Source organism: Allorhizobium paknamense (genome assembly GCF_030815125.1).
GTDB lineage: Bacteria > Pseudomonadota > Alphaproteobacteria > Rhizobiales > Rhizobiaceae > Allorhizobium > Allorhizobium paknamense.
Window position 1 is genome coordinate 1 of sequence record NZ_JAUSWH010000007.1, and the last position, 115,343, is coordinate 115,343.

Sequence of the window (115,343 nt, forward strand, 5' to 3'; positions counted from 1 at the left end):
ACTTCCAATATCAACGCGGGGTGGAGCAGCCCGGTAGCTCGTCAGGCTCATAACCTGAAGGCCGCAGGTTCAAATCCTGCCCCCGCAACCAATTCCAAACATAAATCAATAACCGCTCCCATCTAGGGGGCGGTTTCGGCGTTCTAAGGCAAGAAAACCGAAATTGCCCCGTCGCCTTGGGGCTTTGATTAAACACCAATGCCTTGCGCATAACCCAAATCGGCGCAAATACATTGCGTGCGCTTGAAAATTCGGAGGGATCGCCATGAGGAAAGGTCTATTATTTTTCGTCCTCGCGATACCGATGATCGCCCAAGCGCAATCAGAAGATCAGTCTGTGACTTGTCGCAATGGCGACTTCGCCAGCAGTTCTTCGAATTTTTCGCTCGCCAAGGTGACCGTACCGCGCCTTTACTTTCTTAAAGACGATGAGGGCTGTCCAACAAAGGGGGAGGGCGGATGTCGGCAATCGTCCTACGTCATCAAGGATGATGCTTTGCTGTTGGCCCGACGCAGCGGCAATTATGTCTGTGCGTTTTACAGGAATAAGGGCAGGGACAGTGCCGGGTGGGTGGCGCTGTCCGGTCTGCGGAGTTTGCCTAAGACAGATCATCCCTCCGCACGCGGCTGGATCGGCAACTGGCGCGATGGCGATAATCAGATCCATTTGAAAGCCAATCCGGATGCCAGTGTGTCTGTGAAAGGTGATGCTTATTGGCCGAGCGCTCATCCCGATCCGGAGGATGCGCCCGCAGGGCCCAATATCGGGGCGGTCACGGGGCACGGGAAGCCTCGGGCGTCCCAATTGGAAATTTCGGATGGGGCATGCAAACTCAGTCTGCACTTGATTGGCGATATGCTTATTGCTGCCGATAATATGAATTGCGGCGGGGCTAATGTTAGCTTCAGTGGTGTTTATAACAGGACGAGACGTCCCTAGAGCGTTTCCTTCTTTCACAGAAACATTCAAGCGCTCTAAGTCTTTTTTACGCATGTCAAAACGGAAAACCGCGACTGCACTTTTCCTGGAAATGCGTTAGAAGAGGTCCGACGACAGGTGGGCTGGACTTATTTTGTTAAAACCGGCTTCAACCACGGGGTACGCCCGTGGTTGAATGTTTTCTGCTCGTTGTTTGGCAGCGGCTATTTTTGAACGTCCGATCCGCAGCTTAAGCCGCACCTGTCGTCTCTCCGGCATGCTTCTCAGGGTTCGGCTCCCGGCGAATACGGAACCAGACCACATAAAGAGCGGGCAGGAAGAGCAGGGTGAGAACCGTGCCGACAACGATACCGCCCATCATCGCATAGGCCATGGGTCCCCAGAAAATTTCCCGTGAAATCGGAATGAGGGCCAGGGTTGCGGCGGCGGCGGTCAGCATAATGGGTCGCATTCTGTGTTCCGTCGCCTCGATGACGGCCTCCCAGGCGGGAACCCCGGTTTTACGCAGATCCTCGATCTGGACGACCAGGATGACAGAGTTTCGGATCAGGATACCGATCAAGGCCAGCACGCCAAGAATGGCGACAAAGCCCAGAGGCGCCTGGCTCAAGACGAGGGCGGTGACCACCCCAATCAAGGCAAGCGGTGCGACTGCGAAAACCAGGAACAGCCGGCTGAAGCTCTGCAACTGGATCATCAGGATCGTTGCCATGGTGAACAGCATCAGCGGTGCGACGGCGGCGATCGGTCCCTGTGACTTGCCGCTTTCCTCCACGGCGCCGCCGACCTTAACCTCATAGCCCACCGGCAGCTTGGAGACGAAATCCTTCACCTTCGGTTCCAGTTGAGTGACCACAGTGGCCGGCTGTATATTGCCGGCAACGGCGGCCTTGATCGTGATCGTCGGCGTGCGTGACCGCCGCCAGATGGTCGGCTGTTCCAGTTCATAGCGGAGATTGGCCACGGCCGAGAGCGGGACGGATTTGCCATTGGAACCATTGAGCGGCAGATCCTGCAATGTTTCCAGCGAGCCACGTTCGCTGCCCTCGGCGCGGCCAATGATATCGATCAAATAGATATCATCCCGCACCTGGGTGGCGGTCGTTCCTGCCACCACGCCGTTCAGCGCCGTCGCGATGTCTTCGGACGAGATGCCCAATTGCCGCGCCTTGTCCTGCAGCACATCCACCTTCACCACCCGCGCCGGTTCGCTCCAGTCAAGGGAAATATTGGTCAGTTGCGGATGCGAGCCGACGATGGCTGAGAATTCCTGGGCATAGCGGCGGACTTCCTGGATGTCGGGACCGCTGATGCGATACTGGACGGGCTTGCCCACAGGCGGTCCCAGTTCCAGCAGTTTGATATAGGCGTCCGTTCCAGGGAAGGTCTTGTTCAGATAGTCCTGCAATTCGGCGCGCACCTTGTCGCGCACATCCAGGCCTTTGGTGACGATCACCATTTCACCGAAGGTGACGTCCTGCGGCTGTACGTCGAAGGAGAGAATGAAGCGCTTTGCGCCCTCTCCGACATAGGTGGACCAGTGATCGATATCCTTGTTGTTGACGAGCATGTCCTTTTCGAACTTCGCCATCTGCCGGTTCGTTTCCTGGATGGAACTGTTTTGCGGCAGGTTGAAATCCACCACCAGTTCCGGTCTGTCAGAGCTTGGGAAGAACTGCTGCTGCACGAAGCCCATGCCGAAGACGGAGGCTGCAAAGACGGCAACCGTCAAGGCAATCGTGATCCAGCGGAAACGCAGCGCCGTGTTGAGCAGGCTGGCAAAGAGTTTCGCGAACCAGCCCTTGTGGTCGGCGTGCTTCTTCATGGATTTTGGCAGGAGCGTTACACCAAGCAGCGGCGTGAACAGAACGGCGACGATCCACGACACGATCAGCGAAACGGCAATGACGACGAACAGCGTGAAGGTGAATTCACCGGCGGCGCTATTGTTCAGGCCGACGGGGATGAAGCCCGCCACGGTGACCAGCGTTCCCGTCAGCATCGGAAAGGCGGTGGATGTGTAGACATGGGTGGCCGCCTTGCGCAGGCTGTCACCCACTTCCAGGCGCGCCACCATCATTTCCACTGCAATCATCGCATCGTCGACGAGCAGACCGAGCGCGATGATCAGGGCGCCGAGCGAGATGCGCTGAAGAGAGATACCAAGATATTCCATCACCACGAAGGTAATGGCCAGGACCAGCGGGATGGAAACGGCCACCACGAGCCCTGCGCGCGCGCCAAGGCTGATGAAGCTGATGGCGAGAACGATGATGATGGCCTCGAACAGTGCGCGGGTGAAGCCCGATACCGCTTCCTCAACCACGGCCGGCTGATCGGAAACCTGATGAACATCGACGCCGATAGGCAATTCCGCCTGTACCTGCTTGATTTCGGCCTCAAGCGCCTTGCCGAATTCCAGCAGGTTTGCGCCGGATTTCATGCCGATGGCAAGCGCAATGGCAGGCTCGCCATTAAAGCGGAAAAGGGAGGTGGGCGGATCGACATAGCCACGGTGAATGGTGGCGATATCGGTCAGCGGGAAGAACCGGTCATTGACCCTGAGGCTGATGGATTTCAGGCTGTCTTCAGAGGTGAAGGCACCTCCCACCCGGATCGCCACACGTTCCGGCCCCGCCTGGATGACGCCGGATTGGGTGACGGCGTTCTGCGCCTGCAGAACGGAGATGACCGATTGCGTATCGAGACCGAGCGCTGCGATCTTGCGGGTGGAAAATTCCAGATAGATCGCTTCGTCCTGGGCACCGACAATATCGACCTTGCCGACATTCGGCACGGTGAGAATCTTGGAGCGGGCGTTTTCCACGAGGTCGCGCAGTTGTCGCTGGGTCAGTCCGTCGCTGGTGAAGGCATAGATATTGCCGAACACATCGCCGAACCGGTCATTATAGAAGGGTCCCTGAACACCGGAGGGAAAGTCTCCCTGGATATCGGCGATCATGTTGCGCACGCGCAGCCAGGTGGGCTGAACATCCTTGGCCTTGGTGGTCTGCAGCAGTTCCACGAAAACGGTGGTGCTGCCAGCGACCGTGATGCTCTTGGTGTAGTCGAGCGATTCCAGTTCCTCGAGCTTCTTCTCGATCCGGTCCGTGACCTGGCGCGTCACTTCCTCCGCCGAGGCGCCGGGCCATTGGGCGGTGATGGTCATGGTCTTGATGGTAAAGGCAGGATCTTCTTCACGCCCGAGATTGATGTAGGAAAACACCCCCAGCACCACGAAGATCAGCATGAAGTACCAGATCAGCGAGCGGTGTTCGAGCGCCCAATCGGAAAGATTGAAGGACTTCACTGGCTCTTCCTTTCATTGATCTTGACGGTCTGGCCGTCCTGCAATTGATGCACGCCTGCCGTGACGACACGCTCACCTTCGCGAATGCCTTCGGTGACATGGATAACACTGCCATCCGGTCGCCCGTCTTCGAGCTTCACGGCACGGCGGCTGACTTTGCCGCTGGCCTCATCCACCACCCAGACGAAACTGCCCTCTCCCTCGCGGATGAGAAGAGCGCTTGCGGGCAGGGTCATCTTCGTTTCGCCGCCCATGGCGGTGGATGCCGTAACCACGGAACCGAGCCGGAAGCTTACCGGCGGATTGATGAGTGTAATCTTCACGCGGCGTGTTCGCGTCGTGGTGTCGGCAATCGGCGAGATTTCCCGCACCTTGCCCTGGCTGTGAACGGTCGGATCGAGTTGCAGAACCACATCGAAGACTGAGCCGGTCTTCAGCTCGCCGATATTGCCTTCCGGAATATCGATCACGACTTCCCGAGGATCAGGGCGGGCAATCGTCACCACGCTGTCGCCTGCGGACACGGTCTGGCCGACCTCCACGGAGGTTGCCGTGACCACGCCGTCGAACTCCGCCAGAAGTTTCGCATAGCTCAACTGTTCTTCGGCCTTGTCGAGATTGGCCTGGGCCTTGGCCACATTGGCATCGGCGGTCTTCAGGGCCTGTTCTGCCTCTTCCAGCGCGCTTTCCGTGCCTGAGCGTGTTTCGGCCAGCCGCTTCTGCCGCTGGGCGGTGGTGGCGGCATTCGTCTGCTGAGCCTTGGCGTTAAAGAGATCGGCCTGCGAGCTTTTGACCGCAAGTTCGAGCGCGATCGCATCCAGAGCGGCAACCACGTCTCCCTTCTTGACGATGTCACCGACACTGACATTGCGGGCAACAACGCGGCCAAGCACCCGGAAGCCGAGTTCCGTCGTATATTGCGCCTGCACGATGCCCGGCGCCATCAGCACCGCCGTGGCGTCATTACGGGCAATCACGCTCAGCACCGGGCGAGGCGGTTCGGCTTTCTGTTCCTCTTGCTTCTGGCAGGCTGCAAGGCCGAGGAGAGGAAACGCCAATGCGAGAAAAACCAGTTTTTTCATTGGTGCTTCATCTCCACAGAGGTGAGTTTTTCGCCGGGGCGGATGAATTTCAGGCCGTCGATGACCACCATGTCCCCGGGTTTGATGCCGCTGGTGACCTGGAAATTGCCGGTTTCGTAGGCGGCGACTTCGATCGGGTGCAGAGAGGCCGTGGAACTGGCAGGATCGAAGACCCAGACCGCCGGTTTGCTGCCGATCGATGCCATGGCGGACCATGGCAACTCCATCTTGGTAAAGGTGTCGGACTGGAAGGTGCCGACCACCGGCGCCCCCAGCGGAAGATTGGCCGATTGTTCGATATTGACCTTCACCCGGATGGTGCCGGTAGAGGTGTCGATGGAGGGCGAAATTTCGCGAACCTTGGCCATGACCGTGCGGCGGGGGTCGGACAGCAGCGACACCTTGACTTCATCGCCCGGCGCCCTGTGCAGATAGAGCGATTCATAAACGTCGAACACCGCATCGCGCGGGCCGTCATGGGCAAGCGAAAACACGGCCTGGGCTGCCTGGGCCACCTGGCCGACCTCAGCATCGCGGGCGGTGATGATCCCATCGGCATCGGCTCGCAGTTCCGTGTAGGACAGCGAATCCAGCGCCGAATCCAGCGAGGCCTGGGCAGAGGCGACGCTTCCCTCAGCCGTCGTCAGGGTTTCCTGGGCAGAATCGAGCGCTGCTTGTGTGGTGACATTGGAGGTGAACAGGTTTTGCTGGCGCTGGAAGGCAAGCTGTGCCTGAAGTTCGGTTGCCTTGGCGGAATTCAGATTGGCCTGAGCCACGGCCACATCGGCGCGCTGTTCTTCCGGGTCGATGCGCGCAAGAATCTCCCCGGCCTTGACCACCGAGCCCACATCCACGAAACGCTCGATGATCCTGCCGCTGACCCGGAAGGAAAGATCGCTTTGCACACGGGCGCTGATGTCGCCTGTGACGGAAGCGGTTCTTCTTTGCGGCTCTTCCCCCACCTTCATCGTGATCACGGCAACCGGCTTGGTTCCTTCATGCGCTTCCTGCTTCTGGCAGGAAGACAAGGCAAGGGCCCCGGCGGCGATGCCAATTAAAATTCGGGTTTTTCTCATGCGTCGACCCCTTGTCGCAGATGAGGGAAGTGATATGATTGACTGACCAGTTAGTCAATAGAAATTCCGGCCCGCCGAAAAGTGAAGGAATGATGGCTGAAAAAACAAAACCGACACGCGCTGAACAGAAGGCTCTGCGCCCGCAGCAGATCATGGATGCGGCCTTTGTAGAATTCGTGAAGAACGGCTTCTCCGCGACACGTGTCGAGGATATTGCCGCCCGGATCGGAATGACCAAAGGCACGGTCTATGTCTATTTCGCCACGAAGGAGCTCCTCTTCGAAGCGGTCGTCGATCATATCTCACAGCCTTTCAAGGAAGTCCTCCCGCGTCTTGACGGCTTGACGGGACGTTACGAGAAGAAGCTTAAAGACGCGATAAGACTGTTTTATTCCGATGTGATGGCCGACGACCGGGCGCGGGAACTGATCCGCTTTACCATATCGGAGGCCAGCCGCTTTCCCGATCTTATCGACCGCAATCATGAAACCTATATCGAGCCGGTGGTGTCGCGTATTCGCGCCATCATTGAAGGGGGGGTGCAGGCTGGTGAGTTTCGGGACGGTCCGGCAGCCCGGTTCGTGGAAGTGGTGTGCGGTCCGGCATTGATGATGATTTTCTGGCGCGTATTGTTCGAGGATCGGCGAACGCTGGATCAGGAAGGTTTCATGGCCGCCCATATCGATATGGTGGTGAATGGCCTGCTCAAACACTGAGATGGGATGGGGAGGACACCCATGCCGGATCGCGCGGACAGGCGTCCATCAGCGTTTTGGAATGCTTTCAGCGTTCTTGCGCTCTTCGTCCAATTGCGTTCACGGCGCAAGCGCCTATATCTGATTGGCAGAACGGTTGCGTCGCACGAGGCGCCGGAATGCCCCCCGTTGTCAAAACGGGTTCTTTATCATCGGGATTTGTGACAACACGTTTTTGTTTCTTGTTTTTGCCGGTGTTTTCGGCTGAAGAGCAAGACCCTCCTGCGAACATGCGCTAGAAACATTGCAATGGAAAAAAACCTACTCCGCTATATCTGGCGTCATACCCGCAGACAGCAGATCTGGGTTCTTTCCATCGTGCTCATTTCGATGGTGCCTTATTTCCTGGCCTTCGATCTGCCAAAGCGCATCATCAACGGTCCGATCCAGGGGGGTGGTTTCGAGGAGCCGGATGCAAAGGAGCCGTTTCTCAACTTCCATTACGATCTTCCCTTCATCGGCTGGTCCATCGACTTCGGTGGGTTTTCGCTGAACAGAATGTCGATGCTGATGGCGCTGAGCGCCGTCTTCCTGATGCTGGTCATCGTCAACGGCCTGTTCAAGTTCTATATCAATACCTACAAAGGGCGGCTTGGCGAGCGGCTTTTGCGGCGCATCCGCTACGAGCTGGTGGACAGGGTGCTGCGCTTCCCGCCGAGCTATGTGAAGCAGGTGCATTCCTCGGAAATCTCCACCATGGTCAAGGATGAGGTGGAGCCCTTTGGCGGATTTACCGGCGATGCCTTCGTGCAGCCGGCCATGCTGGGCGGACAGGCGCTGGCGGCGCTGTTCTTCATCTTTCTCCAGAGTTTCTGGCTCGGCATGATCGCGGGCGTCATGGTCGGCCTGCAAGTGGGGATCATTCCGAAGATGCGCCGCCGGTTGATCGATCTGGGGCGCCAGCGCCAGATCACGGCGCGCCATCTGGCCGGAAAGGTCGGCGAGATCGTCGAAGGCATCGGCACGATCCACGCCTATGATACCTCGAATTACGAACGGGCGGACGTGGCCAAGCGGCTGGGGCACATCTACAAGATCCGTTTCGATCTTTATCAGTGGAAGTTTTTCGTCAAGTTCTTCAACAATTTCCTCTCGCAGCTGACGCCCTTCCTGTTCTACTCCATCGGCGGCTATTTTGCGTTGCGCGGCAGCCTCGATGTCGGTCAGCTGGTGGCGGTGATCAATGCCTACAAGGATCTCCCCGGTCCGTTGAAGGAGTTGATCGACTGGGATCAGTCACGTCAGGACGTGCAGGTCAAGTATGAACAGGTGCTGGAGCAGTTCGAGCCGCCGCACATGATGGATCCCGCCTTGCAGGCGGTCGCCATCGGTACGGTCAGCGGTCAGGCGCAGGTTCTGTGCACGCAGAATGTCACGCTGCTGGACGGCAGCGGCGCCAAGGTCGTTGAGAACGTCACGCTCAAATTCGAACGTTCGCAGACGGTGGCCATGGTCGATAACCAGGGTACGGGTGCCGAAAGCGTGGCCGATGCCTTTGGCCGCCTCGTCTGGCCGGTGAGCGGAAAAATCCTGCTGGGAGAGGCCGATCTGCTGGAGCTGCCGGAATCCGTCTCCGGTCGCAGCATTTCCTATGTGTCGGCGGATGGCTATTTCTTCCATGGCAGCCTGAAGGAGAACATCGTCTACGGTTTGAAGCATGCGCCGATGAACGCCGTGCATTATACCGGCAAGGATGCCGCCCAGCGCCGGTGGGAAATCCGTGAGGCGCAGTTGGCGGACAATTGCGATTTCGACCTCAATGCCGACTGGATCGACCGCGGCAGCACCTCCGTCCTGACCGGAGCGCCGGACGATCTGCGCAAATCGGTGATCAATGCGCTGGATGCCGTGCAGCTCACCCAGGATGTGATCGATATGGCGATGCATTCGATCATCGACCCGGCGGATTATCCCGAGCTGACGGAAAAGGTGGTCGAACTGCGTCTGGCGCTGCGCGACGAGATGGAAAAAGCCGGTATTTCCAACCTCGTGGTGCATTTCGATCCGAGCCGTTACAATACCGAAGCGACGGTGGGTGAAAACCTGCTGTTCGGCGCCATGCGGCCCCTGGCGGGCAGTGTGGTGCATGCCCATGAAAGCGACTATTTCTTCGAGGCGCTGCAAAGTGCCGGTCTTCTGGGTCTTCTCTATGACATGGGCTTCATGATCGCCGAGAACCTGGTGGAAATTTTCGGCGGCCTGCCCCCGGATCACCCCTTCTTCCAGCAGCTTGACGTGTTGACCGCCGAGGATGTGCTGAACTACCAGCAGATTCTCCAGAGGCTCAAAGGTCGTAACCGTCCCGCGCCCAGCGAGGCGGAGCAGCGCGCCATGATCCGGCTGAGTTTCCGTTACATCGAACCGCGCTACCGCCTCGGCGTGCTGACAGCCGAAATCCGCGATGCGCTGGTGGCGGCGCGGGACCGTTTCCATGAGCATCTGCCTCTGGAATTGCGCGAGCGGATCGAGCGCTACGATCCGCACCGCTATGTTTCCGCAGCAACGCTTCGGGAAAATATCGTGTTCGGCAAGCTGGTCAGCCGCAATCCGGAGGCGCCGGCGAAATTCCGCAAGCTGGCGGTGAAGCTGTCACGCGAGCGCGGGCTGACCGAGCGGTTTCTCGGGCTCGGCCTCGATTTCGACATTGGCAGCGGTGGCCGGCGGTTGACGATCATTCAGCGCCACAAGCTCAATCTGGCGCGGGCCCTGGTGCGCAGATCCGATTTTTACGTCTTCAACAAGCCTCTTCCCGGGCTTGATCGGCGTGCTCAGGAGGAAATCGTGCGAGATGTGCTTGCATTTCTGCGCGAGCAAGACAATTATCCATCTGTAATATGGGTCTTGTCGAACACTTCCTTGTCAAAAATGTTTGATAGAGTGGTGGTATTCGACCGCGGCACGGTTGTTGCGGACGGTTCGTTCGAGACTCTGGGCAATGAAAATGGTATCTTCAAAGCGTTGGTAGCCTGAGCGGGGGGCCAGCAAAGAGGAGCTGAGTTGCAGCCATGTTACTGAAAGATGAAGTTCAGCTGTTGCGCCACGTGCCGTTTTTTCAGCGCGTCGACCCGTGCAAGCTGAAGCTTTTGGCATTCGCATCCCATCGTGTCAGCTACAATCAGGGTGAAACCCTGTTTGAGCAAGGCGACGGCGGCGACGCAGCCTATGTCATCATTGGCGGCAAGGTTGATCTCATGGCCCATTCGCCCGCAGGCGATATCAAGATCGGCGACGCAGGCGCCAATTCCATCATCGGCGAAATGGCTCTGCTCTGCGATGGGCCGCGTACCGCGACCGCCCGCGCTGCCACCGATGTCGAAGCCCTGCGTATTTCGAAGGACTGCCTCTCGAAGGTCATGGCGGATAATCCTCGTGTCAGCTTCGAAATCAGCAGGGCACTTGCTGAGCGTCTGCGCGTTGCCACCAGCGAACTTGACAATAATCGCATCCGCCAGGCCGCACTCGCGGATTGACGAGTGGAGGCAATTGCAGGCGAAATTGCGGCAGGCCTCTCCTTCTTCACGAGGCTGTGATTCCTGTTGATGAGAGTGTTTCCAGGAAAAGTGGAATGCGCTCCCTCGTCTGGAAACACCTAAAAATTTAGAGCATGTCGCGCAAAAGTGCGCAGCGGTTTTGCGATAACGATATGCTTTTAAACAAAACCTTAAAGCACGTTGCATGAGGCTGATAAGCCGCAACGGCCTTTAGCGACGGCGGTAGAAAAAATACCGGCCGGGATCCACATGCGGCAGCACAGGCAGAGGTTCCAAAGCGTCGTTTGCCAGGGGCAGACCGCTTAAGGCGTAGCCGCCGGATTTCAGCATTCCCACGACCATATCCGGCAACCAGGTGAGCGTGACAGCGTCTTTTTCCGGATAGCCGGTGCCGATATCGGCATGCACGAAGGCCGCCTCGCCCGTCATGAAGGCTTTTCCAGCATCCGCGATTTCTCCCAGCACCAGATCGCCCTCCGGTGGTATGGAGCTTTTATGGGCGCCCAGCTGCCGGTCGAAAGCGATGATGCGGCGGCCGGGGAAGAGTTCCCGCAAATGGCTGAAGGTGCGGCCATTGCCCAGCCCCACTTCCAGGATCGGCCCTTCCGCCGGCAGAGGGTGGTGATCGCGGATATGGTTGAGAAGATCGCGCTGGGCGACCATACGATTGATGAAACTGTCCAGACGGCTCACGGTCAGGCCTTGATAATGGTGCCGCCGTCGATCTGGCGGCGGGCAATGGCGTTGCGGGTATCGATGATCAGCGGCGCATGGTTGGCCAGGGCCTGATAATCGACGCTGTCATGATCGGTGGCGATCAGCACGGCATCAAACGTGGCCAGCGCTTCGGAGTTCCAGTCGATGCTGCGGCGGCCCTTCAGGTGACCATATTCACGGGTGCGGGGAATTTCCGGGATGAAGGGGTCGAAATAACTGACCTCCGCACCCCGTTCCAGAATGAGTTCCATCAGCCTCAGGGAAGGACTTTCGCGGATATCCGGCACGTTTTTCTTGTAGGCCAGGCCGATGATCAGCACGCGGGAGCGGCTGAGCGCCTTGCCGGCACGGCGGTCGAGACCCTCGGCCAGCTTTTCCACCACGTAATGCGGCATGGCGGTGTTGATTTCGCCAGCAAGCTCGATGAAGCGGGTCGGCTGGTCGTATTCGCGGGATTTCCAGGTGAGGTAGAAGGGATCGATGGGAATGCAGTGTCCGCCGAGCCCGGGGCCGGGATAAAAGGGCATGAAGCCGAAAGGTTTGGTCTTGGCGGCATCGATCACCTCCCAGACATCGATGCCCATGGCGTCGTAGACCAGCTTCAATTCATTGACGAGGGCGATGTTGACGGCCCGGAAGATGTTTTCCGTCAGCTTCACAGCCTCTGCCGTTGCGGTGGAGGAGACCGGAACCACCGTCTTGACCACGCTGCCGTAAAAGGCCTGCATCATCTGCGACGCTTCCGGGCCATCGCCGGCAATGACCTTCGGAATGGTCGAGGTCTCGAAATCGCGATTGCCGGGGTCCTCGCGCTCCGGCGAAAAGCCCAGGAAGAAATCCCGTCCCGCCTTCAATTCGGAGGTTTCGAGGATCGGCTTGACGATATCCTCGGTCGTGCCGGGATAGGTGGTGGATTCCAGCACGATCAACTGGCCGGGCCTCAGCGACTTGCTGATTTGACGGCAGGTGTTTTCCACGAAGGACAGGTCGGGATCGCGATGCTTCGTCAGCGGCGTCGGGACGCAGATGGCGATGACATCGCAATCGGCCAGCTGCAGAAAATCCGTGGTGGCGGCAAAGCGCCCGGCTTTCACCATCTCGTTCAGCACCGCATCGGGCACGGCCTCGATATAGCTGCGGCCTTCCTCGATGGCGTCGATCTTGCCGGGATCGATGTCAAAGCCCAGAACGCTGAAACCGGCCTTGGCGATGCTCATGGCCAGTGGCAGGCCGACATAGCCAAGACCGATCACCCCTGCTTTGGCGCGCTTGTCGGTAATGGCGGTAAGAAGATCGGCGGCGATGCGGGCGTGCGGCATAAGATGGGTCCAGTTCATTGAATGCCTTTCAGTTGCGGAGCGGACGGGCGAATGTCAAGCGCAAGCCGCCATCGCAAATGTGTGATCGCTGATGAAAGCGGGCGCAAATTTTGGCCAGGCTCTTGCATCCGCCGTGGTGACTGGCGCATGGATGACGCATGAAAATCGCCTTTTACGCGCCCTTGAAATCGCCCGATCATCCCGTGCCCTCCGGGGACCGGCTGATGGCGCGGCAATTGCTGGCGGCTCTGAGCCTTGCGGGGCATGAGGTGGAGCTTGCTTCGACGCTGCGCGCCTTTCATGGCGCGCCGGATGCAGATGTTTCTGTCTTCGCCGCCGAAGCCGCAAGCGAGGTGGAGCGCCTTACCCGCCAATGGCAGGGAGAGGGTGCTCCCGATCTCTGGTTCTGCTATCATCCCTATTACAAGGCGCCGGACCGGCTGGGGCCGACGCTCTGCCGCGCCTTTGGCATCCCTTATGTGACGGCGGAGGCCTCCTATTCGAACCGCCGCAATCTCGGTCTCTGGGCGGCTTTTCAAGGCGAGGTGCTGGAGGCCGTGCGGCTTGCCGCCGTCAATCTCTGCTTTACCGGGCGCGATCAACGGGGCCTGTCGGAGGCGGCACCAGAGGCATCGCTTGCCAGCATTTTCCCCTTCATCGATCCTGCGCCTTTTCTCAAGCGTCCGCCGCAGCCTGAGCCAGGACGGCTGGTGACCGTGGCGATGATGCGCCCCGGTGACAAGCTGATGAGTTATAGGGCGCTGGCGCGGGCCTTGAAGCGGATCGAGCATCTGCCCTGGCGGCTGACAGTGATCGGCGACGGTCCGGCGCGGAACGCGGCTGAGGCGGCATTTTCCCTGCTCGATCCGGCGCGGATCGACTGGCGTGGCGAGCAGAAGCAGGCGGCGGTGGCGGAAGCGCTTTCCCAAAGTGCGCTCTACCTCTGGCCAGGCCATGGCGAAGCCTATGGGCTGGCCTATCTCGAAGCGCAGGCAGCCGGTCTGCCGGTGATTGCCGAAGCGGTGGCGGGCGTGCCGGAAGTGGTAAACGACGGACAAACCGGTCTTCTGACCGCGCCGGGAGATGACGAGGCCTATGCCGAAGCGATTGCCGCGCTGCTTGCCGATCCCGGACAGGCGGCACGGCTTGGCCGTGCGGGCCGCGATTTCGTCCGGCACGAACGATCAATCGAAGCCGCCGCCGCAAGGCTCGATTGCCTCTTGCAAGAGATCGTCACCCGCCGGGAGGGGCAGCATGAACAGCTCTGAATTTCGTGCCATGCTTGACCATGCAGACGCCAGCGGCAGGAGGGTTCGTTTCTGGCTGCGTGATGACGATGCGGTGGAGCCGGGGCCAGCGCTTGAACGCCTGCTTGGTCTTTGCCGTAGCCATGCGGTGCCGGTCACGCTGGCTGTCATTCCCGAGCAGACGGGAGAGGCGCTTGCGGAGCGGCTCTGCGAGGAGCCGCAGGTCACGGTTGCCGTCCATGGCTGGTCGCATTGCAATCATGCGGGTGCGGGGGAGAAAAAGCAGGAACTCGGCGCGCACCGCCCGCTGGAAACCGTGGCGGCGGAACTGGCCGAAGGCTTTGTCAAACTGCGAGATCTTCATGAAGGGCGGTTTGTGCCCATGCTGGTCCCGCCGTGGAACCGGATCACGCCCGCCCTTTTGCCGTTATTGCCTTCGCGGGGCTTCCGGGCGCTCTCCACCTTCGGCGCGGAAAAGCCCGTCCCCGATCAAGGTGCCGCCCGCTTGCGTCTTCTCAACACCCATGTGGATGTGATGGACTGGCATGGCACGCGCGGCGGGCGGCCTGCGGAGGTTCTGTTTCAGGAACTGGCAGGCTGGATGGACCGGGGCTGGCCGGTGATCGGCCTGCTGACCCACCATCTCGTGCATGACGAGGCGGTCTGGCGCTTTCTAGAGCAGCTTTTTAGCCTCACGGCAGGGCATTCCGCCGTTGAGTGGATTGATTTCAAAGCAATGCTTTAGGAAAAGTAGTAATACGAAGAGTCATTGAAAATGACTCTTCGTATTCCCTTTTCGAATATCTCAAGCCCCTGATGCATTTGAGATATTCGAAATATCTTCAAGGCGAGGATGCGTTAGCATCTTCGAGCCTTGGTATAACGTCTCACCAGGATTTCCAGCCGATCAGCAGGCCGCCTCCGTTCGCGGCGGCATCTGCCCTTGCTGCCTCCACGACAGCAAAATCGGCGCGGCGCGGCAGGGATGATGCCACGAAGCCGTGGGCGGGGAGGCTGACGCTGGTGGCGCGCAGTATCAGGGTGAACAGCAAGGGGCCGGTCGTCCACCAAGCGGGCGCGTCCGGCAGTCGCGCCATGGCCTCCGGCATGGTCTTGAGCAGCTTTTCGAACACCGGATGGCCGGGCGGTGCGGCAATGAAGGAATTGGTGAGGAGCAGCGGGCCTTTGCCGGTCAGTCGCGGGGTTTCCTCGGGCAGGGCGGAAAGGCCGATCAACGGGTGGAAGGCCTCAAAGCCGATATCGTCCCGCGCCGGATACCAGTCGCAGTCCAGATAGATCCCGCCAAACCGTTGCAGAATGAGATAGCGCGCCACATCGACTGCGCCGGGATAATCGCCCCGATCCAGCATGGCCTTGAAGCTCGGATGCCGGTCAAAGCCCTGCTCGGCCAGATCGGCCTCCCGCCACAGCCGATAGGTCAGGTCCTGCGCCGTGCTCACAGCGGCCCAGGCCGCTGTGGCCGGTGGCAGGGCCAGGCTGCCCAGCCAGATCTGGTGCAGGATGCGGGGCACGGGAGCCATATTCAGTTCTGCCATGGCCGCCCGCTCCCCAGGCCGGAAGGCGGCAAGATCGGCAAGCACCTCCGGCTTCGGCACCAGATGATATTGAAGGGCCGCAATCGCGCCTGCATCGCCTTCCAGCTTTGCCAGTTTCAGGCGTGCGGCATGGAGCTTGCGGGGTTCGCCGGCTGCGGTCAAGGGTCCAAGGCCCGCCTGTTCCAGCAACTGATGATCGGCGGCCAAGGCGTCCAGTCCACGCCTTGCTCCGGCAAAATCGCCTGCCTTGCCCTCAGTCAGGCTTTCCTCGATCAGAGACCGTGCTTTTTCACGCGGGCTTCGCATATCGTTCATCATCTTGGCCTAACGCTATCCCGCGAATGGGGAAGACTATCAGCGGTGTTGTGCGATGAGGTGGGGCCAAAGGCAAGCGGCAATGCGAAAAGCGCAACCGCAGGCATGGGAACAAAAACGCAGATCACGCGGTCTCGCATAATGGGGCCTTGTCTTGGTCTGATTTCGCGCTTTCCGGGCAGTTCCAGACATGGACAATGCAGGAAGGCTCATATAGCGTGATGGTAAAACTTCAAGAAAAGCCTTCGCCTGCATGGGCAAGAGGGCTGGGGGTCGAACAGTAAAAGCATGGTGGAACGCTCAGATCTGCTGTCCGTCGATAGACTTGGCGTGCGCTTTCCCTTGATCGGCGGCAGCCTGGAGGCAGTCAGATCCTTCAGCATGCGGGTAAAGCCGGGCAAAGTCACAGCTCTTGTCGGAGAGTCCGGATCCGGAAAATCAGTGATCGGCCGCGCCATCATGGGCATCGAGACGCCGATTGCCTCCACGGAAGGCCGCATCCTCTTTCACGATCCGGCAACGGATCAGGAAGTCGATCTGTTGAAGCTGCCGCGCGATGGCCGTCAGGCCCGTCATATCCGCGGCAACCGCATCGGCATGATTTTCCAGGAGCCGATGACCTCGTTTTCGCCCGTGCACACCATTGGCAACCAGATCGAGGAAGTCTTGAAAATCCATCGGGTGCTGGATGGCGCGGAGCGCCGCCGCCAGGTGGAGGACATGCTGGGCCTTGTCGGCTTTGAAAAGCCGGACCGTGTCTTCGACATGTATCCTTTCGAACTCTCCGGGGGCATGCGCCAGCGGGCGATGATTGCACTCGCCCTGATCTGTCGTCCCGCCCTCTTGATCGCCGATGAACCGACCACCGCGCTCGATGTCACCATCCAGGCGCAGATCCTGAAGCTTCTCAAGGAGTTGCAGGACAAGCTCGGCATGGCCATTCTGCTGATCACCCATGATCTCGGCGTGGTGGCGAGCCTTGCCGACGAGGTGGTGGTGATCTATCGCGGCGAGGTGATGGAAGCGGGGCCGGTCGAGGTGATCTTCCGCAATCCGGGCCACGCCTACACCAGGGGCCTGATGGCGGCAGTACCGCATTTCGACATGGCGCCCGGTGAAAGGTTGAAGCCGCTTCGGGAAATCCGCACCGATGCCAAAGCCCTGCTCAGCGCCTGTGCGGCCCAGCCTCAGCCCACCTCGCCGGTGCTGCTTTCCGTGCGCAATGTCACCAAGACCTTCCTGCCCAAGAGCGCCAGCGGCTTCTTTTCCCGCGCCAGCGATCGGGTTCTGGCGGTCAACGATGTGTCTTTCGACATCAAGGCCGGGGAGACGCTGGGGCTTGTCGGCGAAAGCGGCTGCGGCAAGACGACCCTGTCAAAAATTCTGATGCGGGGGCTGAGCGCTGATTCCGGTTCCATCATCTATCACGGCGGCGATGGCGATATCGACGTGCTGGCTGCCGGGGGACGGGCGTTGAAGACACTTCGAAGCCGCCTCCAGATGGTGTTCCAGGACCCTGTCTCTTCGCTCTCGCCGCGCATGACGGTGCGCAGCATCGTCAGCGAACCCCTGCAGATCCATGAGCGGGCTGAGGGTCCGGAACGGATGGATGTGGTGCGGCGCCTGATTGCGGCCATCGGCCTGCCTGAAAGCGCACTTGGCCGTTACCCGCACAGCTTTTCCGGCGGCCAGCGCCAGCGCATCGGCATTGCGCGGGCCTTGGCGCTGCGGCCCGATCTGGTCATCTGCGATGAACCGGTCTCGGCGCTGGATGTGTCGGTGCAGGCGCAAATCCTCAATCTGATGAAGGATCTGAAATCGGAGCTGGGGCTCACCTATCTGTTCATCTCGCACAATCTCGCGGTGGTGAACTACATGGCTGACCGGGTGGCGGTGATGTATGCGGGCCGGATCGTCGAAATCGCCCCTTGCGAGGTGATCATGCGCCGGCCGGTGCATCCCTATACGAAGAAATTGCTGGCCGCCGTGCCCATGGCCGATCTCGATCATCCGCTGGATTTCGCGCTGATCGGCGAACCTTCGGCGGCGGCGAAGAAGAAATGGGCCAGGCATTTCCATGATGAGGGCGATCCGGCCAATCTTGCCCATGCCGATCTCGGCGGCGGCCATCTTGTGCTGGCGCGCCGCACCGTCGATGCAAGGGAGTTGCTGTCGTGATCACCCGCCGCCAGACCCTTGCCCTGATGGGGACAGCCCTTCTGCCCATGAGGGCGGTTGCCGCAAGCCCGTCCGCCGTGTCCGAACCGGAAAGCCTGAAGAGCCTGGTGGAGGCCGGAAAGCTGCCGCCCATGGCGGAGCGCCTGCCGAAGACGCCGCGTGTCATTGCGCTTACCGGCCCGGAAACCGCGCCCGGCCGCTATGGCGGCACCATCCGCCGGCTGATCAGCGGTCCGCGGGAAATCCGCTATATGCCGATCGACAGCTATTCCCGGCTCATCGGCTATGATCGCAGCTTCAATCTGGTGCCGGATATCCTGGCGGCCTTTGAGGTGCAGGATGAGCGGGTCTTCACCTTCCACCTGCGCGAAGGCCATCGCTGGTCGGATGGAAATCCGCTGACGCCCGAGGATTTCCGCTATGTCTGGGAAGACATGTTCCATGACAAGAAGCTGTACAAGGGCGGCATTCCCAATCTCTTCCGCATTCGCGACAAGGAGCCGCGTTTCGAGGTGATCGATGCGCTGACGGTGCGCTACAGCTGGGAGGATCCCAATCCCGACTTTCTGGCCGAGCTTGCCTCGCCCGTTGCCACGCGTCTGATGATGCCGTCTGCCTATCTCAAGCAGTTTCACCGCAAGTACCAGAGCAAGGAGCGGCTGGAGCAGCTGGCAAAGGAAAACGGCGTCGAAGACTGGGTGGCGCTGCACCAGAAAATGTCGCGCACGGTCCGCCCCGAAAATCCGGAGCTTCCGACGCTCGATGCCTGGATGCCACGGACATCGCCGCCAGCCCAGCAATTCGTCTTCGAGCGCAATCCCTTCTATCACCGGGTGGATGAGAACGGGCTGCAATTGCCTTATATCGACAGGGTGGTGCTGAATGTCGGCTCCGGCGATCTGGTGCCTGCCAAGACCGGCACGGGTGAAAGCGATCTGCAAACCACTAATCTTGATTTTGCCGACTATACCTTCCTGAAAAGCGCGGAAAAGCGCTATCCGATCAAGGTGGATCTCTGGAAGCGCACGCAAGGGTCGCGGGTGGCGCTGATCCCCAACCTCAATTGCAAGGATCTGATCTGGCGGCAGGCGCTCTGGGATGTCCGGGTGCGCCGGGCGCTTTCGATTGCCGTCAATCGCGACGAAATCAACAAGGCGGTCTTCTTCGGCCTTGCCCAGCCCAGCGCCAATGCGGTTCTGCCGGAAAGTCCGCTGTTTCGGGAGCAATATCGTCAGGCCTGGGCGGGTTTCGACCCGGACGAGGCCAACCGGCTGCTGGACGAGGCAGGCCTTGCGCGGGAAAGCCGCTATGGCATGCGGCACCTCAGCGATGGCAGGCCCTGCAACATCATCATCGAAACGACCGGCGAGGCGGGCTTCGAGTCGGACGTGCTGGAACTGATCAGCGATCACTGGCGGCGCATCGGCATTCGGGTTTTCGTGCATGTGTCGCATCGCGAACTGTTCCGCCGTCGCATTGTCAATGGCGAGACGGTCATGGCCGTCTGGTGGGGCCTGGACAATGGCGTGCCGACGGCGGACATGTCCCCGCGCGAACTGGCGCCCACGGCAGACGATCAATTGCAATGGCCGCTCTGGGGTCTGCATCATCTGTCCGGCGGCGGTGATGGCCGCCCGGCGGAACTGCCCGAGGCACAGAAGCTGCTCGATCTTTATCATGAATGGCGCCGCGCCGCGGCATTGGCAGAGCGGGAGGGCGTATGGCACGAGATGCTGTCGCTCTTTACCGATCAGGTCTTCACCATCGGCCTGGTCAACGGCACGCTGCAGCCCATCGTGCATTCCAAACGCCTGCGCAACGTGCCGGAAAAGGGGCTCTACGGCTTCGATCCGACATCCTATCTCGGCGTCTATATGCCGGATACCTTCTGGTACGAGGGAGAGGCCTGATGCTGCGTTACATTCTCTGGCGCATCGCCGTGATGATCCCGACGCTGATCATGATTTCCATGCTGATCTTCACGATCATCGAATTGCCGCCGGGCGATTATTTCGAAAGCTATGTGGAGGAAATGCGCGCCATTGGCGAAAAGGCCGATATGCAGGAAATCGATGAATTGCGGGCGCGCTACGGCTTCGACAAGCCCGCCCCCCTTCGCTATTTCAACTGGATCACCGGTTTCGCGCACGGGGATTTCGGCTATTCCTTCGAATATCGCCTGCCGGTGGCCGCGGTGGTGGGCGACCGCGTCTGGCTGACCATTCTGGTCTCCACCGTCACCATCGCGCTCACCTGGCTGATCGCCTTTCCCATCGGCATCTATTCCGCCACCCATCAATATAGCTGGGGCGATTACGGGCTGACGCTGCTTGGCCTGATCGGCATTGCCGTACCAAATTTCATCCTGGCACTGGTGATGATGTATTTCGCCAATATCTGGTTCGGCATTTCCATCGGCCATCTGATGGATCCCGAATTTCTCGGCAAGCCGATGAGCTGGGCCAAGATGCAGTCGATCCTCGAACATCTCTGGATTCCCGTCATCATCATCGGCACGGCGGGCACGGCGGGCATGGTGCGCCGGGTGCGCGCCAACCTGCTGGACGAGTTGAACAAGCAATATGTGATGACCGCGCGGGCCAAGGGCCTGCATCCCTTCAAGGTGCTGATCAAATATCCGCTCAGGCTGTCGCTGAATTTCTTCATTTCCGATATCGGGTCCATCCTGCCCTCGATCATTTCGGGGGCGGAAATCACCGCCGTGGTGCTGTCGCTCGAAACCACCGGCCCCATGCTGATCCGGGCATTGCAGAACCAGGACATGTATCTGGCCGGGTCCTTCCTGATGTTCCTGGCGGTGCTGACGGTCGTGGGCGTGCTGGTTTCGGATATCGCGCTGGCGCTTCTTGATCCGCGCATTCGTCTGCAGGGGGGCAGGAGCAAATGATCGACCGGCCATCCGCCAACGGGCAGGCTGTTGCCCATTATGTTTCCGATGCGCCCTTCGATCCGCATGCGGAGGAAAGACGCGAATACAAGGGCAAATCGCGGCTGGCCGAGGCCTCGCAGCTTCGCCTGACCTGGTGGCGCTTCCGCCGCCACAAGCTCGGGCTCTATTCGGCCATCCTGCTGCTCTCGGCCTATCTCCTGATCACGATCGTGGAGTTTGTCGCGCCCTACAACGTGCATTCACGGCATGTGGATTTCATCTATGCACCGCCGCAGCAGGTGCATCTCTTCCATGACGGCGCCTTTGTCGGGCCCTTCGTCTATGGCCGCACCATGACGCTCGACATGGATACGCTGCAACGCCATTACGCGGACGATCCCGCTCAGGTGCAGAAGCTGCGTTTCTTCTGTGAAGGAGAGCGCTATCTGTTCTGGGGCTTCATCGAGGGCAACCGCCATCTCGTCTGCCCGGCAGAAGGCGGCCAGATGTTCCTGATGGGCACCGACAGGCTGGGGCGCGACGTGCTGTCGCGCATCATCTATGGTGCGCGGGTATCGCTGACCATCGGCCTGCTCGGGGTGATGACCAGTTTCGTTCTGGGCGTGGTCATCGGCGGGCTTGCCGGCTATTGGGGCGGCTGGTTCGACCTGATCGTCCAGCGCATCACCGAAATGCTGCATTCCATTCCCAGCATTCCGTTGTGGCTGGCCATGGCGGCAATCATGCCGGCGGATTGGTCGCCGCTGGTGGTTTATCTCGGCATTACCTTCATTCTCGGGCTTCTGGACTGGACGGGTCTGGCGCGGGCAGTGCGCTCCAAGCTGCTGGCGCTGCGCGAGGAAGATTATGTGCTGGCCGCGCAGATGATGGGGGCCGGCACGGCACGCATCATTGGTCGTCATCTCATTCCCGGCTTCATGTCGCATCTTATCGCCAGCGCCACGCTGACGGTGCCGGGTATGATCCTGGGCGAGACGACGCTGAGCTTTCTCGGCCTTGGCCTGCGTCCGCCGATCACCAGTTGGGGCGTGTTGCTGACGGAAGCGCGCTCCGTCAATGTCATTGCCCTTTATCCCTGGCTGCTCTGGCCGGTGGTTCCCGTCATTGTGATCATTCTGGCCTTTAATTTTATGGGGGATGGCCTCAGAGATGCCGCCGATCCCTATAAATGATCGGAGGATCACATCTGGCGGTAACCGGGGAACCGCGTTTACTGCCAGGCGTTCGTAGCGGATTGCGCATTTTGCGGTGAAAGATGAAGTGCAATTCCAGCAAAAATGTAAGAGGTTTTGCGTCGGGAATTGCGAAAAACAGACGTCCCTTCTTCCGGGCTCCGGGTTGGAATTTGCCAGCCTGCGGCTCCATCACAACACCATCAGGAAACCGACGACATGTCCACACGTCTGGCAGATGCTCGTATCCTCATGTACAGTCACGATACCTTCGGCCTGGGCCATCTGCGCCGCTGCCGGACCATTGCCCATTCGCTCGTCGAGGATTATCGCGGCTTGCAGGTGCTGATCATCTCCGGCGCCACCATTGCCGGCGCCTTTGATTATCGGGCGCGGGTGGACTTCGTGAAGATCCCCAGCGTCATCAAGCTGCGCAACGGCGAATATACCTCGATGGACCGGCACATCGATCTTCAGGAAACCCTGAAGATGCGCCAGTCGATCATTCGGCATACGGCGGAAAGCTTCCAGCCGGACATGATGATCATCGACAAGGAACCGCTCGGTCTGCGCGGCGAGGTGGAAGAGACGCTCACCTATCTGAAGACGCGCGGCACCAATCTGGTGCTTGGTCTGCGCGACGTCATGGATGCGCCGCATCTTCTCGACGCCGAATGGAAGCGCAAGGATGTGATGGGCAAGATCGGCCAGCTCTATGACGATATCTGGGTCTATGGGCCGCCGGATTTCTACGATCCGCTGACCGGTCTCGACGTGCCGGTCTCGGTGCGCAACAAGATGCACTTTGTCGGCTTTCTGCAACGCAAATGTTCGCCGTCGCGGCGGGCAAAGGCCATGCGTGACGATTACCTGCTGGTGACGACCGGCGGCGGCGGCGATGGCGCGGATCTGGTGCGGCACGTCATTGCCGCCTATGAAGCCGATCCGACCCTGACGCAAAAGGCGCTGGTGGTGCTGGGGCCCTATATGCCCGCCGAACAGCGGCGGTCGTTCCTGCAGGCAGCTGCGGGGCATCCGCACCTGCAGCTCATAGAATTCGACAATCGCATGGAAGACCTGATTGCAGGTGCCCGCGCCGTGGTGGCCATGGGCGGTTACAACACCTATTGCGAAATCCTCTCCTTCGACAAGCCGGCGCTGATCGTGCCGCGCACCGAACCGCGCCAGGAGCAATTGATCCGCGCCAGCCGTGCCGAGGAACTGGGGCTGGTGGCGATGGTCCGGGACGGGGAGGCCGCCGACAGCCTGCGCTTTGCCGAGGCGATCAAGGCGGTGCTGAAGCGCCCGCCGCCATCCGAGAGCGCGCCGGGCTTGCATCTTGAGGGGCTGACCCATATTTCCCGCATCGTGGCGGAGCGGCTGAAGACGCGCCGTGGCGGCCATCTGAGCCTCGTGCAGGGATAAATTGTGCAGAACAAACAGAAGATCGTGGTCCTCCTGAAGGGCTATCCGCGCCTGTCGGAAACCTTCATTGCCCAGGAATTGCTGGGTCTGGAAAAGGCCGGGCTTTCGCTGGAACTGGTGGCCATGCGCCGTCCGACCGACAAGAAGCGCCATCCCGTTCACGATGAGATCGTCGCCCCGGTGCGCTATTTGCCGGAATATCTGCACGAAGAACCGCTGCGGGTCATGAAGGCGCTGTGGAGAGTGCGGCGTCTGCCGGGCTTTACCAGGGCGTTTGAGCAGTTTCGCAAGGATCTGCCGCGCGATTTCAGCCGCAACCGCTTCCGCCGCTTCGGTCAGGCGGCCGTGCTGATGGCCGAATGGCCGGAGGATGCGGGCTGGCTGCATGCGCATTTCATCCACACCCCTGCCTCCGTTGCGCTCTATGCCAGCCTGATCGGCGGGCTCGGCTGGTCCGTTTCGGCCCATGCCAAGGATATCTGGACCTCTGCGGATTGGGATCTTGCCGAAAAGCTGGCCCTGGCCGATTGGGCGGTCACCTGCACCAGGGCCGGTTATGAGCAACTCGATCGCCTCTCCGGCACGCGCCATAATGTGCATCTCTCCTATCACGGTCTCGATCTGGACCGTTTCCCGGCCTTCGAGGGGAAACGCAGTGGACGCGACGGCGCGGACCCGGCGGATCCGGTGCGGCTTTTCAGTGTCGGGCGGGCGGTGAAGAAGAAGGGCTATGACGTGTTGCTGAAGGCGCTTGCCGCCTTGCCAGCCGACCTTCACTGGCGCTTCACGCATATTGGCGGTGGGGATGAACTCACGCGCCTGAAGGCGCTGGCTGAAAGCCTGAAGATTGCCGACCGGATCGTCTGGAAAGGCAGCATGGATCAGCGCGAGGTGCTCGACCATTACCGGGAGAGCGATCTCTTCTGCCTCGCCTGCCGCATCACCGCCGATGGCGACCGCGATGGCCTGCCGAATGTGCTGGTGGAAGCGGCAAGCCAGGGCCTGATGGCCGTCAGCACCACGGTGTCCGGTATTTCCGAACTGTTTGCCGATGGCGACAATGCCCTGCTCGTCGCCTCCGAGGATGTCGCCGCGCTCTCTGCGGCGCTGGAAAAGGCAATGCGCAATCCGGCGCTGCGCCATGGCCTCGGTGCTGCCGCCGAAAGCCGGGTGCGACGGGATTTCGACTATCGCAACAGCATTCGCGATTTGATGCGGCTCTTTGCCACCCGCCCTGCGGCTGCGAAAGAGCAGACAGCCGACAGATAGGCAGATGAAAAACCTTGTGTTAACAAGGGCGTCCATGGATCAGCGTCTGTCTTGATCGGAGCCCTACAGCATGAATGGCGAAAAGCGCCGCATTTTCTTTTATGTACAGCACCTGCTCGGCATCGGCCATCTGGCGCGGGCCAGCCGTATTGCAGGCGCCATGGTCGAGGCGGGCTTTGCCGTGACGATGGTGACCGGTGGCGCGCCGGTCAAGGGCTTTCCGGGACCGGGTATCGAGCATGTGCAATTGCCGCCGGTGTTGAGCGCCGATGGCGGCTTTTCAGGTCTCGTCGATGACAAGGGCCAGCCCGTTGACGCCGCTTTCGAGGCCGCACGCGCCCGCTTGCTGATCGCCGCCTTCGAGGCGGTCAGGCCAGATGCCGTGATCATCGAAGCCTTTCCCTTTGGCCGCCGTCAGGTGCGTTTCGAACTGCTGCCGCTGCTCGATGCCGTGGCCGCCGCCCATCCCAGGCCGCTGCTCTTCACCTCGATCCGCGATATTCTTCAGGAAAACCGCAAGCCGGGCCGGGACCGGGAGACGGTCGATCTGGTTCAGGCGCATTTCGATGGCGTGCTGGTGCATGGCGATCCGCATTTCGTACGGCTGGAAGAGACCTTTCCACTGGCGCGGGAGATCGCCGACAAGATCCTCTATACCGGCCTTGTTGCGCCGCCGGAGCCTGAGCCATCGGAAGATCGCTTCGATATCGTCGTCTCCGCAGGCGGAGGCGCCGTGGGCGGCAAGCTGATTTCGGCAGCACTGGAAGCGTCCCTGCTGCTTGGCGGCGACGATCGCTGGTGTGTGATTTCCGGTCCCAACCTGCCGGAGGCGGAGTTCCAGCAATTTCAGGCAAAGACCGAGGGGAGGGTGGCGCTTTATCGTTTCCGCCCGGATTTCCCAAGCCTGTTGCCGCAGGCGCGCCTTTCCATCTCGCAGGCGGGCTATAACACGGTTTGCGATCTCTTGCGGGCGCGCTGCCCGTCCCTGCTCATTCCCTTTGCCGCTGGCGGCGAGACGGAACAGAGCCTGCGGGCCGAAAAGCTGGAGGCGGCAGGGCTTGCCAGGGTGCTGAAGGAGGACGGGCTGACAGCAGAGGCCATGGCGGAGGCCATCACGGCTGCCAGGGCCTTGCAGTTCCCACCATCGCTCTCCGTCTCGCTGGATGGCGCGGCAGAAACCGCCCGGCTAGTGGGTGAGCGGATATCCTAAAGCCTGTCGCGCAAAAGTGTGCAGCGGTTTTGCGATAACGACATGCGTTAAAACAACAGCTTAAAGCTCAAGCTCCCGGTAGTGCTCCCGATACCATTCCACCGTCGCCTTCACCCCGTCGATCAGGGAGGTTGACGGCTTCTGGCCGGTGAGGCCCAGAAGCAGGTCCGGGCTTGCAAAGGTGCGCGGCACATCGCCCTTCTGCATCGGCAGCATGGTGCGTTTCGCAGGCGCGCCCATCACCTGTTCCAGGGTCTCGATGAAGTCCATCAGCGCCACCGGCTCGCCACCACCGATATTGACGATGCGGAACGGCGCATTATGCGACAGCGTGTCGACCCCGGCGACGCGATTGTCTTCCGAAGGCGCGATGCCGGAAAGCCGGATGACGGACTCGATCAGGTCATCGATATAGGTGAAATCCCGGCTCATCTGGCCTTCCCCGTAGATCTCGATGGGATCGCCTGCCAGCATCGCCTTCATGAACTTGAACAGGGCCATGTCCGGCCGCCCCCAGGGGCCATAGACCGTGAAGAAGCGGAAGGCGGTGGTGGGCACCTTGTAGAGATGGGCATAGCTGTGCGCCATCAACTCCATGCCTTTCTTGCTGGCGGCATAGAAGGTCATGGGTTCGTCGGCCCGGTCCAGTTCCCGGAAAGGTACATCCGGATTGGCGCCATAGATCGAGGAGGTGGAGGCCAGCATCAGATGGCCGATGCCGATCTGCCGGGCGATATCGATGATGTTCCAGGAGCCGACAAGATTGGAATCCAGATAGGCCTTCGGATTTTCCAGGCTGTAGCGCACCCCGGCCTGGGCAGCGAGATGGATGATGACATCAGGCTTCGCGGCCTCGATGGCCTTTTCCAGCACGGCCCGATCTTCCAGCATGGCGGTAACGCCGGTAAAGGCCGGGAACTGGGTGAGACCCGCCACCCGCGCCTCCTTGAGGCGCAGATTGTAATAGGCGGTCATGCCGTCATAGCCGGTGACCTGATGGCCTTCCTGCAAAAGCCTGCGGGCCAGGTGAAAGCCGATAAAGCCTGCGGTGCCGGTGATGAAATAGCGCACGAACCAGACATCCTGAAACTGAGGCAGTGGCAGGCACCGCCGGAAAAGGGTTCGGCATTCCGCATCTTGAGATACGGAATGCCGTGGGAAACAGGGTGCTTCCTACCCTCTTTTGCGGTCTGGGAAAACCGCTTTCATGGATTTGCAGGCAGATGATCAGGCCGCCGCGCGGCGGGCCTTTTCCTCGCTGAGCTTGAACTGGTTGACGAGGCTCATCAACTCATCGGCCTCGTCGGCCAGTTGCCGGGTTGCCGCATTGGTTTCCTCGACCATGGCGGCGTTGCGCTGGGTCATCTGATCCATGCCGTTGACGGAGGCATTGACCTCGCCCAGGGCCGTGGCCTGATCGCGGCTGGCGACGACGATGGCTTCCACACGGTTGGAGACGCTGACGATCTTGGCTGAGATTTCCGCCAGCACAGCACCGGTGCGCTGCACCAGTTCCGAGCCCGAAGCCACTTCCGTGCTGGATTTGTGGATCAGGTCCTTGATCTGCTGCGCGGCCCCGGCCGAACGTTGCGCAAGCTCGCGCACCTCCTGGGCAACGACGGCAAAGCCCTTGCCCGCTTCGCCGGCCCGTGCAGCCTCGATCCCGGCATTCAGCGCCAGAAGATTGGTCTGGAAGGCAATCTCATCGATGACGTCGATGATCTGTACGATCTGCCCGGAGGCATCTTCGATCCGGCCCATGGCATTGATCGCATCCGTGACCACCCGGGAAGACGTATCGGCTGCCGTCTTGGTTTCGCCGACGATGCGGTTGGCCTCCTCGGCCTGGGCGGCGGAGGATTTCACGGTGGCGGTGATTTCCGCCACGGCCGCAGCCGTTTCTTCCAGCGAGGCTGCCTGCTGCTCGGTGCGCTTGGCGAGATCGTCGGCGGCGGAGCTCATTTCGGCGGCATTGCGCTGGATCATGAAGGTGTTGGAGCGGATCTGCGTCATCGTTTCCTGCAAGCGCGTCAGCGATGCGTTGAAATCGTTGCGCAATTGCTCCAGCCGTCCATGGAAGGGCGTGTCGATGGTGACCGAAATGTCGCCATTGGCCAGACGGCCAAGGCCGGACGCCAGCGCGTTGACGGCAAATTCGATCTGGCGGTCGATATCCTGCTTTTCCTGATCGTTGCGGCGGCGCTGCTCCTCGGCTTCGGCGCGTTCGGCCTCGCTGCGCTGTTCGATCTCGATCTTGGACAGGGCGTTCTGCTTGAAGACACCGAGCGCGCGGGCCATTTCGCCGATTTCGTCCACCCGGGCCTCGCCATTGATGCGCGTATCCAGCACACCTTCCGCCAGCCGCCGCATGGCGGCGGTGATCTGGCCGATCGGACCCTTGAAGGTGAGCACGAGGCCGATACCTGCAAAGATCGAGATCAGGATGCCGAGCGCGGTCGCGCCGATGGAGATGGAGTTGGCGTCACGCCGCTCTTCTCCGGCGCTGACCTTCTGCATTTCCGCAAAATTGGTCAGCTGCTTCCAGATCTTGTCCAGGTCGGCGCGGGCATTGGCAAAATTCTGCGCGCGGTCGAGGCTGGTCTTGACCAGCATACGGCTGGTGGCGTCCATCGTGTCCACGGCATCGGAAGTGGCGCTGCTGATCTTCTTCAGCGTCTCCGCCGAAGCGCCATCGACGTCCAGGCCGTCCAGCGCCTTGCGCATGGTGTTGAATTCCTGCACCAGCCGCTTCATGTTTTCATCCGTCGGCGTCAGCATGAAGCGTGCCGTCATGATCTGGATGCCATAGCCGGAATTGATGACGATCCGGCCCGCATTCACCACGGCCTGTGCCTGTTCCAGCGGCTTGTCCAGTTCGCCGAATTTGGCGGTGGCGTCTTTCATCTTCTGCTGGGCGGCCAGGTTGAGATAGGCGGAAAGCTGGGTGAAATTGCGCAGCTTCACGCCGATCGCATCGACGGTCTCCTGCGACTTGTCGCCGGTGGCGATGATGTCGCCGAGGTCCTTGACGATGGTTTCGACCGTCTTGGCGGCGGATTTGTTCTTTTCCGGCAGGGCCACGGCCAGAACCCGCTGCTTGATCTTCAGGTCGGAGAGATTGTCCGCCACCAGCGCGAATTTTTCCTCCGGCGTCTGGAGCTTGCCGTATTTGCTGTTCAGATCGCTCAGTGCGGCGGCTGTCAGGGTGATACGGTCGGCATCGCGCAGCATCTGTTTGGCATTGGTTTCGTCATCCTGCACGGAGCGCTGCACCTGCTTCATCGCCTCGGTCAGGTTGACGCCGGAATTGACGATGATGCTCAGGTTCTTCTGCATCTCCTTGATCAGCGATGCTTCCGTTTCGTGGATGGACCAGAGTGTGTCCATGCGGCTCGTCACCTGATCGACGGAAGCGGCTGCCTGCTCCAGCTCTGCCCGGCCCTCGGCGTCGGGAGAAAGCTGGCCGAGCGTGGCCTTCAGCACCTGCTGCTGTTCCTTCAGCTTGCCGGTCACCGCGTCCCGGCTGGCTACAGTGGTTTCATCCAGAAAGGCGGTCATCGCGGCAGAGACATCGCGAAAGCCGCTCAGGGATTGCAAGACGCTGTTGGAGATCTCGATGCGGCCCTGCAACAGGCCGGAAGCATAGAGCCCGGTAAAGCCGACGGCACTGATGCTGAGCACGAAGGGCAGGATAAAGATGAGCACCTTCGTCTGGATACGGAACCGTGACAGCAATCGATCAATAAACATAAGGTTTCATCCTCCATCGGCGGGTAGCGCACTGAGGCAGGACCGCCGTCAATTCTCACGTATTCCGGCGAGGGCTTTCACCCCTTCCTCCCCGGATGGTGACCAATGCCAATCCAAGACCGGCTGGCATGATTTCCGTCTCGGATATCCCGCACCCCCTCGCACTTCCTCATGGCGCGATGGCACGTTTCGCCCTCCTGCAGGCGCAATCATTGCGCGGATGGGCCGACAACCCCGGAATTTCACTGTGATTTATGGCATCCCTCCGTTAAGATGGATTTAACTGGTCCGTCAGCGTCGCTCTTTCCTTACCTTTGAAAATACAGCGGTCTGCCCACCGGAATTTGGCTTGTGCCTTGGCCTTTCGCCGTTTTATAGGAGCCTCATCCTGCCCCGCCCGCGACCCTCGGACGCTCGCGATCGGGCGGTGTCGCCCGTCAAGATCCGGAGTGTCTTCGTGCTCAAGGCCTATGGTATTCGCGCTTCGGCGCTCGGAGCGCCGGTGATCATGCAGATCGGCATGGTGATGTTTGCGCTGAATGACGCCATGGCGAAAGCACTGGTGGCGGATTACGGGCTGGGTCAGGTGGTGGTGCTGCGCAGCCTTGCAGCGCTGCTCATTTTGCTGCCCTTTCTCTGGCGGGATGGGTTCAGCCCCATTCTGCGGGTGGAAAAGCCGTGGATGCAGTTCGCCCGTGTGTTCTGCTCCACCGTGGAAATCATTGCCTTCTATTTTGCGGTTCGCGCGCTGCCGCTGGCCGATGTCATGACCTACTGGCTGGCATCGCCCATCTATGTGGCGGCGGCCTCGCCGTTTCTTCTGGGCGAAAAGCTGGGGTGGCGGCGCATCAGCGCCATTCTGCTGGGTTTTGTCGGTGTTCTCATCACCCTCAACCCTTCGGCGGCCATGTTTACGCCCGCCGCCAGCATTTCTATTATCGGCAGTGCCGCCTTTGCCTTCATGATGCTGTCTGGCCGCAGCCTGCGGGGCACGCCGGATCGGTTCCTGGTGCTGTTTCAGGTGGTTGCGGCGTTGATCGGCGGGCTGATCTTCGCACCCTTCGATTGGACGCCGATTGCTTCGGTCACCGATTTTGCCATGCTTGGCCTTCTGGGCATCGTGGCCATGGCCGCGCACATCCTGGTCAACCGTGCCCTGAAAATGGCGGATGCTGCGGTCGTCGCGCCTCTGCAATATACGCTTCTGTTATGGGCGGTTATCTTTGGCTGGCTGTTCTTTGGCGATGTCCCGAAGGCCAGTATGATGATCGGCGCCGCCCTGATCATCGCCTCGGGTCTGTTCATCTTCTTCCGGGAACGGCAGTTGCAGAAGCCCGAGACCGTGCTGCCCGCCATCCCCGAATGATTGGGATCGATGTTAGAGCGCTTTTCGATCGGATTGAAGCAGATCGAAAAGCGCTCTAACATTTTCTTTTGGAAGCATAATCTGATCGATCCTCGTTTCACTCCGGTCGGATTATGCTCTAGGGATGCGGCCTGCTCAAAACAAAAGCGGCGCTGCACAGAAGGACTACCCCTACGCCAAGCTTGACGAAGGCCGGGGCATGGGAGGTGGCCATCATCGCCGCAAAGCTGATGGCCATCACGGTCACGGCTATGATCTTTGCCTTTTTCGAGATGGCGCCCTGCTTGCGCCAGTCGATCAGCGGCTGACCGAAACGCGGATGATCCAGCAGCCATTGTTCGAAGCGCGGCGAGGAGCGGGCAAAAAGGGCTGCGGCCAGAATCATGAAAGGCGTGGTGGGCAAAAGCGGCACGAAAATACCGACAATACCCACGCCGACAAAGAACCAGCCCAGAGCCATCAGGATCAGTCGCATCATCTTCCGTCCCGGAACGCGTCGAAGCAAAAAGCCATGACCGTTGCCGATCATGGCTTTTTGCTCGGACTTTTTCCAGACAGGCTGAGAGTATTGTCCCGAGAAAACCGGTTCCCACTTTTCCTGGAAACACTTTGGTCAATCAGCTTTTGTGCGCTGTCACGGCTGCGTCATAGGCGGCGACCAGCGTCTTGGCCTTTGCCTTGACGGTTTCTGCCTTGTCTCCGGGCTTGTACAGGCTGGTGCCGATGCCGAAGGCGCGGGCGCCTGCCTTCAGATAGTCGCCGAAATTACTTTCGCCGACGCCGCCGACCGCGCCCAGCGGAATATGGGGCGGCATGATGGCCTTGATGGCGGCAATGCCACTGGGGCCGAGTACGCTGGCCGGGAAGAACTTGATGGCGGAGGCGCCGGCCTTGACGGCGGCCAGCGCTTCGGTGGGCGTGAAGGCGCCGGGCATGGAGACCATGCCGAGGCGCGCCGCCTGGCCAATGACGGCGGGATCGGTATTGGGCGTCACGAGAAGATTGCCGCCCACGCCATGCAGTCGCTCGACATCGGAAACTTCCAGCACCGTGCCCGCGCCGATCAGCACGGAGGAGGGGGCGAGTTTGCGGGCCTTTTCGATGGACAGGAAGGGTTCCGGTGAGTTGAGCGGCACTTCGATGGCCTCGAAGCCTTCTTCGAGAAGGGCGGAAACCACGCTTTCAATATCGGCGGGCGTAATGCCGCGCAGGATGGCAACCAGTTCACGCTGCAGTTGCGGCCAGATGACGGGAGTAGTGTTCATGGACAAATCCTAAACCTCGATAAAGAGTTTCCGGGCGGCGGCAAACAGGCCGTGCCGCACGAGGGCGCTGCCATCGAGCGGGCTTGCATCGGCACCAGCCAGATGCAAAGCTCTGGCATAAAGCGCCGAAAGCTTGGGCGAGGCAACGATATGCACCGTCTTGCCGCCTGCAAAGAATTCCCGCATGCCCGCGATTTCCGCGCCGATCAGCAGGCCCGACAAGCGGCTGGCTGCTTCATTCTCCGCCGGTGTCGAGAGAAGACCGGCGGCACGGATGGAAAACAGGCTGGTGGTCAGCGAAAAAGTGGGGGCGAAGGCATCGAGCACGGCGTGATCGAAGGCTGCTTCATTCAGGTCGCTTGCGCCGCCGGGCATGGAGAGCCTGAGGATGGACTGCTTGCTGATGAGGTCGAAAACCTCACCGGTCATGGCGGTGCGGAAACGCCTGACGACACCCTCTTCCAGATCCACCCATTTGCAATGGGTGCCGGGCATGCAGATGACGCCGGTTTCAATGCCCCCGGCAATCACGCCGGCAAGCTGGGTTTCCTCGCCGCGCATCACGTCAAAGGGGCCGGTTTGCTTCTGGCAGAGGCCTGGCAGGATATGCACCGGGCGGCGCGCCTCGGGAGAGACGGTATAACGGTAAAGATCGGAAAGCGCCGTCGGCGTTTCCACATAGGGCGCTTCCAGCCATCCCGCCCGGGCGCCAGCCATGCCCGCGATGATCACGGGCAGGGAAAGAGGCGCGTTCAGCGCCTCCAGATGTTCTTCCAGTACGGCGGCAAAGCGGTTTTCCGCCGCGCAGGCCGACATGCCGTCCGCCGACTGGCGTTCGCCGAGGATATTGCCCTCGCCATCCACCAGCCAGAGGCGGAAATTGCTCGTTCCCCAGTCTACCAGCGCCACAAAGGGGCTGGCGTCGGGAGAGGCCGCTGCCGTCATAAGTCAGGCCTCGCTTACTGAAGGTCTTCCGGCAGCAGGGCCACCGGCAGGTTCTGGTAGGAAACGGGCCGCAGGAAGCGACGGATGGCCATGGTGCCAACCGAGGTTGCGCCGAAATTGGTGGTGGCCGGGTAGGGGCCGCCATGCACCATGGCATCGCAGACCTCGACGCCGGTGGGGAAGCCATTGGCCAGCACGCGGCCTGCCTTGCGCTCCAGGATCGGCAGCAGGCGGCGGGCAACGGGGGCGTCGGCCTCATCCATCTGCAGCGTCGCGGTGAGCTGGCCTTCGAAGCTGCGGGCGAGCTTCACCATTTCGTCCTCGTCCTTCACCGTCACCAGAATGCCGAGCGGTCCGAAGACTTCCTCACCCAGCACATGGTTTGCCAGCCAGTTTTCGCCGGTGGTGGCGAAGAGATAGGGCGTGGCATTGCGCAGGTCGCACGTGGTGGTCAGCACGGAGCGAACGCCTGCGGTCGCCTCGATGCGAGACGCCCCTTCGCGATAGGCATTGGCAATGCCATCGGTCAGCATGGTCTGGGCGTTGACGGCGGCAAGCGCGGTCTTGGCGGTGTCCAGGAAGGTTTCGGCTTCCGCGCCTTCCTGAATGATGGCAATGCCCGGATTGGTGCAGAACTGCCCGGCACCCATGGTCAGCGACCCGGCCCAGCCCTTGGCAATGGCCTCGCCGCGCGCCGTCACGGCGGCCGGCAGCAGGAACATCGGGTTGACGGAGCCCAGTTCGCCGAAGAAGGGGATGGGCTCTTCGCGGCGCACGCACAGATCGAACAGTGCGCGGCCACCGCGCAGCGAGCCGGTAAAGCCGACGGCGCGCGTCAGCTTGTGCAGGCAGATGGCTTCTCCCGTTTCGCGGTTGCCGCCCTGCACCAGCGAGAAGACGCCCGCGGGCAGGCCGCAGCGCTTGATGGCGGCATCAATGGCCTGGGCCACGATTTCCGACGTGCCGGGATGGGCTTCATGGCCCTTGACGACGACCGGGCAACCGGCGGCAAGCGCAGAGGCGGTATCGCCCCCAGCCGTCGAGAAGGCGAGCGGAAAATTGGAGGCGCCGAACACGCCGACCGGGCCGATCGGGCGCTGCATCAGGCGGATATCCGGGCGCGGCAGCGGCTGGCGATCCGGAAGCGCTTCGTCATGACGGCGGTCGAGATAGTCACCCTTGCGGATATGGGCGGCAAACAGCTTCAACTGGCCGGTGGTGCGGCCACGCTCCCCCACCAGACGGGCTTCCGGCAGGCCGGTTTCCTGCATGGCGATTTCGGTAATCTCAGTGCCGCGCGCATCGATTTCCTCGGCAATGGCTTCGAGGAATTTGGCGCGCTCTTCGCGGGAAGAGTAGCCGAAGGTTTCAAATGCGTTTTCAGCGGCTTGCAAGGCGCGGTCCACCAGCGCGGCAGAACCCTTGAAGAAGGTGCGGCTTTCGCCCGAAGCGGGGGACGAGGTGAAGGTTTCGCTGCCATCGACCCATTCGCCGGCGATCAGGTGTTTTCCGGTGAGGTTCAGCGTCATCCTGCTATCCTTTCAAATCAAAATCATTTCATGGAATGCCCGCCCTTGCGGGGCGGGCGGGGCGGGCCTGAGACCCTCTTATTCGATAAAGGCCTCGACCGTGTGACGTTCGCCGGTGAGGAAGGCGTCGGCCACCAATCGAAGCGGCTGGAAGTCGGCGTCGCTCCGGCGCGAACGGATAAGTTCGGCAAAGCGGCTGTAGATGCGCGCATATTCCCGATCCGGGCCTTCGACCTGAAGCTCACCATCGATATAAAGTTCCGCGCCGCCCTTTGCCAGTCTCAGCAGGCCGGAATTCGTCTCGACCACGATATCCCAGGTCTGCGGACCTTCCTGGCGCCAATCGAATTCGGCGTTGATCGGCGCGCCTTCGGCGCTCTTCATCTTCAGGCTGGCGGCAATCGGCTGCTGGCGGTTTTCCGGGAAGGCGAGCGAGGCCTTTTCCACGATGGTCTGGCCGGGAATGATGGCGGTGAGAATGGAAAGCGCATTGATGCCAGGATCGAAAACGCCGAAACCACCGGCTTCCCAGATCCAGGCCTGACCCGGATGCCAGCGGCGCACATCTTCCTTCCAGGTGATTTCCACCTTGCGGATCGTCTTGCCGTCCAGCCATTGCCGCGCCGGTTCGACACCATTGGCAAAACGCGAATGCCAGGTGGCGAACAGCACCACGCCCGCCTTTTCCGCCAGTTCGCGCAGTGCTTCCGCCTCGCCGATGGTGGCGGCGGGCGGCTTTTCCATCAGCACGTCAAAGCCGCTGGCAATGGCTTTTTTGGCCATCTCGAAACGCACATCCGGCGGCGTGCAGAGGGAAATGGCGCGAATATCCCGGCGCTTTTCCAGAAATTCGTCATAGCTTGTGAAGTTGTCCGCGCCGTCGATCCTGCCGTTGCGGCTGATGGCGACGGTGATGTCGAAATCGGCACCCTCGGCGCAGGAGGGAATGTGCTGGTCGCGGGCGATCTTGCCAACGCCGGCAAGCGCCAGTGCGATGCGAGAAGGGGTGGTCATAGGTTTTCCTGACAAACGGCTCATCGAAAAAGGGCGCGCTGTCTGGCGCGCCCCGTTGGTTGTTAGAGCGTTTCATGGAAACGCTCTAACGTTTTTTTTACGCATTTCCGGACGGAAAACCGGTTTCCACTTTTCCTGGAAATGCTTCAATGCGAATCCTTGCCCACGGGCGCGCCGCGGCAGCCCTTGAGGAAGTCGAAGTCCGCACCGGTGTCAGCCCCTTCCACATGGTCGTGGAACAGCTTGGCATAGCCGCTGGCAGGCGCTTCCACCGAAGGCCGCCAGTCGGCCAGACGGTGCTGCAATTCTTCCTCGGAAATATCGAGATGCACCTTGCGGGCATCGACGTCGATTTCGATGAAGTCGCCATCGCGGACGATGGCGAGCGGACCGCCGCGCGCCGCTTCCGGCGAGGTATGCAGGAGAACCGTACCATAGGCGGTGCCGGACATGCGGGCATCGGAAATGCGCACCATGTCGGTAATGCCCTTGCGCAGCACCTTGGGCGGCAGGCCCATATTGCCCACTTCCGCCATGCCCGGATAACCGCGCGGACCGCAATTCTTCAGCACCATGACGCAGGTTTCGTCGATGTCGAGCGCCTCGTCATTGATCTTCGCCTTGTAGTCGTCGATGTCTTCAAAGACCACGGCGCGGCCGCGATGCTTCATCAGATGCGCAGAGGCGGCAGAGGGCTTCAGCACACAGCCCTTCGGTGCCAGATTGCCGCGCAGAACGACGATACCGCCATGCTGGGTCAGCGCCTTTTCAACCGGCAGGATGACATCCTCGTTCCAGTTGCGGACATCCTTGACCTCATCCCAGATCGTCTCGCCGGAAACGGTGATGGCATCCTTGTGGAGCTTGCCAGCCTCGCCAAGACGCTTGATCACCACCGGCAGGCCACCCGCATAGAAGAACTCTTCCATCAGATATTTGCCGGAGGGCATGAGGTTGACGATCGTGGGAATGTCGCGGCCGAGGCGGTCCCAGTCATCGAGCGATAGATCGATGCCGACACGGCCTGCCATGGCCAGCAGATGCACCACGGCATTGGTGGAGCCGCCGATGGCGCCGTTGACGCGGATGGCGTTTTCAAACGCTTCTTTAGTCATGATGTCGGAGGGCTTCAGGTCGTCCTTGACCATCTGCACGATGCGGCGGCCCGAAAGCTGCGCCATGACGCGGCGGCGGCTGTCGACGGCGGGGATTGCGGCATTGCCGGAGAGCGCCATGCCCAGCGCCTCGACCATGGAGGCCATGGTGGAGGCGGTGCCCATGGTGTTGCAGGTGCCGGTGGAGCGCGACATCGAGGCTTCGGCTTCCAGGAATTCTTCCTGGGTCATCTCGCCGGCCTTGACGGCCTCGGAGAACTTCCACAGATGCGTGCCGGAACCGACGCGCTCGCCGCGGAAATAGCCGTTCAGCATCGGCCCGCCGGTCACGACGATCGAAGGCAGGTCGGTGGAGGCGGCGGCCATGACCAGAGACGGCGTGGTCTTGTCGCAACCGACCAGGAGAACTGCGCCATCGATCGGCTGGCCGCGCATGGCTTCCTCGACAGCAAGGGCTGCAAGGTTGCGATACATCATCGCGGTCGGGCGGAAGGTGTTTTCCGAGGCCGAGAACACCGGGATCTCGACCGGAAAGCCACCGGCTTCCCAGACGCCCGCCTTCACCTTCTCCGCCAGTTCGCGCAGATGGCCGTTGCAGGGGGTCATGTCCGACCAGGTGTTGAGAATGCCGATGACCGGGCGGCCATCGAACAGATCATGCGGATAGCCCTGATTCTTCATCCAGCCGCGGTGATAGATGGTATCGCGCGAATTGCCGCCATACCAGGACTGGGAGCGGAGCTTGCGGGGCCAGGGTTTTGGTGTGAAACCACTCATGGCGTTTCTTTCCCATGGTTTGGTGGAGCAGCTTCTGCCGCCCCGTTTTTTAAAGCGTCTTGATGGTGAGGGGCTGTGCAGCCGCGATTTTCAGCGGGTTCTGCAAGGGCAGGCCGAATTCCGGGGCGCTGACTTCGAACACATCGCCTTCCTCGGTCTTGAAACCATCGGCGAAGGACAGCGTGGCCGTGCCGAACATGTGTGCGTGCAGATCGCCCGGCTGGCAGAACAGGCCATACTTGAAGTGATGATATTCCAGGTTGGCGATGGTGTGCGACATGTTGTTTTCGCCGGACAGGAACGGCTTTTCCCAGACCGTCTTGCCGCCGCGCAGGATTTTCGACGTGCCACCGACATGGGCTGGCAGGTCGCCGATCAGCATTTCCGGGCCGAAGGAGGCCGGGCGCAGCTTGGAATGGGCAAGATAGAGATAGTTGATCTTTTCCGTCACATGATCGGAAAATTCATTGGCCAATGAAAAACCGAGGCGCACCGGATTGCCTGCGGTATCGATAACATAAAAGCCCGCAATTTCCGGTTCCTCGCCGCCATCCAGGGCAAAGGAGGGCGAAACGAGCGGCTCGCCGGGCGCAATGGCGTTGACGCCGGTGCCCTTGTAGAACCATTCCGGCTGCACGCCGGTTTCGCCGGCCTTGGGCTTGCCGCCCTCGAGACCCATGCGGAACATCTTCATGCTGTCGCTCATGCCGGCGGTATCGGCATGCATGCTGTCGCGGGCGGAAGCCGAGCCCGTATGGGTGAGGCCCGTACCGGTCAGGAACATATGGGCCGCGTCGGGATGGCGGATCGGACAATCCAGCTTGCCGGAAGCCGCAAGGGCGTTCAGGTCCACAGTCTCGCCGAGGCCGCGGGCGGCGACGAGGTCCTTGAGGCTCTGACCGGCTGCAATCGCCGCCAGGGCCAGATCATAGGTGGTGGAAGAGCCCTGAACCAGGCGCGCATCTTCCCCTTGCCGGCAGATGACCCCGCCAGCCTTGAGCTGTGACAGATACATGTTTCGTTTCCTTGATCGGGTGCTTTTTCATCCAGAAGCGGAAAAACACCCTTGCCTGTTTTTCACAGCGCCGGTTTGCGGGCCGCTTCGCCCGGCAATGGCTGCTGGTTTCAGTCTTGCTGCCGCATGTCACGTCAGCCTGGCGGGAGCGGCGATTGCCTTTGCGGGTTGACCGCCGCTTCCCCTGTCGCAAGACGCGCCGCTTGCGCCGCGCGTCGGGATCGGCTGCCGGTCAGGCAGCCTTGTTCTTGTTGTAGACGTCGAAGAACACGGCGGCGAGCAGCACCAGACCCTTGACCATCTGCTGATAGTCGATGCCGAGGCCGATGATCGACATGCCGTTGTTCATGACGCCCATGATGAAGGCGCCGATGACGGCACCGGTGATCTTGCCGACGCCGCCGGAGGCAGACGCGCCGCCGATGAAACAGGCCGCGATGACGTCCAGTTCGAAGCCGACGCCAGCCTTCGGCGTTGCCGAGTTGAGGCGGGCCGCGACGATCATACCGGCAAGACCGGCCAGAACACCCATGTTCACGAAGGTCAGGAAGGTCAGGCGCTCGGTGTTGATGCCCGAGAGCTTGGTGGCCTTTTCATTGCCGCCCATGGCGTAGATGCGGCGGCCAATCGTCGTGCGGCGCGTGACGAAGGAGTAGAAGATGATCAGCGCCAGCATCACGATCAGCACGTTCGGCATGCCGCGATAGGTGGACAGCAGATAGCCGAGCAGCAGGACCGCACCGGAGACGATCAGGTTCTGCACCAGGAAGAAGGAGAAGGGCTCGACATCGATGCCGTGAGCCACATTCACCTGCCGGCGACGCCAGGCGAGCACGAACATGGTCACCGCTCCCACCACCGTCAGGATGATCGAAGTGGAGTGGATCGAGCCCATGTCGATGATGTCGGGGATGAAACCGGTGCTGATCAGCTGGAAATCGGCAGGGAAGGGGCCGATGTTCTTGTTGCCGAGCACGATATAGGTGAGACCGCGGAACACCAGCATGCCCGCCAGCGTCACGATGAAAGCCGGAATGCGGTGATAGGCCACCCAATAGCCCTGGGCGGCGCCGATCAGGCCACCGACGATCAGGCTGAGGATCAGCGCAGGCAGGAAGCCCATGCCGAGCTGGACCGTGAGCACCGCCGAGACGCCGCCGATGAAGCCGACGATCGAGCCGACCGACAGGTCGATATGGCCCGCCACGATGACCAGCAGCATGCCCAGCGCCATGACGACGATGAAGGAGTTCTGCAGGACCAGGTTGGTCAGGTTGACCGGTTTGAACAGAATGCCGCCCGTATAGATCTGGAAGAAGACCATGATCGCCACGAGCGCGATCAACATGCCGTATTCGCGGATGTTGGAGCGGATGTAGGATCCGATGGACACCACGTTCTGCTCTTCGGTGGGATGATTGACCGAACTCATTATTTCTTCTCCCCTGAGCGCATGATAGCGCGCATGATGCTTTCCTGGCTTGCTTCTTCCTTCGAAAGCTCGGCGACAATGCGCCCCTCGTTCATGACATAGATCCGGTCGCAGGTGCCGAGCAGTTCCGGCATTTCCGACGAGATCATCAGAACGCCTTTGCCATCGGCGGCAAGCTGGTTGATGATGCTGTAGATTTCGTATTTCGCGCCGACATCGATGCCGCGCGTCGGTTCGTCGAGAATCAGCACTTCCGGATCGGAGAAGAGCCATTTCGACAGCACGACCTTCTGCTGGTTGCCACCCGAAAGATTGACGGCTTCCTGATAGATGCCATGGGAGCGGATGCGCAGGCGCGAACGGTAATCGGTCGCGACCTTGGCTTCCTTGATGTCATCGATCACCGCACCGTTTGACACGCCCTGAAGATTGGCGAGCGAGGTGTTGTGCAGGATGTTGTCGGCAAGGATCAGGCCGAGATGCTTGCGGTCTTCCGTCACATAGGCGAGGCCGGCATCGATGGCCTTGCGCACCGTGCTGACATCGGCCTTCTTGCCGTCGACATAGGCGTCGCCGCTGATCCGGTGACCATAGGACTTGCCGAAGAGGCTCATGGCGAATTCGGTACGGCCCGCACCCATCAGACCTGCAATGCCCACAACTTCGCCCCGGCGCACCGTGACATTGATGTCGTGCAGAACCTGCCGTTCGCGATGCTGGTGATGAAAGGCGTTCCAGTTCTTTACTTCGAGAACGATGTCGCTGATCGGAACCGAGCGCGGCGGATAGCGGTCTTCGAGATCGCGGCCCACCATGTTGCGGATGATAACATCCTCGCTGACCTCTTCCTCGTGACAGTTCAAGGTCTTGACGGTCTGGCCGTCGCGCAGCACGGTGATCTGGTCGGCCACCTTGCGCACTTCGTTCAGCTTGTGCGTGATGATGATCGATGTGAGGCCCTGGTTTCTGAATTCCATCAGAAGGTTGAGCAGCGCATCGGAATCGGTTTCGTTGAGCGAGGCGGTCGGCTCGTCGAGAATGAGCAGCTTGACGCTCTTCGACAGCGCCTTGGCGATTTCCGTCAGCTGCTGTTTGCCCACCCCGATATCGGTGACCAGCGTCGAGGGCGATTCCTTCAAGCCAACCTTGGCGAGGAGTTCCTTCGTGCGCTTGTAGGTCTGTTCCCAGCTGATCACGCCGTTTGCGGCGATTTCATTGCCGAGGAAGATGTTTTCGGCGATGGACAGCTGCGGCACCAGCGCCAGTTCCTGGTGAATGATGACGATGCCGATTTCCTCACTGTCCTTCAGGACCTTGAAGTTGCGGACTTCGCCATCGAAGTGGATTTCTCCATCATAGGAGCCTGCCGGATAGACGCCGGACAGCACCTTCATAAGGGTCGACTTGCCGGCCCCGTTTTCGCCGACCAATGCATGAATTTCACCGCGGCGAACCTTGAGGTTCACGTTCGAGAGCGCTTTCACGCCCGGGAACGTCTTGGTGATGTTCCGCATTTCGAGAATTGTATCGGTCATCATGAAAATCCCACGCCACGGCCGCTTGAGCTGGCGGGCGAAACTCGATCAAAGCCGCTCTTTCCTTTTGGAAAGCCGGCGCATGGCCGAAGTTACCGTTTCAAGCGCGTCCTCACGAACGGATTATCCGTCCGGGACGCCGTCTTCGAAAAAAGCCGGGACAGGTTTCCCGTCCCGGCTTCCTGCCTGTTACTTCAGCTGCTCAGCCTTGTAGTAGCCGCTCTTCACGAGAACGTCTTCGACATTGGCCTTGGTCACGGCAACCGGCTTCAGCAGGTAGGACGGAACCACCTTCACGCCGTTGTCGTAGGTCTTGGTGTCGTTGACTTCCGGCTGCTTGCCTTCCATCAGCGCGTTGACCATGGAAACGGTAACCTTTGCGAGGTCGCGCGTATCCTTGAAGATGGTGGAGTACTGTTCGCCAGCCAGGATCGACTTGACGGACGGAACTTCAGCATCCTGACCGGAGATGACCGGCAGCGGCATGTCCTTGGAGCCATAACCTACGCCCTTGAGCGAGGAGATGATGCCGATGGAGATACCGTCATAGGGAGACAGAACGGCATTGACCTTGGCGTCGGTGTAGTAAGCCGACAGCAGGTTGTCCATGCGGGCCTGGGCCGTTGCCGGATCCCAACGCAGCGTACCGACCTTGTCCATGCCTTCCTGGCCAGACTTCACGACCAGCTTCTTGCTGTCGATGTAAGGCTGGAGAACCGACATGGCGCCGTTGTAGAAGAAGAAGGCGTTGTTGTCGTCCGGCGAGCCGCCGAACAGCTCGATGTTGAACGGACCCTTGCCGTCCTTGAGACCGAGGCCGTCAACGATGGTGGAAGCCTGCAGAACGCCGACCTGGAAGTTGTCGAAGGTGGCGTAGTAGTCGACATTGCCGCTGTCGCGGATCAGGCGGTCATAGGCAATGACCTTGATGCCGGCATCATGCGCCTTCTTCAGAACGTCGGAAAGCGTCGTGCCGTCGATGGCGGCGATGACGAGAACCTTCACGCCCTTGGTGACCATGTTCTCGATCTGCGAGAGCTGGTTCGGGATATCGTCGTCGGCATACTGCAGGTCAGTGCCGTAACCGGCTTCCTTCAGCTGCTTGACGATGTTGTTGCCGTCGTCGATCCACCGTGCGGAGGACTTGGTCGGCATTGCAATACCGACCGTCCCTTTTTCTGCCGCAAAGGCAGAGGAAGACAGAACGGCTGCGCCCATGGCGATGGACGCAAAAAGACTGACGAGTTTTTTCACGAGGAACCTCCCTTGGTTTCCGTGCGGCCCCAGCTCCTTCTGTTCGCCGCGAAGAATCCCGCAGGCCGGAAGCGGCCTGCCTGATCCAATGCCGGACTCTTATATCCCCTCATATATCATTCAAATGATTTATTTGACAAAGCATATGCCAATTTTGGTATATGGCTCATGTCGATTCTTCTTCCGCAGCGTCTTCAGACCAAACATTTCAGCCTGATCAAGGCAATTTCCGACATGGGCCAGATCAGTCTGGCGGCAGCGAGCCTTTCCATGACCCAGCCTGCGGCCTCCCGCATGCTGGCGGAAATCGAGCGCATTGTCGGCCTGCCGGTTTTCCAGCGCACCCCGAAAGGCATGGAGCCCACCGAGATTGGCGTTGCATTGTCGCGCCGGGCCGAAACGCTGATCGAGGAGATGCGCGAGGCGATGCGCGAAGTGGATGCCATCAAGCGCGGCGCTTCCGGCACGGTGCGTGTGGGAGCGGTCACGGGCGGGGCGTTGGGCTTCATCGTCCCGGCGGTCAGGGCGCTGAAATCGGAGTCCCGCACGGCGGAAATTCATGTGGATGTGGCGCCCAGCGGCGCATTGATCGGCAATCTTCTCTCCGGACAGTTCGATTTCGTGCTGGGCCGCATTCCGGTCGGGGTCGATGCGCGGCAGTTTCATATTCGCTATGCCTTGCCGGAGGAGGTGGACCTGATCGTGCACCAGACCCATCCGCTCGCCAATGTCGGCAAGCTCGGCATGGGAGATCTCCTGCATTTTCCCTGGGCCATGCAGGGGCCGGGGGCGCCCATGCGTCAGGCCGTGGAAAATGCCTTTGCCGAAGCGGGCACCGGCCTGCCCTCCGATGTGGTGAACACCACCTCGCTGCTGGTGATGATCGCCATGATCGCCACTTCCAATGCGATTGCGCCGGTCTCGCGCGAGGTCTCCGATCTCCTCTGCCGGCAGACGACGGGAGCGGGGCTTTGCCGCCTCGACATCCGCGTTCCCATCAATGTTCTACCCTATCATCTGATCAGTCTGAAAAGCCGGCGCATGTCGACGCTCGCCAGCCGTTTGCAGGATCTTGTGCTGCAACAGTTTTCTTCCCGTTGAAAAGCTGGGGGAACCCACGGTCGCGGCGTACCGGATTTGCTGATAACGGCTTGTTTTACTCCGCAATGCGCCCTTACAGTCACGTGAGGGGCATCGTGTCGCGGGGACGTCCGGCGGCAGAAGGTATAGGGTTCCGCTCAGGTTATTTTAAGGCATGTCCGGGCGAAGAGCCGCTGTGCAGCTTTCACCCGGCCCATGTTCAGAGGGTAGGAGGTTGCTTTGAGTGTGAAGATAGGCGCACCGCGCGAGATATTTGCCGGGGAAGCGCGGGTGGCGATGACGCCGGACAGTGCGCTTCAACTGCAAAAACTGGGATATGAGTGCCTGATCGAAGCGGGCGCGGGCAAGGCCGCAGGCTTTTCCGATGAAGCCTATGCGAAAGCGGGCGTCACGGTCGTCGAGGGGGCGGAAGCGCTTTTCGCCGCCGCCGATGTCATAGCGAAGGTGCGGCCGCCGGAAGCCTCCGAAGTGGATCGGCTTTCCTCCGGCAAGACGCTGATTTCCTTCTTCTATCCCGCCCAGAACAAGGAGCTTCTGGAGCAGGCCAAGGACAAGGGCGCCAATGTCATCGCCATGGATATGGTGCCACGCATCTCGCGCGCCCAGAAGATGGATGCGCTCTCGTCCATGGCCAATATCGCCGGTTACCGCGCCGTCATCGAGGCGGGGAACAATTTCGGCCGCTTCTTCACCGGACAGGTGACGGCGGCAGGCAAGATCCCGCCCGCCAAGGTGCTGGTCATCGGTGCCGGCGTGGCGGGTCTCGCCGCCGTCGGCACCAGCGTGTCGCTGGGTGCGATTACCTACGCCTTCGATGTGCGTCCGGAAGTGGCCGAGCAGATCGAAAGCATGGGTGCGGAATTCGTCTTCCTCGATTTCAAGGAGCAGCAGCAGGATGGCGCGGCCACCGGTGGCTATGCGGCGCCGTCTTCGCCGGAATTCCGCGAGGCGCAGCTGAAGAAGTTCCGGGAACTGGCGCCGGAGATCGATATCGTCATCACCACGGCGCTTATCCCGGGCCGGGACGCGCCGAAACTGTGGCTGGCGGACATGGTCGCCGCCATGAAGCCGGGTTCGGTGATCGTGGACCTTGCCGCCGAGCGCGGCGGCAATTGCGATCTGACGGTTGCCGATCAGCGCGTCGTTTCCGAGAACGGTGTGATCGTGATCGGTTACACCGACTTCCCGAGCCGCATGGCCACCCAGGCCTCGACGCTCTATTCCACCAATATCCGCCATATGATGACCGATCTGACGCCCGGCAAGGACGGCAAGCTCGTTCACAATATGGAAGACGATGTCATTCGCGGCGCAACCGTGACCTTCGAGGGGGCGATCACCTATCCGCCGCCGCCGCCCAAGGTGCAGGCCATTGCCGCCGCCAAGCCGAAGGAGAAGGTGAAGGAGCCGACGCCGGAGGAAAAGCGCGCCAAGGAGCTGGCCGATTTCAAGGCCCAGACCAAGAGCCAGGTTCTGCTGCTCGGCATCGGCACGCTGCTGATGCTGATCGTCGGCGCCTATGCGCCGACCAGTTTCATGAGCCATTTCATCGTTTTCGTGCTGGCCTGCTTCGTCGGTTTCCAGGTGATCTGGAATGTCAGCCATTCGCTGCACACGCCGCTGATGGCGGTGACGAATGCCATTTCCGGCATCGTCATTCTCGGGGCCTTGTTGCAGATCGGCTCCAGCAACTGGCTGGTGGTGATCCTGGCGGCACTGTCGGTTCTGATCGCCACGATCAACATCGTCGGCGGCTTCCTGGTGACACGGCGCATGCTCGCCATGTTCCAGAAGTCTTGAGCCGGGGAGGGGATTTGACATGACTATCGGTATCGTTTCGGCAGCCTATATCGCTGCTGCCGTTCTCTTCATCCTCTCGCTCGGCGGGCTTTCCGGCCAGGAAAGCGCCAAGCGCGCCGTGTGGTACGGCATTGTCGGCATGGGGCTGGCGGTTGTTGCCACGATTTTTGGTCCGGGCGTTGGCCACTGGTTCATCATCCTGCTGATGCTGGCGGGCGGCGCGGTGCTGGGGCACTTCGTGGCGAGCCGCGTACAAATGACGGAAATGCCGCAGCTCGTGGCGGCGCTGCACAGCTTCGTCGGTCTGGCTGCGGTCTTCATCGGTTACAACGCTCATATCGAGGAAGCCCATGTGGCGCGTCTCGATGAGGCGGCACGGGCTGGGCTGACCGGCTTTGCCGCCATTCTGGCGCACAAGCTGCCGGTGGAACTGGCCATCATGAAGGTGGAAGTCTTCCTCGGCGTCTTCATCGGCGCCGTCACCTTCACGGGTTCGGTCATCGCGTTCGGCAAGCTTGCCGGCAAGGTGGATGGCAAGGCCAAGAAGCTGCCGGGCGGCCATTACCTGAATGCCAGTGCAGCGATCCTCTCCTTCCTGCTGTTGCTGCTCTATTGCAACACCGGCACGGTCTGGGCGCTGATCCTGATGACGCTGCTCGCCTTCTTCATCGGCTATCACCTGATCATGGGCATTGGCGGCGCGGATATGCCTGTCGTCGTCTCCATGCTGAATTCCTATTCGGGCTGGGCGGCTGCGGCCATCGGCTTCTCGCTCGGCAATGACTTGCTGATTGTCACGGGCGCGCTGGTGGGCTCTTCGGGCGCGATCCTCTCCTATATCATGTGCAAGGCGATGAACCGCTCCTTCATCTCGGTCATCCTTGGCGGTTTCGGCACCACGACGGGCCCGGCCATGGAGATCACCGGCGAACAGATCGCCATCGATGCCGAAGGCGTGGCCAATGCGCTGAACGATGCCGATAGCATTATCTTCGTGCCGGGTTACGGCATGGCGGTGGCGCAGGCGCAGGGGGCTGTGTCCGAACTGACCCGCAAGCTGCGCGCGGCAGGCAAGACGGTGCGCTTCGCCATCCATCCGGTCGCAGGCCGTCTTCCCGGCCACATGAACGTGCTGCTGGCCGAAGCCAAGGTGCCCTATGACATCGTGATGGAAATGGACGAGATCAATGACGACTTCCCCGAAACGGATGTTGTCATCGTCATCGGCTCCAACGACATCGTCAACCCCGCTGCCGAAGAAGACCCCAACAGCCCGATCGCCGGCATGCCGGTGCTTCAGGTCTGGAAGGCCAAGCAGGTCTTCGTCTCCAAGCGCGGCCAGGGCACCGGCTATTCCGGCATCGAAAACCCGCTGTTCTATAAGGAAAACACGCGGATGTTCTATGGTGATGCGAAGAAGTCGATCAACGAACTGCTGCCGATGATCAAGTAGGATTTGGCAGGTTTGAGAGATGGAAAGCCGGGTGGAGACACTCGGCTTTTCTGCTTGCCCCCCTGCTTTCCAGGGGTAGACGAGATCAAGAAATTGCGCCTATAAGCTATCAAGAACTAAATTGAACTAATGTTTTTTTGTTAGTTCTTCGTAGCATTTGTTAGTCTTTGCAGGAGCTGCCAATGGATCCGCTTCGAAATCCGTTTTCGCCAGGTGCGGGGTCTCGTCCTCCTGAGCTCGCGGGACGCGAGGATATTGTTTCAGCGGCTAACGTGGCCCTTGGAAGAGTGGTTATGGGGCGGAGTGCGCAGAGTCAGATTTTTCTGGGCTTGCGCGGTACCGGAAAGACCGTTCTGCTCAACGAAGTTTTGGAAATTGCCGAACGATCCAATTACCTGACTTCGTTCATCGAGACCCCCGAAAACAAGTCGTTGACCGAAATGCTTTATCCGCAGATGCGCCAAGTTCTGCGAAAACTCTCCAATCTTGAGGCAGCAAAACAAAGCGCACGGTCCGCATTTCGTGTGCTGCGCAGTTTTGCGAGTACGTTCAAAATCGCAATTGGTGACGTTGAAATTGGCATAGATCCAGAGTTAGGGACAGCCGACAGCGGAAACCTTGAAATCGATCTTGCTGAAATTTTTGAAGCCGTTGGTAATGCAGCGAAATCTGCGGGGAAAGGTTGGGCGTTACTTATTGATGAGGTGCAATACCTTGATGACGAAGAACTATCCGCTGTCATTGTTGCGGTTCATCGGATGTCGCAACGGAATTTGCCTGTCATGGTTTTTGCAGGGGGGCTGCCACAGGTCGCTAAATTATCTGGAGATGCCAAAAGCTATGCAGAACGTCTTTTTGTCTATCCTGAAATAGGAGCATTGGATGCCAGCGCTGCGAGAGAAGCAATTCAGAAGCCTCTTCGGAGCGAAGGAGTGGATATTATTCCAGAGGCATTAGACGTTGTCATTAATAAGACTGGCGGTTATCCTTTTTTCTTACAGGAATGGGGACACCATGCTTGGAATACCGCTTCCCAAAGTCCCATAACATTAGATGATGTTAACAAAGCAAGCCAGAAAGCCTTGGAGCGATTGGACTCAGGATTCTTTCGGGTAAGACTCGACAGGTTGACGCGAGCAGAAATTGACTATGTTAAAGCTATGGCGGTGCTGGGGAGAGGTCCCTATAAAGTTAATGATGTAGCTCAGGCCCTTGGTATGGAGCCTAAAGCACTTGGGCCAAGGCGAGCCAGCATTATAAAAAAAGGGATGATCTATGCTCCTTCTTACGGCGATATAGATTTCACAGTCCCGCTGTTTGATGATTTTTTGCGTCGGACACGATTTTGAAATAAATGCAAAAGTACGCTCCGATCTTTTATGTTCGCAAATTTGTGGCGTAACGGGATTGGTTGCATTAGTTTTTTGATGAAATTTTCACCATATCCTTACATCACCGCCCCAACCTGCCAAGGCACAAACTCATTATCCCCCAGCCCCAAAATCTCCGACTTGGTCTTCTGCCCGGATGCCGAGGCCAGCACGAGATCGAGGATCTCGCGGCCCTTGTCTTCTACGGTAACGCCGTCGCTGATGATGTCGCCGCAATTTAAGTCCATGTCGTCGGGCATGTCGGCGAAGAGGCGGCTGTTGGTGGCGAGTTTGATGGTCGGGGTCGGTTTCGAGCCGAAGGCGGAGCCGCGGCCGGTGGTGAAGACCAGCATTTGCGCGCCGCCGGCGATCTGGCCGGTGGCGGATACCGGATCGTAGCCCGGCGTGTCCATGAAGACAAAGCCGGGCGTGGTGATGCGTTCGCCATAGGCCAGCACATCGGTGAGCGGCGTGCTGCCTGCCTTGGCAGACGCGCCGAGCGATTTTTCGAGAATGGTGGTGAGGCCGCCAAGCTTGTTGCCCGGGCTTGGGTTGTTGTCCATCGAGCCCCGGTTCATCCGCGTATAGTCTTCCCACCAGCGGATGCGGGCAATCAGCTTGTCGCCGATGTCGCGGGAAGCGGCGCGGCGCAGCAGCAACTGTTCCGCGCCGTATATTTCCGGGGTTTCTGACAGGATGACCGTTCCGCCCATGCCCACCAGCAGGTCGGAAGCCACGCCCAGCGCCGGATTGGCGGTGATGCCGGAAAACCCGTCCGAGCCGCCGCATTGCAGGGCAAGCTTCAGTTCCGAGGCCGGGATCGGCTCGCGATGGATGGCGTTGACCTCCGGCAGCAGGCTTTTGATATGCTTGACGATCTGGGCAATGGTGGCGGCAGTGCCGCCGCTCTCCTGAATGGTGAGGCCGAAGAAGCGGCCTTCATCGGCATTGCCGTAAAGCGCCTTCATCCGGGCAAGCTGCATGACCTCGCAGCCAAGCCCGACAAAGACGGTGGCCCCGACATTCGGATGGGTGGCATAGCCCCAGAGAACCCGTTGCAGGAGATCCGCGCCTTCACCGCCCGCATCCATGCCGCAACCCGTGCCATGGGCAAAGGCGGCAACACCATCGATATTGGGATAATCGGCCAATATGCCCGAGCGGTTGATCTCATCTGCCGCGCGGCGAATGACGGTGGCGGAACAGTTGACCGTGGCGCAGATGGCAATGAAATTGCGGGTGCCCGCCTGCCCGTTGGCCCGGCGATAGCCCATGAAATGCCGTGGCTCCACCTTGGGAACGGAGGCCAGCGCCTTTTCGTAATCCGCACCCACCTCATAGGTCTGGTCATGGGCGCCGAAGGAACAATTGTCCACATGCACATGCTCGCCCGCCGCAATCGGGCGGCTGGCATAACCGATCACCTGTCCGAATTTGACGATGGCGCCGCCTTGCGGACAATCGATGAGCGCGATCTTGTGGCCGCGCGCCACCGGATGATCGAGTGCCACGCCAAAACCGAGCGGCTGGCTCCCGGCCTGTACGGGCTCGGTGAGAATGGCCACTGTATCATCCGGGTGCAGCCGCACGGTTTTGGCGATGTCAGGCATGTTTTCCCTTTTCGTGGGTCAGGGCGCGGATGACGCCGCGCAGTTCGGCAAGGCCACGCAGCCTGCCGATCAGCGGATAGCCGGGATGGGTGCCGCTGCCGATGTCGCTCAGCAGTTCATGGCCATGGTCAGGGCGGAAAGGAATATCGGCATCTTCCCGACCTTCGTCGCGGCGGCGCTTTTCTTCCGCAAGAATGGCGGCAATCACCGCCACCATATCCGTGTCGCCATCGAGATGTGCGGCTTCCTGGAAGGAGCCGTCGGCCTCCTTGGCGACATTGCGCAGATGGGCGAAATGCACACGGTCGGCAAAACGCAGGGCAATGGCCGGAATATCGTTCCTGCGGTTTGCGCCGAGCGAGCCGGAGCAGAGCGTCAATCCGTTGGAGCGGGCGTCCTGCTGGCCCATGATCCAGGCAATGTCCTCTTCGCAGGACACAATGCGCGGCAGGCCGAGAATGTCACGCGGCGGATCGTCCGGATGCACGCACATCCGCATGCCCAGTTCTTCTGCCGTCGGAATGATTTCCGCCAGGAAGCGGGCGTAATTGGCGCGGATTTCGGCGCGGCCTATGCCCTGATAGCGCTTCAGCGCCTCGCGCAGGCCGTTGATGTCGTAGCGATCGAAGGCGCCGGGCAGGCCGGACATGATGCTGTTCAAAAGGGTCTGGCGGTGCCCTTCGGTAGAGGCATCGAACCATGCCTTGGCGGCGGCGCGAACCTCCTCCGAATAGTCAGCCTCCGCGCCCTCGCGCTCCAGCATATGGATTTCGAAGGCGGCCATATGCGGCTCGGAAAAGCGCAGCGCCGTGCCGCCGCGCTTTACCGGCGCGTCCAGCTGGGTGCGCGTCCAGTCGAGCAGCGGCATGAAATTATAGCAGATCGTCTTGATGCCCGCCGAAGCGAGGTTCTTCATCGACTGCCTGTAATTGGCGAAGAGCTGTGACAGGTCGCCTTCGCCGCGCTTGATGTTTTCATGGATCGGCAGGCTTTCCACCACCACCCATTCGAGATCGAGCCCGGCATTGGCGATGTCATCGCGCCGCGCAAGGATCGCCTCTTCGCTCCACACTTCGCCATAGGGCACTTCGTGCAGGGCGTTGACGATGCCGGTCGCGCCCGTCTGGGCAATTTCGGGCAGGGTGATGCGGTCGAAGGGACCGTACCAGCGCCAGCTTTCCTTCATGATTGCAGGTCCTTGATGGTGTTCAGAGCGCCCTTGTCCTGAAGGCTCTGATAATGGGTGATGAGAAGATCTTGCAGCACGGCATTGCCTGCCAGCGCTTCGGGAAAGATTTCGCGCACGGACAGCAGGCTTTTCACCTTGTCGTGAGCAGTTGCGCCCGCATCGCTCAGTTCTTTCAGGCGTCCGGCCAGCGGGTCGCGCACGTCGATGGCATTGCCCTTTTCATCGACACCGCCGACATAGCGCATCCAGGCGGCCACGGCCAAGGCAAGGCCGGTGACCGGGCGTCCGGCTGCCAGGTTTTCGGCGATCGTGCCCAGAATGCGCTGCGGCAGTTTCTGCGAGCCGTCCATGGCAATCTGCCAGGTGCGATGGCGAATGGCGGGGTTTGAATAGCGCTTCAGCAGCGCTGCCGTATAGTCGTTCAGGCTGACGCCGGGCGGCGCTTTGAGCCCGGGGGTGATTTCCTCGTTCCACAGCCGGGTGCAGAAGCTTTTGAGCACCGGATCGGCTACGGTTTCGGCAATGGTTTCCTTGCCCGCCAGATAGCCGAGATAGGCGAGCGAAGAATGCGTGCCGTTGAGGCAGCGCAGCTTCATATGTTCGTAAGGCGTGACATTTTCGACCAGTTCCACACCCACCGCGCCGAAATCGGGCCGCAGGCCATCGACGAAATGATCCTCCACCACCCATTGCCGAAAAGGCTCGTGCATGACGGGCGAGAGATCGAGCGCGCCGATCATCGGCACCAGCTTCTCGATGTCTTCCGGCTTTGTGGCGGGCACGATACGGTCCACCATGGTGGAGGGAAAGGCGCATTCCGCCTCGATCCAGCGGGCGAGATCCGGCGAGACGGCCTCTGCGAATTCCCGAACCACCCGGCCCACCACCTTGCCATTATCCGGCAGGTTGTCGCAGCAGAGCACGGTGAAGGGCCGGTGACCGGCGGCACGGCGGCGCTCCAGCGCCCAGACGAGATAGCCGATGGCCGACACCGGCGCACCGGGATGGGCGAGGTCGTGGCGAATATCCGGATGATCCCGGTTGAGCCTGCCGGTGGAGGGTTCGTGGCAATAGCCCTTTTCCGTCACCGTCAGGCTGACGATTTTGACCTGAGGGTCCGAAAGCGCCTTCAGCACGGCCTCCGGATTTTCACGGGCCACCAGCACGCCGTTCAAGACGGTGATCAGGCGCGGCGTTTCTCCCTCGGGGCCTAGCTCCACGGCGGTATAGGCGAAATCCTGCGGGGCCAGCGCATCGCGCTGATCCGGCCGCATCAGGCTGACGCCGACAATGCCCCAATCGCCGCCGGAAGCCTTCATCGCCTCTTCGATATAGATTGCGCCATGGGCGCGGTAGAACGCGCCAAGTCCCAGATGGACGATGCCGGTCAGCGGGCGCGGGGTTCCTTCCGGTCTTCTCAGCCTTTGCGGGTTGGCGCTTGCGCCAGCGGGATGCATGTGATCAGCGGGCAAGCCAGCCTCCATCGACGTTCAAAATGGCGCCATGAATATATTTGGCGGCCTGCGAGGCAAGAAACACCGCTGCGCCGCCAATATCCTCCGCATCGCCCCAGCGCCCGGCGGGAATGCGCTCCAGAATGGCCTTGTTGCGCGTCTCGTCATGGCGCAGCGCTTCGGTGTTGTTGGTGATGATATAGCCCGGCGCGATGGCATTGACGTTGATGCCTTTGGCCGCCCACTCATTGGCCAGAAGCTTGGTCAGGCCCGCAACGCCGCTTTTCGAAGCCGTGTAGGAGGGCACGCGAATGCCGCCCTGAAAGGACAGCATGGAGGCGATGTTGACGATCTTGCCCTCGCCGCCGCGCGCAAAAACGGCCTTCGCAAAGGCCTGGGAGAGAAAGAACACCGCCTTGAGATTGACGTCCATGACGGCATCCCAATCCTCTTCGGTGAAATCCACCGCATTGGCCCGGCGAATGATCCCGGCATTGTTGACGAGAATATCGACCGGGCCGGTTTCGGCAAACACATCCCGTCCGGCCGTCGGATTGGAAAGATCGAGCACCAGGCTTTCGGCCTTGCCGCCAGCCTCGGAAATCAGGGCAATGGTTTCATCCACCGGCGAGCGCCCGGCGGCAATCACGCTGGCGCCCGCCTTGGCGAGCGAAAGGGCAATGGCTTGACCAATGCCGGTATTGGCGCCGGTCACCAGCGCCTTTTTGCCGGAAAGGGAGAAGAGATCGCTCACTTCAGCGTCTCCATCGACACCATTTCCACGTCCTTGTAATCGACATTGTCACCGGCCATGGCCCAGATGAAGGTGTAGGAGGAGGTCCCGGCACCACTATGGATGGACCATGGCGGGGAAATCGCACCCTCTTCATTGGCGATCACCAGATGGCGGGTTTCGCTCGGTTCGCCCATCAGGTGCATGACGCGCTGGCCCTCGGCCAGATCGAAATAGAGATAAGCCTCCATGCGCCGGTCATGCACATGGGCGGGCATGGTGTTCCAGATCGAGCCCTTGGCAAGCTTGGTCATGCCGACGACGAGCTGGCAGGATTTCATCACGTCTGGATGCACGAACTGGTAGATGGTGCGCTCGTTGGAGGTTTCCTGCGCGCCGAGCTTCACCTGCGCGGCATCGTCGATCTTGATCAGGCGGGAAGGGTAGGTGTGATGGGCAGGAGCGGAGAGAATGTAGAAGCGGCCTTCGCCGGAAAAACTGACCTTGCCTGCACCCATGCCGAGATAGAGCATGTCGCCCTTGCCCATCGCATAATCGGCATCCGCCGTCACGGTGCCGTTGCCGCCGATATTGACGATGACCATCTCGCGCCTGTCGAGAATGGAGGCCGTGCCGCATTCCTTCACCTGGTCGAGTGTCAGCGCCGCCCCGGCAGGCACCGCGCCACCGACGATCATGCGGTCGTAATGGGTGTAGATCAGCCTGATCTCGCCATCGGCAAAAATGCCGCCGACATGAAAATTCTTCCGAAGTGCTGCGGTATCGAACCCCTTGGCGGTTTCGGGATGAATGGCATGGCGGGTTTCAACGCTGAGCATCATGAACTCCTGGTATGAAAGGATCAAAGAAAATCATCACGACGCGGCGTGAAGCAGTCGATCAGCACGCCGGGCTCAATGGCCCGGCAGCCGTGAAAGGCAAGGGAGGGAATGACGAAACTGTCGCCCGGACCCACCTCGAAAACCTCATCGCCGATGAAGAATTCAAAGCGTCCGGACTGCACGAAGGTCGATTGCACATGCGGATGGTTGTGCCGCGCACCGCGCGCGCCTTCGCCGAAGGTGAACTGCACCACCATCAGCTCCGGTGCATCGGCCAGAACCTGCCGGGTCACGCCGTTTCCGGCATCAACGGGAGGAAACCGTCTCACACTCGATGATGTCATGCGTTTCCTCCCTGGCGCCGGGTCTCAAAGCTTGTAGGCCTTCTTGGCCAAGCCATAGGCGAGGTCGTGGGCGAGGCCGGCCGCCTCGTCCTCCTCGAGGCGGCCGGTGGCGACGAGGGTGGCCAGATAGGCGGCATCCACCCGCCGCGCAACGTCATGACGGGCGGGAATGGAGCAGAAGGCCCGCGTATCGTCATTGAAGCCGACCGTATTATAAAAACCGGCCGTTTCAGTGGTCAATTCACGGAAGCGGCGCATGCCCTCGGGGCTGTCGAAAAACCACCAGGCCGGGCCGAGCTTCAGGCAGGGGTAAGCCCCCGCCAGCGGCGCCAGTTCGCGGGAATAGCTGGTCTCGTCCAGTGTGAACAGAATGACGGAAAGGTCACGCTCCATGCCGACTGCATCCAGCATGGGTTTCAGCGCGCGCACATAATCGGTGCGGGTGGGGATATCGAAGCCCTTATCGCGCCCGTGCCGGTTCATGATCCCTGCGGAGTGATTGCGGAAGGAGCCGGGATGGATCTGCAGCACCAGCCCGTCCTCCAGGCTCATCCGCGCCATTTCCGTCAGCATGTGGCCGCGGAAGGCATCGGCCTCCTCAGGCGTGATGCGGCCCGTCAGGCCCTTGTCGAACAGCGCCTTTGCCTGATCGGCAGACAGGTTTTCCGTGCGGGCCGTGGCATGGCCATGGTCGGAACTGGTGGCGCCATAGGATTTGAAAAAGGCGCGGCGATTGCGGTGGGCGGCGAGATAGCCGGACCAGGTCGTGGCATCCTCGCCTGTCAGTTCGCCGAAGCGCTCGATGTTCGTGGCAAAGCCTTCGAATTCCGGATCGATCACCGGATCCGGCCGATAGGCGGTTACGACCCGGCCGTTCCACCCGGACTGGCGGATCATCTCATGCCATTTCAATTCGTCCAGCGGGCTTTCCGTGGTGGCGATCACCTCGATATTGAAGCGTTCGAACAGGGCGCGCGGCAGGAATTCCGGCTTTTGCAGGCAGTCGGAAATGTGGTCGTAAATCTCGTCCGCCGTCTCGGCAGACAGCCGCTTGCTGACGCCGAACACATCCTCGAAGGCATGTTCAAGCCACATGCGGCTGGGGGTGGCGCGGAAAAGTTGGAAGTTTTCCGCAAAGAGCCGCCAGATCTTGCGGCCATCGGTTTCCGTCGGCCCGCCATCGACGCGCGGCACGCCCAGTTGCGTCAGGTCGATCCCCTGCGAATAGAGCATGCGGAAGACATAATGATCCGGCACTACGAATAGCTGGGCAGGATCGGGAAAAGGCTGGTTTTCCGCATACCAGCGCGGATCGGTATGGCCATGCGGGCTGACGATGGGCAGCGCCTGCGTCTGGTCGTAAAGGGAGCGCGCCAGAGCGCGGACGGATGGGTCGACGGGAAAAAGCCTGTCTGGGTGAAGCATGAAGGGCTCCTCCGCCTTTCTAACTGTCCATGCGATGCTGGCCGGGAGAATGCAGATCCGGCACGGAAATCGCTTCAAATCATCCTGTGGAATGGGCTAGATCAATGAGGATCCATTCATTCCGAAACCGAGCGCCTCCTTGCATCCCGACCGGAATTTCAAGGTCTGCGCTTTCCTCCGGGGTGGGTATTCCCAAGCGGCGCTTAATCTAATATGTTAGTATGCATGTTAAGTCAACGGAGCTTTCATGGTCGAAGCGGCAAGCCTCAAATCCCTGGAGATCGAGCGTCAGCCCTCGGTAACGGAGCAGGTGTTCGAACTGCTCTATCGTCAGGTGGTGGAGCTGCAATTGCCGCCGGGCTCGAAGCTTTCCGAGGTGGAGGTCGCAAAGCAGATGGGGGTTTCCCGCCAGCCCGTGCGGGATGCTTTTTACCGTCTGTCGCAGCAGGGTTTTCTGTTGATCCGCCCGCAGCGGGCAACCGTCGTCACCCATATTTCCGAGCAGGGCGTGCTGCAGGCGCGCTTCATTCGCACGGCGCTTGAAATGGAAACGGTGCGGGCGGCGGCGGAGCGGCTGACCGATGATCAGTTCAAGCTGCTGGGCGCCCTTGTCGAGCGCCAGGAGGCGGCGATCGAAGCGGGCGACAAGATGCGATTTCATGAGCTGGACGATGAATTTCATCGGCAGATCTGCATCTTTTCCGGCCATGAATTCGCCTGGGCGCTGATCCGCGAAAGCAAGGCGCATATGGACCGGGTGCGCTATCTCAGCCTTTCTTTCGGCGCCCGCTCGGCCTTTGACGACCATCTCGACATCATGAAGGCACTGGAAGCCCGCGACGGCGAGAAGGCTGCCGCCCAGATGCGCATTCACCTGTCGCGCATCCTCACCATCATCAGCCGGATCCGGGAAACCCACGGCCAGTATTTCGCAGCGGAATGAACAGATGACAGCAAGACGAACCCTCTGCCTTGGCGAGTGCATGGTGGAAATGGCCCCCCGCGAGGACGGCGCCTATGCCCGCAATTTCGCCGGTGACAGCTTCAACACCGCCTGGTATCTGCGCCGTCTGCTGCCGCCGGCCGATCAGGTGGATTACGGCTCCGCCGTCGGCACCGATGCCATTTCCGAGGCCATGCTGGCCTTCATGGTGGAAGCCGGTATCGGCACGGCGGGCATCCGCCGGATCGCAGACCGCACGGTCGGCCTCTATATGATCGAATTGAAGGACGGCGAGCGCAGCTTCAGCTATTGGCGCGGCCAGTCCGCAGCAAAGCTCCTGGCCGAGGATGAGGCCTTCCTCTCAGACCAGCTCCAGCACCGCGATCTCGTCCTGTTTTCCGGCATTACGCTTGCCATTCTTTCGCCGGAGCATCGGGCCGTCCTGCTCTCCGCCATCGGCACGGCAAGGCGTGCCGGCGCGCTGATCGCCTTCGATCCGAACATGCGGCTCAGGCTCTGGCCGGATCGGCAGACCATGGCCGAGGCGGTCTCAGAAGCGGCGCGGCATGCCGATATCATCCTGCCGTCCTTCGACGAAGACGGGCCAACCTTTGGCGACGCAACGCCGGAGGCCACCATTGCCCGTTACAGCAAGGCTGGCGCCAGGACTGTCGTGGTCAAGAACGGGCCGGGCCGCATCCATGCCTGGGATGGGCAGGAGGGCAGTGTCACCTTCGATCCGGTGCCGGTGAGCACGGTGGTGGATACCACGGCGGCGGGTGACAGTTTCAATGCCGGTTTTCTGGCCGCGCGGCTGTCCGGGACGGCGATGGCGGAGGCGCTCGCCGCTGGCGCGCGCCTTTCCGCACAGGTCATCGGCAAGCGCGGGGCCTTGGTGGAGATCGGCTGAGATGGTATCTTATACCAAGGCTCGAAGATGCTCGCGCATCCTCGCCTTGAAGGGATTTCGAATATCTCAAATGCATCCAGGGCTTGAGATATTTGAAAAGGGAATAGGAACTGCCATCTTCAATGACTCTTCCTATTAATCCGCATGGCGCTCTTTCGCACAATTGTGTTGCGGTGCGATTTTTTTCCTCTTGAACGCTGTCTCGATTTGGTTCTACCATTCTCCGGCTGTGGGTGATCACGGCACTTCTCTTGTGATGTCAGTGGCTTGCGGCATGCCTGCCCGGTCTTGGCGCCTTTCGCAGCGGCGGGGTTCAGTTTCATGCATCTGGTTTTCGATGGACATAATGACGTGTTGCTTCGCCTGTGGCGGGCGCATGCGACGGGGATCGATCCCGTCCGCCAGTTCATCGAAGGCACGCGGGACGGCCATATCGATGCCCGGCGCGCCCGTGCCGGTGGCCTGGGCGGTGGGCTCTGCGCCATCTACATTCCCTCCATGCAGGATTTCGTGCTGACCGAGCCGGATGCGCGCGGCCATTATGTGACGCCGGTGGACAAGCAACTGGAGCGTGCCCCTTCGCTCGATATCGCCAACCAGATGATGGCGATTGCCTTTCGGCTGGAGCGTGCGGGCGGCTGGCGGATCTGCCGCAGCACTGCCGATATTCGCCGCGCCTTTGAGGATGATGTCTTCGCCGCCGTGCTGCATATGGAAGGCTGCGAGGCTATCGATGCGGATCTGGCGGCGCTCGAGGTTTTCCACAAGGCGGGGCTGCGCTCGCTGGGGCCGGTCTGGAGCCGTCCGAATATTTTCGGCCACGGGGTGCCCTTTGCCTTTCCCATGTCGCCGGATACCGGTCCCGGCCTGACGCCGCTCGGCTTCGAACTGATCAAGGCCTGCAACCGCCTCGGCATTCTGGTCGATCTCGCGCATATCACCGAAAAGGGCTTCTGGGACGTCGCCAGAACCTCCGACCAGCCGCTGATCGCCAGCCACTCCAATGTTCATGCCCTGACACCTGTCGCCCGCAACCTGACGGATCGCCAGCTCGATGCCATTCGCGAGAGCGGCGGTCTCGTCGGCCTCAACTATGCCGTGACCATGCTGAGATCCGATGCGCGGGACTTTTCCAACACGCCGCTCTCCGACATGGTGCGCCATATCGATTATCTGGTGAACCGTGTCGGCATCGATTGCGTTGCATTGGGGTCTGATTTCGACGGTTGCACCGTTCCGGATGAGATTGGTGACGCCAGTGGCAACCATAAGCTGCTGGATGCGCTTACATTAGCGGGTTACGGTGATCCGGAACTGAAGAAAATCAGCCGGGAGAACTGGTTGCGGGTGCTGGGCCGTGCCTGGCACGAGGCGTAATGCGAATTATCATTGAAGATGGCGGTTCGTATTCCCTTTTCGAATATCTCAAGCTCCTGATGCATTTGAGATATTCGAAATCTCTTCAAGGCGAGGATGCGTTAGCATCTTCGAGCCTTGGTATAAGAGGCGCTCCGGTTTTCCTCGAAAACTGATCGCCAAAGCGTTTGCAAAAGACGCTGAACCAACTTTAAAAACAAGGGGACCTTGTCCATGACCATGAGTTTGACGCGCCGCCAATTGATGATGACAGCCAGCGCTACCGTGGCTCTGAGCGCGGTGGGCGCGCCGCGCGCCTTTGCCGCCACGCCCAAGGATACGCTGGTCGAAGCCTGGGCCTTTGACGACATCATCACCATGGACCCGGGCGAGGCCTTTGAAATTTCGGCGGCGGAGGTTACCGGCAATACCTATGATACGCTGGTGAAGCTCAATATTGCCGATACGTCAAAGGTGGCGCCGGGCATTGCCGAAAGCTGGTCCGCCTCCGATGACGGCCTGACCTATACGTTCAAGATCAAGTCCGGCATCAAATTCGCCTCCGGCAATCCGATCACGGCGGAAGACGTGGCCTATTCCTTCGAACGTGCCGTCAAGCTCAACAAGAACCCGGCCTTCATCCTGCAGCAATTCGGCCTGACGGGGGATAATGTGGCGGAAAACGCCAAGGCCGTGGATGCCTCGACCTTCCAGTTCAAGGTGGACAAGCCCTATGCCACCAGCTTCGTGCTGAACTGCCTGACGGCAACCGTTGGCGCCATTGTCGACAAGAAGCTGGTGGCAAGCCATGCAGCCGCCACCACGCCGTCCAAGGACTATCCTTACGACAATGATTTCGGCAATGGCTGGCTGAAGACCAATTATGCCGGTTCCGGCCCGTTCAAGCTGCGGGAATGGCGCGCCAACGAGCTTGTGGTCATGGAGCGCAACGACAATTATTATGGCGAAAAGGCCAAGCTGAAGCGCGTCATCTACCGCTTCCTGAAGGAAAGCTCCGGCCAGCGTCTGGCGCTGGAAGCGGGTGATGTCGATGTGGCGCGCAATCTCTCGCCCACCGATTATGCCGCGATCCTCAATGCCAAGAACATCAAGACCGATGCGGCGCAGAAGGGGACGGTCTATTATCTTGGCCTGAACCAGAAGAACCAGTATCTGTCCAAGCCGGAAGTGCGCGAAGCCATCAAATATCTGGTGGATTACGATGGCATCGGCGCAACGCTGATCAAGGGTGTGGGCACCATTCACCAGTCCTTCCTGCCCAAGGGTATTCTCGGTTCCATCGATGATCAGCCCTACAAGCTGAACGTCGCCAAGGCCAAGGAACTGCTGGAAAAGGCAGGGCTGAAGGATGGTTTCAGCATCACCATGGATGTTCGCTCCCTCGAGCCGATCACCAGCGTCGCCCAGTCGCTGCAGCAGACCTTCGCCCAGGCCGGTATCAAGCTGGAACTGATCCCCGGCGATGGCAAGCAGACGCTGACCAAGTATCGCGCCCGCAACCACGATATCTATATCGGCGACTGGGGTGCGGATTATTGGGATCCTCATTCCAATGCCGAAACCTTTACCAGCAATCCGGACAATTCCGAGACGCCGAAGTCCAAGACGCTCGCCTGGCGCAATGCCTGGGACGTGCCGGAACTGACGAAGGAAACGGCGGAAGCCCTGCTGGAGCGCGATACGCCGAAACGTAAGGCGATGTATGAAGACCTGCAGCGCAAGGTGCTGGCGGAAGGACCTTTCGTGGTGCTTTGGCAGAAGACTGAAATTGCCGGCTATCGCGACAGCTTGCAGAACTACAAGCTCGGCCCGACCTTCGACAGCAACTTCAAGGCCGGGATTTCCAAGGCCTGAGCGGGAGCGGGCCCTTGGCTCTGACCATGCAGACATCGGACGGTCGCAGGCGCGGCCGTCAATCGCGGCGTTTGAAAGCGGTGGCGGGGTTTCTCGTCACCGTGATCACGACCTATCTCGGTCTTCTGGCCGTCACCTTCTTCATCGGCCGCGTCATTCCCATCGATCCGGCGCTGGCCATTGTCGGTGACCGCGCGCCGCAGGCGGTGGTGGAGCAGACGCGCCGGGCGCTGGGGCTGGACCAGCCGCTCTGGTATCAGTTCTGGGTCTATCTCAAGCAGGCGCTCTCGGGGGATTTCGGGGTGTCCGTGCTCACCACCAATCCGGTGGTGACAGATATCGCGCGCTTCTTTCCGGCCACCATGGAGCTTGCCACCATTGGCACGCTCATTGGCGCGCTGATCGGCATTCCGCTCGGCGTGCTGGCGGCGGTCAAACGTGGCAGCCTGGCCGATCAACTGGTACGGGTGGTCGGGCTCATCGGCTATTCGGTGCCGATTTTCTGGCTGGGTCTTCTGGGCCTTTTGGTCTTTTACGCCCGCCTGCAATGGGTTGCCTATCCGGGCCGGCTCGATGTCGTCTATGAATATGACCTGACGCCGGTCACCGGCTTTTACCTCCTTGATGCGACCATGGCCGGACAATGGGAGATCCTGTGGGATCTTCTGCGCCATATCATCCTGCCGGCAGCGCTGCTCGGCTATTTCTCCATGGCCTATATCAGCCGGATGACGCGGTCCTTCATGCTGAACGAACTCTCGCAGGAATATGTGGTGGCTGCCCGCGCCAAGGGCCTGTCTGAAACGCGGATCATCTGGTTTCACGCCCTGCGCAATGCCGCCGTGCCGCTGGTGACGGTGGTGGTGCTGTCCTATGCCAGCCTGCTGGAAGGTTCGGTGCTGACGGAGGCGATCTTTTCCTGGCCCGGTATCGGGCTCTACCTCACCAATTCCTTGCAGAACGCGGATATGAACGCCGTTCTGGGCTGCACCATCGTGATCGGCTCCGTCTATATCGGCTTCAACATCCTGTCCGATCTGCTCTATCGCCTTCTTGACCCGAGGACCCGCCGATGACGCGTTCTTCCGGTGAAACGCTACGCCAATGGCTGTTGTCCGATCGTCCGCAGTCGCGCCGTCAGGCCCGGCTTGGCCGCGCCTATGTGATCTGGCGGCAGTTTTCCGGCAACCGGCTGGCGCTTGTCGGGCTTGGCATCATTCTGCTTCTGGTGCTCATGGCCGCCTTTGCCGATGCGATTGCCACCCATAATCCCGTGCAGGGCGATCTGGCGGGTGCGCGGCTTCTGCCGCCCGGCAGCGCCGGCTATCTCCTTGGTACCGACGATCAGGGCCGCGATATCTTCTCGCGCCTCGTCCATGGTTCCCGGCTGACGCTGATGGTGGTGGTGCTGGTTGCCATCATCGCGGCCCCGGTCGGTCTGGTCGTCGGCACGGTGGCTGGCTATGCGGGCGGCTGGCTGGATGCGGTGCTGATGCGCATCACCGATATCTTCCTTGCCTTTCCCAAGCTGGTTCTGGCGCTGGCGCTGGTGGCGGCCCTTGGCCCCGGTATTGAAAATGCCATTCTGGCGATTGCCGTCACCTCCTGGCCGCCCTATGCCCGCATTGCCCGGGCCGAAACGCTGACCTTCCGCAAATCCGACTATATCGCCGCCGTGCAATTGATGGGGGCGTCTTCCTGGCGCATCGTGCTGCGGCATATCATGCCGCTCTGTCTGTCCTCGGTCATCGTGCGGGTGACGCTGGATATGGCGGGCATTATTCTGACCGCAGCCGGGCTTGGCTTTCTCGGTCTCGGCGCGCAGCCGCCGCTGCCGGAATGGGGGGCGATGATTGCCGATGGCAGGCGCTTCATTCTCGATCAATGGTGGGTGGCCGCCATGCCCGGCTTTGCCATTCTCATCGTCAGTCTCGGCTTCAACCTGCTGGGGGACGGCCTGCGCGATGCGCTGGACCCGAAGGAGGCCGGACAATGACACCGCTTCTGACGGTCGAGAATCTCAAGGCCGGCTTTCCCACCCGCACCGGTCTGGTGGAGGCGGTGCGCGGCGTGTCGTTTACGCTTGGCCGCGAACGCTTGGGGATCGTCGGTGAATCCGGCTCGGGCAAATCGCAGACGGGCCGCGCCATCATGGGGCTGACGCCGCCCCATGCCCGGATTTCCGCCGATACCCTCCGCTTCGGCGATACCGATCTTCTGGCGCTGTCGCCCCGGCAGCGCCGCAGGCTGCGCGGCAAGCGTCTGGCAATGATCCTGCAGGATCCGAAATATTCGCTGAACCCGGTCATGACCATCGGCCGCCAGATCGTTGAAACTCTGCTCACCCATGAAAAGCTGTCCAGCCGTGACGCGAAGGCCAAGGCGCTTTCCATGCTGGAAGCGGTGCAGATCCGCGATCCCGAACGGGTGTTCGGCCTCTACCCGCACGAGGTTTCCGGCGGCATGGGCCAGCGGGTGATGATCGCCATGATGCTGGTCTGCGGCCCCGAACTGTTGATTGCCGACGAGCCGACCTCGGCGCTCGATGTCACGGTGCAGCTCGACGTGCTGGATATTCTCGACCGGCTGGTGCGGGAGCGCGGCATGGGGCTGATTTTCGTCTCCCATGATTTGCGGCTCGTCTCCTCCTTCTGCGACCGGGTTCTCGTGATGTATGCGGGCCGGGTGGTGGAGGAACTGGATGCCTCGCGGCTGTCGGAGGCGAAGCATCCCTATACCCAGGGCCTGATCGACTGTCTGCCGCGCATCGAGGCGGATCGCCATCCGCTGCCGGTGTTGCAGCGACGGAAGGAGTGGTCCCTATGACCCATGCGCTTGCGGTGGACCGGATGTCGGTTCGTTTCGAGGATTTTCTGGCGTTGAACGAGGTGAGTCTGACGGTGGCTCCGGGGGAAAGCTTCGGTCTGGTGGGCGAATCCGGTTCCGGCAAATCGACGCTGTTGCGCGCCATTGCCGGTCTCAATGCCTTCGAAAGCGGAATCCTGAGTATCGATGGCCGCGCCTATTCCGATGCAAGCCGCGCCAAGAGCTTTTACCGCACGGTGCAGATGGTGTTCCAGGATCCCTATGGTTCGCTGCATCCGCGCCAGACGGTCGACCGCCTGCTCATCGAGCCCCTGCTGATCCACGGGTTTGACGATGTGGACCGCCGCATTGCCCGCGCGCTCGATGAAGTTGGGTTGGGCAGCGGCTTTCGTTTCCGCTATTCGCATCAGCTTTCCGGCGGTCAGCGCCAGCGCGTGGCCATTGCGCGCGCCTTGATCGTCGAGCCGAAAATCCTGCTGCTGGACGAGCCGACCTCCGCGCTCGATGCCTCCATCCAGGCCGAAATTCTCAACCTTCTGGAAGAAATGCGCAAGGTACGCGGCCTGACCTTCCTGATGGTCAGCCATGACCTCGCCGTCATCAGCCATATGTGCGACCGGCTGGCGGTGATGCGCGGCGGCGAAGTGGTGGAGACGCTGACCGTCGAGCAGTTGCGTCGGCGCGAGGTGAGCGCCGATTACACCCGACAACTGATGGTGGCGAGTGAAGGGTTCCGGCGGAAAGTGTGACTTTACTGCTTAGAGCGTTTCAGTGTTTCATGGAAACACTGAAACGCTCTCATTGTTTGTTTCTACGCATTTCCGGACGGAAAACCGCTGCACACTTTTGCGCGACATGCTCTAACTTCTTGTTTTTACATATTTCCGCTCACGCCACCCGCTGCCCTTCGCGCCAGATGCCCTTGATGAAGGGGTGGCCGTGCTGCTGGCTGACGCGCAGCAGATCGGCGCGTTTGGCCAGCGCAATTTCGCCCCTGTCCGTCAGGCCTGCGGCTTCTGCCGGGGTTTTCGTCACCATGCGGATGGCAGCGGGCAGGTCGTGGGCGAGATCGGCATCGGCGGCGATCACGAAGGGCGCGTCGATGAGCGCGCGCGGCACATAATCGGAGGCGAGAATATCGCAAAGCCCTTCCAGCAGCAGATCGCGCACGGCAATATTGCCGGATTGCGAGCCGCCGCGGACGATGTTGGGTGCGCCGCCAACGATCTGCATGCCGCGCCTGCGGGCCTCGCGGGCCGCTTCCAGCGTGCAGGGGAATTCGCTGATTGTCACGCCCTCATCGGCGGCAAGATCGACATGCTCGACATCGGTATCGTCATGGCTGAGCAGCGGCATGTGATGACGCCTGGCAATCTCTACCACCTGCGGGCGGATCTTTTCACCGATCTCCCGCTTGGCGGCGATCATCTCGTTGATCCGTGCGGTAGTGACGGAGAGTGCCTCGCCCCGCAGCTTGGCGACCTTGGCGAGGTAGGTGTCGAGATCGCGGGTCTGGCGGATGCCGGGCAGATGCTCCATGACGGAGACGACACGCACCAGATCATGACCGATATTGGCCCGCATCAGATCGGGCGTCTGCGGATCGATCACCTCGCACCGCAAATGCACCAGATGCTCGGCCCGCAGCATGCTGGCACCTTGCGCCTTTTCCAGCGCCTCGATCATCGGTGCCAGAATTTCCGCCCGCTCGCTGCCATCCTCGGCGGCGCCGACGCAGAGGCTATCGAACACAGTGGTGATCCCGGCGCCGATGATCTGGGCGTCATGGGCAAGGGCTGCCGTCATATAATTCCAGCGCACATGGTGACGGGGAAAGACGTGCTTTTCGAAATGGTCGGTGTGGATGTCGACGAGGCCGGGCATGAGGAGATCGCCCTGAAGGTCAGTTGCGTCGCTGGCCCGTGTGACGGGTCCGATACCGGTGATCCGTCCGCCTTCGATCTCCACCGTGCCTTCCTCGATCCGGTCGGCGAGAATCAGCCGGGCATTGGTGAGAACCAGACGCTCATGAGGGGGCCTGCTGCTGTCCATCGCGCTCTCCATTGTTCGGCGGTGTTGGTGGAACGTAGGTCTGGCCGGTGTCCGGATATTCGGCTTGGCAAGCCATGTAATGGCCGCCCATGACCGTTCTGTGTCTGATGAGAGCATTTTCAGGAAAACTGGATTCCACTTTTCTCGGGACAATGCTCTAAAGCCCGTTGCGGCTTATCAGCCTCATGCAACGTGCTTTACGTTCTTGTTTTAACGCATGTCGTTATCGCAAAACCGCTGCACACTTTTGCGCGACATGCTTTAGCCGAAAAGATCGCGCCAGGCAGCTTGCGCATCCGCATTGGGCAGGCGTGTGGCCTCATAAACGCCGCGTGCCACGGCGCGCGCCATGGTCAGGGTAGCAAGATGGCAAAGCTCCATGAAATCGGCGGGTTCGCAAAGCGGCTTTTCGCCGGTGGCGGCGGCAAAGATCGTATCGCCATCGGCGCCCAGATGAGCCGGCAATACGGCGCGGGCCAGCCCGTCATGGGCGAGAAGCGAAAGCCGATGCGCTTCCGCCTTGGTCAGGACGGCATCGGTAACGATCGCGCCGATCGTGGTCGCCGTCAGCGTCAGCCCCTTGACCCTGAGCGCCAGATGATCGCTCGAAAAATCGCCCGGCAGGCCAAGGCCGCCGAATTCCGCCTGCTGTTCGAAGGGGGCTGCCCAGAAATGTGGGCCTTTGCCCACCGTGGCCGATCCCATGGCATTGACCGCCACAAGTGCCGCAACGATATGGCCGTTGCGGGTCATGGCGCTGGCAGAGCCGAGCCCGCCTTTCACGGTTGCGGTGGTCGCGCCTGTGCCTGCCCCCACCGTACCCAGCGCAAAGGTGCCCTTCTGCGCGGCCTTGAAGGCATCATAGCCCATGGCCCGATAGGGGGAATGCAGCCCCCAATCCTTGGCGCCGCCATTGAGGAGGTCCATCAGGATCGCTTGCGGCACGATGGGCACGCGCGCCGTACCCACTTCCAGACCGCGCCCGGCCTCCCGCAATCCCGCCTGCACGCCGCCTGCGGCATCCAGGCCGAAGGCCGAGCCGCCGGAGAGTACCAGCGCATCCACCCGCTGCACGGTCATCGCCGGATCGAGAAGGGCGGTATCCCGTCCGCCGGGTGCGCCCCCCAGCACGGTGCCGGAAGCTATGGCCGGTTCATCGAAGAGGATGACGGTGACGCCGGAGCCAAGGGCAAGATCGGTGGCATGACCGACGGCAAGTCCCCTGATGTCGGTAAGCAGGTTGAGAGGCTTGGCCATTCCTGATTTGCCTGATCCTGATTGTGCAGATCCAGCAGTTCCACATCCCAATCCATGGAGCGGGTGAGCTGTCGGATTTCTTCGGCGTAGTTCGGATTCATGATGATGATCGACCTGACGCCGGTCTCCCTGGCCGCTGCGGGCGACAGAATAGGTTTGCCGCTGACCGGGAGGAAGCAGTTCTGCTTTGCCTCGTTGAGATCAATGGCATAGCTCACCTTGTCCATCAAGAGAGCGAATGTCACCCCCTTGGATGCCGCGCCCCAGATGGCGAGCGGGCCTTTTTGCGAAAGCTCGGCTGTCTTTTGCCGCCAGCTGCCAATTTCCGCTTCATAATGCGCACGAAAGGCCGCGCCTTTTTCCAAGACATGCGGCAGGTCGGCATGGCGTTCCGTTGCCGGCCAGGCTTCGGTCCACATATATTGACCGTTATAGACGCTTTCGGTGCGGCATGTCAGGCCGAATTCCGAAAGAAGCCGCGCCATGGAGGCCGGTGAAAACAGCGAGCAATGTTCGTAGAAGAAATCTTCGAAGGCGACATGGTCGAGGATCCAGGACACGTCGGGCGTTTCGAGGAAAAGCCGCAGCTTGCGGGCGCGCACCAGTTCGGCAATCGGGGCGATGAAGCGGCGGGGATCGCTGATATGCTCGATGGTGTGTCGCGAGCAGACGACGTTGACGGTCGCGGGGACTTCGGACATCGTCTCCGATGAAAAGTAATTGCTGACAATCCGGATCGATCCGTCATTGCGGGGTGTGGCCGAAGGATCGAAGCCAAGCGCGCTGTCCAGAGCGTTCAACTGGTCGAGGAGATCGATGAACTCGCCTTTTCCGCAGCCGATTTCCAGCACATGCAGCCCGTTATGCGCCTCTATGCTCGAGAGCAGCTTCTGGGCCATGTCACTCTGGTGCTGCAGGTAGATGCGCGATGCCTGGACGGAATTGTTGTAATTGTCGCCGTAATCGATGATGGCTGGATCGAAGTCCGCATTCCAAACGAAGTCGCAGCTGCAGCATTGCATCAGTCGCAGCCGGCCGGTCGGAAAATCATGCGCCTCTGCCTCAGTCGGTACAATGACATTTTGCAAAACAGGAACCGCATCGCGGCTGAGCAAAAGGTCAGCTTTCTCTTCCAGGCAGACAGGGCAGCAATGCATAGGAAACTTTCCACGGTTCATGAAGATCAACGGCGGCATTACAGCGCCGTGCGTTTTATCAAACGCACAAAGGACGCTGTAACACTTTAAAACTGCTGCATAATTCTCTAAATCGATTCCGATTTAAGGAATTATGCAGTAGACCGACGGCGCGTCTGTGAGTGCGTCGTCAGAATCTAAACTTTAGCTAATTAAGTAAACTTGTGTGAAGTTTGCGCTCGATCTCGGGTGGATTGTCCGAAGGCCAGTTCCGGCCCGTCTCGGTTGTTCTTGACCCATGTCAACGAAAAGCGCTTCGGGTGGTGATAATTCAGCCGTATCGTCACCTTGTCCAAGGTTCAGGCTTATGCGCAAAATCTTGTTTTCAGCTGTTCTTCTATGTCTTTGCGTTGCGGCGGGCCTTGTCTGGTTCAAATTCCACAAGAGCGATGACCTGCCGCCCGGTGTTGCCATGGGCAATGGCCGTATCGAGGCGACCGAGGTGGATGTGGCGACGAAATTTGCCGGCCGTGTGCTCTCGGTCGAGGTGGGCGAGGGCGATCTGGTGAAACAGGGCCAGGTTCTGGCCCGGATCGATGCCGCCGATATCGAGAGCCAGTTGCGCGCCGCCCGGGCCAAGATCGCCGAGGCCGAGCAGAGCCGGGATGCGGCGGCCTACAAGCTGGCGCAGGCTGAAAGCCAGTATACGCTCGCCGACAAGGACCTGGAGCGGCAGTTGGTGCTGCTTGGCAAGGGCTTCGTTTCCGAGCAGACCGTCGATAGCCAGCGCATGACGCGCGACAGCGCCAAGGCGGCGGTCTCTGCCGCGCAAAGCAGCCTGAACAGCGTCAGGGCAACAGTGGAAAGCGCCAGCGCCGAAGCCGACCGCATTGCAAAGACGCTGGCGGATGCGACGCTGACGGCGCCCAAGGATGGCCGGGTGCTTTACCGTCTGGCCGAGCCTGGCGAAGTGCTGGCTGCGGGCGGCAAGGTTCTGACCTTGCTGGACCTCTCCGATGTCTACATGACCATTTTCCTGCCCTCGGCAGAGGCCGGGCGCACGGCGCTGGGGGCGGAAGGGCGTATTCTTCTGGATATGGTGCCGGATCATGCGGTGCCGGGAACCGTGTCCTTCGTATCGCCGCAGGCGCAATATACCCCCAAGCAGGTGGAACTGCGCAGTGAGCGCGACCGGCTGATGTTCCGCGTCAAGATTTCCGTGCCGCAGGATCTGGTGCGCCAATATCTGCCGCTCGTCAAAACCGGCGTTACCGGCGTCGGCTATGTGAAGACCGATCCCGGGACCGCCTGGCCGGAGCGGCTGGAATCCGATCTGACCCGTCCTGTCAAGCCATAGGTGCGCCATGCAGGCTCAGGATCATGTCGCGGTCATACTGGAAGGGGTCAGCCATGCCTATGGCACGGTGACGGCGCTGAAACCTCTCGGATTTTCGCTGGCGGCGGGCACACGGCTTGCCATCGTCGGGCCGGACGGGGTGGGCAAATCGACGCTGCTGGCGCTGATCGCCGGGGTGAAAAAGCGTCAGACCGGCAGTCTCCATGTGCTGTCGGCGGATATGGGCAAGAGCCGCCAGCGTCGGCGCGTGCAGCCGCGGATTGCCTATATGCCGCAAGGTCTGGGCAAGAACCTCTATCCCAATCTGACCGTGGCGGAGAATATCGATTTCTTCGGCAGGCTGTTCGGCCATGGCGCTGCCGAGCGGGCACGCCGCAGTGCCATGCTGATGCGCGCGACGGGGCTTTCTCCTTTCGCCGACCGGCTGATGGGCAAGCTTTCCGGCGGCATGAAGCAGAAGCTTGGCCTCTGCTGTGCACTGGTGCATGACCCGGATCTGCTGCTGCTGGATGAGCCGACCACCGGGGTCGATCCGTTGTCGCGGCGGCAGTTCTGGGATCTGGTGGAGAGCATTCAGGCCGCCCGTCCCGGACTGACCGTGATCACCGCCACCTCGGATATGGAGGAGGCCGAGCGGTTTGGACGGGTGATGATGATCGATGCCGGGGTCATTCTCGCGGACGGCACGCCGGAGGCGCTTCGCAAGCAGGCGGCGGCCACCAGTCTGGAAGCCGCCTTCATCGCGCTTTTGCCGGAGGAGAAGCGGCAGGGCTATAACCCGAGCCGCGACCGGCTGCCACTGCCGCCTTCCGCCGAAATCGCCATCGAGGCGCATGGGTTGACGCGGCGGTTCGGCGCTTTCACCGCCGTCGATCATGTCGATCTTTCCATTCCGAAGGGAGAGATTTTCGGTTTTCTCGGCTCGAATGGCTGCGGCAAATCCACCACCATGAAAATGCTGACCGGCCTGCTGCCGATGAATGAAGGCGAGGCGAGGCTGTTCGGCGCGCCGGTCGATCCGGCCGATATCGAGGCGCGGCGGCGGGTTGGCTATATGTCCCAGGGCTTTTCGCTCTATGGCGAACTGACGGTGATGCAGAACCTGACCTTGCATGCGGCGATTTTCGACCTGACGGGCGCGGCGGCGGAGAAACGCATCGCCGAACTCACCGAGCGCTTCGGGCTTCAAGCCTATCTCCACCAGATTTCCGAGCAATTGCTGCTTGGTGTCCGCCAGCGCCTCCAGCTTGCCGTGGCGCTCATTCACGCACCCGATATCCTGATTCTTGACGAACCCACCTCCGGTGTCGATCCGATTGCCCGCGACGGGTTCTGGAATGACCTCATCGCCCTGTCGCGGCAAAGCGGCGTGACGATCTTCATCTCCACCCATTTCATGGCGGAGGCCGAGCGCTGTGACCGCATTGCCTTCATGCATGCGGGCAAGGTGATCGCGACCGGTGCGCCCGAGGCATTGAAGGCGCAAACCGGGGCGGCAAGCCTGGACGATGCCTTCATCGCCTTCATGCGCCGGGGCGGGCGAGACGTCGAGGAAAAGCCGGAAACCTCGGATTTCTCCAGTGAGACCGCAGCGTCTTCCCGGATGCCGCAGGGGCGGGCGTTCTCGCTCGGGCGTCTTCTGGCCTATAGCCGCCGCGAGGCGATGGAACTGGTGCGCGACAATATCCGCCTCGGCTTCGCGCTCATCGGCACGGCACTCCTGATGCTGATCTTCAGCTATGGCCTGACGCTCGATGTCGATCACCTGAAATTCGCGGTGCTGGACCGCGACCAGAGCGCGGAAAGCCGCGCCTATATCGATGCCTATGCCGCGTCCCCGGCCTTTACCCTGACGGGCCGGATCGCCAGCGAGGCTGGCGTGGTGAATGCCCTACGCGGCAACCGTGTGATGATGGTGCTGGATATTCCGGAAAAATTCGGCGCGGATCTGCGGGCCGGCCGCACGCCTGCCGTTCTCGCCATGATGGATGGCGCCATGCCCTTCCGGGCGGAGACGGCGCTTGGCTATATTTCCGGCGCCCACCAGCGTTATCTGGAAGAACTGGCCCGGCTTTCCGGCGGTACGGTTCGCGCCGCAGCTTCCGTGGAGATGCGTTATCGCTACAATCAGGCCTTTCTCTCCATAGAGGCCATGGTGCCTGCGGTGATTGCGCTGCTTCTGGTCTTCATTCCCTCCATTCTGACAGCGCTTGGCGTCGTCTCGGAGAAGGAAATGGGCTCGATCAGCAATCTCTATGTCACGCCCGTCACCAAGCTTGAATTCCTGCTGGGCAAGCAGGTGCCCTATGTGGCGATCGGACTTATCAACTATCTGATCCTCGTGTTGATGGCGGTCTTCCTCTTTGGCGTGCCATTGAAGGGGTCCTTCCTCGGCCTGACGCTGGCGGCCTTTGTCTATGTGCTTTCCACCACGGCCATCGGCATTTTCAGTTCCACCTTTACCTCCACGCAGGTGGCGGCCCTTTTTGTGACTGCCATCGGGGTGATGATGCCGGCCACCCAGTTTTCCGGCCTGTTGCAGCCGGTTTCCACCCTGGATGGGGCGGGAAAGCTCATCGGCACGGTCTTCCCCGCCACCTATTTCATGCGCGCCAGTGTCGGCGGCTTCACCAAGGGGCTGGGTTTTGCCGATCTTGCCGGCTTCCTCTGGCCGCTTCTTCTCTGCTGGCTGGTGCTGCTTGCGGCGGGCTGGCTGTTTCTTCGCAAGCAGGAGCGCTGATATGGCAAGGGGTTTCGATGTCAGAACGGTTCTGGCGCTGCTGAAGAAGGAGATCATCGGCCTCGCCCGCGACAGGGTGCTGATGGCCATGGTGGTCTATGCCTTCACGCTGGCGATCTATACCCAGGCCACCGGCCTGTCGCATGATCTGCGCAATGCCTCCATCGGCGTGGTGGATCGGGATGTGTCGCAATTGTCCACCGCCATTCTTGCGGGCCTTTTGCCGCCGCGCTTTCGCACGCCGGTGGCGATTGCCCCGCAGCAGGTGGACAAGGTGATGGATCGCGGGCAACTGACCTTCGTTCTCGACATTCCGGAGAATTTCCAGGCCGATGTGCTGGCGGGTCGCAGCCCGCGGCTGCAATTGCTCATTGATGCCACGGCGCTGATGCAGGCGGGCATCGGGGCGGGCTATATCCAGCAGATCGTGGCGCAGGAAGTGGCCTCCTATGGCACGCGGGCCGGTATCTCGACCGCGCAGCCGGTGACGGTTCAAACCCGCTTCGCCTTCAATCAGGGGCTCAATTCCGAATGGTTTTCCGGCACCATGGGCCTCATCAACAATATCACCATGCTGGCCATTCTGCTGGCCGGTGCTGCCCTGGTGCGCGAGAGGGAGCACGGCACGCTCGAACATCTGCTGGTCATGCCGGTCAGGCCGCTGGAAATCATGATGAGCAAGCTCATCGCCAACGGGCTGGTCATCCTGGTGATGAGCCTTCTTGCCATTCTGCTTATTCTCGGTCGCCTGCTCGGCATGCCGATTTCCGGTTCCCTCGGCCTCTATGCCGCCGGCATGGTGCTTTACCTGTTCTTCGCCACCTCGCTTGGCCTGTTTCTCGGCACGGTGTCGCGCAGCATGCCGCAAATGGCCTTGCTTTTCATCCTCACCGCGCTGCCGATGAATATTCTCTCCGGCGGCTTCACGCCCATTGAGAGCCAGCCGCAATGGCTGCAAAACGCCATGCAGCTCTCGCCCTCCACCCATTTCGTGGCCTTCTCGCAAGCCATTCTCTATCGCGGTGCGGGCTTTGATGTGGTGTGGCCGCAATATGCGGCCACCTTCGGCATTGGCCTGATTTTCTTCCTGTTCAGTCTGAGCCGCTTCAGAAGCTTCATTGCCGCGCAGCAATGAAGCTCATCGCTTCAGAGAGCGCGGATCCAGCGCATCGCGAATGCCGTCGCCGATATAGTTGACGCTGAGCACGGTGAGCGAAATGGCAAGCCCCGGCCAGATCACCCGCGAGGGTGTCAATTGCAGGAAGCTCACGCCATCATAGAGCAGCCGTCCCCAGGTGGGAAAATCGGAAGGAAAGCCGAGGCCGAGAAAGCTCAGCGCCGATTCGGTGATGATGGCGGAGGCAATGCCGAGCGTGGCCGAGACCATGATGGAGCTCAGCACATTTGGCAGGATATGTTTGAGGATGACGCGATATTCCCGCATGCCGGAGGATTTTGCCGCCAGAATGAACTCCTGGGATTTCACCGTCAGCACATCGCCGCGCACGATGCGGGCCGTGTGCATCCAGCTTGTGATGCCGATGACGGTGACGATCAGGATGAAGATGCCGGTTTCCGGCCCGAAGGCGGCGCGCAGCGGATCGCGAAACAGCATGGTGATGACCAGCAGCAGCGGCAGAATGGGCAGCGCCAGGAAAAGATCGGTCAGCCGCATCAATGGCCCGTCGATCCGGCGGAAATAGCCGGCCAGCACCCCTACCAGCGTGCCGACGAAGAGCGAGATCAGCATGGCGGTGATGCCGACGGCCAGCGAGATCTGTCCGCCTGCCAGCACCTGTGCGAAGAGGTCGTGGCCCAGATTGTCGGTGCCAAACGGATGGGCCAGGGACGGTCCTTGGTTCTTGTCGCGGATATTGATCTTGTTCGGATCTATCGTGTGGATCAGTGGCCCGATATAGACCGCCAGCACGATGAAGATGAAAACGATCAGCCCCACCACGCCGCCGGTATGGCGGCGGAACTGGCCCCAGAGCTGACCGAAAAAGGATTGCGGGCGCGGCATCTGGCTTGCCGGAGCAACAGCGGCATCAGTCATAGCGGATCCTCGGGTCGAGAATGCCGTAGAGCACGTCGGCAATCAGGTTGAACAGCACGATCAGCACGGCGAAAATGAAGGTCAGCGTCTGCACCAGCGGCAGGTCGCCGGCCTGAATGGCGGTGATCAGCAATTGGCCGAGCCCGTTGACCCGGAAGATCTGCTCGGTGATGATGGCGCCGGAAAAGATGGTCGGCACCCCGAGCGCAATCACCGTGACCACCGGGATCAGGCTGTTGCGCAGCACATGCACGAGCAGCACGGTCTTTTCCTTCACGCCTTTGGCGCGGGCGGTGCGCACATAATCCTGATGCAGGTTGTCCAGCATCGAGGCGCGCACGAAGCGGCTGATCTGCGAGGTGTTATAAAGCGTCAGCACCAGCACCGGCAGGAACATCTGCTTTACTTGAAGCACGAAGCTGTCCCAGTCGCGCACCACGAGGTTGGTGTCATAGACGGACGGGAACCAGTGGAGGGTGGAGGAAAAGATAACGATCAGCACCACGCCGGTGAAGAAGGTGGGCACGGAATAGCCGACCATGGAGATGAAGGTGCCGATCTGGTCGAAGATCGAATATTGCCGATAGGCCGAAATCACGCCGATCGGGATGGCCAGCAGCACGCCGAACAGATAAGCGAGCCCCACCACCCAGAGTGTCTGCGGCAGGCGCTGGATGATCAGGTCCACCACCGGGCTGCGGGTGGTCCAGGAGAGAATGCGCAGCCGGTTCGGATCGCCGATGCTGATGCCTGTCACCTGTTGCAGAATGTTCAGCGGCTCATTGACGAAGAACTGGTAGAGCCATTTGACGAATTGCACGTAAAGCGGCTGGTCTATGCCGAGTGCCGCCCGCATTTCCGCCCGCACTTCCGGCGGAATGGTCAGCGGCAATTCACCCAGCGGATTGCTGGGCGCCATGGCCAGAAGCGCGAAGATAATGAAACTGATGGCCAACAGGGTCGGGATCGCAAAGAGCAATCGCCGGATCGTATAGGTAAACATGAAAAAGCCTTTCCGGCCGCAACGAAAAGCAGGCCGGGCTTTGTCAAAAAAGCCCGGCCGCTGGTCTTACTTCTTGCGCGTCCAGTCCTGGATGTTCCAGGTTTCCGCATCCCAGCCGGTTGGCTTGATGTTCTGCAGCTTGATCGAATAGGCCGAAGGCTGGCCGCGATAGACGAGCGGGATGTGCACGAAATCTTCGGTCAGCATGTCGTTCAGCTTTTTCACCAGCGCTGCGCGGTCTTCGAGCTTCACGGTCTTGGTCAGTTCGGTGGCGAGCTTGTCATAGTCCGGATTGCAGTAACGCGGCATGTTTTCGCCCTGCCAGCCGTTCTTGGGCGAGGGTGCCTTGTCGCACATCCACTGCACCATATAGGGCTCGGGGTCAGTGCCGTCGAAATTGTTGGTGTACATTTCGAGGTCGGCATAGAACTTCTGGAAGGTGTCGGGGCTTGCCGGATCGCCGCCGAAGAAGACGGAGGCCGAGACATTGCGCAATTCGACATTGACGCCGATCTGCGCCCACATGTCCTTCACCAGCGCCTGGGTGGCCTGGCGGACGGAGTTGGTGGAGGTCTGGTAGAGGAAGGACAGCTTTACGCCGCCCTTGGCGCGAATGCCATCCGGGCCTTTCTTCCAGCCGGCATCGTCCAGCAGCTTGTTGGCGCCTTCGATGTCCTGTTTCAGGCACCAGCTGTCATTCTTGGTGGAGACATAGGCGTCCGGGCCGGGCACGATGTTGCAGGTTGCCTTGCCGGCGGCGCCATAGCCTGCTTCGACGATGATGTCGCGGTCGATGGCCAGCGCCAGCGCCTTTCGCACCGCCGGATCGGAGAAGGCCGGATGCGGGCCGCCTTCCTTGGTGGAGCGCTTGTCGCCAAGCGCCGGATCGGGGTTGGTCAGGTTGATGTTGATACGCTCCACCTGGCTGCCGAAGGCGGTCTGCACGGTGCCCTTGCCGGCGGCCAGCAGGGTTTCAAGCACTTCCGGCTCCACCTGCATGTTCCAGGCATAGTCGTATTCGCCGGTTTCCAGCACGGCCCGGGCCGCCGACAGCGCATCGCCGCCGCCCTTCAGCGTGGCGGTGGCAAAGGAGGGCTTGGCCGGGTCGCGGTAATTCTCGTTGGCGACGAAGGTGATCACGTCATTCGGCTTGAACTCCTTCACCTTGAAGGGGCCGGTGCCGATGGGGCCGAAATTGGCGCTGGTGCATTCCGGGGCCTTGGGGCCCAGGCAATCCTTGAACTGGGCCTTCTGGATGACCGGCGACAGCGAACCGACAAAGGCGGTATAGGGATAGGGCTTCGGGGCCGAGAAGGTCACCTTGACCGTCTGCGGATCGAGCGCCTCGACGGTCTTCACGCCTTCGAATTTGGATTTCTGGGCGCAGCCGCCGCCATCCGCCGTGCAGTACTGCCAGGTGAAGACCACGTCATCGGCGGTAAACGCCGAGCCGTCCGACCACTTGATGCCCGGCTTGATCTTCCAGGTGATGGTGGTGAGATCGGCGGAAACGCCGCCATTTTCCACGGTTGGGACATCCACCGCCAGCCGCGGGAAAATATTGCCCTTCTCGTCGAAACCGGCCAGCGGCTCCAGCACCATGGCAGAGGCATATTGCTCCTTGGTGCCGCCGGACAGGTAGATGTTCATGGTGGAGACGGCCTGCCAGAACAGGATCTTCAGATCGCCGTCCGCCCCTCGCTCAGCCTTTGCCGGCGCGCCCGCCACCATGAGCGCTGCCGCCGACGCGGCCAGCATAACCCCGAATTTACGCATATTTCGCTGTTCCCCTCTGGTTGTTATGAACCCTGCCGATTGTCCTGAGAAGCGCCCGGAAGGTCCGGACGCTGCACAGCAAAGGTTGCGTGCTTCATCTTTTTATGCAACCTTGAACAAGCGGCTGGATGGCTGTTTTGCACAAATTTTGAGCTATCTAATCATACGATTATTTTTCGTTCAAGGGCGAAAATTGCTTCTATTTGCGCCGCGACCAGTCTGCCGCATTCCACAATTGCGAATCCCACGGATTGAGGATGGCGCCCTGCAGCCGGTTGGAAACGGCGGACGGTTCGCCGCGGTTGACGATGGGAATGACCAGTCCGTCATTGACGATCATGTCGTTCAGCTGCCGGATGAGCGCTGCGCGCGCTTCCAGTCCCGCCGTGCCGCGCAACTGCTTGACCAGCATGTCGTAGGCGGGGTCGCAGTAGCGGGCGATATTGCCGCCCTGCCAGTTGCTGGCAGGCGAGGGGATCTTGTCGCAGGTGAAATCCGCCATGAATTTTTCGGGATCGGTGCTTTCGAAGCCGCTCGCATACATCTGCACGTCCGCGTAGAATTTCTGGTAGGTGTCGGGGCTTGCCGGATCACCGCCGAAGAACACCGAGGCGGGGACGTTGCGCAATTCGGTTTCCACCCCGATCTGCGACCACATGTCCTTCACCAGCACCTGCGTTCCCTGGCGCACCGAATTGGTGGTGGTGAGAAAGAGAAGCGAAAGCCGGACGCCGCCTTTCACGCGCACGCCATCCGCTCCCTTCTTCCAGCCGGCCTTGTCGAGAAGGGCGTTGGCCTCCTCCAGGTTCTGGCTGCCGCACCAGGCCTTGGCCTTGGACGCGTAGATATCCGGCGCGGGAATGATGTTGCAGGTCGGCGTACCAAGCGGTCCATAGCCTGCTTCGACGATCACGTCGCGGTCTATGGCCAGCGCCAGCGCCCGGCGTACATTCGGGTCCGACAGGATCGGGTGCAGGCCCGCCTCCTGGGTGGAGCGTTTTGCGCTAAGCGACGGATCGACGGCGTAAGGATTGAGCTGGATGCGTTCCACCGTGGAACTGAAGGCGGTGGTCAGCGTGCCCTTGCCTTCCGCCACCAGCTTTTCCACCAGTTCCGGCTCGATCACCGTGTTCCAGGCGAAATCATATTCGCCGCTTTGCAGCACGGCCTGCGCTGCCGACAGCGCATCGCCGCCGCCCTTCAGGGTCACGCTGGCAAAGGCAGGCTTGGCCGGATCGCGATAATGCGGATTGGCCGCGAAGGTCACCACGTCGTTGGCCTTGAAATCCTTGACCACAAAGGGGCCGGTGCCGTGCGGGGCGAAATTCGCCTCGGTGCATTGTGGCGCCTTTTCGCCCAGGCAATCCTTGAACTGCGCCTTCTGGATGATCGGCGACAGCGCTCCGACAAAGGCGTTGTAGGGATAGGGCTTCGGGCTGTCGAAGGTGATTTTCACCGTCAGCGGGTCGATCGCCTCGACCGTTTTCACGCCATCGAACTTGGCCTTTTCGGCGCAGCCACCGCCCGGTGCCGTGCAATAGCGCCAGGTGAAGACCACATCCTCGGCGGTGAGCGGCGTGCCGTCCGACCAGGTCAGGCCGGATTTCAGGCTCCAGGTGATGCTTGTGCCGTCTGCGGCAAGGCCGCCATTCTCCTTGGTCGGAATGGTGGTGGCGAGACGGGGAAACAGCTCGCCCTTCTCGTTGAAGCCCGCCAGCGGCTCGATCACCAGCGAGGCGGCATAGACCTCCTTGCTGCCCCCGGAGAGATAGGGGTTGAGGTTGGAAACCGCCTGCCAGAACAGGATTTTCACATCGCCATCCGTGCCGCGTTCGGCGAGCGCCGGAAGCGGCGACACCATCAGGACGGCAAGCGTTGCGAGCGATAGGGTGCGTTTCATGAACTGCCTCTTTCTTCGGGGCGGAAGGATTTGCCTCTGTGTAATCAGTCAGCCTTGTCCCGCCGATTCAAGGGGGCTTTTGCTCTTCATCTGCGGGTGCGGAGGATAATTTTTCAAGCATAGCTTATTTTTTGCGCTCTGCACCTTGTGGCCTGTTTTTTGTTCAGGAGGCCGCTTTCGATCTTGCCAAGCGGCGAAATTCGCGGTCTGTTGCAGCTTCGACGGGCGTCCGGCCTTGCGGCGCCTCGATGAACGGGAACAGCATAAAAGAGGTTTTCATGCCCATTTTGAACCGTGCCGGTGAGCTTCAGGAAGAGGTCAGCGGCTGGCGCCGCCAGCTGCATCAGGCGCCTGAACTGTTGTTCGATGTGCATCAGACGGCGGCCTTCGTGGCGGAGAAATTGAAGGGTTTCGGCTGTGACGTGGTCGAGACCGGCATTGGCCGCACCGGCGTCGTCGGCATCATCAAGGGCGCCAAGGGCGATGGCCCGGTCATAGGCATGCGGGCCGATATGGATGCCCTGCCGATTGAGGAAATCACCGGTCTGCCCTGGGCCTCGAAAGTGCCCGGCAAGATGCATGCCTGCGGCCATGACGGTCATACCGCCATGCTGCTGGGCGCTGCGAAATATCTCTGTGAAACCCGCAATTTCTCGGGCTCCGTCGCGGTGATCTTTCAGCCGGCGGAAGAGGGTGGCGGCGGCGGCCTTGCCATGGTCGAAGACGGGATGATGGACAAGTTCGGCATCCGCGAGGTCTATGGCATGCACAATGCGCCGGGCGTGCCGCTCGGCAATTTCGCCATCCGCAAGGGATCGCTGATGGCGGCCTCCGACACGTTCGAGATCGTCATCGCCGGCAAGGGCAGCCATGCCGCCCAGCCGCACCTGTCGGTGGATCCGGTGCTGACCTCGGCCTATGTGATCATCGCGCTGCAATCCATCGTCTCGCGCGAGACCGATCCGTTGAAATCGCTGGTCATCAGCGTCACCACCACCCATGGCGGCGATGCCTATAACGTCATTCCCATGGAGGTGAAGCTCACCGGCACGGTGCGCACCCTTTTGCCGGAAATCCGGGATTTCGCGGAGAAGCGTCTGGCCGAAGTGGCGAAGGCCACGGCCGAGGCCCATGGGGCCGTGGCCCATGTCTCCTATCATCGCGGCTATCCGGTGACCTTCAACCATGCGGAGGAAACCGATTTTGCCGTTTCCATCGCCGCCAAGGTCTCCGGCCCAAACCGGGTGGAAGAGGATATGGCGCCGAAGATGGGTGCTGAGGATTTCTCCTACATGCTCGAAGCCCGCCCCGGCGCCTTCATCTTCCTTGGCGTCGGCGATACCGCCAATCTCCATCACCCGGCCTATGATTTCAATGACGAGGCCATTCCCTACGGCATCAGCTATTGGGTGTCGCTGGCCGAAACCAAGCTTGCGGCCTGAAGAGCATCAAGGCCTCTCACGAGGCAACAAGAACGGGGGAATGGGCATGAGCGGCACTGAAGATCGAACGGAAAGCATTCAGCCGGTGCTGTCTGTCAGCAATCTCACCACCTCCTTCCGGGTGGGGGATGGCTGGCGGCAGGTGGTGCGCAACCTGAGCTTCGACATCAAGCCGAAGGAAACGGTGGCGATTGTCGGCGAATCCGGCTCCGGCAAGAGCGTGACTTCGCTGTCGATCATGCAATTGCTGCCCAAAAATGTCAGCCGCATCGAAGGCAGCATCCGGCTGAAGGGCCGTGAACTCGTTGGCCTGGATCAGGAATCCATGCGGCGGGTGCGCGGCAATGACGTCTCGATGATTTTCCAGGAGCCGATGACCAGTTTGAACCCGATCTTTCCGATCGGCAAACAGATCGCCGAGGCCATTCTCTGCCACCGGGACATGTCGCGGGCAGAGGCCAGGGCGGAGGTGCTGAGGCTTTTGGAAAAGGTGCGCATTCCCAATGCCAAGGGCCGGTTCGATGAATATCCGCACCAGTTTTCCGGTGGTATGCGCCAGCGCGTGATGATTGCCATGGCGTTGGCGTCCAGGCCGAAGCTCTTGATCGCCGATGAGCCGACGACGGCGCTGGACGTGACCATTCAGGGCCAGATTCTCGACCTGATCAAGCTGTTGCAGGAAGAGGAGGGCATGTCCGTGCTCTTCATCACCCATGACATGGGCGTGGTGGCGGAAGTGTCGGACCGCACCATCGTCATGTTCCGGGGCGAGATGGTGGAGCAGGGCTCGACCGATGCCATCTTCAATCGCGGCCAGCATCCCTATACGCGGGCGTTGTTGTCGGCAGTGCCGAAGCTCGGGTCGATGGAGGGCCGCCGCCAGCCCGTGCGCTTCCCGGTAATCGATATCGCCACCGGCGAAACCGTTACACCGGAACAGGAAATGCCGCCGGCTGCCGCCGACCGGCCGATTGTCGAGGTGCGCAATCTCACCACCCGTTTCGATATCCGTTCGGGCCTGTTCGGGCGCAAATCCGGCGCGGTGCACGCTGTGGAAAATGTCAGCTTTTCGCTGCGTCCGGGCGAAACCCTGTCGCTGGTGGGCGAATCCGGTTGCGGCAAATCCACCACGGGCCGCTCCATCACCCGGCTGGTGCAGCCGACTTCCGGCACCATCGAGGTGGATGGGTATAATGTCTCGACGCTGGATGCGGCCTCGCTGCGCAAGATGCGCCGCAGCATCCAGATGGTGTTCCAGGATCCCTTCGCCAGCCTCAATCCGCGCATGACCATCGGCTCTGCCGTCATGGAACCCTTCCTGGAACATGGCCTGGGCAGCAAGGCGGATGCCCGCGCCAAGGCGGCGGATCTTCTGGAGCGCGTCGGCCTTTCTGCCGATATGATGCGGCGCTATCCGCATGAATTTTCCGGCGGCCAGCGGCAACGTATCGCCATTGCCCGGTCGCTGATGCTCGATCCGAAGGTCATCGTCGCCGATGAGGCGGTCTCGGCGCTCGACGTGTCGATCAAGGCGCAGGTCTGCAACCTGCTGCTCGATCTGCAGCAAAGCTTCAATCTGGCCTATCTGTTCATTTCCCACGACATGGCGGTGGTGGAGCGGGTGAGCCACCGCGTCGCTGTGATGTATCTCGGCGAAATCGTGGAAATTGGCCCGCGTGAGGCGGTGTTCGGCAATCCGCAACATGCCTATACGAAGAAACTGCTCTCTGCCGTGCCGGTGCCCGACCCCGCGCGGCGTAGCCTGACGCGGCGCGTGGCGACCGACGAGCTGAAAAGCCCGATCCGCCCGGTGGGTTACGAACCGCCCGTGCGCCATTATATCCAGGTGTCGGAAGGGCATCTGGTGCAGGCGGCTGCGTGAGGGCCAAAGGCTTTCCGGAAAAATCCCGGCAGGCCTTGCAGGCACCTGCTCCGGCTCCCATTTCCCCTGTAGGGAAACCAGTTTGGAGTGGGGAATGGACGCGCAAGCGACGCAAGACCAGCATGATGACGTCGAGGGCGCACATATCGACCATAGTCTTTCGGCCATTCTCGCAAGGTTGGCGGCCGATGAGAGCCGTGCGCGGATTTCCATTGGCGATCTGTTCGCCGCCATGGGCGACCGCGCCTTCGGCGCATTGATCCTGATCTTCGCCCTTCCCAATGTCATTCCCACGCCGCCCGGCACCTCCGCCATTACCGGCGCGCCGCTGGTCTTTCTGCTGGCGCAGCTCATGCTCGGCATGCGCCCCTGGCTGCCGCAACTGATCGCCAACCGCTCGCTGTCGCGGGCGGATTTTGCCGGGCTGGTGGCTCGCATGCTGCCCTGGCTGCGGCGGGGTGAACGCCTGCTCAAGCCGAGGCTGCAGCTTCTGGTGCGCCCGCCCGCCGAATATCTCCTGGGGGCGGTGGGGCTGATCCTCGCCATCATCCTGGCGCTGCCCATTCCGCTCGGCAATATCCTGCCCGCAATCGCACTTACCCTGTTTGCCTTCGCCCTTCTGGAAAAGGATGGGCTTTATGCACTGATCGGTCTTGTCGTCGCTGTGATCTCGATGATTGTGGTTGCGGGCGTGATTTTTGCCTTCGTCAAGGCGGCGATCCTGCTGTTCGGCGCGTCTTTCGCATGACGGCAAGCCTGGCGAAAGCTTGGGCGTGCAATCTGTGGCTGGATCGCGGCTCGACACGCACCGGATACAGTCTGTTCGGTTGGAGTGAAAAGGTGCCGTGGCCCGCCAGGTGATTTGCCATGAGGGGCGAGCAATGGTCGATAGAAAGCGGATTTTGGTCACCGGCGGCGCTGGTTTCCTGGGGTCGTACCTGTGCGGCCGTCTTCTGGCGGAAGGCCATGAGGTCACCTGCCTGGACAATCTCTATACGGGCTCCATCGATAATATCCGCGCCTATCTCGATCATCCGCGCTTCCGGCTGATTCAGGCCGATGTGATCGAACCCCAATCCCTGAGCGTCGACCGCATCTACAATCTCGCCTGTGCTGCCTCCCCCATTCACTATCAGGCCGATCCCATCGCCACCATGCGCACCAACGTGCTGGGCGCGCTGAACCTGCTGGAGCTTGCCGTCAAGTGCAATGCCCGCATTCTCCAGGCCTCGACATCCGAAGTCTACGGCGATCCGCTGGTACATCCGCAGTCGGAGGACTATCGCGGCAATGTCTCGATCACCGGCATCCGCGCCTGCTATGACGAAGGCAAGCGCGCGGCGGAAACGCTGTTTTACGATTACAACCGCATGTATGGCACGGAGGTGCGCATTGCCCGCATCTTCAACACCTATGGGCCCGGAATGCGCGCCGATGACGGCCGTGTCGTGTCCAATTTCGTCGTACAGGCGCTGCGCGGCGAAAACCTCACCGTCTACGGCGATGGCCTTCAGACCCGCTCCTTCTGCTACCGCGACGATCTCGTGCGCGGGCTGATGGCGCTGATGGAGAGCGAGGAGGCCAATGCCATCCCCGTCAATCTCGGCAATCCCGGCGAATTTACCATGCTGGAACTGGCAAGCCTGGTGCTTGAGATGACCGGCTCGCGCTCGGGCCTCGTTTTCCAGCCGCTGCCGCAGGACGATCCGATCCAGCGGCGTCCGGATATTTCCCGCGCCTGGTCGCTTCTCGGCTGGCAGCCCCGCATCCTGCTCAGCGATGGACTTCAGCCCACCATCCGCTATTTTGCCGAAAAAATTGCCCGGATGGCCGAAGCCGCCTGATCGGCTCGCCTTTTTCTTAGCACGTCCTGATTTGCCAAGGCCCTTGCAGGCCTTGAGATGGAACCGGTCTGCCGGTATCCGGCGCGTGCAATCTTTCGTGGAAAATCTCCCGCACGCAAGTTTCGCAACAGTTTCGATCCGTAAGTTCCCGAATGATCGCCGGTCGAATGTCTTCGGCCATGTCAGTCTTGGCGACCTTTGTCGTCAAAATCGAAATGGGGATTTGCTGTGGCTACCAGCGCGACCACGACTACCGTCTCGTCTCTCGAAGGCGTCAGCGGCACCAATACGGCGGATGTCGTCATCCTGACGGGACAGGCGAACAATGTTTCGCTCAACCTCGGTGCAGGATATGACCGCCTGACACTGGCCGATTACGCCAACAATCTGACGCTGTCGAATGTCGAATCCGTTCTGGGCGGCGCAAGCAGCGATATCCTCTATTACGATACGGCTCTGACCTCCGGCAGCATCAACCTGGGGAGCGGCAATGACGCGCTCTACCTTTCGGATTACGGCGGCACGGCGACGGTCGCGAATATCGAAACGATCACCGGCGGCGCCACCAACGACTACATCACCTTTTCGGCCCAGGCGCTCGGCAATTATATCGACCTCGGCGACGGCACCGACCGCGTGGCGCTCGGCAAATTCGACAACCAGTTGACGCTGGTGAATGTGGAAACGGTGACGGGCGCGACCAAGTCCGACGTTGTCTACATGATCAATGAGGACAGCGAGACCTCGCGCCGCGTCGACCTCGGCACCGGCAATGACTATGTCAATCTCGGCGATGGCGGCGGCACCGTCTATGTGGCCAATACGGAAACCATCGTGGCCGGCAGCGGCGATGACCGCATCGTCTTAGGCACCAAGGCGTCCAATGCCTATGTGGATGCGGGTGCTGGCAGTGACACTGTGGTACTCTCTGCCTATGCCAACAAGCTGACGATCCTGAACGCGGAAAGCATCGTCGGCAGCACCAGCAATGATTATGTCATCCTCGGCACTGCTTTTACCGGGGGTTATATTTCGCTTGGCAACGGCAAGGATACGCTGGTTCTGGGTGACTTCACCAACACCGTCAGCCTTTACGGCACCGAAACCGTCTATGGCGGTTCCGGCAGTGATACGATCTATCTGCAGGAGGCCCAGTCGGGCGGCCTGATCGACCTTGGGGCAGGCAATGACACGCTGGTCTTCAGCGAAAAAGGCGGCACGGCGACGCTCAAGAACGTCGAAAACGTCGTCGGCAGTTCCACCAAGGAATATCTGATCTACCAGACGCAGATCACCGGCGGTCTGATCGATCTCGGCGACGACGGCGACCGCGTGACGCTGGCCAAGTACAACAACACCGTAACCTTCGCCAATGTCGAAACCATCACCGGCAATGCCTCCAGCGATATCATCACGCTGACCACGGAACTGACCAAGGGCACTATCAACCTTTCCACCGGCATGGACAAGCTGACGCTGGCCGATGGCACCAACACCATTATCGTCAGCGGCGTGGAAACCCTGATTGGCGGCGCCGGTGACGATACCATCACCTTCAGCGCCTCCACCTCGGCAACCTATATCGATCTTGGCGACGGCGATGATACTTTGAGTATCACCGGCACCGGCAAAACCATGACGATCCTGAATGTCGAGACCATTCTCGGCACGTCGAGCAGTGAGATCATTCTGTTTGGCTCCCAGGCCACCGGCAATCTGATCTCGCTCGGCTCGGGTAATGACAAGCTGTTGCTGTCGGCCTTCGACAACACCGTCTCTGTCGCTGCCGTCGAAACCGTGCTCGGCAATTCCGGGAGCGATCAGGTCTATATCACCAGTGCAACCGCTGGCGCCTTTATTGACCTCGATGCCGGCAACGACATGCTGACCATCCTCAATGGCGGCACCGTGACCGTGCGCAATGTCGAAACCATCATGGGGGACGACGGCACCGATGTGATCAAGTTCGACCGTGCCGCGCAGGGGGTCTATATCGACCTCGGCGAAGGCAGCGACAGCGTCACTTTCGGCAATTACAACAATACCGCCACCATTCTGAATGCAGAGACCATCACGGCGGGTTCCTCGAGCGATGTGATTACCCTTGGCACCGCCATCACCGGCGGCACCATCGACCTTGGCAAGGGCCTCGACAAGCTCACGCTGAGCGATGAGGGCGGCACGCTGACGGCTGCCAATATCGAGACGGTGATCGGCGGCGCTGCCGATGATGTCGTTACGCTTTCCGGCACGGTGACGGCCGGCTACGTCGATCTCGGCGCCGGCAACGATACGCTGACGATGAGCGGCACCGGCACTATTTCCGTTGCCAATGTGGAAACGCTGGTGGGCGGCACCGGTGTCCAGAAGATCGTTCTGACCAGTGCTTTCGCAGGCGATGTTGATCTCGGTGATGGCAATGATGCCATTGTCATGGCCGATGTTGCCTCTGGCAGCCAGAACCTGATCACCATCTCGAATGTCGAAACCGTCACCGGCGGTTCAGGCACAGATGTGGTCGTCATCGATACGCCCACCGCAACGGCGCTGATCGACCTCGGCGCGGGCAACGACACGCTGAAATTCCTCGACAATGGCGGCACCGTCACAGCCGTCAACATCGAAACCATTATCGGCGGCACCAGCAGCGAAACCATTCTTTTCAATGCGTCTGTCACCGGTGTCACCATCGATCTGGGCGATGGCACGGATGTCGTCACTTTCGCCAACTACGCCAATACCGCCACGCTCTCGAATGTCGAGACGGTGACGGGGGGCACCAATTCCGACGTCATCACGCTTGGCACCGCCACCACTGGCATGACCATCAATCTTGGCAACGGGCTTGATTCCCTCACGCTCGCTGCGGATGGCGGCACGGTCACCGTCGCCAATATCGAGACGATTGTCGGTTCGGCCATGGACGACATCATCACGCTCTCGGCCTACATGACAGGTGGCACCATTTCGCTCGGGGCCGGCAATGACATCTTCAATATTGGCGACTTCGGAGGTACGGCCACCATTTCCGGCGTTGAAACCGTCATAGGCGGGGCCTCGAAGGACGTCATCACGCTTGCTTCCGGGGCCTCGGCCTATATCTCGCTCGGGGCTGGCAATGATGCGGTCATCCTCTCCGACAGTGGCAATTCCGTCACCGTTTCCGGCGTGGAAACCGTAACCGGCGGCGCAGGTGACGATTATGTGGAATTTGCCGACGCCGTAACGGGCGGTACGCTCAACCTTGGTAATGGGACCGATACGGTCAAGATGTCGGCTTCTGGCGGCACGCTCACCGTCTATTCCATCGAATCCATCCTGGGTGACGTCGGTGCGGACGTCATCACCATGGGCCAGCAGATTACCGGCGGCTTCATCGATCTCAACGCGGGCAGCGACGCCCTGGTGCTGTCTTCTTCCAACAACACCGTGACGGTACAGAATGTCGAAACCGTCACCGGCGGTTCCCTGCAGGATACGGTCTATCTGTCCGGCACCTATACCGGCGGCACCATCGATCTCGGCAGCGGCAATGACCAGTTGATCTTCGGCGCCAGTGCAGCCACGGTCACGGTTGCCAATACCGAGACGATTACCGGTTCTTCCGCGGACGACCGGCTGACGATCAGCGGGTCGCTCGGCGGCGCGGTGATCGACCTTGGCGACGGCCAGGACACGCTGCTGTGGAGTTCGGGCCTGACGGCGACTCTTTCCAATGTCGAAACGATTTCCGGCGGCTCGAATGCCGATGTCATTACACTCGCCACCCAATGGGTCAGCGGCTATATCGATCTGGGTGACGGTTCCGACAAGCTGACGCTGGCCAATGCGGCCAACACGGTGACGGTGGCCAATGCCGAAACCATTATCGGCCAGTCCTATGACGATTACATCGCCATCAACAGCGATACCTACGCGGGTTACCTCTCGCTGGGGGCCGGTAAGGACGAGGTCAAGCTCGCAACGTCTTCCAGCACGGTCACCATTCTGGGCGTCGAGACCATTACCGGCGGTTCGGGCGCCGACAAGGTCACGATCGGCGAGGCGGCGACCGGCATCGAGATCAATCTCGGCGACGGTACGGACACGCTGGTTCTGGGCAATTACACCAATACGGTGAGCGTCTATAACGTCGAATCCATCACCGGCGGCTCCAACTCCGACGTCATCTACGTCAAGGATACGGAGATTTCCAACGGCCAGTTCTTCCTGGGGACCGGCTCCGACTATCTGAGCTTCGAGAAGGCGGCCACGGCCACCGTCTCCAGCGTGGAAACCCTGGTCGGCTCCGCCTATGACGACAACATCACCATTTCCGGCCAGTATACCGGCGTCGCCATCGACCTGGGCAGCGGGGAAGACCACCTGACGCTCGGTTCGGCCTCGACGCTCACCACCGTCAATGTCGAATATATCACCGGCAGCACGGGGGCCGATTACATCGTGCTCTCCGGCAGCACCAACACGACCGTCGACCTCGGCACCGGCAATGACACGATCTATATGTCCACGGGCTCCGATACGGTGACGGGCGGGTCCGGTTCGGATCTCTTTACCTTCACCTCGACGTCGACCTCGTCGACGTCAAACCCCGACAAGATCACCGATTTCGTCAATGGTGAGGACAAGCTGGTCTTCTCTGGCCTGCTCAGCGGTACCTTCTCCTATCTGGGGACGTCCACGACGCTGTCGGCCTCCGGAAATTCGCAGGCTTATTTCGTCAACGACACCGCGACCCTCTATATCGACACCAATGGTGACGGCACCGTCGACATGCAGATGACTTTGTCGGGGAAAACCGCCGACAACATGTCTGCAAGTGACTTCCGCTGGAGTTGATGGCTGCCGCGCGGCCATCTACTTTCGGTCCAGACGAATCGGAGAACTGCAATGATTGAAGTTCCGGTCTCCTGGGGTGAACTGATCGACAAGATCACCATCCTGCAGATCAAGGTAGAGCGCATTGCCGATGCTGGCAAGCGCGCCAATGTGGAGCGCGAACTCGCGCTTCTGACCGAACGCCTCCAGCCGGTCGCCGCCCATCCGGGCGTCGGCGCGGTCATGGGCGATCTCAAGGCGGTCAACACCGCGCTTTGGGAGATCGAGGACGATATCCGCGATTGCGAGCGCGAAGGCGATTTCGGCAGCCGCTTCGTGGAACTTGCCCGCTCGGTCTATATCACCAATGACCGGCGCGCCGAGCTGAAGCGCCAGATCAATGTCGAGCTTGGCTCCGGGATCATTGAGGAAAAATCCTACAAGCCCTATGCCGCCGAGGCCGTAAACGCCTGATACCAAGGCATCGAAGATGCTGACGCATCCTCGCCTTGAGATATTCGAAAAGGGAATACGAACGGTCATTTTCAATGACCGTTCGTATCAGGCGCATAGTGCCGCCGCACATGGCTCGGCATCTGGGGGGAAGGCGTTATGACGACGCAAATGATCGCCGACTGCCGCGCGCTGATTGCCGGTGGGCGGCTGGACGAAGCGCTCGCAAGGCTCGAGGCGCTCCATCGGCAGGAGCCGGACAATCCGGATGTCTGCCACTATCTCGGATTGTGCCTGCATCTCAGCGGCCGTTCCGCCGATGCCTTGCCCTTTTTCGAACAGGCGGTGACGTTGAGCCCCGGTCAGGCCGGGGTGCATCAGAACATGGCGCTGGCGCTGATGGCGGTGCAGGCTCCCGAAGAGGCCGCTGGCCATGCCCGGCAGGCGATCGAACTGGAGCCGGAGAGCGTGGGGGCACGGCTCAATCTCGTGCTGGCGCTGACGGCGCTTAACCGCTGGGAAGAGGCTCGCTCCATCTGCCGCGAGGCGCTGGATTTGCGTCCTGACGATCCGGCGGCTCTTGGCCAGATGGGGGTGATCCTCATGGAACTTGGGGAGTGGGAGGCGGGAGAAGCCCATCTCCGGCAGGCCATTGCGCTCCGTCCAGAGGTCGAGAGCTTCTATAATCTCGGTGTTCTCCTGCAAAAGAGCCAGAGGATCGAGGAGGCCATCGGCGCCTATGGCGAGGCCTTGCGGCTCGATCCGCTGCATGAGCGTTCGGCCAATAATCTCGCCGCCTGCTTCCGCCTGAAGGGCGAACTTTCGCTCGCGGAGCGGGTGCTGAACCGGCTGATCGAGGCAAGGCCTGAACCGGTGCACCGCTTCAACCGCGCTTGCCTGCGGCTTCTCGCCGGGCGCTGGACCGAGGCCTGGGCCGAGTATGAATTGCGCGCCGAGGCAACCGGCATCCCCTTTCCCGCTGCCCTTTCCGAAAGCCCGCGCTGGCAGGGCGAAAACCTGGGTGAGGGCACGCTCGTTATCCTCCACGAGCAGGGGCTGGGCGATAGTTTGCAATTCGTCCGGCTTTTGCCGCGCATTGCCGGTCGCGCCGGCAAAATCATCTTCATCTGCCAGCCGCAATTGCTGCGGCTTCTTTCGAGCCTTTCGATTTTCCAGGATGAAACCGGCCCGTTCCAACTGCTGCCGCATGGCGCCAACTGGCCCGCCGCAGATGCCTGGCTGCCGCTTCTGTCCCTTCCCGGCGTGTTGAACCTTTCGCCTGACACAGTCAGCGAAAAGACGCCTTATCTGAAGGCCGAGGCGAGTGTCGTTGATCGCTGGCAGGATTGGCTCGATGGCTTGGAGGCAGAGGATGCGCCGCGGCGTTTGCGTATTGGCCTCAGCTGGCAGGGCAATCCCAAGGCCTATGGTGAGCCGGGACGCTCGCTGCCGCTCTCAGCCTTCGCACCACTTGCGGGTTTTTCCGAGGAGATCCGCTGGGTTGCCCTGCAAAAGGGCGAGGCCCTTGATCAGGTCTCTGGGCAAGCCTTGCCGCTCTGTGTGCCGGAAACGTTCGATGACGGGCCGGATGCCTTTATCGATACGGCGGCGCTGATCCTCAGCCTCGATCTTGTCATCACCTCCGACACGGCGGTGGCGCATCTTGCCGGGGCGCTGGGCCGTCCGGTCTGGCTTTTGCTGCGCAAGGCGCCGGACTGGCGCTGGGGCATGGAAGGGCTGCTGACCGACTGGTATCCTACCCTCCGCCTTTTCCGTCAGACGGTGCCGGGGGATTGGGCAGGCGTGATGCAGGCCGTGCAGCAGGAATTGAAGGCCCTCCTGGCTGCTCCGAAGCTGGCAGACATTGACCCATCTGCGCCGGAAACTACGCTCAACGAGGCGATCCGGCTGCATCAGGCGCGGGATTTTTCCGCTGCCGTCAGGCTCTATCGGCATTTGCTGGCTGTCCGCTTCGAAGAAGCGCGGGTGCTGAACCTGCTCGGCATGGCCTTCATGGAGGCGGGTGGCCGCAGTGCCTCGGCCGCCAGACAGGCCTTGCCCTTTTCCGCCCGCTCGGTGGCCCTGCGCCCGGATGTGCCGGATCACTGGAGCAATTTCGCCATTGCGCTGGATGCCGCAGGCCATGGCCCGGACGGGCTTCGGGCGCTGAGGCATGCGCTGACCTTTCACCCCGATCACGTTCCCTCGCATCTGGCGCTGGCGCGGCGCGAGACGGCCCAGGGCCGGGCGGAAGATGCCCTGCACCGGGCAGGCCAGGTGGTCAAGGCCTATCCGAATTTCGCCCATGGGCTTTCGATTTTCGCCGGGGCGGCTCTGGCGCTCGGACGGTTTGACGAGGCGGAAGAGGCCATGCGGCGCGCCTGCCGGATTGAACCGGCCTCGGCGGCCCATCTCGTGCAATTGGGGGCGATCCTCCTCAAGAAGAAGGCCCCACAGGAGGCGGCCCGTGCCTGGGAAAAGGCGCTGGTACTGGAACCCGGCAATGCCGATGCCTGGAGCAATCTCGGCGTTGCCGAGCGCAATCACGGGCTGGCGGAGATCGCCGCCTTCTTCCAGAAGCGTGGCACGGAGATGCAGCCGAACCATGCGGAAGCCTGGAGCAACCTCGGCATCAGCTTGCTCGATGCCGGCTATGAGGGCGAGGCGCGGGACGCTTTTACCAAAGCCATCGCCATCCGCCCGCATTATGCCGATGCCGAAATGGCGCTTGGCATGGCGCTGATGAACGAGGGCCGTCTGGAAGAGGGCCTGCCGCTCTATGAACGGCGGTTCCAGGTGGAGACGCTGGGCATTGACCGCAGCCGCGTGCGCCTGCCCGAATGGCAGGGCGAGGACCTGACCGGTAAATCCATTCTGGTGCTGGCGGAACAGGGCTTTGGCGATGCCTTTCAGTTTGTCCGTTATGTGCGGCTGTTGAAGCAGCGCGGCGCGGCGCGGATCATGGTTGGCTGCCGCCGCAAGATCGCGGTGCTGATGGCCAGCATGGACGGTGTGGACGGTATCGTCTGCGAAAACGACCCCGTGCCGCCGCTCGACTATCACATCTTCATGATGAGCCTGCCGCTGCGCTTCGGCACGCGGGTTCAAACCATCCCGGCCTTTCCGGCCTATCTGGCCGCCGAGCCCGAATGCGTCACCCGCTGGGCGGAATGGCTGTCGCAGAAGCCGGGCTTCCGGGTTGGCCTCGTCTGGCAGGGCAATCCCGATCCGCAGGTGGACAAGGGCCGTTCCTATCCGCTGCGCGTGCTGGCGCCGCTCGCCAGGATCGAGGGCGTGCGGCTGATCGCCTTGCAGAAGGGCGCGGGCGAGGAGCAGATCGAAGAGGTTTCCTTTGCGGTGGAGCGACCGCCGGAAGGCTTCGATGAGGGGCCGGACGCCTTTGTCGATACGGCGGCGCTGATCATGAACCTCGATCTCGTCATTACCTCCGATACGGCGGTGGCGCATCTGGCGGGTGCGCTGGGCAAGCCGGTCTGGGTGATCCTCAAATCCCATGCCGAATGGCGCTGGCTGCGGGGCCGTTCCGACAGTCCCTGGTATCCGCGCTCCCGGTTGTTTCGCCGGGTGGAGGGAGAGCAAGAGGCTGAACCCTTTGCCGGACCCGCTCACCGCGTGGCCGAAGCGCTGAAACGCCTCGTGGCCGGGGATCGGGCAATGCTGTTCGTCACCGAGGAGCCGGTGGTCGAGGTGCAGCCGCGTTCCGAGCCGCAAAAGCGGCTGGCCCTTGCCATTCAGGCGCATATGGCCGGGGATACGGTCAAGGCCGAGGCAGCTTATGCCGCGCTGCTGCACGAAGAGGCCGTGCGGGCCGAGGCCTTGCATATGCTGGGCGGCCTTGCCATCGAGCAGCTCAACTACCCCCGCGCCTTGCTGTTTCTGGAGGCGGCGCGGTCGCTCGGCCTCGCAACGCCCGCCTTCCAGACCAATTTTTCCATTGTGCTGCGGCATCTGGGCCGGATCGACGAGGCCGAAGGCCTGCTGCGTCAGAGCCTTGCGTCCAGCCCCAGCGCGGAAGCCTTCATGACGCTCGGCAATCTGCTGCGTGACACCGATCGCCATGAGGAAGCGCTGGAGGCTTACGATGCTTCGCTGGCCTTGCGCTCCGATCTTGCCAAGACCCATCGCGGCAAAGGCAATGCGCTGCGTGAAATGGGCCGTCCCGAAGAGGCGGTGGCGTGCCTGACCCGGGCGCTGGAGCTGGAGCCGGAGGATGCCGAAACCCTCATTGACAGGGCGCATGCGCATCTGATGGCCGGGCATTTGCCGCAAGGCTTTGCCGATTATGAAGCGCGCTGGCGCGGCGCGGAACTGGTGGCGCGCAGCCTGCCCATGCCGCGCTGGGATGGAGCGGTGACGCCCGGCGCGCGGCTTCTCATCCATGGCGAACAGGGCCTCGGCGACCAGATCCAGTTTGCCCGCTTCCTGCGACCGGCGATCAGCCGGGTGGGCTTCGTCATCCTGGAGGTGCGCGAGCCGCTGGTGGGTCTTTTTGCGCTGCTCACCCGCGGCTGGCCGAATATCGACATCCGCCGTCAGGGCATTGACCCGGTTGACGATGCGGATCTTGAAATTCCGATGCTGAGCCTGCCGCTTGTGCTTGGCACTACGCTGGAGAGCTTGCCCGCACCGGCCATGTTCCGGCCAGACCCGCGTCGGGTGGCGGCCTGGGAGGCGCGCTTTGCCCATCGGGAAAGCCTGCGTGTCGGGCTGGTCTGGCAGGGCAATCCCAATGCCCGGGCCGACAAGGGCCGCTCGCCACCGCTCAAGGCGCTGGAACTTTTGTTCAAGGTGGAAGGTGTGCATTGGGTCGCCCTGCAATTCAAGGACGGGCTGGAACAGGTCAAGGGGCTGGATTTTGCCGCCGCCATGGAGTTGCCGGGCCGCGATCTCGGCGATTTCGCCGAAACCGCCGCCGCGATCTCCGCGCTCGATCTCGTCATTTCCTCCTGCACCTCGACACTGCATCTGGCCGCCTCGCTCGGCGTGCCGACCTTCGCACTTCTCAAATATGGCGCCGACTGGCGCTGGATGGCCGGGCGACAGGACAGTCCCTGGTATCCGGGCCTCAGGCTTTTCCGCCAGTCGCGTGCGGGCGACTGGGCGGGTGTGGCCGAGGCTGCGGCGGCGGAGCTTCGCTATTTTACGGGAGCCCGTCATGACGGATGAGCTGCTGCTGGACGCCTTTGAAAAACACCGCGCCGGCGCTCTTGCCGATGCGGCCCTGCTCTACGAGCAGATCCTGGCGGAAGATCCCGATCAGGTAGATGCGCTCAGGCTTCTCGCCTCGGCCCGCCGGTCGCTCGGGCAACTGCCGGAGGCGCTTTCGCTGTATGCCCGGGCGCTTAGGCTGGCCCCGGACCATGCCGATATCTGGTTCAACCTCGGCAATGCGCTGTCGGCGGCGGGGCGCGAGGCGGACGCGCTGGAATCCTACCGCCGGGCGGCAGAGCTTCAGCCGCAGAATGCCGAGGCGCATGCCCATATCGGCATTTGCCTTGCCAACCGCAATGATCTCGCCGGTGCCGCCGACGCCTATCGCACTGCGCTGGCGCTCGATCCGCAAAACCGGATCGCCATCCACAATCTCGGCAATGTCCTCTCGGAAATGGGGGAGGCCGAGGCTGCCATCCGACAATTGCGTCAGGCCGTTTCCCTTTATCCCGATCTGGCGGAGGCCCACTACAATCTCGGCCTGAACCTGCTGCGCGCCGGGGATTTTGCCGGTGGCTTCAAGGCCTATGAATGGCGCTGGCGGGCTGAAGGTTTCCCGGCCACCGCCCGCCACACCGAAATCACCGATTGGGACGGGCGGCCTTTTCCCGGCAAGCGCCTGCTGGTTCATGCCGAACAGGGACTTGGCGATACCATCCAGTTCGTGAAGCTTCTGCCGCTGGTCAAATCGCTGGGCGGCGAGGTGATCCTGCAAGTGCCCGACAAGCTTCTGCGGCTGTTGCGGGATGTGGCGGGTGCCGACCGCGTGCAATCCGCCGATCCGGAGCCGGGCGAGGTGGATTATCAGGTGCCGTTGCTGGGTGTGCCACACCGGCTGCAATTAACCCTCGGCAGCATTCCCGGCGCAAAAGCCTATCTGGCGGCAGATCCAGACTCCGTTGCCCGGTGGCGGCAAAAGCTGGCGCTCGGGAATGATCGTCCTGTGTTCGGTTTCGTCTGGCGTGGCAATCCGCTCTCTCCCTCCGACAAGGGCCGGAGCCTCAAGGGGCCGGAGGCGCTCAAACCCTTCGCAGGCCTCGGGCATGCGCGGCTGATGGCCTTGCAGAAACTGGAGCCGGAAGAGATCGAACCGGCGGATACCCCATCCGGTTATCGGGTGGCGGGACTGGATTTCACGCTGGAATATCCCGGGCCGGATTTCGATGCCGGACCGGATGCCTTTATCGATACGGCGGCCATTCTCAGTCAACTCTCCGGCTTTGTCTCGGTCTGCACCGCGCCGCTGCATCTGGCGGGCGCACTTGGCGTGCCGTCGCTGGCTCTGCTGAAGGCCGTGCCGGACTGGCGCTGGGGGTTGAGGGAAAAGACCAGCCCCTGGTATCCGGCCATGCGGCTTTTCCGCCAGCCGGAGCCGGGAGATTTCGCCTCGGCGATTGCCGAGGCGGTGGGCTATTTTAGAGCATTTCCAGGAAAAGTGGGAACCGGTTTTCCGTCCGGAAATGCGTAAAAACAAAGAGTTAGAGCGCCGATCTGATTCGATCAGATCGAAAAGCGCTCTAAATATAGCTCTTGATGATTGATTTCATCTGGTCCGCCGTGCGCGACCAGGTGAAACCCGCGAGCTTTGCTGCGCCGCGTTCGCCGCGCCGTCTCGCATCGTTGCGGTCGCGCCAGGCGCGCTCCAGTGCGTCTTCAATCTCATCGACACTGCTTTCGCCCCAGCCGACGACATCGCCGACGCCAGCACCTTCACCCGCCACCGGGGCCTGCGCCTGCAACGCATAGCAATTGCCGCCATCGATCAGGTCCAGATGGCCGGTATTGGCGGAAAGAATGGTCGGCACGCCGCAGGCCATGCATTCCATCGCCACCAGATTGGTGCCGCCCTCGCTGCGATTGGGGAAGACCGCGACATCCATTTCTCTCAGAATCGGCGGCATCAGCGCATTTGGCACGCTGCCGAGATCAAGGAATTGCCGCGCATCGATGTCATTGGCGGCAATCCAGGCGGCGTGGTCGATCACGCCCTTGTCATTGGTGCCGATGGCGGCGGCCTTGCCAGAGCGGTTCAGGGTCAGCGCAAATTGCGGCCAGGGGCTGTGCCAGGCGGTCACCAGCAAGGCTTCCGGATGGCGCTTGGCGAAGCGGGCAAAGGCCGCAACCACCAGATCCTGCCCCTTGCGAAGCTCAAGCTTGCCGCCGGAAAACACCAGGAAGCGGTCTGAGAGCACGCCCTGTCGCGGGCCGGGGTGAAACAGCGTCTGGTCCACGCCCTGAATGACGGTGGTGACATTGGTAAGTCCATGCGCACGCATGATTCGCTCATTCCAGGTCGATCCGGCGATCACCAGTTTCAACCCGCGCGCCCGCGCCCTGGCCTCCTCGGAAAGCTGCGGCAGTTCGAAAAACACCACGCCCAGCGTCGGTGATCCGGAAAGCTGAACGCCTTTCGGCCCCGGCGAGGTGGTGAAATCATTGCCAAGCCCGGCCAGAAGCGGCGTGTTGACGGTGAGCGTCGTGGCGCTTTCCGCCTCGATCTTGCGGGCAAGATCGGCGGAGGCGGCAAAAAAGCCGTTTAAAGCCCGCCGCCGCAGCGGGTCGACGACGATCTGGTCGGCCTGAAGCGGAAAGGAGGTGACGGGCTCCAGGTCCCGGTCCTGCGACCAGTTGAGCGCTAGGTTGAGGCCGTAAATGCCCCAGCCGAAAAAGCTGGAAATACCCCAGTGAATAATGACAGGCCGTCGGGAATGGGAGTTCAACGGGCAATCCTTCGGTGATTCGCTTCTCCATCAAGCTTACAGCGCTTCCGCTGGCGCCGTGGCGTATCTCCTGTGGATAGAGCCGCTTGTCTTCATGGTTGTGGCGGGTGCCGGAATCCAGCATCGCGAAAGCTTGGGCCTCTACGGTCGGCTGGAATGGGTCCGTGAACGCCCGCATGAGGCGGCTTCGGACTGACCTGAGAACATTCGCCAAGGGGTGTTTGGCGAGGATCAAGAGGTGTGTCGATGAATGGTGAAGACAGGGATCTGGTCGAGGAGAATCAGGCCGGGTCCGCTCTTGCTGCATTGGCTCTTGCAGCCCGCAGCCTGGGGCTTTCGCTGTCGCTGGAAGAGCTTTGCCGCACCTATGGCAATGAGCCGTCGCTGTCCTTGCAGCAACTGGCCGAGATTTCCGGTGCCAATAGCCTGAAGGCCAAGCCGATCCGGTTGAACTGGAAGATCCTGAGCCAGATGGAGGCCGGTGTTTCGGCCCTGATCGAGCTGAAGGACGGCTCCTTCCTCGTCTTCGAAAAATTCGTCGATGATGCGGTAACCCCGCGCATGGTGTTTCGCGATCCCGCCGACCCGAAGGCCGCCCGTGTCGTGGTGGACGAACTGCGCCTGTCGGAAAACTGGAACGGCCATGTGCTGCTGTTGAAACGGCAGGTGGCGGAGGCGGACGAGCGAGACGAATTCGGTTTTCTCTGGCTGTTCCGGCAGGTGATGGAGGATGCACGTCTGGTGCGCGACATCGTCATTGCCGCGCTGTCGCTCGGCGTTCTGGCGCTGGTGCCCTCGCTCTTCTACATGGTGGTGATCGACAAGGTGATGGTGCATCACCGGCTTTCGACGCTCTCCGTCATGGCGCTCGCCATTGCCGTGGTGCTGGTCTTCGACATGGCGCTCGGCTATCTGCGCCGCTCTGTCACCGCTGTGGTCAGCGCCAAGATCGACGTGCGGCTCAATCTCTTGATCTTCGACCGCCTGTCACGCCTGCCGATTGAATTCTTCGAGCAGAACGCCACCGGCGGCATTGTCCACCGGTTGGGTGAGGCCCGGCGTCTGCGCGGTTTCGTGACCGGCCAGCTGTTCGGCTCGGTGCTGGACATGCTGTCGCTGGCGGTGCTCATTCCCACCATGTTCCTGCTCAGCCCCGGCCTTACCTTCTGGGTGCTTGGCCTTGCGGCGATCATGGCGCTGGTGCTCTTTGCCTATATCGGGCCGGTACGGCGCGCCTATGCCCAGGTCATGGGCAGCGAACATCGCCGGACCTCCATGCTGATTGAAACCATCAACGGTATCCGCACCGTCAAGTCGCTGGCGCTGGAAGGCCGCAAGCGCCGCGAATGGGACCAGAAGGTTGCCGAAGCGGTAAACCGCCAGACGGATCTGACGCTGCTGGCCAACCAGCCGCAGACGCTGCTCGCGCCGCTGGAAAAGCTGATCTATGCCGGCTCGCTGCTGATCGGCGCCTATCTGGTCATCGTTGACGAGCATACGGTGATGACCGGGACGCTGGTGGCCTTCACCATGATCGCCATGCGCGCCACCCAGCCGCTGGTGCAGATGGCGGGCATGATGCAGCAGATGGAAGAGGCACGCGGCGCGTTGCGCCAGATCGCCTCCGTCATCAATGCCGAGCCGGAAGCCCGCCGGGAAAACGGCGTGCGCCCGACGCTTTCGGGCCGCATCACCTTCGAGGATGTGCGCTTTGCTTATCCGGGTGTACCGTCGCCGGCGTTGAACGCCGTCAATTTCCACGTCAAGCCGGGCAGCCTCGTCGGCATCATGGGCCGCAGCGGCTCCGGCAAGACCACGATCACCCGGCTGTTGCAGGGCCTGCACCAGAATTACTCCGGCCTGATCCGGCTGGATGGTGTGGAGTTGAAGGAAATCGATCTTTATCATCTGCGCACCCAGATCGGTGTTGTCTTGCAGGACAGCTTCCTGTTCCGGGGCACCATCCGCGAGAACATCACCATTGCCCGGCCTGATGCCGCGCCTGAGGATATGATCGAGGCGGCGCAACTGGCGGGCGCGGATGAGTTTATCGAGCGGCTGCCGCGCGGTTATGACACGATGCTGGAAGAGCATGCCGCCAATCTCTCCGGCGGCCAGCGCCAGCGGCTCGCCATTGCCCGGGCGCTGATCACCGATCCGCCGGTGCTGATCTTCGATGAGGCCACCAGTGCGCTCGATCCCGAGAGCGAGGCGATCATCATGCGCAATCTCAAGCGCATCGCCAGGGGCCGCACCGTGCTGATGATTTCCCACCGGCTGTCGTCGCTGGTCGATTGCGACCAGATCCTGGTCATGGATCGCGGCCAGTTGAAGGATAGCGGCACCCATCACGATCTCCTGCGCCGGTCGGCGGATTATCGCCACCTGTGGAACCAGCAGAACCGCCACCTGATTTCCGGAAAGAGCCATGACGAAGACCTTAACGCTGTCGCCTGACGAGCACCGCTTCGCGGTTCGCACGACGGCGGAATTTCTCTCCGAAAGTGCTGCCATCCTCAATCGCGCTCCGCCGCGCTCGGCGCGTCTCACCATCGCCGCCGTGGCGGCGCTGATCGCCAGCGCCATCGCCATTTCGGTGCTGATGCCGGTGGAGCGGGTGGTGACGGCCAAGGGGCGCATCGCCTCGGAAAGCCCGCATATTGTCGTGCAGCCGATCGAAACCTCGATCGTCCGGGAAATCCTGGTGCGCGAGGGGCAGGAGGTGAAGGCAGGCCAGCTTCTCGCCACGCTCGATCCGACCTTCTCCCAGGCCGACCAGACCTCGGTCAGCCGTCAGGTGGCAAGCCTTTCGGCGGAAGTGGAGCGGCTGAAGGCGGAAATCGACGGTCGTGATTATCAGGCAAAGCCGGGCGACAGTTTCGGCCTGTTGCAGCGGCGCTTCTTCGAGGCCCGCCGCTCGCAGCACGAGGCGTCGATGGCGAGCTACAAGGCCAAGATCGCTTCACTTGAAACAACGCGGGCGCAATTGCAATCCGAACTGGACGTAAACCGCGAGCGGTTGAAGCTCAGTGAGGAAAGCGAGGCCATGAAGGGCGCGCTGGTGCAGCAGAAATTTGCAAGCCGCGCCGATGCCCTGAAGGCCAGGGACTGGACGCTGGAAGTGACCGGAACCATGCGCGAGCTGGAAGGCAAGCTCACGGCCAGCGACCATGAAATCCAGTCCGTGCAGGCGCAGATGGAGGATCAGGCCCAGCAATGGCGCTCCGATGCCATGGCCCAGCTCGTCAAACAGCAGGTGCAGCTGAATGCCGCCAATGAGGAGCTCAACAAGGCCGACAAGCGCCATGATCTGATCGAACTCAAGGCTCCGGAAGATGCCGTGGTCCTGCAGATCGGCGAGATTTCCATCGGCTCGGTGGCGCAGACGGCGCAGAAAATGTTCACGCTGGTGCCGAAGAGCGCCCGTCTTGAAGTAGAGGCGGAGATTTCCACCCAGGACCAGGGCTTTCTCAAGGTGGGCCAGCCGGTGGAAATCAAGCTGGATGCCTGGCCCTATGGCCGCTATGGCGGGCTGAAGGGCGAGGTGCGCGCGATCAGTGGCGATAGTCTCACCGTCTCTCGCAAGACGGACGATAACACCCGCAGCGACAGCCGCAGCATCTACATTGCCAAGATCACCATCACCGATCCGCGCCTCAAGGTGACGCCCGCCGATTTCCGGCTGATCCCCGGCATGACGCTGACGACCGATATCGTGGTGGGCGACCAGACAGTGGCGGCCTATCTGTTCGACCGGGCAATTCCGGCGGTGGGCGAGGGGCTGCGCGAACCATGATCGATCTTCGGGACATGGCCCGGCAGGCCTTTCGCCACCAGCTTTACCGTCACGGCCTGCGTCAGCTTGGTCTGGAAAAGATGCCAAAGGCGGCGGCCCTTCTGAAAAAGGCCGCTGACCGGGGCCATGTCGGGGCGGCTTATGAACTGGCCCGGCTGTTCGAGGCGGGCAAGGGTGTGATTGCCGATCTGGCCGAGGCGCGGCGTTTTGCGCGCTTTGCCGCCGATGCCGGTCATCCCGCCGCCATGGCGCTGACCGCCCGGCTCTATCTCGCCTCCAGCCGCCAGGAATTTCCCGCCACGCCCGCCAGCCGCAGTCTTTACGGCGCGGCCCTTGAAACGGTCAGTGAGCCTGTGCTTGCCCGCACCTATGCGCTGGCCGCTCACGAGGCTGGCAATGCCGATGGTTCGGCACTGGCTGGCTATCTGCTTGCCTCCGGCATTGGCGGTGAAGCCGATCCGCAGGCCGCGATGGATTGTTACGAACCGGCGCTGGCTGTCGGTAATGTGCGGGCGCATCTGGGTGTGGGCACGCTTCTGGCTGGCGGTCATCTGGGTGCGGCCGATTATGAGCAGGCCTTTTCCTATTTCAAATTTGCCGCGGCGGCGGGTAACCGCACCGCCCGCCATTATCTCGCCCTGCAATATCTGAACGGGCTTGGCACGACTGCCAACGAAGAGCGTGCCCTGAAGCTTCTGACGGCGGCTGCGGCCAAGGGCTATCAGGCCTCCATCGAGGAACTGGCGAAATACTATCTCGATCCTGCCCATCCCGGACGCGACCGCGCCAAGGGCATACGCTGGTTGACCGCGCTGGCCCGCATGGGCGACAAGCGGGCTTGCCGCGAACTGGAACAGCGCTACCGCCACGGTGCCGACGTCGCGCAAAGCGCGACGGAAGCCTTGCTTTGGCTGGAAAAGGCTGCCCTCAAGGGCGACGTCGCCGCTCAGTTCCAGATGGCGGTGGTGGCCGCCACCGGCGGCGGTAGCGAAGGCGAGGCCGATCTTGCCCAGGCGCGTCTGTGGTTCGAGATGGCCGCCGAGCAAGGGCATGCCATTGCCATGGTCAATCTCGGCCGGTTCCGCATGAAAGGCATTGGTGGTCCCGTCGACCTTGCCGGCGCTCAACGGGTCCTGGAAGCCGCCATGGAGGCGGGGGAACTGGCAGCTTCCGCGGTGCTTGGCGAATATCACGCCTATTATGCCGATCCCGCTGACCCGGACACGGCCCGCAATATATTGACGGTCGGGGCCGAGGCCGGGGATGCGGTCTGCAAGGATATGCTCGCCCGGCTGGACGAGCGGCAGGTGGCCAAGGTCGCCTGATCGGGAGGGCCTGATTGACGGGGGCGCAGAGAGGCTGGCCTTGCAGCCGGGCCTCTTCTTTCCCACATGGATGTCGGCTACCGTATAATTCCTTAAATCGGAAAGGATTAAAGGAATTATGCGGTAGGAAGCCTCGCTTCCCCGAAACCCCATGAGGTGACCCTTGATCCTCGACGCCGCTGCTCTTTCTCTTCGCAATCTGCTGGCCAGTGAAACCCGTTCCGTTTTCTGGAAGGTGCTGGGCCTTTCGCTGCTGGCGCTGATCGGCCTCTGGTTCTCGCTGCGCGAATTCTTTCTCTACACCATCTGGCCCTGGCTTTCCGGCATGCTGCCGGGCACGCCGGATTGGGCTGGCTGGCTGATGCTGCTCCTCGGCATTCTCGCCAGCATCGGTCTTGCGCTGGCGCTGGCGCTGCTGATCGCCCCGATCACCGCCATCATTGCCGGGCTCTTTCTGGATGATGTGGCGGAACTGATTGAAAAGCGCGATTACCCGACGGACAAGCCCGGCATCGCCATGCCTCTGGGCGAGGCCATCCTGTCGTCGATCAAGTTTTTCGGCGTGGTGATCCTTGGCAATCTGGTGGCGCTGTTCCTGCTCTTCCTGCCGGGCGTCAACCTCATCGCCTTCTTTCTGGTCAACGGCTATCTGCTGGGGCGGGAATTCTTCGAATTTGCCGCCATGCGCCTTCGCCCCCGGGAAGAGGCGCTGGATTTCCGCCGCAAGCATTCCGGTACGGTGTTTCTGGCTGGTCTGCTGATCGCCGCCTTTCTGGCCATCCCCATCGTCAACCTGCTGACACCACTGTTTGCAGCGGGGCTGATGGTGCATTTGCATAAGGCGCTGTCGGCACGCGACCCGTCATTCGAGACCGATCTGCTGCGGCGGTAATTCCACCAGAGGGGCCGGAACGCTGCAGGTCTTTTCCGGCGAACGACAGAGATCGGCAATCACGCAGCGTTCGCATTCGGGTTTGCGGGCCTTGCAGCAATAGCGGCCATGCAGGATCAGCCAGTGATGGGCGTGAAAGAGATAGGGCTTGGGAATGATCCGCATCAGCTTGTCCTCCACCTCATCCGGCGTCTTGCCCGGCGCCAGACGGATGCGGTTGCCAATGCGGAAAATATGCGTATCCACCGCCATGGTGGGAATGCCGAAGGCCATGGACATCACCACATTGGCCGTCTTGCGGCCCACCCCTGGCAGCATGACAAGCTCTTCGCGGGTTTTCGGCACTTCGCCGCCGAACCGGTCCACCAGCATCTGGCTGAGCGCGATGACATTCTTCGCCTTGTTGCGGTAAAGGCCGATGGTCTTGATATAATCGCGAACCTTTTCCTCCCCCAGCGCCAGCATTTTTTCCGGTGTGTCGGCCACGGCAAAAAGCGCGCGCGTGGCCTTGTTGACGCCCGCATCGGTGGCCTGCGCCGAAAGCGCCACCGCGACCACCAGCGTGAAGGGGTTTACATGCTCAAGCTCGCCCTTCGGCTCCGGCCGCTGCACGGAGAAACGGCGAAACATCTCCTCAAGCTCCGCCTTGGAATAGGCGCTGCGGCCTGCGGGCTTTTTTGTCGCAGCCGAATTTGACTTTTTGACAGTTTGGGTGCTGGATTTCATTTTGATGCTTATCAAATAGGGTGTGTGGAGAAACGCGCCATGGATGAGACTGCCGATCCGCCCATTTTTGCTGCCGAATTGGTACCCTATCGCTCGCTCGGACGAAAGGGCTTCCGCATCCTGCTCGCCTTGTCCGGTCTGATCTGCCTACTGTACGGGCTGTTTTTCCTAACCACCGGCGCCTGGCCTATCGGCTTCTTCTTCGGGCTGGATTTCCTGCTGCTCTATGGCGCCTTCCGGCTGAACTATCGCGCTGCCCGCGCAAGGGAAGAGGTGACCGTCTCCCGCCAGCAATTGACCGTGCGCAAATTCACCCCTTCCGGCAAGATGACGGAATTTCTCTGGAACCCCTTCTGGGCGCGTTTTTTCGTCCGCCGCCACGAGGAATTCGGCATTCTCTCCATGACGGTCCATGGGCAGGGCAGGCAGACGGAAATCGGCTCCTTCCTCAATCCCGATGACCGCGAAAGCTTCGCAAAGGCCTTCCGACAGGCGCTGGCAACGGCCACGCAGAGGATATGAAGAGACCGCAAGAAACGGGTGGTTGACGCCATCAGAACATGCTTTCTGAAGGCAAAGGAGAAATTGCCATGTCCTTTGCTTCACGCTTGCAAAATGCGACCACCGACATCACCCCCGGAGGCGGCGATTACGAAACCGTGCGCCGGGTGATCGAAATGCTGACCCTCGATTACCGCGACCAGCCAGCGCTGGAAACCATTGCCGCCCGGCTTGGCCAATCGCCGACGCAATTGCAAAAGACTTTCACGCGCTGGGCTGGCCTATCGCCAAAAGCCTTTCTGCAAGCCGTAACGCTGGATCATGCCAAGCGCCTGCTGGGCCAGGATGGCCTGCCGCTGCTCGAAACCGCGCTGGAGCTTGGCCTGTCGGGACCGGGGCGCCTGCATGACCTGTTCGTCAGCCACGAGGCGATGTCGCCGGGCGAATGGAAAGCGAAAGGCGCGGGCCTCACCATTCGCCACGCCTTTCATTCCTCCCCCTTCGGAGAGGCGCTGGTGATGATCACCGACCGTGGCCTCGCCGGCCTCGGCTTTTGCGATCCCGGCGAAGAAAATGCCTGCTATGCCGACATGGCCAGCCGCTGGCCGCTCGCCCATTTTGTCGAAGACCGCGCCGCAACCGGGATCTATGTGAAACGGATTTTCGACCCTTCCAACTGGCAGGCCGAGCAGCCCTTGCGCGTGGTGCTGATCGGCTCGGATTTTCAGGTGAGGGTCTGGCAGAGCCTGTTGCAAATCCCGCTCGGCCGCGCCGTCACCTATTCCGACATCGCGCAAAAGATCGGCCAACCCACCGCCAGCCGCGCTGTGGGAGCAGCGGTCGGGCGCAACCCGATTTCCTTCGTGGTGCCGTGTCACCGGGCGCTGGGCAAAAGCGGCGCACTCACGGGGTATCACTGGGGGCTGACACGGAAGCGGGCGATGCTCGGATGGGAGGCTGGGTGTGTGGGGTGAGTGGCGGATGGGGTTGGTGAAAGTCTGCTTTTGCCCAGACCGGCCATCCGCCGTCGCAAAAATCGGTCGGGAAACTGTGATTTTTGCGATAGACATCTCCCTTGAAATTCAGGTGCGGTCGAACTGTCGCAAATGTCAGGAAATATGCGATATCGATCAAGTTTAAGATGAAACCCATTCCATGAAAGCCATCGCTTCGACGTTGGACCGATTGCTGGTTGCGATCAGATACGGATCGAGCGGGCGGTTGATGTCGGGAAAGACTTGGCACAGTCGCCCGGCCGCTATGTCGTGAGCCACTAAGGTTGTCGGGCCAATAGCTATTCCTAACCCGTCGGAAGCGGCTCGCAACGCGAAATCTAGATGGTCAAACCGCATCTCGCCTGCTGGCGCTATCGCCTCTGCTTCTGCGTACCGCAACCACTGCTGCCAATCATCATTCCGGGTCTCGCTGTGGAGAAAGACATGCTTCCTCAGATCTCCAAGCTGCCGGATAGGTTGGGCTCGCATCAGGGAAGGTGCTGCAACCGCAGAAGCATAGTCGGAAAGAAAGGCACGCGGCTGAAGGTCTATCGGCCATCCCGCTTTTGTCCGGCGAATGATGATGTCAAAGGTATCTCGGCCAAGTCGTTCAGGAGCTACGTCACTTGTAATAACTTGCGGCGATATATGCGGGAACTCTCGGATGAAGGCCGGCAGTTGCGGAATGAGCCAGCGAGCTGCGAAGCTGGCCCGAACGTTTATGCGTAAACCTTTGACGGGAGCTGATTTCGCGACGGCAGCCGCTGTCGCCGCCATAAGCTCGATTGCTGGAGCCATGCCGGCGAAAAGCTCCTGGCCGGAAGCTGTCAGTGCGATCTGACGAACTCCTCTGGTGAAAAGGCTGACCCCCAAATGCTGCTCAAGCTGCTTGATCTGATGGCTGACCGCGCCGTGGGTCACGCCTAACTCGGCGGCCGCGAGCGTAAAGCTTAAATGTCTGGCGGCCGCGACAAAGGCGCGTACAGCGTTCAACGGTGGCAGGCGACGATAAGTCATGCGTGAATTCCCCTCACGCATATAGGGCAAATTTTGTCGTTTGTCGCCACTTGTTCTTTTCCGTAATCAAACAGCAAATGCAACTTTCGGAGCAGCCCCAATGTCGCAAGCGATCAAGCTCGTCTTATTCGATATGGACAACGTATTGTACGGATATGACCGGCATTCACGGGCCGCCCGTTTGTCCGAGTTCTCCGGAGGCAAGGTAGATGACATCTGTCGCGAGATTTGGGACAACGGGTTCGAGCACCTAGGTGACAGCGGAACTTTGTCGCGCGCGGAATACCTGCAGGCTTTCGGCAATCGGATTGGTTACCCTTTGAGCCTTGAAGAATGGCTTGACGCACGCCGCTTTTCGACCAAACCCGATGCTGCGATGCTTGAAATTGTCGATCGGCTGCGCTGCACTGTAGAGATCGCGATCTTGACGAACAACACGGAGCTGGTCACCGACCACTTGGATTTTCTGTGTCCGGAACTTCGCCCCTTGTTTGGTTCTAAAATTTACGCATCAGCTCGGTTCAAGACGGCCAAGCCGAACACAGAATGCTTTCGCCGTTGCCTAGATGAATTTGGCATATCGCCAGAAGCAACGTTGTTCGTTGATGACCTCAATGAAAATGTCGTCGGGGCGAGAAATGCCGGGCTAATCGCACATCATTTTACATCGCCTGATCGATTCCTAAGCGAACTGTCCCGGTTCGGTTTTCAGCTGGAGTACCTCTGATGCTTCTTCGTCAATGTTGGGAAATGTCCTCTGAAGAAGCGCTTGATATGATTGACGCGGACCCCTGGGCACTGCTGATTAATAATGGTCCGGAAATACCCTTGATAACCGCGACACCTCTTCTTCTCGATCGAAGGGGCGACTGTGGAACACTGGTAGGGCATATTGCACGGGCCAATCCGCAAGCCATGTCTCTTGGTGACGGTGCCCGTGTTTTGGCGCTGTTCCAGGGACCCCGAGCCTACGTCAGCCCCCGTTGGTATCCGGCTAGAAACATGGCCCCCACCATGTACCATGTGCTGGTGGAGGCAGAAGGAACTATTGCCCTGCAGGACACGGAAACCATGGGACACTGTATCGAACGCCTGACACGGCGCTATGAGACGTGTAACACTGACCAGTGGACCATGCAGGAGCTTTCGGAGGCGGGCATCGCGCGACGAATCCAAGCAATTGTTGGCTTCGAGATCAGGATCACGGCTCTCCGAGGTAAGGCCAAGCTTGGTCAGGATGAGCCTCAGATCGACGCTCTTGCTGTCGCTTCTAACCTTGCCGTATCAGATGCAAAGGATGACCGCCGATTGGCTGAATGGGTTAAAGAGAAGAATTGCTGATGATTGATGAGACGATTGTGCTCTCGCAAAATTCCCAGTTAAAGCGATACTTGTTTCCTGACTTTTGCGACGTCGCAGAATAGGAAGTTTTGCGGCGGCCGCAATGACCGCAAATGGCGGATACTGGTGAAAAAGTCGGCGTTGCTGTCGGTGCGAAGTTCTGATTCACTCTTTCTAGGGTTTAGGAGGATGTGCCGATGATGGGCAAGCGGACGGTAGCGCAGGAAGCGCTGTTTTACGAGTTCGGCATCGAGCGGCACGTGCCGGCGAGCCATCTTCTTCGGTCTATCGACCGCTTCGTCGATCTGTCCGGCCTTCGGACACACTTGCGCCCTTTCTACAGCGAGATCGGGCGGCCTTCCATTGATCCAGAACTGATGATCATTGGTTACTGCTTCGGCATCCGTTCGCAGCGTCGGCTGTGTGAGGAGGTACATCTGAACCTCGCCTATCGCTGGTTTTGCGGGCTCGGGCTTGAAGGTGATGTCCCTGATCATTCGACCTTCTCCAAGAACCGGCATGGCCGCTTCCGCGATAGCGACTTGCTCCGGGAACTGTTCGAGACGACGGTCAGGCGTTGCATCGAAGAGGGCCTTGTCGGTGGCGAGGGCTTCGCCGTCGATGCGAGCCTGATCAAGGCGGACGCCAACAAGCAGCGCTCGGCCGAAGGCTCGGAAGCAGTCGACTGGGAGGCTATGGCCGAGACCAGCCGCTCGGTTCAGGAATATCTCGATACGCTGGATGACGCAGCATGGGGTGCGGCCAGCGAAACAAAGCCGAAGTTCGTATCGAGATCGGACCCGGCGGCGCAGTGGACCGGAGCAATGAAAGGCCACGCCTTCTTCGCGTACGCTACCAACTATCTGATTGATCTAGATAATGCTGTTATCATTGATGTCGAGGCGAGCCGTGCGATCCGGCAGGCAGAGGTCGGCGCGGCACGCACCATGATTGAGCGTGCTCAGGATATCTTCGGTCTCCATCCGGAACGGCTGGCCACCGACACCGCCTATGGTTCGGCAGAGATGTTGGGCTGGCTAGGGTGTGTGGGGATTCAGTTTTGGGGGAGGCGAAAACGGTGATTTTTGAGAACCGGAGCGGAGTGTACTTGAGTACATGAGCACCGGAAGCGCAGGAAATTGCCGTTTGCAGCCCGCCCAAAGCTGAATACCCACCCACCCTAGTCCACGAGCGCGGGATAGAGCCACATATTCCCGTCTTCGACAAGTCCGAACGGCGTGATGGCACATTCGAGCGCCCCAACTTCGCCTATGACCATGAGCGCGATCTCTATACCTGCCCTGGTGGCAAGGAGCTACGCTCGCGACAGGTCGCCTACAAGAACGAGCGTCCACTCGTGGATGAAGATGGCATGATACGGTATCGGGCCAGCAAACTCGACTGCGACGCCTGCGCCCTAAAACCTCAATGCTGTCCAAACGCCCCGGCGCGTAAGATACCACGCTCCATCCATGAGGGCGCTCGCGACATGGCGCGCGATATTGCCAAAACCGAAGCCTATGTTAGGTCGAGGCATCAGAGGAAAAAGGTCGAGATGCTATTTGCTCACCTGAAACGCATTCTCAAACTGGATCGCCTACGACTACGAGGGCCGAACGGAGCGCGTGATGAGTTCCACCTCGCCGCAGCAGCCCAAAGCCTCCGGAAGCTAGCCAAGCTGATCCCGCCACCAGCTCCAAAACCGGCGTGAAGGGAAATGCATATCGGCCCGTCCCTAAAACGGGAACGCCGGAACGAGATTACAACGCGCCTTTTTCAACGCTTTCGGCCCTAAGGGGACCTAATGGCACCATTACAAAGCAGCAACCAAGTCGCCTAGACGCATTCCAAAAAGCTCAGGATCGCCCCCGAAACCTCGTTTGGCCGCTCTTGCTGAAGCCAATGGCCTGCGTCTGGGATAACATGTGATCCCCGCAGATCGGGAACAAGCGTCGGCATTGCCGCGATGATCTGATTCATTCCCGGAACGCTGAGACCTGTGTCCCTTTCGCCGATCATGAACAGCGCCGGAATTGTGATCGGCAGGCCAGCGGTTAGATGCTGCAATTCCCAGTTCCGATCTAGGTTACGGTAGTAGTTCAAGCCACCTCGGAAGCCTGACACCTCGAAGTCCTTGACCAACCGGTCGAAGTCGAGGGCGGGCAACCAGTCGGGCAACGTGGCGGGCTCCGGCAGGCTCTTCAACAGACCCGTGGATCGCGAGACCATGCCAAACGGATTAGGGGTGCTGTCACCGGGCAAACGGGGCCCGGCTTCGCCGCTGGCCGCGAAGATCAGCTTGCGCAGCGTCAGTGCGACATCCCGTCCAAACTCGGCCTCGGCTTCATTCGGGTCTTGGAAGTACAGGGTGTAGAATAGGCTACTGTCATCCTGAGGGAATATTTGTGAAGGAGGCACAGGTGGCTGGCCCATCATCGGCACGCTCAAAGCCACAACGGCCCGGAACCTGTCGGGCCGCATCAGCGCGGCCTGCCACGCAATTGTAGCACCCCAGTCATGGCCCACCACCACCGCTTGCCGTTCGCCGAGAGCATCCAGCAGCGCGACAAGGTCGCCTACCGCGTGGAAAACTGTGTATTGGTCTGCGCGTTCCGGAGATTCCGACTTCCCATATCCTCTCATGTCCGGCGCAACGGCGCGGTAGCCGACGCGCGCGAGGGCCTCGATCTGGTGACGCCAAGCATATTTGGTTTCGGGAAAGCCGTGGCAGAGCAAGACGAGCGGACCTTTTCCAGCCTCGATGATGCTCATGCGTATTGTGGCTGTGGAAATTACAGTGTCTTTCATATGAGCCTCCTGACTGAATGCCTGTCTGGCGGAACCGTAGACAACGAATTGCGCTGCCGCGGCCATAAAGGTTCAACGAAGCATATAATTTGCCTCTGTTTTCGTAACCACATATGTTACACATCAGCAGGCAAGGTCAAGATACCGTAACAAACATTGTTGCAGAAAGGCGGACAGTGAAAAGTGATGGTCGTCTCGCAAGGATGCTGCATGTGCTCGTTCATATGGGGCTGCTCGGAGGCCGAGAAACGTCTGAGCGGATTGCGCAAATGCTAAACACAAATCCGGTTGTCGTCCGTCGCACTCTTGGGAGCCTGCGCAATCACGGCATCGTCGAGTCGGAAGGTGGACGTGGGGGCGGATGGAAGCTAACCCGTCCGCTCGATCGGATCACGGTCCTGGATGTGCAGCGCGCTTTGATCGATGGGCAACTGCTGCCTGCCCCCCTATCCCGAGACCATCCCAATTGTCCAGTCGAACGCGCTTCGAACGCCGTTCTCGAACATGCTCATAGGGTCGCGGAAGCTGAATTGGAAAAAGCCTATGCGGCAACGACACTGGCGCAAATCGCTGGAACGGCACTCGCAACAAAGTAAGCGGCGCTAGTCATGACCGCAAATGGCGCCAAGCCGCCATACCCGTCACCCAACCAACCCCAACAACGCCCGCGCCGCTGCCTCATCCGTAATCAGCGTATGACAGCCAATCCTCTTCATCGTTGCCGAAATCGCCGGTGCCCGATGTGCGCCGCCTGATGCAATGACAATGTGCTTGGCCTTTTTCAGCGTATCGAGATCGACAGACATCACCCGCTCGTTGATCGGGTGATCGACGGAGCGGCCTTCGGCGTCGAGGAAGTTGAACATGGTGTCGCAGACGCAGCCCGCCGCCACCAGTTCTTCCAGGGTTTGCCGCGTGATGAAGCCCTCCGACAGCGAGGTGGAGTGCAGGCCGATATCGCCGCAGGAGACCACGGCGAGGTCGAGGTTTTCGGCCAGATCGTAAATCGCCTTAAGCCCGCATTGCTCGATCAGCGCCCGCTTTGTGGCCACACTGTCCACCAGCAGCGGGGCCAGGAACATGTAGCATTCCGCCCCCAACTGGCTGGCCAGCCGCCAGGTGTAATCGATGGGATTGGTCTGATGCACGGCGACGATGCCGCCGAGCAGCGAGACGACCTTGCAGTTTTGCAGCCGTGGCGGGCGAAAGCCGGAGAGCGAGGCCGTCATGGTACGGCCCCAGCCGACGCCGATGGTGGCGTTGTCGCTCACCACCTCCGTCAGAAACTGGCCGAGCGCCTGACCGACGGCCTTGGCAATGCCGCCCGCATCCTGCCCATCCACCGAAGGCACCACGACCGCCTCATCCAGACCGAAGGCTTTTTCCAGCTTCACGGCCAGTTCCACGCAATCGTCGACGCCATCGGCAATCCAGATCTGCACCTCAGAGCGTTTCAGCGCTTCATCCAGCATGCGGATGACTGTGGAGCGGCTTATGCCGAGCTTGTCCGCCACGTCCTTTTGCGTCAATCCCTGGTTGTAGTATAGCCAGGCAGCCTTCAGGCGAAGCGAGGCGGCTTCCGCATAGGCGGTGTGCGTTTCACGTCTCAATCTGGCCATGGATTGCCTCCCTCACTCTTTTCCTCACTATCACCGCCTCTGAAACATATGTCAAATCTGAACGACAAATGTATTGACTTTCGCCCATGTCATCACGATATTCGAACCATGATCGAGCCGGTTCGTTTGAAGAATGAAGCGGTCATACCAAGGCTCGAAGATGCTAACGCATCCTCGCCTTGAAAGAATTTCGAATATCTCAAATGCATCAAGGGCTTGAGATATTCGAAAGGGGAATACGAAGAGTCATTTTCAATGACTCTTCGTATAAAGGCTGCTGATCTCTCCGTGCGGAGATGCATCAGATGATTGAACCGTAGAACCAAAGGAATTTACGGATGACCTCGAAACTGGAACAGCTTCGCGCCATGACCACCGTGGTTGCCGATACCGGCGACATTGAAGCTGTGGCGCGCTTGAAGCCGGTGGATTGCACCACCAACCCGACCATCGTTCTGAAGGCGCTGGGCACGGAGATGTTCGCCGATGCCTTCGAAGAGGCGATCAAGTGGGGCAAGGCCAAGGGTGGCGCCTCTTCCGAGGCCACCATTGCCGCCGTGGCCGACCGTCTGGCCATTTCCGTCGGCGCTGCCTTGACCAAGCTGGTACCGGGCCGGGTTTCCACCGAGGTGGATGCCGACCTCTCCTTCGATACCGAAGCCTCCATCGCCAAGGCGCACGCCATCATTGCCGCCTACAAGGAGCGCGGCATCGAGCGCGATCGCATCCTCATCAAGCTCGCCTCCACCTGGGAAGGCATCCGCGCCGCCGAAGTGTTGCAGAAGGAAGGCATTGACTGCAATCTGACGCTGCTCTTCTCCAAGGCTCAAGCCGTGGCCTGCGCTGAAGCCAAGGTGTTCCTGATCTCGCCCTTCGTTGGCCGTATTCTCGATTGGTACAAGAAGTCCACCGGCGAGGATTACACCTCCGAGACCGATCCGGGCGTCGTCTCTGTCCGCTCCATCTACAATTATTACAAGGTCAACGGCATCGAAACCATCGTCATGGGGGCCTCCTTCCGCAATGCCGGTGAAATCGAAGCGCTGGCCGGTTGCGACCGCCTGACCATCAGCCCCGCCCTGCTGGACGAACTGGACAAGGCCGAGGGCGATCTGCCGCGCAAGCTCTCGCCCACAAGCACCACGCCAGACCCGTGGGTTTCCTATGATGAAAAGGCTTTCCGCTGGGCCTTGAACGAGGATGCCATGGCGACGGAAAAGCTTTCCGAAGGCATTCGCAGCTTCGCCAAGGATCTGGCCACGCTGCGCGGCATGGTGGCCAAGAAGCTGTCTGCCTGATTGCCTGCACAACCAAGACTTGCAGGGCGCGGAGCGATCCGCGCCTTTTCTTTTTTAAATCACGTCCCTGTTTAGTCCCAGTCTTATTCGCTGCCATCCTCCGGCGTATCGGACTGCTGTGAGGGCGCGAAGAAGCGGTTACCGCTGCTATTGCCGCGATTGCCCTGCTGCTGACCGTTTTTGCCGCCCTTGCCGCCATAGGGGTCGATGATGATCTCGCCGGGCATGCCGCCGATGGTTCCCGGAGGCTCGCCGCCATCCTTGGTAATGAAGCGGCCATCCACCCAGCCGCTGATGCGCGGCCTTTCAAACGTGGCGATGCGGCACCAATAGCCGCCCCGGCTTTCCATGCAGTTTTGCATATCCACCGGCGTGCCCTCGGGCAGCGACGCAATCACCCGGAAAGCAGGCCCTGCGCCGGAGCGGACATCAAGGCTTGCGCCCTGGGGCAGGCCGGTGATGTGGTAGAGATAGGGATCCGGCATGCCGCCCTGAACACCACCTTGCGGGCCAGCCTGAACCCTGCCGGCAGGCGCGGTCATGGAGGGGGCCGGAATGACCGTCTGCGCGGCGCTTTGGCTGGTGCCGGTGACGAGCAGAGGCAACAGAATACCGAGGCGGCAAAACAGTCTTGCGGCGATGCGTGTCTGACGCATGGATCAATCTCCCCTGATCTGTCGCATTCTCTTATACGAAGAGTCATTGAAAATGACTCTTCGTATTCCCTTTTCGAATATCTCAAGCCCCTGATGCATTTGAGATATTCGAAATCTCTTCAAGGCGAGGATGCGTGAGCATCTTCGAGCCTTGGTATTACAGGTCCTATCGCAAAGTGGTGAAGAAACCCTGTGCGCGGGCAAATCCTGCTCTATGTCTGCCCTTGAGTATTTTTATCTGCGAGTTGCCTGCCCAATGAATTTGGATGATGACAGTACCGGGGACGCCACACCCCATTTCGGTTTTCGCCTTGTCAGTGTCGCTCGCCTTTGGCGGCGGTTCGTGGAGGAGCATTTGCTGGCGCTTGGCTTTACCGATGCCCGCTGGCGGCCTCTCGTGCATCTTTATCACCTGGGCGATGGCGTGACGCAAAAGGAACTGGCGGAAATGGTCGGCCTGGATGGGTCGAGCCTGGTGCGCCTCCTGGATATTCTCGAAG

86 protein-coding genes, 1 tRNA gene and 2 pseudogenes (1 of these 89 running past the window's edge) are annotated in these 115,343 nt (G+C 60.8%); 51 read left to right on the forward strand and 38 right to left on the reverse strand.

Features of this window, described 5'->3' with window-relative positions:
• The first annotated feature begins 14 nt into the window (after positions 1-14).
• Together QO005_RS12165 and QO005_RS12170 are read left to right on the forward strand one after the other, a co-directional pair.
• Positions 15-91, forward strand: a tRNA-Met gene (locus QO005_RS12165).
• 174 nt (positions 92-265) lie between these two features.
• Positions 266-940 (forward strand): hypothetical protein, encoded by a 675-nt coding sequence (locus tag QO005_RS12170; protein ID WP_307158316.1) that lies wholly within the window; start codon positions 266-268, stop codon positions 938-940.
• Positions 941-1,169: 229 nt separating this feature from the next.
• On the opposite strand, the gene QO005_RS12175 is transcribed toward QO005_RS12170, so the two are convergent.
• The 3 genes from QO005_RS12175 to QO005_RS12185 are packed head-to-tail and all read right to left on the reverse strand — an operon-like array spanning position 1,170 to position 6,408.
• Entirely contained in the window at positions 1,170-4,250 is a 3,081-nt protein-coding gene (locus tag QO005_RS12175; protein WP_307158317.1) for an efflux RND transporter permease subunit, read from the reverse strand.
• Positions 4,247-5,332 carry an efflux RND transporter periplasmic adaptor subunit gene (locus tag QO005_RS12180; RefSeq protein ID WP_307158318.1) on the reverse strand — a complete coding sequence of 362 codons (1,086 nt, stop codon included), beginning with the start codon at positions 5,330-5,332 and terminating at the stop codon, positions 4,247-4,249. The genes QO005_RS12175 and QO005_RS12180 overlap by 4 nt, the downstream gene beginning before the upstream one ends.
• Complete coding sequence (locus QO005_RS12185) at positions 5,329-6,408, reverse strand: efflux RND transporter periplasmic adaptor subunit (RefSeq protein WP_307158319.1); 1,080 nt, start codon at positions 6,406-6,408, stop codon at positions 5,329-5,331. Before QO005_RS12185 ends, QO005_RS12180 begins: the two co-directional genes overlap by 4 nt.
• A 92-nt stretch (positions 6,409-6,500) precedes the next feature.
• On the opposite strand from QO005_RS12185, the gene QO005_RS12190 reads away from it, so the two are divergent.
• From QO005_RS12190 to QO005_RS12200, 3 genes are all read left to right on the forward strand, one after another.
• On the forward strand, positions 6,501-7,124 hold the full coding sequence (locus QO005_RS12190; RefSeq protein WP_307158497.1) for a TetR/AcrR family transcriptional regulator: 624 nt from the start codon (positions 6,501-6,503) through the stop codon (positions 7,122-7,124).
• 288 nt (positions 7,125-7,412) lie between these two features.
• Positions 7,413-10,133: an ABC transporter ATP-binding protein gene (locus tag QO005_RS12195; RefSeq protein WP_307158320.1), complete on the forward strand. Its 2,721-nt coding sequence runs from the start codon at positions 7,413-7,415 to the stop codon at positions 10,131-10,133.
• Positions 10,134-10,168: 35 nt separating this feature from the next.
• Positions 10,169-10,633, forward strand: coding sequence for a cyclic nucleotide-binding domain-containing protein (locus QO005_RS12200; RefSeq protein WP_307158321.1), 465 nt, complete (start codon positions 10,169-10,171; stop codon positions 10,631-10,633).
• Between the two features lie 231 nt (positions 10,634-10,864).
• Here QO005_RS12200 and QO005_RS12205 read toward each other — a convergent pair whose 3' ends face one another.
• Together QO005_RS12205 and QO005_RS12210 are read right to left on the reverse strand one after the other, a co-directional pair.
• Positions 10,865-11,347 (reverse strand): class I SAM-dependent methyltransferase, encoded by a 483-nt coding sequence (locus tag QO005_RS12205; protein ID WP_307158322.1) that lies wholly within the window; start codon positions 11,345-11,347, stop codon positions 10,865-10,867.
• A gap of 2 nt (positions 11,348-11,349) precedes the next feature.
• Positions 11,350-12,690 carry a nucleotide sugar dehydrogenase gene (locus QO005_RS12210; protein WP_307158323.1) on the reverse strand — a complete coding sequence of 447 codons (1,341 nt, stop codon included), beginning with the start codon at positions 12,688-12,690 and terminating at the stop codon, positions 11,350-11,352.
• Positions 12,691-12,848: 158 nt separating this feature from the next.
• Here QO005_RS12210 and QO005_RS12215 point away from each other — a divergent pair, with 158 nt between their 5' ends.
• On the forward strand, positions 12,849-13,958 hold the full coding sequence (locus tag QO005_RS12215) for a glycosyltransferase family 4 protein (protein ID WP_307158324.1): 1,110 nt from the start codon (positions 12,849-12,851) through the stop codon (positions 13,956-13,958).
• Positions 13,945-14,682, forward strand: coding sequence for a polysaccharide deacetylase family protein (locus tag QO005_RS12220; RefSeq protein WP_307158325.1), 738 nt, complete (start codon positions 13,945-13,947; stop codon positions 14,680-14,682). The genes QO005_RS12215 and QO005_RS12220 overlap by 14 nt, the downstream gene beginning before the upstream one ends.
• Before the next feature lie 142 nt (positions 14,683-14,824).
• On the opposite strand, the gene QO005_RS12225 is transcribed toward QO005_RS12220, so the two are convergent.
• On the reverse strand, positions 14,825-15,799 hold the full coding sequence (locus QO005_RS12225) for a glycosyltransferase family 32 protein (protein WP_307158326.1): 975 nt from the start codon (positions 15,797-15,799) through the stop codon (positions 14,825-14,827).
• Between the two features lie 297 nt (positions 15,800-16,096).
• Between QO005_RS12225 and QO005_RS12230 the strand changes: the two genes are divergently transcribed.
• The 7 genes from QO005_RS12230 (at position 16,097) to QO005_RS12260 (ending at position 25,973) form a co-directional block, all read left to right on the forward strand.
• Positions 16,097-17,986 (forward strand): ABC transporter ATP-binding protein, encoded by a 1,890-nt coding sequence (locus tag QO005_RS12230; protein ID WP_307158327.1) that lies wholly within the window; start codon positions 16,097-16,099, stop codon positions 17,984-17,986.
• Positions 17,983-19,896 carry an ABC transporter substrate-binding protein gene (locus QO005_RS12235; protein ID WP_307158328.1) on the forward strand — a complete coding sequence of 638 codons (1,914 nt, stop codon included), beginning with the start codon at positions 17,983-17,985 and terminating at the stop codon, positions 19,894-19,896. Before QO005_RS12230 ends, QO005_RS12235 begins: the two co-directional genes overlap by 4 nt.
• Positions 19,896-20,894 (forward strand): ABC transporter permease, encoded by a 999-nt coding sequence (locus tag QO005_RS12240; protein WP_307158329.1) that lies wholly within the window; start codon positions 19,896-19,898, stop codon positions 20,892-20,894. Before QO005_RS12235 ends, QO005_RS12240 begins: the two co-directional genes overlap by 1 nt.
• The gene (locus QO005_RS12245; RefSeq protein ID WP_307158330.1) at positions 20,891-22,069 is read left to right on the forward strand and encodes an ABC transporter permease; all 1,179 of its coding nucleotides are present in this window, start codon (positions 20,891-20,893) and stop codon (positions 22,067-22,069) included. Before QO005_RS12240 ends, QO005_RS12245 begins: the two co-directional genes overlap by 4 nt.
• Positions 22,070-22,288: 219 nt before the next feature.
• Entirely contained in the window at positions 22,289-23,494 is a 1,206-nt protein-coding gene (locus QO005_RS12250; protein ID WP_307158331.1) for a glycosyltransferase family protein, read from the forward strand.
• 3 nt (positions 23,495-23,497) lie between these two features.
• Positions 23,498-24,763, forward strand: a complete 1,266-nt coding sequence (locus QO005_RS12255) for a glycosyltransferase family 4 protein (RefSeq protein ID WP_307158332.1) — start codon at positions 23,498-23,500, stop codon at positions 24,761-24,763.
• Positions 24,764-24,833: 70 nt separating this feature from the next.
• A complete protein-coding gene (locus QO005_RS12260; protein ID WP_307158333.1) occupies positions 24,834-25,973 on the forward strand; it encodes a glycosyltransferase family protein in 1,140 nt (379 codons plus the stop codon).
• Positions 25,974-26,033: 60 nt separating this feature from the next.
• Here QO005_RS12260 and QO005_RS12265 read toward each other — a convergent pair whose 3' ends face one another.
• Positions 26,034-27,044, reverse strand: a complete 1,011-nt coding sequence (locus tag QO005_RS12265; protein WP_307158334.1) for an NAD-dependent epimerase/dehydratase family protein — start codon at positions 27,042-27,044, stop codon at positions 26,034-26,036.
• A 156-nt stretch (positions 27,045-27,200) separates the two neighbouring features.
• Positions 27,201-29,723 (reverse strand): methyl-accepting chemotaxis protein, encoded by a 2,523-nt coding sequence (locus QO005_RS12270; RefSeq protein WP_307158335.1) that lies wholly within the window; start codon positions 29,721-29,723, stop codon positions 27,201-27,203.
• A 508-nt stretch (positions 29,724-30,231) separates the two neighbouring features.
• On the opposite strand from QO005_RS12270, the gene QO005_RS12275 reads away from it, so the two are divergent.
• On the forward strand, positions 30,232-31,089 hold the full coding sequence (locus QO005_RS12275; RefSeq protein ID WP_307158498.1) for a DMT family transporter: 858 nt from the start codon (positions 30,232-30,234) through the stop codon (positions 31,087-31,089).
• Between the two features lie 118 nt (positions 31,090-31,207).
• Here the strand turns inward: QO005_RS12275 and QO005_RS12280 are convergent, their stop codons facing one another.
• From QO005_RS12280 to chvE, 10 genes are all read right to left on the reverse strand, one after another.
• Entirely contained in the window at positions 31,208-31,564 is a 357-nt protein-coding gene (locus QO005_RS12280; protein WP_307158499.1) for a YbaN family protein, read from the reverse strand.
• Between the two features lie 142 nt (positions 31,565-31,706).
• On the reverse strand, positions 31,707-32,354 hold the full coding sequence (locus QO005_RS12285; RefSeq protein ID WP_307158336.1) for a 2-dehydro-3-deoxy-6-phosphogalactonate aldolase: 648 nt from the start codon (positions 32,352-32,354) through the stop codon (positions 31,707-31,709).
• 9 nt (positions 32,355-32,363) lie between these two features.
• A complete protein-coding gene (locus tag QO005_RS12290) occupies positions 32,364-33,299 on the reverse strand; it encodes a 2-dehydro-3-deoxygalactonokinase (protein ID WP_307158337.1) in 936 nt (311 codons plus the stop codon).
• Between the two features lie 14 nt (positions 33,300-33,313).
• A complete protein-coding gene (locus QO005_RS12295) occupies positions 33,314-34,828 on the reverse strand; it encodes an aldehyde dehydrogenase (NADP(+)) (protein ID WP_307158338.1) in 1,515 nt (504 codons plus the stop codon).
• Positions 34,829-34,906: 78 nt separating this feature from the next.
• A complete protein-coding gene (locus QO005_RS12300) occupies positions 34,907-35,842 on the reverse strand; it encodes a Gfo/Idh/MocA family protein (RefSeq protein WP_307158339.1) in 936 nt (311 codons plus the stop codon).
• Between the two features lie 146 nt (positions 35,843-35,988).
• Positions 35,989-37,734 (reverse strand): L-arabinonate dehydratase, encoded by a 1,746-nt coding sequence (gene araD / locus QO005_RS12305; RefSeq protein ID WP_307158340.1) that lies wholly within the window; start codon positions 37,732-37,734, stop codon positions 35,989-35,991.
• Between the two features lie 49 nt (positions 37,735-37,783).
• Positions 37,784-38,749, reverse strand: coding sequence for an AraD1 family protein (gene araD1 / locus QO005_RS12310; protein WP_307158341.1), 966 nt, complete (start codon positions 38,747-38,749; stop codon positions 37,784-37,786).
• A 232-nt stretch (positions 38,750-38,981) separates the two neighbouring features.
• A complete protein-coding gene (mmsB, locus tag QO005_RS12315) occupies positions 38,982-40,181 on the reverse strand; it encodes a multiple monosaccharide ABC transporter permease (RefSeq protein ID WP_307158342.1) in 1,200 nt (399 codons plus the stop codon).
• Positions 40,181-41,716, reverse strand: coding sequence for a multiple monosaccharide ABC transporter ATP-binding protein (gene mmsA / locus QO005_RS12320; protein WP_307158500.1), 1,536 nt, complete (start codon positions 41,714-41,716; stop codon positions 40,181-40,183). Before mmsA ends, mmsB begins: the two co-directional genes overlap by 1 nt.
• Positions 41,717-41,905: 189 nt before the next feature.
• On the reverse strand, positions 41,906-42,970 hold the full coding sequence (gene chvE, locus QO005_RS12325; protein ID WP_307158343.1) for a multiple monosaccharide ABC transporter substrate-binding protein: 1,065 nt from the start codon (positions 42,968-42,970) through the stop codon (positions 41,906-41,908).
• Positions 42,971-43,138: 168 nt separating this feature from the next.
• Here chvE and QO005_RS12330 point away from each other — a divergent pair, with 168 nt between their 5' ends.
• The 4 genes from QO005_RS12330 (at position 43,139) to QO005_RS12345 (ending at position 48,673) form a co-directional block, all read left to right on the forward strand.
• Positions 43,139-44,071, forward strand: coding sequence for a LysR family transcriptional regulator (locus QO005_RS12330; RefSeq protein WP_307158344.1), 933 nt, complete (start codon positions 43,139-43,141; stop codon positions 44,069-44,071).
• A gap of 225 nt (positions 44,072-44,296) precedes the next feature.
• A complete protein-coding gene (locus tag QO005_RS12335; protein WP_307158501.1) occupies positions 44,297-45,871 on the forward strand; it encodes a Re/Si-specific NAD(P)(+) transhydrogenase subunit alpha in 1,575 nt (524 codons plus the stop codon).
• Positions 45,872-45,890: 19 nt separating this feature from the next.
• Complete coding sequence (locus QO005_RS12340) at positions 45,891-47,324, forward strand: NAD(P)(+) transhydrogenase (Re/Si-specific) subunit beta (RefSeq protein WP_307158345.1); 1,434 nt, start codon at positions 45,891-45,893, stop codon at positions 47,322-47,324.
• Positions 47,325-47,506: 182 nt separating this feature from the next.
• Positions 47,507-48,673 carry an ATP-binding protein gene (locus QO005_RS12345; RefSeq protein ID WP_307158346.1) on the forward strand — a complete coding sequence of 389 codons (1,167 nt, stop codon included), beginning with the start codon at positions 47,507-47,509 and terminating at the stop codon, positions 48,671-48,673.
• A gap of 98 nt (positions 48,674-48,771) precedes the next feature.
• Here the strand turns inward: QO005_RS12345 and QO005_RS12350 are convergent, their stop codons facing one another.
• Genes QO005_RS12350 through uxaC form a run of 7 tightly spaced genes read right to left on the reverse strand, consistent with a single transcriptional unit; the run spans position 48,772 to position 56,291 of the window.
• Positions 48,772-50,304 (reverse strand): UxaA family hydrolase, encoded by a 1,533-nt coding sequence (locus tag QO005_RS12350; RefSeq protein WP_307158347.1) that lies wholly within the window; start codon positions 50,302-50,304, stop codon positions 48,772-48,774.
• Positions 50,297-51,490 (reverse strand): mannonate dehydratase, encoded by a 1,194-nt coding sequence (gene uxuA / locus QO005_RS12355; protein ID WP_307158348.1) that lies wholly within the window; start codon positions 51,488-51,490, stop codon positions 50,297-50,299. Before uxuA ends, QO005_RS12350 begins: the two co-directional genes overlap by 8 nt.
• Positions 51,487-52,977 carry a mannitol dehydrogenase family protein gene (locus QO005_RS12360; RefSeq protein WP_370878058.1) on the reverse strand — a complete coding sequence of 497 codons (1,491 nt, stop codon included), beginning with the start codon at positions 52,975-52,977 and terminating at the stop codon, positions 51,487-51,489. The genes uxuA and QO005_RS12360 overlap by 4 nt, the downstream gene beginning before the upstream one ends.
• Positions 52,955-53,701: a 2-dehydro-3-deoxy-D-gluconate 5-dehydrogenase KduD gene (kduD, locus tag QO005_RS12365; RefSeq protein ID WP_307158350.1), complete on the reverse strand. Its 747-nt coding sequence runs from the start codon at positions 53,699-53,701 to the stop codon at positions 52,955-52,957. Before kduD ends, QO005_RS12360 begins: the two co-directional genes overlap by 23 nt.
• Positions 53,698-54,519 carry a 5-dehydro-4-deoxy-D-glucuronate isomerase gene (gene kduI, locus QO005_RS12370; protein WP_307158502.1) on the reverse strand — a complete coding sequence of 274 codons (822 nt, stop codon included), beginning with the start codon at positions 54,517-54,519 and terminating at the stop codon, positions 53,698-53,700. The genes kduD and kduI overlap by 4 nt, the downstream gene beginning before the upstream one ends.
• A 23-nt stretch (positions 54,520-54,542) precedes the next feature.
• Positions 54,543-54,866: a cupin domain-containing protein gene (locus tag QO005_RS12375; RefSeq protein ID WP_307158351.1), complete on the reverse strand. Its 324-nt coding sequence runs from the start codon at positions 54,864-54,866 to the stop codon at positions 54,543-54,545.
• 24 nt (positions 54,867-54,890) lie between these two features.
• Positions 54,891-56,291: a glucuronate isomerase gene (uxaC, locus tag QO005_RS12380; protein WP_307158352.1), complete on the reverse strand. Its 1,401-nt coding sequence runs from the start codon at positions 56,289-56,291 to the stop codon at positions 54,891-54,893.
• Between the two features lie 247 nt (positions 56,292-56,538).
• On the opposite strand from uxaC, the gene QO005_RS12385 reads away from it, so the two are divergent.
• From QO005_RS12385 to QO005_RS12420, 8 genes are all read left to right on the forward strand, one after another.
• A complete protein-coding gene (locus QO005_RS12385) occupies positions 56,539-57,234 on the forward strand; it encodes a GntR family transcriptional regulator (RefSeq protein WP_307158353.1) in 696 nt (231 codons plus the stop codon).
• 4 nt (positions 57,235-57,238) lie between these two features.
• Positions 57,239-58,144, forward strand: coding sequence for a sugar kinase (locus QO005_RS12390; protein ID WP_307158354.1), 906 nt, complete (start codon positions 57,239-57,241; stop codon positions 58,142-58,144).
• Positions 58,145-58,465: 321 nt separating this feature from the next.
• Positions 58,466-59,521, forward strand: a complete 1,056-nt coding sequence (locus QO005_RS12395; protein ID WP_307158355.1) for a dipeptidase — start codon at positions 58,466-58,468, stop codon at positions 59,519-59,521.
• Positions 59,522-59,734: 213 nt separating this feature from the next.
• Complete coding sequence (locus tag QO005_RS12400; RefSeq protein ID WP_307158356.1) at positions 59,735-61,375, forward strand: ABC transporter substrate-binding protein; 1,641 nt, start codon at positions 59,735-59,737, stop codon at positions 61,373-61,375.
• Positions 61,376-61,401: 26 nt separating this feature from the next.
• Positions 61,402-62,451 carry an ABC transporter permease gene (locus QO005_RS12405; RefSeq protein ID WP_307158503.1) on the forward strand — a complete coding sequence of 350 codons (1,050 nt, stop codon included), beginning with the start codon at positions 61,402-61,404 and terminating at the stop codon, positions 62,449-62,451.
• Entirely contained in the window at positions 62,448-63,371 is a 924-nt protein-coding gene (gene nikC / locus QO005_RS12410; RefSeq protein ID WP_307158357.1) for a nickel transporter permease, read from the forward strand. Before QO005_RS12405 ends, nikC begins: the two co-directional genes overlap by 4 nt.
• Positions 63,368-64,201: an ABC transporter ATP-binding protein gene (locus tag QO005_RS12415; protein ID WP_307158358.1), complete on the forward strand. Its 834-nt coding sequence runs from the start codon at positions 63,368-63,370 to the stop codon at positions 64,199-64,201. The genes nikC and QO005_RS12415 overlap by 4 nt, the downstream gene beginning before the upstream one ends.
• Positions 64,198-64,950 (forward strand): ABC transporter ATP-binding protein, encoded by a 753-nt coding sequence (locus QO005_RS12420; RefSeq protein ID WP_307158359.1) that lies wholly within the window; start codon positions 64,198-64,200, stop codon positions 64,948-64,950. The genes QO005_RS12415 and QO005_RS12420 overlap by 4 nt, the downstream gene beginning before the upstream one ends.
• 139 nt (positions 64,951-65,089) lie before the next feature.
• Here the strand turns inward: QO005_RS12420 and QO005_RS12425 are convergent, their stop codons facing one another.
• The 3 genes from QO005_RS12425 to QO005_RS12435 form a co-directional block, all read right to left on the reverse strand.
• Positions 65,090-66,253: an alpha-D-ribose 1-methylphosphonate 5-triphosphate diphosphatase gene (locus QO005_RS12425; RefSeq protein ID WP_307158360.1), complete on the reverse strand. Its 1,164-nt coding sequence runs from the start codon at positions 66,251-66,253 to the stop codon at positions 65,090-65,092.
• A gap of 261 nt (positions 66,254-66,514) precedes the next feature.
• Positions 66,515-67,510 carry a P1 family peptidase gene (locus tag QO005_RS12430; RefSeq protein WP_307158361.1) on the reverse strand — a complete coding sequence of 332 codons (996 nt, stop codon included), beginning with the start codon at positions 67,508-67,510 and terminating at the stop codon, positions 66,515-66,517.
• The gene (locus QO005_RS12435; protein WP_307158362.1) at positions 67,396-68,532 is read right to left on the reverse strand and encodes a class I SAM-dependent methyltransferase; all 1,137 of its coding nucleotides are present in this window, start codon (positions 68,530-68,532) and stop codon (positions 67,396-67,398) included. The genes QO005_RS12430 and QO005_RS12435 overlap by 115 nt, the downstream gene beginning before the upstream one ends.
• A gap of 481 nt (positions 68,533-69,013) precedes the next feature.
• Here QO005_RS12435 and QO005_RS12440 point away from each other — a divergent pair, with 481 nt between their 5' ends.
• From QO005_RS12440 to QO005_RS12450, 3 genes are read left to right on the forward strand one after another with little or no spacing between them, the layout of a single operon-like run.
• Positions 69,014-70,003 (forward strand): HlyD family secretion protein, encoded by a 990-nt coding sequence (locus QO005_RS12440; protein WP_307158363.1) that lies wholly within the window; start codon positions 69,014-69,016, stop codon positions 70,001-70,003.
• A gap of 7 nt (positions 70,004-70,010) precedes the next feature.
• Positions 70,011-72,743: a ribosome-associated ATPase/putative transporter RbbA gene (gene rbbA / locus QO005_RS12445; protein ID WP_307158364.1), complete on the forward strand. Its 2,733-nt coding sequence runs from the start codon at positions 70,011-70,013 to the stop codon at positions 72,741-72,743.
• A gap of 1 nt (position 72,744) precedes the next feature.
• A complete protein-coding gene (locus tag QO005_RS12450) occupies positions 72,745-73,878 on the forward strand; it encodes an ABC transporter permease (protein ID WP_307158365.1) in 1,134 nt (377 codons plus the stop codon).
• Between the two features lie 3 nt (positions 73,879-73,881).
• On the opposite strand, the gene QO005_RS12455 is transcribed toward QO005_RS12450, so the two are convergent.
• The 4 genes from QO005_RS12455 to QO005_RS12470 all read right to left on the reverse strand — a co-directional run bounded on the left by QO005_RS12455 (position 73,882) and on the right by QO005_RS12470 (position 79,478).
• Positions 73,882-74,799 carry an ABC transporter permease gene (locus QO005_RS12455; RefSeq protein WP_307158366.1) on the reverse strand — a complete coding sequence of 306 codons (918 nt, stop codon included), beginning with the start codon at positions 74,797-74,799 and terminating at the stop codon, positions 73,882-73,884.
• On the reverse strand, positions 74,792-75,802 hold the full coding sequence (locus tag QO005_RS12460; protein WP_307158367.1) for an ABC transporter permease: 1,011 nt from the start codon (positions 75,800-75,802) through the stop codon (positions 74,792-74,794). Before QO005_RS12460 ends, QO005_RS12455 begins: the two co-directional genes overlap by 8 nt.
• 66 nt (positions 75,803-75,868) lie before the next feature.
• Complete coding sequence (locus tag QO005_RS12465; RefSeq protein WP_307158368.1) at positions 75,869-77,578, reverse strand: peptide ABC transporter substrate-binding protein; 1,710 nt, start codon at positions 77,576-77,578, stop codon at positions 75,869-75,871.
• 199 nt (positions 77,579-77,777) lie between these two features.
• A complete protein-coding gene (locus tag QO005_RS12470) occupies positions 77,778-79,478 on the reverse strand; it encodes a peptide ABC transporter substrate-binding protein (protein ID WP_307158369.1) in 1,701 nt (566 codons plus the stop codon).
• 278 nt (positions 79,479-79,756) lie between these two features.
• Here QO005_RS12470 and QO005_RS12475 point away from each other — a divergent pair, with 278 nt between their 5' ends.
• From QO005_RS12475 to QO005_RS12510, 8 genes are all read left to right on the forward strand, one after another.
• Positions 79,757-80,920, forward strand: a complete 1,164-nt coding sequence (locus QO005_RS12475; RefSeq protein WP_307158370.1) for a M20 aminoacylase family protein — start codon at positions 79,757-79,759, stop codon at positions 80,918-80,920.
• A gap of 40 nt (positions 80,921-80,960) precedes the next feature.
• Positions 80,961-82,802 carry an ABC transporter ATP-binding protein gene (locus QO005_RS12480; protein ID WP_370878059.1) on the forward strand — a complete coding sequence of 614 codons (1,842 nt, stop codon included), beginning with the start codon at positions 80,961-80,963 and terminating at the stop codon, positions 82,800-82,802.
• A gap of 94 nt (positions 82,803-82,896) precedes the next feature.
• Positions 82,897-83,550: an exopolysaccharide biosynthesis protein gene (locus QO005_RS12485; protein WP_307158372.1), complete on the forward strand. Its 654-nt coding sequence runs from the start codon at positions 82,897-82,899 to the stop codon at positions 83,548-83,550.
• A 133-nt stretch (positions 83,551-83,683) separates the two neighbouring features.
• The gene (locus QO005_RS12490; protein ID WP_307158373.1) at positions 83,684-84,646 is read left to right on the forward strand and encodes a UDP-glucuronic acid decarboxylase family protein; all 963 of its coding nucleotides are present in this window, start codon (positions 83,684-83,686) and stop codon (positions 84,644-84,646) included.
• Between the two features lie 228 nt (positions 84,647-84,874).
• Positions 84,875-89,485, forward strand: coding sequence for a beta strand repeat-containing protein (locus QO005_RS12495; protein WP_307158374.1), 4,611 nt, complete (start codon positions 84,875-84,877; stop codon positions 89,483-89,485).
• A 51-nt stretch (positions 89,486-89,536) separates the two neighbouring features.
• On the forward strand, positions 89,537-89,938 hold the full coding sequence (locus tag QO005_RS12500) for a DUF6165 family protein (protein WP_307158375.1): 402 nt from the start codon (positions 89,537-89,539) through the stop codon (positions 89,936-89,938).
• Between the two features lie 138 nt (positions 89,939-90,076).
• Positions 90,077-95,104 (forward strand): tetratricopeptide repeat protein, encoded by a 5,028-nt coding sequence (locus QO005_RS12505; protein ID WP_307158376.1) that lies wholly within the window; start codon positions 90,077-90,079, stop codon positions 95,102-95,104.
• The gene (locus tag QO005_RS12510; protein ID WP_307158377.1) at positions 95,094-96,617 is read left to right on the forward strand and encodes a tetratricopeptide repeat protein; all 1,524 of its coding nucleotides are present in this window, start codon (positions 95,094-95,096) and stop codon (positions 96,615-96,617) included. Before QO005_RS12505 ends, QO005_RS12510 begins: the two co-directional genes overlap by 11 nt.
• Positions 96,618-96,666: 49 nt before the next feature.
• Here the strand turns inward: QO005_RS12510 and QO005_RS12515 are convergent, their stop codons facing one another.
• Positions 96,667-97,869 (reverse strand): glycosyltransferase family 4 protein, encoded by a 1,203-nt coding sequence (locus tag QO005_RS12515; protein WP_307158378.1) that lies wholly within the window; start codon positions 97,867-97,869, stop codon positions 96,667-96,669.
• A gap of 246 nt (positions 97,870-98,115) precedes the next feature.
• Between QO005_RS12515 and QO005_RS12520 the strand changes: the two genes are divergently transcribed.
• From QO005_RS12520 to QO005_RS12535, 4 genes are all read left to right on the forward strand, one after another.
• A complete protein-coding gene (locus QO005_RS12520) occupies positions 98,116-100,326 on the forward strand; it encodes a peptidase domain-containing ABC transporter (protein WP_307158379.1) in 2,211 nt (736 codons plus the stop codon).
• A complete protein-coding gene (locus QO005_RS12525) occupies positions 100,298-101,665 on the forward strand; it encodes an HlyD family type I secretion periplasmic adaptor subunit (protein WP_307158380.1) in 1,368 nt (455 codons plus the stop codon). The genes QO005_RS12520 and QO005_RS12525 overlap by 29 nt, the downstream gene beginning before the upstream one ends.
• Complete coding sequence (locus QO005_RS12530; protein WP_307158381.1) at positions 101,662-102,990, forward strand: tetratricopeptide repeat protein; 1,329 nt, start codon at positions 101,662-101,664, stop codon at positions 102,988-102,990. The genes QO005_RS12525 and QO005_RS12530 overlap by 4 nt, the downstream gene beginning before the upstream one ends.
• Before the next feature lie 163 nt (positions 102,991-103,153).
• On the forward strand, positions 103,154-103,882 hold the full coding sequence (locus QO005_RS12535; protein WP_307158382.1) for a sulfate transporter family protein: 729 nt from the start codon (positions 103,154-103,156) through the stop codon (positions 103,880-103,882).
• On the opposite strand, the gene nth is transcribed toward QO005_RS12535, so the two are convergent.
• Complete coding sequence (nth, locus tag QO005_RS12540) at positions 103,853-104,608, reverse strand: endonuclease III (RefSeq protein ID WP_370878060.1); 756 nt, start codon at positions 104,606-104,608, stop codon at positions 103,853-103,855. The two genes, QO005_RS12535 and nth, sit on opposite strands and share 30 nt — an antisense overlap.
• Positions 104,609-104,647: 39 nt before the next feature.
• Here nth and QO005_RS12545 point away from each other — a divergent pair, with 39 nt between their 5' ends.
• Positions 104,648-105,130: a DUF2244 domain-containing protein gene (locus QO005_RS12545; RefSeq protein WP_307158384.1), complete on the forward strand. Its 483-nt coding sequence runs from the start codon at positions 104,648-104,650 to the stop codon at positions 105,128-105,130.
• 68 nt (positions 105,131-105,198) lie between these two features.
• Entirely contained in the window at positions 105,199-106,083 is an 885-nt protein-coding gene (locus QO005_RS12550) for a methylated-DNA--[protein]-cysteine S-methyltransferase (RefSeq protein WP_307158385.1), read from the forward strand.
• 162 nt (positions 106,084-106,245) lie between these two features.
• On the opposite strand, the gene QO005_RS12555 is transcribed toward QO005_RS12550, so the two are convergent.
• Positions 106,246-107,121 carry a LysR substrate-binding domain-containing protein gene (locus QO005_RS12555; RefSeq protein WP_307158386.1) on the reverse strand — a complete coding sequence of 292 codons (876 nt, stop codon included), beginning with the start codon at positions 107,119-107,121 and terminating at the stop codon, positions 106,246-106,248.
• A gap of 100 nt (positions 107,122-107,221) precedes the next feature.
• Between QO005_RS12555 and QO005_RS12560 the strand changes: the two genes are divergently transcribed.
• The 4 genes and pseudogenes from QO005_RS12560 to QO005_RS12575 all read left to right on the forward strand — a co-directional run.
• Complete coding sequence (locus QO005_RS12560) at positions 107,222-107,848, forward strand: HAD family hydrolase (RefSeq protein WP_307158387.1); 627 nt, start codon at positions 107,222-107,224, stop codon at positions 107,846-107,848.
• Positions 107,848-108,462, forward strand: a complete 615-nt coding sequence (locus tag QO005_RS12565) for an FMN-binding negative transcriptional regulator (protein ID WP_307158388.1) — start codon at positions 107,848-107,850, stop codon at positions 108,460-108,462. The genes QO005_RS12560 and QO005_RS12565 overlap by 1 nt, the downstream gene beginning before the upstream one ends.
• Positions 108,463-108,659: 197 nt before the next feature.
• Positions 108,660-109,499 (forward strand): annotated as a pseudogene (locus QO005_RS12570) (transposase); the annotation flags it as partial.
• A gap of 143 nt (positions 109,500-109,642) precedes the next feature.
• A pseudogene (locus QO005_RS12575) lies at positions 109,643-110,173 on the forward strand (transposase); the annotation flags it as partial.
• 125 nt (positions 110,174-110,298) lie between these two features.
• Here the strand turns inward: QO005_RS12575 and QO005_RS12580 are convergent.
• Complete coding sequence (locus QO005_RS12580; RefSeq protein WP_307158389.1) at positions 110,299-111,270, reverse strand: alpha/beta fold hydrolase; 972 nt, start codon at positions 111,268-111,270, stop codon at positions 110,299-110,301.
• Positions 111,271-111,473: 203 nt separating this feature from the next.
• On the opposite strand from QO005_RS12580, the gene QO005_RS12585 reads away from it, so the two are divergent.
• Positions 111,474-111,866 carry an RrF2 family transcriptional regulator gene (locus QO005_RS12585; protein WP_307158504.1) on the forward strand — a complete coding sequence of 131 codons (393 nt, stop codon included), beginning with the start codon at positions 111,474-111,476 and terminating at the stop codon, positions 111,864-111,866.
• Between the two features lie 45 nt (positions 111,867-111,911).
• On the opposite strand, the gene QO005_RS12590 is transcribed toward QO005_RS12585, so the two are convergent.
• Positions 111,912-112,889 (reverse strand): sugar-binding transcriptional regulator, encoded by a 978-nt coding sequence (locus QO005_RS12590; protein WP_307158390.1) that lies wholly within the window; start codon positions 112,887-112,889, stop codon positions 111,912-111,914.
• Positions 112,890-113,227: 338 nt separating this feature from the next.
• Here QO005_RS12590 and tal point away from each other — a divergent pair, with 338 nt between their 5' ends.
• Positions 113,228-114,187, forward strand: coding sequence for a transaldolase (gene tal, locus QO005_RS12595; RefSeq protein ID WP_307158391.1), 960 nt, complete (start codon positions 113,228-113,230; stop codon positions 114,185-114,187).
• 83 nt (positions 114,188-114,270) lie between these two features.
• On the opposite strand, the gene QO005_RS12600 is transcribed toward tal, so the two are convergent.
• The gene (locus QO005_RS12600) at positions 114,271-114,843 is read right to left on the reverse strand and encodes an SH3 domain-containing protein (RefSeq protein WP_307158392.1); all 573 of its coding nucleotides are present in this window, start codon (positions 114,841-114,843) and stop codon (positions 114,271-114,273) included.
• 256 nt (positions 114,844-115,099) lie between these two features.
• Between QO005_RS12600 and QO005_RS12605 the strand changes: the two genes are divergently transcribed.
• Positions 115,100-115,343 carry the 5' portion of a MarR family winged helix-turn-helix transcriptional regulator gene (locus QO005_RS12605; RefSeq protein ID WP_307158393.1) on the forward strand. The gene runs 233 nt beyond the window's last position, so the window shows 244 of its 477 coding nt (coding positions 1-244); the start codon lies at positions 115,100-115,102; the stop codon falls past the right edge of the window.

What these genes read in the sequence shown, in the direction of transcription:
- QO005_RS12170 (WP_307158316.1), top strand. Translation starts at nt 266, where the DNA reads ATGAGGAAAGGTCTATTATTTTTCGTCCTCGCGATACCGATGATCGCC.
- QO005_RS12180 (WP_307158318.1), bottom strand. Translation starts at nt 5,332, where the DNA reads ATGAAAAAACTGGTTTTTCTCGCATTGGCGTTTCCTCTCCTCGGCCTT.
- QO005_RS12185 (WP_307158319.1), bottom strand. Translation starts at nt 6,408, where the DNA reads ATGAGAAAAACCCGAATTTTAATTGGCATCGCCGCCGGGGCCCTTGCC.
- QO005_RS12190 (WP_307158497.1), top strand. Translation starts at nt 6,501, where the DNA reads ATGGCTGAAAAAACAAAACCGACACGCGCTGAACAGAAGGCTCTGCGC.
- QO005_RS12195 (WP_307158320.1), top strand. Translation starts at nt 7,413, where the DNA reads ATGGAAAAAAACCTACTCCGCTATATCTGGCGTCATACCCGCAGACAG.
- QO005_RS12200 (WP_307158321.1), top strand. Translation starts at nt 10,169, where the DNA reads ATGTTACTGAAAGATGAAGTTCAGCTGTTGCGCCACGTGCCGTTTTTT.
- QO005_RS12210 (WP_307158323.1), bottom strand. Translation starts at nt 12,690, where the DNA reads ATGCCGCACGCCCGCATCGCCGCCGATCTTCTTACCGCCATTACCGAC.
- QO005_RS12215 (WP_307158324.1), top strand. Translation starts at nt 12,849, where the DNA reads ATGAAAATCGCCTTTTACGCGCCCTTGAAATCGCCCGATCATCCCGTG.
- QO005_RS12220 (WP_307158325.1), top strand. Translation starts at nt 13,945, where the DNA reads ATGAACAGCTCTGAATTTCGTGCCATGCTTGACCATGCAGACGCCAGC.
- QO005_RS12225 (WP_307158326.1), bottom strand. Translation starts at nt 15,799, where the DNA reads ATGCGAAGCCCGCGTGAAAAAGCACGGTCTCTGATCGAGGAAAGCCTG.
- QO005_RS12230 (WP_307158327.1), top strand. Translation starts at nt 16,097, where the DNA reads ATGGTGGAACGCTCAGATCTGCTGTCCGTCGATAGACTTGGCGTGCGC.
- QO005_RS12240 (WP_307158329.1), top strand. Translation starts at nt 19,896, where the DNA reads ATGCTGCGTTACATTCTCTGGCGCATCGCCGTGATGATCCCGACGCTG.
- QO005_RS12245 (WP_307158330.1), top strand. Translation starts at nt 20,891, where the DNA reads ATGATCGACCGGCCATCCGCCAACGGGCAGGCTGTTGCCCATTATGTT.
- QO005_RS12250 (WP_307158331.1), top strand. Translation starts at nt 22,289, where the DNA reads ATGTCCACACGTCTGGCAGATGCTCGTATCCTCATGTACAGTCACGAT.
- QO005_RS12260 (WP_307158333.1), top strand. Translation starts at nt 24,834, where the DNA reads ATGAATGGCGAAAAGCGCCGCATTTTCTTTTATGTACAGCACCTGCTC.
- QO005_RS12270 (WP_307158335.1), bottom strand. Translation starts at nt 29,723, where the DNA reads ATGTTTATTGATCGATTGCTGTCACGGTTCCGTATCCAGACGAAGGTG.
- QO005_RS12275 (WP_307158498.1), top strand. Translation starts at nt 30,232, where the DNA reads ATGCAGATCGGCATGGTGATGTTTGCGCTGAATGACGCCATGGCGAAA.
- QO005_RS12280 (WP_307158499.1), bottom strand. Translation starts at nt 31,564, where the DNA reads ATGCGACTGATCCTGATGGCTCTGGGCTGGTTCTTTGTCGGCGTGGGT.
- QO005_RS12285 (WP_307158336.1), bottom strand. Translation starts at nt 32,354, where the DNA reads ATGAACACTACTCCCGTCATCTGGCCGCAACTGCAGCGTGAACTGGTT.
- QO005_RS12290 (WP_307158337.1), bottom strand. Translation starts at nt 33,299, where the DNA reads ATGACGGCAGCGGCCTCTCCCGACGCCAGCCCCTTTGTGGCGCTGGTA.
- QO005_RS12295 (WP_307158338.1), bottom strand. Translation starts at nt 34,828, where the DNA reads ATGACGCTGAACCTCACCGGAAAACACCTGATCGCCGGCGAATGGGTC.
- QO005_RS12300 (WP_307158339.1), bottom strand. Translation starts at nt 35,842, where the DNA reads ATGACCACCCCTTCTCGCATCGCACTGGCGCTTGCCGGCGTTGGCAAG.
- araD (WP_307158340.1), bottom strand. Translation starts at nt 37,734, where the DNA reads ATGAGTGGTTTCACACCAAAACCCTGGCCCCGCAAGCTCCGCTCCCAG.
- araD1 (WP_307158341.1), bottom strand. Translation starts at nt 38,749, where the DNA reads ATGTATCTGTCACAGCTCAAGGCTGGCGGGGTCATCTGCCGGCAAGGG.
- mmsB (WP_307158342.1), bottom strand. Translation starts at nt 40,181, where the DNA reads ATGAGTTCGGTCAATCATCCCACCGAAGAGCAGAACGTGGTGTCCATC.
- mmsA (WP_307158500.1), bottom strand. Translation starts at nt 41,716, where the DNA reads ATGACCGATACAATTCTCGAAATGCGGAACATCACCAAGACGTTCCCG.
- QO005_RS12330 (WP_307158344.1), top strand. Translation starts at nt 43,139, where the DNA reads ATGTCGATTCTTCTTCCGCAGCGTCTTCAGACCAAACATTTCAGCCTG.
- QO005_RS12340 (WP_307158345.1), top strand. Translation starts at nt 45,891, where the DNA reads ATGACTATCGGTATCGTTTCGGCAGCCTATATCGCTGCTGCCGTTCTC.
- QO005_RS12345 (WP_307158346.1), top strand. Translation starts at nt 47,507, where the DNA reads ATGGATCCGCTTCGAAATCCGTTTTCGCCAGGTGCGGGGTCTCGTCCT.
- QO005_RS12350 (WP_307158347.1), bottom strand. Translation starts at nt 50,304, where the DNA reads ATGCCTGACATCGCCAAAACCGTGCGGCTGCACCCGGATGATACAGTG.
- uxuA (WP_307158348.1), bottom strand. Translation starts at nt 51,490, where the DNA reads ATGAAGGAAAGCTGGCGCTGGTACGGTCCCTTCGACCGCATCACCCTG.
- QO005_RS12360 (WP_370878058.1), bottom strand. Translation starts at nt 52,977, where the DNA reads ATGGAGGCTGGCTTGCCCGCTGATCACATGCATCCCGCTGGCGCAAGC.
- kduI (WP_307158502.1), bottom strand. Translation starts at nt 54,519, where the DNA reads ATGCTCAGCGTTGAAACCCGCCATGCCATTCATCCCGAAACCGCCAAG.
- QO005_RS12375 (WP_307158351.1), bottom strand. Translation starts at nt 54,866, where the DNA reads ATGACATCATCGAGTGTGAGACGGTTTCCTCCCGTTGATGCCGGAAAC.
- uxaC (WP_307158352.1), bottom strand. Translation starts at nt 56,291, where the DNA reads ATGCTTCACCCAGACAGGCTTTTTCCCGTCGACCCATCCGTCCGCGCT.
- QO005_RS12385 (WP_307158353.1), top strand. Translation starts at nt 56,539, where the DNA reads ATGGTCGAAGCGGCAAGCCTCAAATCCCTGGAGATCGAGCGTCAGCCC.
- QO005_RS12390 (WP_307158354.1), top strand. Translation starts at nt 57,239, where the DNA reads ATGACAGCAAGACGAACCCTCTGCCTTGGCGAGTGCATGGTGGAAATG.
- QO005_RS12395 (WP_307158355.1), top strand. Translation starts at nt 58,466, where the DNA reads ATGCATCTGGTTTTCGATGGACATAATGACGTGTTGCTTCGCCTGTGG.
- QO005_RS12400 (WP_307158356.1), top strand. Translation starts at nt 59,735, where the DNA reads ATGACCATGAGTTTGACGCGCCGCCAATTGATGATGACAGCCAGCGCT.
- QO005_RS12405 (WP_307158503.1), top strand. Translation starts at nt 61,402, where the DNA reads ATGCAGACATCGGACGGTCGCAGGCGCGGCCGTCAATCGCGGCGTTTG.
- nikC (WP_307158357.1), top strand. Translation starts at nt 62,448, where the DNA reads ATGACGCGTTCTTCCGGTGAAACGCTACGCCAATGGCTGTTGTCCGAT.
- QO005_RS12415 (WP_307158358.1), top strand. Translation starts at nt 63,368, where the DNA reads ATGACACCGCTTCTGACGGTCGAGAATCTCAAGGCCGGCTTTCCCACC.
- QO005_RS12420 (WP_307158359.1), top strand. Translation starts at nt 64,198, where the DNA reads ATGACCCATGCGCTTGCGGTGGACCGGATGTCGGTTCGTTTCGAGGAT.
- QO005_RS12425 (WP_307158360.1), bottom strand. Translation starts at nt 66,253, where the DNA reads ATGGACAGCAGCAGGCCCCCTCATGAGCGTCTGGTTCTCACCAATGCC.
- QO005_RS12430 (WP_307158361.1), bottom strand. Translation starts at nt 67,510, where the DNA reads ATGGCCAAGCCTCTCAACCTGCTTACCGACATCAGGGGACTTGCCGTC.
- QO005_RS12435 (WP_307158362.1), bottom strand. Translation starts at nt 68,532, where the DNA reads ATGCAATGCTGCAGCTGCGACTTCGTTTGGAATGCGGACTTCGATCCA.
- QO005_RS12440 (WP_307158363.1), top strand. Translation starts at nt 69,014, where the DNA reads ATGCGCAAAATCTTGTTTTCAGCTGTTCTTCTATGTCTTTGCGTTGCG.
- rbbA (WP_307158364.1), top strand. Translation starts at nt 70,011, where the DNA reads ATGCAGGCTCAGGATCATGTCGCGGTCATACTGGAAGGGGTCAGCCAT.
- QO005_RS12450 (WP_307158365.1), top strand. Translation starts at nt 72,745, where the DNA reads ATGGCAAGGGGTTTCGATGTCAGAACGGTTCTGGCGCTGCTGAAGAAG.
- QO005_RS12455 (WP_307158366.1), bottom strand. Translation starts at nt 74,799, where the DNA reads ATGACTGATGCCGCTGTTGCTCCGGCAAGCCAGATGCCGCGCCCGCAA.
- QO005_RS12460 (WP_307158367.1), bottom strand. Translation starts at nt 75,802, where the DNA reads ATGTTTACCTATACGATCCGGCGATTGCTCTTTGCGATCCCGACCCTG.
- QO005_RS12465 (WP_307158368.1), bottom strand. Translation starts at nt 77,578, where the DNA reads ATGCGTAAATTCGGGGTTATGCTGGCCGCGTCGGCGGCAGCGCTCATG.
- QO005_RS12470 (WP_307158369.1), bottom strand. Translation starts at nt 79,478, where the DNA reads ATGAAACGCACCCTATCGCTCGCAACGCTTGCCGTCCTGATGGTGTCG.
- QO005_RS12475 (WP_307158370.1), top strand. Translation starts at nt 79,757, where the DNA reads ATGCCCATTTTGAACCGTGCCGGTGAGCTTCAGGAAGAGGTCAGCGGC.
- QO005_RS12480 (WP_370878059.1), top strand. Translation starts at nt 80,961, where the DNA reads ATGGGCATGAGCGGCACTGAAGATCGAACGGAAAGCATTCAGCCGGTG.
- QO005_RS12485 (WP_307158372.1), top strand. Translation starts at nt 82,897, where the DNA reads ATGGACGCGCAAGCGACGCAAGACCAGCATGATGACGTCGAGGGCGCA.
- QO005_RS12490 (WP_307158373.1), top strand. Translation starts at nt 83,684, where the DNA reads ATGGTCGATAGAAAGCGGATTTTGGTCACCGGCGGCGCTGGTTTCCTG.
- QO005_RS12500 (WP_307158375.1), top strand. Translation starts at nt 89,537, where the DNA reads ATGATTGAAGTTCCGGTCTCCTGGGGTGAACTGATCGACAAGATCACC.
- QO005_RS12505 (WP_307158376.1), top strand. Translation starts at nt 90,077, where the DNA reads ATGACGACGCAAATGATCGCCGACTGCCGCGCGCTGATTGCCGGTGGG.
- QO005_RS12510 (WP_307158377.1), top strand. Translation starts at nt 95,094, where the DNA reads ATGACGGATGAGCTGCTGCTGGACGCCTTTGAAAAACACCGCGCCGGC.
- QO005_RS12520 (WP_307158379.1), top strand. Translation starts at nt 98,116, where the DNA reads ATGAATGGTGAAGACAGGGATCTGGTCGAGGAGAATCAGGCCGGGTCC.
- QO005_RS12525 (WP_307158380.1), top strand. Translation starts at nt 100,298, where the DNA reads ATGACGAAGACCTTAACGCTGTCGCCTGACGAGCACCGCTTCGCGGTT.
- QO005_RS12530 (WP_307158381.1), top strand. Translation starts at nt 101,662, where the DNA reads ATGATCGATCTTCGGGACATGGCCCGGCAGGCCTTTCGCCACCAGCTT.
- nth (WP_370878060.1), bottom strand. Translation starts at nt 104,608, where the DNA reads ATGAAATCCAGCACCCAAACTGTCAAAAAGTCAAATTCGGCTGCGACA.
- QO005_RS12545 (WP_307158384.1), top strand. Translation starts at nt 104,648, where the DNA reads ATGGATGAGACTGCCGATCCGCCCATTTTTGCTGCCGAATTGGTACCC.
- QO005_RS12550 (WP_307158385.1), top strand. Translation starts at nt 105,199, where the DNA reads ATGTCCTTTGCTTCACGCTTGCAAAATGCGACCACCGACATCACCCCC.
- QO005_RS12555 (WP_307158386.1), bottom strand. Translation starts at nt 107,121, where the DNA reads ATGACTTATCGTCGCCTGCCACCGTTGAACGCTGTACGCGCCTTTGTC.
- QO005_RS12560 (WP_307158387.1), top strand. Translation starts at nt 107,222, where the DNA reads ATGTCGCAAGCGATCAAGCTCGTCTTATTCGATATGGACAACGTATTG.
- QO005_RS12565 (WP_307158388.1), top strand. Translation starts at nt 107,848, where the DNA reads ATGCTTCTTCGTCAATGTTGGGAAATGTCCTCTGAAGAAGCGCTTGAT.
- QO005_RS12580 (WP_307158389.1), bottom strand. Translation starts at nt 111,270, where the DNA reads ATGAAAGACACTGTAATTTCCACAGCCACAATACGCATGAGCATCATC.
- QO005_RS12585 (WP_307158504.1), top strand. Translation starts at nt 111,474, where the DNA reads ATGCTGCATGTGCTCGTTCATATGGGGCTGCTCGGAGGCCGAGAAACG.
- QO005_RS12590 (WP_307158390.1), bottom strand. Translation starts at nt 112,889, where the DNA reads ATGGCCAGATTGAGACGTGAAACGCACACCGCCTATGCGGAAGCCGCC.
- tal (WP_307158391.1), top strand. Translation starts at nt 113,228, where the DNA reads ATGACCTCGAAACTGGAACAGCTTCGCGCCATGACCACCGTGGTTGCC.
- QO005_RS12600 (WP_307158392.1), bottom strand. Translation starts at nt 114,843, where the DNA reads ATGCGTCAGACACGCATCGCCGCAAGACTGTTTTGCCGCCTCGGTATT.